Source organism: Streptomyces sp. NPDC002958 (genome assembly GCF_055563255.1).
Genome location: NZ_JBVHDS010000003.1, coordinates 113,470 through 228,812 on the forward strand (window position 1 = coordinate 113,470; position 115,343 = coordinate 228,812).

91 protein-coding genes, 1 other RNA gene and 10 pseudogenes (2 of these 102 only partly in view) are annotated in these 115,343 nt (G+C 69.7%); 56 read left to right on the plus strand and 46 right to left on the minus strand.

The window, feature by feature from the left end; all coding sequences use genetic code 11:
* From ACZ3IC_RS06885 to ACZ3IC_RS06900, 4 genes are all read left to right on the plus strand, one after another.
* A protein-coding gene (locus tag ACZ3IC_RS06885) for an MFS transporter (RefSeq protein WP_467413363.1) crosses the window boundary here: on the plus strand, positions 1–795 show its 3' portion. Its footprint begins 648 nt before the window's first position; the window shows 795 of its 1,443 coding nt (coding positions 649–1,443); its start codon lies beyond the left edge, outside the window; the stop codon is at positions 793–795.
* 292 nt (positions 796–1,087) lie between these two features.
* Entirely contained in the window at positions 1,088–1,960 is an 873-nt protein-coding gene (locus ACZ3IC_RS06890; protein ID WP_467413364.1) for a MaoC/PaaZ C-terminal domain-containing protein, read from the plus strand.
* Positions 1,961–2,003: 43 nt separating this feature from the next.
* Positions 2,004–3,080 (plus strand): Zn-dependent alcohol dehydrogenase, encoded by a 1,077-nt coding sequence (locus ACZ3IC_RS06895; RefSeq protein WP_467413365.1) that lies wholly within the window; start codon positions 2,004–2,006, stop codon positions 3,078–3,080.
* A 396-nt stretch (positions 3,081–3,476) separates the two neighbouring features.
* On the plus strand, positions 3,477–4,418 hold the full coding sequence (locus ACZ3IC_RS06900; RefSeq protein WP_467413367.1) for a 3-oxoacyl-ACP reductase: 942 nt from the start codon (positions 3,477–3,479) through the stop codon (positions 4,416–4,418).
* A gap of 372 nt (positions 4,419–4,790) precedes the next feature.
* On the opposite strand, the gene ACZ3IC_RS06905 is transcribed toward ACZ3IC_RS06900, so the two are convergent.
* Positions 4,791–6,065 (minus strand): hypothetical protein, encoded by a 1,275-nt coding sequence (locus ACZ3IC_RS06905; protein WP_467413368.1) that lies wholly within the window; start codon positions 6,063–6,065, stop codon positions 4,791–4,793.
* 197 nt (positions 6,066–6,262) lie between these two features.
* Here ACZ3IC_RS06905 and ACZ3IC_RS06910 point away from each other — a divergent pair, with 197 nt between their 5' ends.
* From ACZ3IC_RS06910 to ACZ3IC_RS06925, 4 genes are all read left to right on the plus strand, one after another.
* Complete coding sequence (locus ACZ3IC_RS06910) at positions 6,263–7,306, plus strand: ABC transporter substrate-binding protein (RefSeq protein ID WP_467413371.1); 1,044 nt, start codon at positions 6,263–6,265, stop codon at positions 7,304–7,306.
* Between the two features lie 187 nt (positions 7,307–7,493).
* Positions 7,494–8,336, plus strand: a complete 843-nt coding sequence (locus ACZ3IC_RS06915; protein WP_467413372.1) for a Nif3-like dinuclear metal center hexameric protein — start codon at positions 7,494–7,496, stop codon at positions 8,334–8,336.
* Entirely contained in the window at positions 8,333–9,076 is a 744-nt protein-coding gene (locus ACZ3IC_RS06920) for a zinc ribbon domain-containing protein (RefSeq protein ID WP_467414014.1), read from the plus strand. Before ACZ3IC_RS06915 ends, ACZ3IC_RS06920 begins: the two co-directional genes overlap by 4 nt.
* Entirely contained in the window at positions 9,076–10,377 is a 1,302-nt protein-coding gene (locus tag ACZ3IC_RS06925) for a bifunctional RNase H/acid phosphatase (RefSeq protein WP_467413373.1), read from the plus strand. Before ACZ3IC_RS06920 ends, ACZ3IC_RS06925 begins: the two co-directional genes overlap by 1 nt.
* Before the next feature lie 216 nt (positions 10,378–10,593).
* On the opposite strand, the gene eda is transcribed toward ACZ3IC_RS06925, so the two are convergent.
* On the minus strand, positions 10,594–11,214 hold the full coding sequence (eda, locus tag ACZ3IC_RS06930; RefSeq protein ID WP_467413376.1) for a bifunctional 4-hydroxy-2-oxoglutarate aldolase/2-dehydro-3-deoxy-phosphogluconate aldolase: 621 nt from the start codon (positions 11,212–11,214) through the stop codon (positions 10,594–10,596).
* A gap of 75 nt (positions 11,215–11,289) precedes the next feature.
* A complete protein-coding gene (gene yaaA / locus ACZ3IC_RS06935; protein WP_467413378.1) occupies positions 11,290–12,090 on the minus strand; it encodes a peroxide stress protein YaaA in 801 nt (266 codons plus the stop codon).
* Between the two features lie 189 nt (positions 12,091–12,279).
* Between yaaA and ACZ3IC_RS06940 the strand changes: the two genes are divergently transcribed.
* Positions 12,280–13,722, plus strand: a complete 1,443-nt coding sequence (locus ACZ3IC_RS06940) for an RNB domain-containing ribonuclease (protein ID WP_467413380.1) — start codon at positions 12,280–12,282, stop codon at positions 13,720–13,722.
* Here the strand turns inward: ACZ3IC_RS06940 and ACZ3IC_RS06945 are convergent.
* Positions 13,667–14,530, minus strand: coding sequence for a hypothetical protein (locus ACZ3IC_RS06945; RefSeq protein ID WP_467413382.1), 864 nt, complete (start codon positions 14,528–14,530; stop codon positions 13,667–13,669). The genes ACZ3IC_RS06940 and ACZ3IC_RS06945 overlap by 56 nt on opposite strands.
* Positions 14,527–15,270 (minus strand): MerR family transcriptional regulator, encoded by a 744-nt coding sequence (locus ACZ3IC_RS06950; RefSeq protein WP_467413384.1) that lies wholly within the window; start codon positions 15,268–15,270, stop codon positions 14,527–14,529. Before ACZ3IC_RS06950 ends, ACZ3IC_RS06945 begins: the two co-directional genes overlap by 4 nt.
* A 179-nt stretch (positions 15,271–15,449) precedes the next feature.
* On the opposite strand from ACZ3IC_RS06950, the gene ACZ3IC_RS06955 reads away from it, so the two are divergent.
* From ACZ3IC_RS06955 to ACZ3IC_RS06970, 4 genes are all read left to right on the plus strand, one after another.
* Positions 15,450–16,019, plus strand: a complete 570-nt coding sequence (locus ACZ3IC_RS06955; protein WP_467414016.1) for a Uma2 family endonuclease — start codon at positions 15,450–15,452, stop codon at positions 16,017–16,019.
* 53 nt (positions 16,020–16,072) lie between these two features.
* An RNA gene (rnpB, locus tag ACZ3IC_RS06960) (RNase P RNA component class A) lies at positions 16,073–16,474 on the plus strand.
* 747 nt (positions 16,475–17,221) lie between these two features.
* A complete protein-coding gene (locus ACZ3IC_RS06965; protein WP_467413385.1) occupies positions 17,222–19,813 on the plus strand; it encodes an SdrD B-like domain-containing protein in 2,592 nt (863 codons plus the stop codon).
* A gap of 117 nt (positions 19,814–19,930) precedes the next feature.
* Complete coding sequence (locus ACZ3IC_RS06970; protein ID WP_467413388.1) at positions 19,931–20,770, plus strand: hypothetical protein; 840 nt, start codon at positions 19,931–19,933, stop codon at positions 20,768–20,770.
* A 108-nt stretch (positions 20,771–20,878) separates the two neighbouring features.
* On the opposite strand, the gene ACZ3IC_RS06975 is transcribed toward ACZ3IC_RS06970, so the two are convergent.
* Positions 20,879–22,246 carry a right-handed parallel beta-helix repeat-containing protein gene (locus ACZ3IC_RS06975; protein WP_467413390.1) on the minus strand — a complete coding sequence of 456 codons (1,368 nt, stop codon included), beginning with the start codon at positions 22,244–22,246 and terminating at the stop codon, positions 20,879–20,881.
* Positions 22,247–22,276: 30 nt separating this feature from the next.
* Here ACZ3IC_RS06975 and ACZ3IC_RS06980 point away from each other — a divergent pair, with 30 nt between their 5' ends.
* Together ACZ3IC_RS06980 and ACZ3IC_RS06985 are read left to right on the plus strand one after the other, a co-directional pair.
* Complete coding sequence (locus ACZ3IC_RS06980; protein ID WP_467413392.1) at positions 22,277–23,488, plus strand: Dyp-type peroxidase; 1,212 nt, start codon at positions 22,277–22,279, stop codon at positions 23,486–23,488.
* 1,063 nt (positions 23,489–24,551) lie between these two features.
* Entirely contained in the window at positions 24,552–25,448 is an 897-nt protein-coding gene (locus ACZ3IC_RS06985) for a metallophosphoesterase family protein (protein WP_467413393.1), read from the plus strand.
* A gap of 119 nt (positions 25,449–25,567) precedes the next feature.
* On the opposite strand, the gene ACZ3IC_RS06990 is transcribed toward ACZ3IC_RS06985, so the two are convergent.
* Positions 25,568–26,470: a glycosyltransferase family 2 protein gene (locus ACZ3IC_RS06990; protein WP_467413395.1), complete on the minus strand. Its 903-nt coding sequence runs from the start codon at positions 26,468–26,470 to the stop codon at positions 25,568–25,570.
* Positions 26,471–26,712: 242 nt separating this feature from the next.
* The gene (locus ACZ3IC_RS06995; RefSeq protein WP_467413396.1) at positions 26,713–27,375 is read right to left on the minus strand and encodes a ScbR family autoregulator-binding transcription factor; all 663 of its coding nucleotides are present in this window, start codon (positions 27,373–27,375) and stop codon (positions 26,713–26,715) included.
* A 133-nt stretch (positions 27,376–27,508) separates the two neighbouring features.
* Between ACZ3IC_RS06995 and ACZ3IC_RS07000 the strand changes: the two genes are divergently transcribed.
* Together ACZ3IC_RS07000 and ACZ3IC_RS07005 are read left to right on the plus strand one after the other, a co-directional pair.
* On the plus strand, positions 27,509–28,570 hold the full coding sequence (locus ACZ3IC_RS07000; protein ID WP_467413398.1) for a ScbA/BarX family gamma-butyrolactone biosynthesis protein: 1,062 nt from the start codon (positions 27,509–27,511) through the stop codon (positions 28,568–28,570).
* Complete coding sequence (locus tag ACZ3IC_RS07005; RefSeq protein ID WP_467413399.1) at positions 28,567–29,508, plus strand: NAD-dependent epimerase/dehydratase family protein; 942 nt, start codon at positions 28,567–28,569, stop codon at positions 29,506–29,508. The genes ACZ3IC_RS07000 and ACZ3IC_RS07005 overlap by 4 nt, the downstream gene beginning before the upstream one ends.
* A gap of 49 nt (positions 29,509–29,557) precedes the next feature.
* Here the strand turns inward: ACZ3IC_RS07005 and ACZ3IC_RS07010 are convergent.
* Both ACZ3IC_RS07010 and ACZ3IC_RS07015 read right to left on the minus strand, forming a co-directional pair.
* Positions 29,558–29,671 (minus strand): annotated as a pseudogene (locus ACZ3IC_RS07010) (phenazine biosynthesis protein PhzF); the annotation flags it as partial.
* A 30-nt stretch (positions 29,672–29,701) separates the two neighbouring features.
* Positions 29,702–30,225: pseudogene (locus ACZ3IC_RS07015) on the minus strand (SDR family oxidoreductase).
* Positions 30,226–30,488: 263 nt separating this feature from the next.
* On the opposite strand from ACZ3IC_RS07015, the gene ACZ3IC_RS07020 reads away from it, so the two are divergent.
* Positions 30,489–32,117 (plus strand): alkaline phosphatase D family protein, encoded by a 1,629-nt coding sequence (locus ACZ3IC_RS07020; RefSeq protein ID WP_467413400.1) that lies wholly within the window; start codon positions 30,489–30,491, stop codon positions 32,115–32,117.
* Here ACZ3IC_RS07020 and ACZ3IC_RS07025 read toward each other — a convergent pair.
* Positions 32,104–33,147 carry a Gfo/Idh/MocA family protein gene (locus ACZ3IC_RS07025; protein ID WP_467414017.1) on the minus strand — a complete coding sequence of 348 codons (1,044 nt, stop codon included), beginning with the start codon at positions 33,145–33,147 and terminating at the stop codon, positions 32,104–32,106. The genes ACZ3IC_RS07020 and ACZ3IC_RS07025 overlap by 14 nt on opposite strands.
* Positions 33,148–33,234: 87 nt before the next feature.
* On the opposite strand from ACZ3IC_RS07025, the gene ACZ3IC_RS07030 reads away from it, so the two are divergent.
* The 4 genes and pseudogenes from ACZ3IC_RS07030 to ACZ3IC_RS07045 all read left to right on the plus strand — a co-directional run bounded on the left by ACZ3IC_RS07030 (position 33,235) and on the right by ACZ3IC_RS07045 (position 37,274).
* Positions 33,235–34,557: a multidrug effflux MFS transporter gene (locus ACZ3IC_RS07030; protein ID WP_467413403.1), complete on the plus strand. Its 1,323-nt coding sequence runs from the start codon at positions 33,235–33,237 to the stop codon at positions 34,555–34,557.
* Positions 34,558–34,837: 280 nt separating this feature from the next.
* Positions 34,838–35,428, plus strand: a pseudogene (locus ACZ3IC_RS07035) (carbohydrate ABC transporter permease); the annotation flags it as partial.
* Positions 35,429–35,534: 106 nt separating this feature from the next.
* A complete protein-coding gene (locus tag ACZ3IC_RS07040; protein WP_467413406.1) occupies positions 35,535–36,917 on the plus strand; it encodes a TIM-barrel domain-containing protein in 1,383 nt (460 codons plus the stop codon).
* A 72-nt stretch (positions 36,918–36,989) separates the two neighbouring features.
* On the plus strand, positions 36,990–37,274 hold the full coding sequence (locus ACZ3IC_RS07045; RefSeq protein ID WP_467413407.1) for a hypothetical protein: 285 nt from the start codon (positions 36,990–36,992) through the stop codon (positions 37,272–37,274).
* 134 nt (positions 37,275–37,408) lie between these two features.
* Here the strand turns inward: ACZ3IC_RS07045 and ACZ3IC_RS07050 are convergent, their stop codons facing one another.
* Positions 37,409–38,716, minus strand: a complete 1,308-nt coding sequence (locus tag ACZ3IC_RS07050) for a hypothetical protein (protein ID WP_467413410.1) — start codon at positions 38,714–38,716, stop codon at positions 37,409–37,411.
* Between the two features lie 141 nt (positions 38,717–38,857).
* Between ACZ3IC_RS07050 and ACZ3IC_RS07055 the strand changes: the two genes are divergently transcribed.
* Complete coding sequence (locus ACZ3IC_RS07055; protein WP_467413411.1) at positions 38,858–39,868, plus strand: small ribosomal subunit Rsm22 family protein; 1,011 nt, start codon at positions 38,858–38,860, stop codon at positions 39,866–39,868.
* 81 nt (positions 39,869–39,949) lie between these two features.
* Here ACZ3IC_RS07055 and ddaH read toward each other — a convergent pair whose 3' ends face one another.
* Positions 39,950–40,819, minus strand: a complete 870-nt coding sequence (ddaH, locus tag ACZ3IC_RS07060) for a dimethylargininase (protein WP_467413412.1) — start codon at positions 40,817–40,819, stop codon at positions 39,950–39,952.
* Positions 40,820–40,987: 168 nt separating this feature from the next.
* Here ddaH and ACZ3IC_RS07065 point away from each other — a divergent pair, with 168 nt between their 5' ends.
* Complete coding sequence (locus ACZ3IC_RS07065; protein WP_467413413.1) at positions 40,988–41,605, plus strand: TetR/AcrR family transcriptional regulator; 618 nt, start codon at positions 40,988–40,990, stop codon at positions 41,603–41,605.
* 143 nt (positions 41,606–41,748) lie between these two features.
* Entirely contained in the window at positions 41,749–42,495 is a 747-nt protein-coding gene (locus ACZ3IC_RS07070) for a bifunctional DNA primase/polymerase (protein ID WP_467413416.1), read from the plus strand.
* Between the two features lie 82 nt (positions 42,496–42,577).
* On the opposite strand, the gene ACZ3IC_RS07075 is transcribed toward ACZ3IC_RS07070, so the two are convergent.
* From ACZ3IC_RS07075 to ACZ3IC_RS07090, 4 genes are all read right to left on the minus strand, one after another.
* On the minus strand, positions 42,578–43,570 hold the full coding sequence (locus ACZ3IC_RS07075) for an SCO2278 family lipoprotein (protein ID WP_467413418.1): 993 nt from the start codon (positions 43,568–43,570) through the stop codon (positions 42,578–42,580).
* Positions 43,571–43,850: 280 nt separating this feature from the next.
* Positions 43,851–44,690, minus strand: coding sequence for a heme ABC transporter ATP-binding protein (locus ACZ3IC_RS07080; RefSeq protein WP_467413420.1), 840 nt, complete (start codon positions 44,688–44,690; stop codon positions 43,851–43,853).
* Positions 44,687–45,799, minus strand: a complete 1,113-nt coding sequence (locus tag ACZ3IC_RS07085) for a FecCD family ABC transporter permease (RefSeq protein WP_467413422.1) — start codon at positions 45,797–45,799, stop codon at positions 44,687–44,689. Before ACZ3IC_RS07085 ends, ACZ3IC_RS07080 begins: the two co-directional genes overlap by 4 nt.
* Positions 45,796–46,884, minus strand: a complete 1,089-nt coding sequence (locus ACZ3IC_RS07090; protein ID WP_467413424.1) for a heme/hemin ABC transporter substrate-binding protein — start codon at positions 46,882–46,884, stop codon at positions 45,796–45,798. The genes ACZ3IC_RS07085 and ACZ3IC_RS07090 overlap by 4 nt, the downstream gene beginning before the upstream one ends.
* 135 nt (positions 46,885–47,019) lie before the next feature.
* On the opposite strand from ACZ3IC_RS07090, the gene ACZ3IC_RS07095 reads away from it, so the two are divergent.
* The 3 genes from ACZ3IC_RS07095 to ACZ3IC_RS07105 all read left to right on the plus strand — a co-directional run bounded on the left by ACZ3IC_RS07095 (position 47,020) and on the right by ACZ3IC_RS07105 (position 50,778).
* Positions 47,020–48,423, plus strand: coding sequence for an HtaA domain-containing protein (locus tag ACZ3IC_RS07095; protein WP_467413426.1), 1,404 nt, complete (start codon positions 47,020–47,022; stop codon positions 48,421–48,423).
* 42 nt (positions 48,424–48,465) lie between these two features.
* Positions 48,466–50,004 carry an HtaA domain-containing protein gene (locus tag ACZ3IC_RS07100; protein ID WP_467413427.1) on the plus strand — a complete coding sequence of 513 codons (1,539 nt, stop codon included), beginning with the start codon at positions 48,466–48,468 and terminating at the stop codon, positions 50,002–50,004.
* Positions 50,005–50,085: 81 nt separating this feature from the next.
* The gene (locus ACZ3IC_RS07105; RefSeq protein ID WP_467413430.1) at positions 50,086–50,778 is read left to right on the plus strand and encodes a PhzF family phenazine biosynthesis protein; all 693 of its coding nucleotides are present in this window, start codon (positions 50,086–50,088) and stop codon (positions 50,776–50,778) included.
* Positions 50,779–50,856: 78 nt separating this feature from the next.
* Here ACZ3IC_RS07105 and ACZ3IC_RS07110 read toward each other — a convergent pair whose 3' ends face one another.
* Together ACZ3IC_RS07110 and map are read right to left on the minus strand one after the other, a co-directional pair.
* The gene (locus ACZ3IC_RS07110) at positions 50,857–51,522 is read right to left on the minus strand and encodes a biliverdin-producing heme oxygenase (protein WP_467413431.1); all 666 of its coding nucleotides are present in this window, start codon (positions 51,520–51,522) and stop codon (positions 50,857–50,859) included.
* Positions 51,523–51,759: 237 nt separating this feature from the next.
* Positions 51,760–52,617 carry a type I methionyl aminopeptidase gene (map, locus tag ACZ3IC_RS07115; RefSeq protein ID WP_467413432.1) on the minus strand — a complete coding sequence of 286 codons (858 nt, stop codon included), beginning with the start codon at positions 52,615–52,617 and terminating at the stop codon, positions 51,760–51,762.
* Between the two features lie 58 nt (positions 52,618–52,675).
* Here map and ACZ3IC_RS07120 point away from each other — a divergent pair, with 58 nt between their 5' ends.
* Positions 52,676–52,906, plus strand: a complete 231-nt coding sequence (locus ACZ3IC_RS07120) for a hypothetical protein (RefSeq protein ID WP_467414020.1) — start codon at positions 52,676–52,678, stop codon at positions 52,904–52,906.
* A gap of 44 nt (positions 52,907–52,950) precedes the next feature.
* Here ACZ3IC_RS07120 and ACZ3IC_RS07125 read toward each other — a convergent pair whose 3' ends face one another.
* A complete protein-coding gene (locus tag ACZ3IC_RS07125) occupies positions 52,951–54,273 on the minus strand; it encodes an MFS transporter (protein WP_467413434.1) in 1,323 nt (440 codons plus the stop codon).
* A 199-nt stretch (positions 54,274–54,472) separates the two neighbouring features.
* Entirely contained in the window at positions 54,473–55,075 is a 603-nt protein-coding gene (locus ACZ3IC_RS07130; RefSeq protein WP_467413437.1) for a hypothetical protein, read from the minus strand.
* Between the two features lie 142 nt (positions 55,076–55,217).
* Between ACZ3IC_RS07130 and npdG the strand changes: the two genes are divergently transcribed.
* Both npdG and ACZ3IC_RS07140 read left to right on the plus strand, forming a co-directional pair.
* Positions 55,218–55,928: an NADPH-dependent F420 reductase gene (gene npdG / locus ACZ3IC_RS07135; RefSeq protein WP_467413439.1), complete on the plus strand. Its 711-nt coding sequence runs from the start codon at positions 55,218–55,220 to the stop codon at positions 55,926–55,928.
* A gap of 164 nt (positions 55,929–56,092) precedes the next feature.
* Positions 56,093–56,266 carry a hypothetical protein gene (locus tag ACZ3IC_RS07140; RefSeq protein ID WP_467413442.1) on the plus strand — a complete coding sequence of 58 codons (174 nt, stop codon included), beginning with the start codon at positions 56,093–56,095 and terminating at the stop codon, positions 56,264–56,266.
* A gap of 123 nt (positions 56,267–56,389) precedes the next feature.
* Here ACZ3IC_RS07140 and ACZ3IC_RS07145 read toward each other — a convergent pair.
* Positions 56,390–56,610: pseudogene (locus ACZ3IC_RS07145) on the minus strand (site-2 protease family protein); the annotation flags it as partial.
* 206 nt (positions 56,611–56,816) lie between these two features.
* Between ACZ3IC_RS07145 and ACZ3IC_RS07150 the strand changes: the two are divergent.
* Positions 56,817–57,560, plus strand: a complete 744-nt coding sequence (locus ACZ3IC_RS07150; protein ID WP_467413445.1) for a hypothetical protein — start codon at positions 56,817–56,819, stop codon at positions 57,558–57,560.
* A 23-nt stretch (positions 57,561–57,583) separates the two neighbouring features.
* Here the strand turns inward: ACZ3IC_RS07150 and ACZ3IC_RS07155 are convergent, their stop codons facing one another.
* The 3 genes from ACZ3IC_RS07155 to panB all read right to left on the minus strand — a co-directional run bounded on the left by ACZ3IC_RS07155 (position 57,584) and on the right by panB (position 60,506).
* Positions 57,584–58,432 carry an ABC transporter permease gene (locus tag ACZ3IC_RS07155; protein ID WP_467413446.1) on the minus strand — a complete coding sequence of 283 codons (849 nt, stop codon included), beginning with the start codon at positions 58,430–58,432 and terminating at the stop codon, positions 57,584–57,586.
* Complete coding sequence (locus ACZ3IC_RS07160; RefSeq protein WP_467413447.1) at positions 58,429–59,451, minus strand: ATP-binding cassette domain-containing protein; 1,023 nt, start codon at positions 59,449–59,451, stop codon at positions 58,429–58,431. Before ACZ3IC_RS07160 ends, ACZ3IC_RS07155 begins: the two co-directional genes overlap by 4 nt.
* A gap of 167 nt (positions 59,452–59,618) precedes the next feature.
* Positions 59,619–60,506 (minus strand): 3-methyl-2-oxobutanoate hydroxymethyltransferase, encoded by an 888-nt coding sequence (gene panB, locus ACZ3IC_RS07165; RefSeq protein ID WP_467413449.1) that lies wholly within the window; start codon positions 60,504–60,506, stop codon positions 59,619–59,621.
* 174 nt (positions 60,507–60,680) lie between these two features.
* Between panB and ACZ3IC_RS07170 the strand changes: the two genes are divergently transcribed.
* The 3 genes from ACZ3IC_RS07170 (at position 60,681) to ACZ3IC_RS07180 (ending at position 64,310) form a co-directional block, all read left to right on the plus strand.
* Positions 60,681–62,294 carry an MFS transporter gene (locus ACZ3IC_RS07170; protein ID WP_467413451.1) on the plus strand — a complete coding sequence of 538 codons (1,614 nt, stop codon included), beginning with the start codon at positions 60,681–60,683 and terminating at the stop codon, positions 62,292–62,294.
* Positions 62,295–62,424: 130 nt separating this feature from the next.
* The gene (locus tag ACZ3IC_RS07175) at positions 62,425–63,093 is read left to right on the plus strand and encodes a TetR/AcrR family transcriptional regulator (RefSeq protein ID WP_467413452.1); all 669 of its coding nucleotides are present in this window, start codon (positions 62,425–62,427) and stop codon (positions 63,091–63,093) included.
* A 299-nt stretch (positions 63,094–63,392) separates the two neighbouring features.
* Positions 63,393–64,310 (plus strand): endonuclease/exonuclease/phosphatase family protein, encoded by a 918-nt coding sequence (locus ACZ3IC_RS07180; protein WP_467414021.1) that lies wholly within the window; start codon positions 63,393–63,395, stop codon positions 64,308–64,310.
* A 274-nt stretch (positions 64,311–64,584) separates the two neighbouring features.
* On the opposite strand, the gene ACZ3IC_RS07185 is transcribed toward ACZ3IC_RS07180, so the two are convergent.
* From ACZ3IC_RS07185 to ACZ3IC_RS07205, 5 genes are all read right to left on the minus strand, one after another.
* On the minus strand, positions 64,585–66,339 hold the full coding sequence (locus ACZ3IC_RS07185; RefSeq protein WP_467413455.1) for an NAD+ synthase: 1,755 nt from the start codon (positions 66,337–66,339) through the stop codon (positions 64,585–64,587).
* 77 nt (positions 66,340–66,416) lie between these two features.
* Positions 66,417–68,102, minus strand: coding sequence for a multicopper oxidase family protein (locus ACZ3IC_RS07190; RefSeq protein ID WP_467413456.1), 1,686 nt, complete (start codon positions 68,100–68,102; stop codon positions 66,417–66,419).
* A gap of 380 nt (positions 68,103–68,482) precedes the next feature.
* A complete protein-coding gene (locus ACZ3IC_RS07195) occupies positions 68,483–68,908 on the minus strand; it encodes a CBS domain-containing protein (RefSeq protein ID WP_467413458.1) in 426 nt (141 codons plus the stop codon).
* Between the two features lie 127 nt (positions 68,909–69,035).
* The gene (locus ACZ3IC_RS07200; protein ID WP_467413460.1) at positions 69,036–69,740 is read right to left on the minus strand and encodes a DUF305 domain-containing protein; all 705 of its coding nucleotides are present in this window, start codon (positions 69,738–69,740) and stop codon (positions 69,036–69,038) included.
* Positions 69,737–70,414, minus strand: coding sequence for a DUF3105 domain-containing protein (locus ACZ3IC_RS07205; RefSeq protein WP_467413462.1), 678 nt, complete (start codon positions 70,412–70,414; stop codon positions 69,737–69,739). The genes ACZ3IC_RS07200 and ACZ3IC_RS07205 overlap by 4 nt, the downstream gene beginning before the upstream one ends.
* 244 nt (positions 70,415–70,658) lie before the next feature.
* Here ACZ3IC_RS07205 and glnA (ACZ3IC_RS07210) point away from each other — a divergent pair, with 244 nt between their 5' ends.
* The 5 genes from glnA (ACZ3IC_RS07210) (at position 70,659) to ACZ3IC_RS07230 (ending at position 79,055) form a co-directional block, all read left to right on the plus strand.
* Complete coding sequence (gene glnA / locus ACZ3IC_RS07210) at positions 70,659–72,020, plus strand: type I glutamate--ammonia ligase (protein ID WP_093897617.1); 1,362 nt, start codon at positions 70,659–70,661, stop codon at positions 72,018–72,020.
* 152 nt (positions 72,021–72,172) lie between these two features.
* The gene (locus ACZ3IC_RS07215; protein WP_467413464.1) at positions 72,173–72,850 is read left to right on the plus strand and encodes a hypothetical protein; all 678 of its coding nucleotides are present in this window, start codon (positions 72,173–72,175) and stop codon (positions 72,848–72,850) included.
* A gap of 149 nt (positions 72,851–72,999) precedes the next feature.
* Positions 73,000–74,589 (plus strand): ABC transporter substrate-binding protein, encoded by a 1,590-nt coding sequence (locus ACZ3IC_RS07220; protein WP_467413466.1) that lies wholly within the window; start codon positions 73,000–73,002, stop codon positions 74,587–74,589.
* Between the two features lie 361 nt (positions 74,590–74,950).
* On the plus strand, positions 74,951–75,760 hold the full coding sequence (locus ACZ3IC_RS07225; protein ID WP_467413468.1) for a putative protein N(5)-glutamine methyltransferase: 810 nt from the start codon (positions 74,951–74,953) through the stop codon (positions 75,758–75,760).
* Between the two features lie 304 nt (positions 75,761–76,064).
* Positions 76,065–79,055: a bifunctional [glutamine synthetase] adenylyltransferase/[glutamine synthetase]-adenylyl-L-tyrosine phosphorylase gene (locus ACZ3IC_RS07230; protein WP_467413470.1), complete on the plus strand. Its 2,991-nt coding sequence runs from the start codon at positions 76,065–76,067 to the stop codon at positions 79,053–79,055.
* 55 nt (positions 79,056–79,110) lie between these two features.
* Here ACZ3IC_RS07230 and ACZ3IC_RS07235 read toward each other — a convergent pair whose 3' ends face one another.
* The gene (locus ACZ3IC_RS07235) at positions 79,111–80,085 is read right to left on the minus strand and encodes a phosphatase PAP2 family protein (RefSeq protein ID WP_467413472.1); all 975 of its coding nucleotides are present in this window, start codon (positions 80,083–80,085) and stop codon (positions 79,111–79,113) included.
* Positions 80,086–80,235: 150 nt separating this feature from the next.
* Complete coding sequence (locus ACZ3IC_RS07240; protein WP_467413474.1) at positions 80,236–81,333, minus strand: LacI family DNA-binding transcriptional regulator; 1,098 nt, start codon at positions 81,331–81,333, stop codon at positions 80,236–80,238.
* A gap of 356 nt (positions 81,334–81,689) precedes the next feature.
* Here ACZ3IC_RS07240 and ACZ3IC_RS07245 point away from each other — a divergent pair, with 356 nt between their 5' ends.
* The 8 genes from ACZ3IC_RS07245 (at position 81,690) to ACZ3IC_RS07280 (ending at position 96,260) form a co-directional block, all read left to right on the plus strand.
* Positions 81,690–82,964 (plus strand): extracellular solute-binding protein, encoded by a 1,275-nt coding sequence (locus tag ACZ3IC_RS07245; protein ID WP_467413475.1) that lies wholly within the window; start codon positions 81,690–81,692, stop codon positions 82,962–82,964.
* Between the two features lie 19 nt (positions 82,965–82,983).
* Positions 82,984–84,003: a carbohydrate ABC transporter permease gene (locus ACZ3IC_RS07250; protein ID WP_467413478.1), complete on the plus strand. Its 1,020-nt coding sequence runs from the start codon at positions 82,984–82,986 to the stop codon at positions 84,001–84,003.
* A complete protein-coding gene (locus ACZ3IC_RS07255) occupies positions 84,000–84,893 on the plus strand; it encodes a sugar ABC transporter permease (protein WP_467413479.1) in 894 nt (297 codons plus the stop codon). Before ACZ3IC_RS07250 ends, ACZ3IC_RS07255 begins: the two co-directional genes overlap by 4 nt.
* Before the next feature lie 102 nt (positions 84,894–84,995).
* Positions 84,996–86,672 carry a glycoside hydrolase family 13 protein gene (locus ACZ3IC_RS07260; RefSeq protein WP_467413481.1) on the plus strand — a complete coding sequence of 559 codons (1,677 nt, stop codon included), beginning with the start codon at positions 84,996–84,998 and terminating at the stop codon, positions 86,670–86,672.
* Complete coding sequence (locus ACZ3IC_RS07265; protein WP_467413484.1) at positions 86,657–87,736, plus strand: LacI family DNA-binding transcriptional regulator; 1,080 nt, start codon at positions 86,657–86,659, stop codon at positions 87,734–87,736. The genes ACZ3IC_RS07260 and ACZ3IC_RS07265 overlap by 16 nt, the downstream gene beginning before the upstream one ends.
* A gap of 505 nt (positions 87,737–88,241) precedes the next feature.
* The gene (gene pulA / locus ACZ3IC_RS07270) at positions 88,242–93,551 is read left to right on the plus strand and encodes a pullulanase-type alpha-1,6-glucosidase (protein ID WP_467413485.1); all 5,310 of its coding nucleotides are present in this window, start codon (positions 88,242–88,244) and stop codon (positions 93,549–93,551) included.
* A gap of 188 nt (positions 93,552–93,739) precedes the next feature.
* Positions 93,740–95,776: an ATP-binding protein gene (locus tag ACZ3IC_RS07275; RefSeq protein WP_467413487.1), complete on the plus strand. Its 2,037-nt coding sequence runs from the start codon at positions 93,740–93,742 to the stop codon at positions 95,774–95,776.
* Positions 95,777–95,909: 133 nt separating this feature from the next.
* The gene (locus tag ACZ3IC_RS07280; RefSeq protein ID WP_467413489.1) at positions 95,910–96,260 is read left to right on the plus strand and encodes a 5-carboxymethyl-2-hydroxymuconate Delta-isomerase; all 351 of its coding nucleotides are present in this window, start codon (positions 95,910–95,912) and stop codon (positions 96,258–96,260) included.
* Between the two features lie 12 nt (positions 96,261–96,272).
* Here ACZ3IC_RS07280 and ACZ3IC_RS07285 read toward each other — a convergent pair.
* The 3 pseudogenes from ACZ3IC_RS07285 to ACZ3IC_RS07295 form a co-directional block, all read right to left on the minus strand.
* Positions 96,273–96,560: pseudogene (locus ACZ3IC_RS07285) on the minus strand (TetR family transcriptional regulator); the annotation flags it as partial.
* 156 nt (positions 96,561–96,716) lie between these two features.
* Positions 96,717–96,842, minus strand: a pseudogene (locus ACZ3IC_RS07290) (carboxymuconolactone decarboxylase family protein); the annotation flags it as partial.
* Positions 96,839–97,308 (minus strand): annotated as a pseudogene (locus ACZ3IC_RS07295) (sensor histidine kinase); the annotation flags it as partial. The pseudogenes ACZ3IC_RS07290 and ACZ3IC_RS07295, both read right to left, overlap by 4 nt.
* A 536-nt stretch (positions 97,309–97,844) precedes the next feature.
* Here ACZ3IC_RS07295 and ACZ3IC_RS07300 point away from each other — a divergent pair.
* Positions 97,845–99,053, plus strand: a pseudogene (locus ACZ3IC_RS07300) (MMPL family transporter); the annotation flags it as partial.
* Between the two features lie 112 nt (positions 99,054–99,165).
* On the opposite strand, the pseudogene ACZ3IC_RS07305 reads toward ACZ3IC_RS07300, so the two are convergent.
* The 4 genes and pseudogenes from ACZ3IC_RS07305 to ACZ3IC_RS07320 form a co-directional block, all read right to left on the minus strand.
* A pseudogene (locus ACZ3IC_RS07305) lies at positions 99,166–99,583 on the minus strand (winged helix-turn-helix domain-containing protein); the annotation flags it as partial.
* A gap of 181 nt (positions 99,584–99,764) precedes the next feature.
* A pseudogene (locus ACZ3IC_RS07310) lies at positions 99,765–100,502 on the minus strand (IS200/IS605 family accessory protein TnpB-related protein); the annotation flags it as partial.
* Positions 100,503–100,709: 207 nt separating this feature from the next.
* Positions 100,710–101,843 (minus strand): ARPP-2 domain-containing protein, encoded by a 1,134-nt coding sequence (locus tag ACZ3IC_RS07315; RefSeq protein WP_467413490.1) that lies wholly within the window; start codon positions 101,841–101,843, stop codon positions 100,710–100,712.
* A complete protein-coding gene (locus ACZ3IC_RS07320) occupies positions 101,840–103,330 on the minus strand; it encodes a hypothetical protein (RefSeq protein WP_467413493.1) in 1,491 nt (496 codons plus the stop codon). The genes ACZ3IC_RS07315 and ACZ3IC_RS07320 overlap by 4 nt, the downstream gene beginning before the upstream one ends.
* A 209-nt stretch (positions 103,331–103,539) precedes the next feature.
* Between ACZ3IC_RS07320 and ACZ3IC_RS07325 the strand changes: the two genes are divergently transcribed.
* Positions 103,540–104,451, plus strand: coding sequence for a Gfo/Idh/MocA family protein (locus tag ACZ3IC_RS07325; RefSeq protein WP_467413495.1), 912 nt, complete (start codon positions 103,540–103,542; stop codon positions 104,449–104,451).
* 58 nt (positions 104,452–104,509) lie between these two features.
* On the opposite strand, the gene ACZ3IC_RS07330 is transcribed toward ACZ3IC_RS07325, so the two are convergent.
* Positions 104,510–104,869, minus strand: coding sequence for an arsenate reductase family protein (locus ACZ3IC_RS07330; RefSeq protein WP_467413496.1), 360 nt, complete (start codon positions 104,867–104,869; stop codon positions 104,510–104,512).
* Positions 104,870–104,999: 130 nt separating this feature from the next.
* Between ACZ3IC_RS07330 and ACZ3IC_RS07335 the strand changes: the two genes are divergently transcribed.
* Together ACZ3IC_RS07335 and ACZ3IC_RS07340 are read left to right on the plus strand one after the other, a co-directional pair.
* Entirely contained in the window at positions 105,000–105,269 is a 270-nt protein-coding gene (locus ACZ3IC_RS07335) for a hypothetical protein (protein WP_467413498.1), read from the plus strand.
* A 220-nt stretch (positions 105,270–105,489) separates the two neighbouring features.
* On the plus strand, positions 105,490–105,975 hold the full coding sequence (locus tag ACZ3IC_RS07340; protein WP_467413500.1) for a hypothetical protein: 486 nt from the start codon (positions 105,490–105,492) through the stop codon (positions 105,973–105,975).
* A 152-nt stretch (positions 105,976–106,127) separates the two neighbouring features.
* Here ACZ3IC_RS07340 and ACZ3IC_RS07345 read toward each other — a convergent pair whose 3' ends face one another.
* Positions 106,128–107,069 carry a helix-turn-helix transcriptional regulator gene (locus ACZ3IC_RS07345; RefSeq protein ID WP_467413501.1) on the minus strand — a complete coding sequence of 314 codons (942 nt, stop codon included), beginning with the start codon at positions 107,067–107,069 and terminating at the stop codon, positions 106,128–106,130.
* Between the two features lie 619 nt (positions 107,070–107,688).
* Here ACZ3IC_RS07345 and ACZ3IC_RS07350 point away from each other — a divergent pair.
* Positions 107,689–107,979: a hypothetical protein gene (locus ACZ3IC_RS07350; protein ID WP_467413503.1), complete on the plus strand. Its 291-nt coding sequence runs from the start codon at positions 107,689–107,691 to the stop codon at positions 107,977–107,979.
* Between the two features lie 880 nt (positions 107,980–108,859).
* Positions 108,860–109,060, plus strand: a complete 201-nt coding sequence (locus ACZ3IC_RS07355; RefSeq protein WP_467413505.1) for a hypothetical protein — start codon at positions 108,860–108,862, stop codon at positions 109,058–109,060.
* 344 nt (positions 109,061–109,404) lie between these two features.
* Here the strand turns inward: ACZ3IC_RS07355 and glnA (ACZ3IC_RS07360) are convergent, their stop codons facing one another.
* Positions 109,405–110,814 carry a type I glutamate--ammonia ligase gene (gene glnA / locus ACZ3IC_RS07360; RefSeq protein ID WP_467413507.1) on the minus strand — a complete coding sequence of 470 codons (1,410 nt, stop codon included), beginning with the start codon at positions 110,812–110,814 and terminating at the stop codon, positions 109,405–109,407.
* Between the two features lie 254 nt (positions 110,815–111,068).
* Between glnA (ACZ3IC_RS07360) and ACZ3IC_RS07365 the strand changes: the two genes are divergently transcribed.
* Positions 111,069–111,536 carry an RDD family protein gene (locus ACZ3IC_RS07365; RefSeq protein ID WP_467413509.1) on the plus strand — a complete coding sequence of 156 codons (468 nt, stop codon included), beginning with the start codon at positions 111,069–111,071 and terminating at the stop codon, positions 111,534–111,536.
* A 99-nt stretch (positions 111,537–111,635) separates the two neighbouring features.
* On the opposite strand, the gene ACZ3IC_RS07370 is transcribed toward ACZ3IC_RS07365, so the two are convergent.
* The 4 genes from ACZ3IC_RS07370 to lipB form a co-directional block, all read right to left on the minus strand.
* Positions 111,636–112,343 carry a DUF4191 domain-containing protein gene (locus ACZ3IC_RS07370; protein ID WP_467413511.1) on the minus strand — a complete coding sequence of 236 codons (708 nt, stop codon included), beginning with the start codon at positions 112,341–112,343 and terminating at the stop codon, positions 111,636–111,638.
* Positions 112,344–112,363: 20 nt separating this feature from the next.
* The gene (locus ACZ3IC_RS07375) at positions 112,364–112,564 is read right to left on the minus strand and encodes an SCO2195 family GlnR-regulated protein (RefSeq protein ID WP_114244165.1); all 201 of its coding nucleotides are present in this window, start codon (positions 112,562–112,564) and stop codon (positions 112,364–112,366) included.
* Positions 112,565–112,892: 328 nt separating this feature from the next.
* Positions 112,893–113,852 carry a lipoyl synthase gene (gene lipA, locus ACZ3IC_RS07380; protein WP_467413514.1) on the minus strand — a complete coding sequence of 320 codons (960 nt, stop codon included), beginning with the start codon at positions 113,850–113,852 and terminating at the stop codon, positions 112,893–112,895.
* 132 nt (positions 113,853–113,984) lie between these two features.
* Entirely contained in the window at positions 113,985–114,797 is an 813-nt protein-coding gene (gene lipB / locus ACZ3IC_RS07385) for a lipoyl(octanoyl) transferase LipB (protein ID WP_467413517.1), read from the minus strand.
* 261 nt (positions 114,798–115,058) lie between these two features.
* On the opposite strand from lipB, the gene ACZ3IC_RS07390 reads away from it, so the two are divergent.
* A protein-coding gene (locus ACZ3IC_RS07390; RefSeq protein ID WP_467413518.1) for a regulator crosses the window boundary here: on the plus strand, positions 115,059–115,343 show its start. Its footprint extends 1,527 nt past the window's final position; 285 of the gene's 1,812 nt are visible here — the first part of the coding sequence; it begins with the start codon at positions 115,059–115,061; its stop codon lies off the right edge, out of view.

Here is a 115,343-nt window from a genome sequence, read left to right on the forward strand (position 1 = left end):
CTCGTCACGGTGGGGCTGGCAGCCCTCTCGTACGGCATCGTGCAGACCGAGCAGCAGGGCTGGACCGCGGCGGCGACCCTGGTGCCGCTGCTCGGCGGAGTGGCGCTGCTGGCCCTGTTCGTCCTGGTGGAGGCCAGGACGCCGGTGCCGCTGATGCCGCTGCGGGTGCTGGGTGCGCGGGCGGTCGCCGGAGCCAACGTGGCGATGATTGTGATGGGCTCCGCCACGTTCTCGATGTGGTACTTCATGACCGTGTACGCGCAGTCGGTACTGGGCTACCCGCCGATGAAGGCCGGACTCGCCCTGCTGCCCACTTCGTTGGCCGTCGTCCTCGGTTCCACGCTCGCACCGCGGATCATGGCGCGCATCGGTGCGAAGAACCTCGTCCTGTTCGGCCTGGCGATCACCGCCACGGGCTTCGGCTGGCAGTCCACGATGAGTGCCGACGGCTCGTACTTCACCTCGATCTGCGGGCCCGGCATCCTCATGATGGCCGGGTCGGGGCTTGCCTCCACCCCGCTCGCCTCCCTCGCCACTTCGGGCGCGGCGCCCGGGGACGCCGGTCTCGTCTCCGGCCTCGTCAACACCTCGCGCACGATGGGCGGTGCGCTCGGTCTCGCCGTACTCTCCACGGTCGCGGCGGCGCGCACGGCGGGTGGCACCGGGCCGGAGGAGCTCACGGCCGGGTACGCGCTGGCGTTCCGCACGGCCGGCACGGTGCTGCTGGGCGGACTGCTGCTGATGGCGCTGTGGCTGCCGCGCCACCCGAAGACTTCCGGCCCGGCCGGCGGCTGAGGCGGACTGCGTCCCCCCGGCCCCGGCAGAGGTGTGTGTACGGACTTCGCGATGACATACGTCATGGTTGGGCGGCCCGCCCCTCGGCCCGCCCATCGGCCCGCCCCGGAACCAGATCTGACACTACGTCAGCAGTAGCCTTCACAACTGCTGGGCGCTGCGTTATACATGGGGTCATCGGCTAGAACGCGTTCTAGAACGAGCGTGGCGGCCGGTCCCGCACGACCTCGGTGCGGCCGACGGTGCGGACGGTCGCGCCGAGGTCTTCCCACCATCAAGGAGCAGCTTCCCTATGCCCATTGATGCCGAAAAGGCTGTCGCCGCCGAACCCCGGTCCACCCGGATCAGCTGGGACCACAAGGACGTCCAGCTCTACCACCTGGGGATCGGCGCGGGAGCCGATCCCGACCGGGCCGACCCGGCCGTCGACCCCGGAGAGCTGCGCTACACCCTGGAGTCCCGGCTCCAGGTGCTGCCCTCCTTCGCCACCGTCGCGGGTGCGGGCATGGGCGTCGTCGGCGGACTCTCCTCGCCCGGCATCGACATCGACCTCGCCGCCGTCCTGCACGGCGGGCAGAGCGTACGGGTGCACCGGCCGATCCCCGTGAAGGGCAGCGCCGTCCAGACCTCGAAGGTCGCCGCGGTGTACGACAAGGGCAAAGCGGCCGTCCTGGTGCTGCGTACCGAGGCCGCCGACGACGAGGGCCCGTTGTGGACCAACGACGCCCAGATCTTCGTCCGGGGCGAGGGCGGCTTCGGCGGCGAACGCGGACCTTCCGCACGGGTCGCCTACCCCGCCATCGGCCCCGACCACGTGGTGGAGCGGCCGATCCGTCCCGACCAGGCGCTGCTGTACCGCCTCTCCGGGGACTGGAACCCGCTCCACGCCGACCCCGAGTTCGCCGCGCTCGCCGGCTTCGACCGGCCGATCCTGCACGGGCTGTGCACCTACGGCATGACGCTCAAGGCCGTCACCGACACGGTGCTCGGCGGCGATGTGACCCGCATCCGCTCCTACCGCACCCGTTTCGTCGGCGTGGTCTTCCCCGGCGAGACCCTCCGTATCCAGATGTGGACCGGAAAGAACGAGGTCCGGGTCGAGGTGAGAGCCGTCGAGCGGGACGACGCCCCGGTCCTCGGCGACACCTTCGTCGAACACTCCTGAACCGACTCCAAGAGATCCACAGGCCCATGAGGGGAGCCGCACCATGCGCGCAGCCGTACTGCACGAGATAGGTCAGGACAAACTGGAAGTCCTCGACGACGTCGAAGCGGTGGGCTTCGGCCCCGGCAAGGTCAGGCTCCGCATCCGGGCCACCGGACTGTGCCACTCCGATGTCTCCGCGATGAGCGGCGTACTGCCGCAGCCCGCCCCCTTCATCCCGGGCCACGAGGGCGCGGGCGAGGTCGTCGACGTCGGCGACGGCGTCACCGGGCTGAGCGCGGGGGACCGGGTGCTGGTCTGCTGGCTGCCCGCGTGCGGGGCGTGTCCGTCCTGCAAACGTGGCCAGACCCAGCTCTGCCTGGCCGGCTTCATGAACGCGGGCACCCCCAACTTCAAGCGCCCCGGTGGAGATGTCTTCGGCTTCGCGGGCACCGGAACCTTCACCGAGGAGGTCGTCGTCGGCGCGGGCTGCGCGGTGCCGATCCCCGACGACGTGCCGTTCGAGATCGCCGCGCTGATCGGCTGCGGGGTGACCACCGGGCTGGGCGCGGCCATCAACACCGCACAGGTGGAGGCCGGTTCATCGGTCGCCGTCATCGGCTGCGGCGGGGTCGGCATCTCCACGATCCAGGGCGCCAGGGTGCAGGGCGCCGCCCAGATCGTGGCCGTGGACCCGGTCGCGTCCCGACGCGAGGCGGCGCTTCGGTTCGGCGCGACCGAGGCGGTGTCCCCGGACGAACTCGCCGACGCCAAGCAACGGATCACCGCGGGCGAGGGCTTCGACTACGTCTTCGAGGTCGTCGGCAAGTCGGCCACCGCCCGCACCGCGTACGAGAACACCCGGCGCGGCGGCACCCTCTGCGTCGTCGGCGCGGGCGCGATGGACGACCACTTCCAGGTCAACATGTTCGAACTGTTCTTCGACGAGAAGCGGATCCTGCCCTCCATGTACGGGGGAGGCGATGTCCTTCGGTCGTACGAACGGGCCATCGCGCTCTGGCGGGCCGGCCGGATCGACCTCGAATCGATGATCACCCACCGGGTGCGGCTCGACGGCATCAACGACGCCCTCGACCAGATGAGGACCGGCGAGTCGCTGCGGACCTGCGTCGAGCTCTGACCGTTCCTGGGCAGTGAGCAGGAGTGAGTCCTGTCTCACCGGCACGCCCCGAACGGTGTTGGGCGCACTGGTCCTCCGCTTTCACGTCCTGGTCGGCGACGCATATCACGTATGCGGTCCGTCCCAGGTGGGCGGAATCCCTACGACCTGGCCATGTGGGTGTGGCCAAAGGCGACGGGGAGGCCCCGAACCATCACTCCGGTGATACGGGGGCCCCGACCGCTGACACCACACCCGGCGTCCCAGATCGCGATGCACACGTTACGCACACCCAGTCAGGCACAACCACAGACCGGAACACCGTTCACTCAATCGTGCCCGTGTTCGCCAAAACAAGGTACTGGAACAGCAGTTGTGAACCCCCACTGCTCCCTCCTGAGAGGCTCCGAGATTCCGATGTCACTTCCCCTGGACGGCATGTCCGCCATCGTCACGGGCGCGGGCCGCGGCCTCGGACGCGCCGAAGCGCTGGAACTTGCGGGGCTCGGCGCGTCCGTCGTCGTCAACGACTACGGGCAGCCGGGCCGTGACGGCTCCGGCGAGGCCTCCGCGACCCCCGCCGAGGAGGTCGCCGAGGAGATCCGGGCGGCGGGCGGCCGGGCGGTCGCGCACCTCGGCGACGTCTCCGACCACGAACAGGCCCGCGCCCTGGTGGAGCTGGCCGTCGACACGTACGGAAAGCTCGACATCCTGGTCAACAACGCGGGCATCCTGCGCGACCGGATGGTCTTTTCGATGACCGAGGACGAGTGGGACTCCGTCATCCGGGTCCACCTCAAGGGCCACTTCAACACCACGCACTTCGCCGCGTCGCACTGGCGCACCCGTTCCAAGGAATCCGGCGGCCCGGTCCACGGCCGGATCATCAACACCTCATCGGAGGCGTTCCTGGCCGGCTCGGCGGGCCAGCCGAACTACGCGGCGGCCAAGGGCGGCATCGTCGGCCTCACCACCTCCACGGCCCTGGCCCTGGCCAAGTACGGCGTCACCGCCAACGTCATCTGCCCGCGGGCCCGCACCCGGATGACCGAGGACGTCTTCGCGGGCTTCCAGGAACCGGCGGACGGCCGGCTCGACGCGCTCGCACCCGAGCATGTCTCGCCGCTGGTCGGCTATCTGGCCTCCCCGGCCGCCGCCAAGGTCAACGGACAGCTGCTCGTCGTGCACGGCGGAATGGTCGCGATCGTCGAACGCCCCAGGGTGGCGGCGAAGTTCGACTCGTCGAAGGAGACGTTCTCCTTCGACGAACTGGACGAGCTGATCTCCCCGTACTACGAGAACCGCCCGCCGAACGAGACCTTCGCCGCGGCGGAGGTGCTCGGCCTGAAACGGGGCTGACCACAACGGAAACGGGTGGGCCCGGCAGCCGATCGGCTGCCGGGCCCACCCGTCCCTCGTTGATTTTCCGCGCGGTCAGGCCGCCCGGCTGTCCCCTTCGGAGGGGCGGCGGTGGCGGCCGTGCGGCTGTGCTGCCGTGTCCTCCATCGACACACCGCCTCGGTGCTTTCCGGAGCCGCCGGCTTCGGCCCGTTTCGTGTCCGCCCCCGGCGGACGCGTCTGGGTCGTGTCGGTTCGGGCTTCAGACATGTGGGAAGTCACCCCGTTGTGATCGCTTACGTGTGTGTCACCAGGGCCGATCACGCCACCGCGACACGCCGCAGTCACCATCGGCGACCGCAACATACGGCTGCGTAGCCCAGACCCAGGATTTTAGCCAGGCGCCATGCGCCCCATGAGAGGCGCCTGCCCCAGAGGAATCGGCTTACACGCCGGAAGAGGCGCAGCGGCAGCGGACCGTTGCATACCGCTTTCCGGACCCGCTTCCGCTCCCGTTTCCGCGCCCGTTCCCGGACCCGGTTCCGCGCCGCGTTCCCCGTCCGCCGGTGCCTCCAGCAGTGCCACCCCGCACGCCACGTTCTCGTTGGCGTACGGAAGTCTGAGTACGCCGTCCCGGGTCCACACCCCGCAACCGGCCTGCCATCCCTCGGGGGCGGCGAGTTGATGCAACCGCCGCCCCGCCGGCCGCCACACCCCGACCCAGCTGCCCGCCGCGCCGTCGATCCGCAGGGCCACCGCGCAGCTCTCCGGCATCAGCATCTGCCCCGGCTGTACGGCGAACGGTGTCATCGCCACATCCGCCGGGCGCAGACACTCCGGGAAACGTACCGGCAGACAGCTGCCCAGCACCCCCCACCCGAGCCGGTCGCGCCCCGGCGCGTCCGAGCGGATCAGCAGCAGCCCGCTGTCCGCGTCGGCGAGCAGCAGCCGGTCGTTGCTGTCCGGTGCGATCTGCAGCAGCGGTGTCACCGCACCGCCCCGCTCCAGGTCCACGGCGATCGCCTTGACCGGGCCGCCGCCCGGCATCTCCCGGTCCAGGGCCAGTATCCGCCCCGCCCGGTCCAGCCAGACTCCGCCGGAGCAACGCCCCAAAACCTCCGCGACCCGCTCGGGGCCGAAGGCGCCGCCCGCCACCAGCCAGACGGTGGTGGAGTGCGCCCCGACCGACAGGGCGTACGCGCTCGCGCCGTCCGGTGACGGCGGCAGCAGGGTCAGATCCGCGGATTCGACGGCGCCGAGCGGGAGTTCACCGGTACCGGGGCCGGTCGGATAGAGCAGCGAGCACGCATGCCGGTCCGCGACCCGGCGCCGGATCAGCACCCGCCCGTCGGCCAGCGGCAGCACCTGTGAGTCCGGCTCCTCCGGCTGGTCCAGGGGGAGCGGCACGGCGTACGGCTCATGCCCGTCGAGCGTCCAGCGCTCCACGAACCACGCCCGGTCGGCCTCGTCGGGCGGCTCTGCGGCGACGTCGCGGAGGGCGAGCCGGGCCGCGTACGAACCGTCCGCGGCGATCGTGAACGCGGGCGGGACAAGGGCCGCCCCGGCGGGCGCACCCGGTTCATCCGGCGCACCGGTCTGCTCGGGTTCGCCGCCCCCGGCGACTGAGGCCGCCCCCGCGGCCTCGTTCTCGATGGCACAGGCAGTCATGGACTGGTCACCTCCGGCAACCGAAGCTAGTTTTCGCACTTCCTGCCGAACAATGCGAGACCCGCCTCTTCACACATAAGGGTGGCGATGCCCGGATTCGCCTGAGGGCAAGGGGGTGCCTGTGCTCGATGCGAAAGCGTCGCATAAGGTTAGGCACTCCTAAGTAACGCCTGAGTGACCTTCAACTGGAGCTAGTGATGTCCCTTCGTCGCCGCGGTATTGCCGCAGTCGGCCTGGCAGTGGCTGCCGCCCTCACCCTCTCGGCCTGCGGAAGCGGAGATGGCGGCTCGGGCGATTCCGCCAAGTCCGAGAGCGGTGGTGACAAGAAGGCGGCCGTCGCGACGGGCGGCGAGGACTTCGCCGACGCCGCGAAGAAGACGGCGGAGTACGGGACGGACGCCAAGGCCGGCGAGTTCCCCCGGACCGTCACTCACGCCATGGGCAAGACCGAGATCAAGTCCGCCCCCAAGCGCGTCGTCGTGCTGGACGTCGGCGAGCTCGACAACGTCGTCTCGCTGGGCGTGAAGCCGGTCGGCTACACCCCCTCCGAGGGGGACGAGGCCATTCCCTCGTACCTCAAGAAGGAGGCGGGCAACCCCAAGAGCGTCGGCACGATCAACAACCTCAACCTGGAGGCGATCGCCAACCTGAAGCCCGACCTGATCCTCGGCAGCCAGCTGCGCGCCGCCGACAAGTACGACGCGCTCTCCAAGATCGCGCCGACCGTGTTCTCCATCCGTCCGGGCTTCACCTGGAAGGAGAACTACCTCCTCAACGCCGCGGCGCTGGACAAGACCGCCAAGGCCGAGAGCCAGCTCGACGCCTACGAGGCGAAGGCGAAGAAGCTCGGCGAGGACATCGGCCCGGACAAGCCGACCATCTCCATGGTCCGCTACATGCCGGACCGGATCCGCCTCTACGGCAAGGCGTCCTTCATCGGCACCATCCTCGAGGACGTCGGTCTGCCGCGGCCCGAGAACCAGCAGATCAACGACCTTGCCGTGGAGATCAGCCCGGAGAGGATCGACGAGGCCGACGCCGACTGGATCTTCACCGGCGTCTACGGCGACGTGAAGGAAACCGAGCGCGACACCACCCAGTCCAACCCGCTGTGGAAGAACCTCGAGGCCGTCAAGAACGGCCAGGCCAAGGACGTCTCCGACGAGACGTGGTACCTCGGCCTCGGTGTCACGGCCGCGAACCTGGTCCTCGACGACCTCCGCGCCGACCTCGTGAAGTAACGATTCCCTGAGTCCTGTCGTCGGGCCGCCGTCCGCCGTGCGGCGTCCGGCACGCACGTTCCGGACGCCGCGCGGCTGCCCTCCGGGCGACGACGGCCCGACGACAGGACCCAGCAGGCTGTGGCCCGTTCTCACGGGTCGCCGAAGCCATGGGCGACGGGGCACGGAGGGCAGGTAGCCTTTCCTTGTGCCCCGTCTGTCTGAAGTCCTCGCCGAGCTCGACGCTCTCTGGCCGCCCGAGCGGGCCGAAGGTTGGGACGCGGTCGGCACCGTCTGCGGAGACCCCGACGCCGAGATCGACCGTGTGCTCTTCGCCGTCGACCCCGTCCAGGAGATCGTCGACGAGGCCCTCAAGCTCGGCGCCCAGCTGATCGTCACCCACCACCCGCTCTATCTGCGGGGTACGACGACGGTCGCGGCCGACACCTTCAAGGGCCGGGTCGTGCACACCCTCATCAAGCACGACATCGCGCTGCACGTCGCCCACACCAACGCCGACACCGCGGACCCGGGCGTCTCGGACGCCCTCGCCGGTGCGCTCGACCTGCGCGTCGAGGGACCCCTCGTACCGGATCCGGCCGACCCCAAGGGCCGTCGCGGTCTCGGCAGGATCTGCGTGCTCGACCATCCCGAGAGCCTGGCCGACTTCGCCGCCCGCGCCGCGGCCCGACTGCCCGCCACCGCGCAGGGCATCCGGCTCGCGGGCGACCCGGCGGCGACGGTACGCACGGTCGCGGTCAGCGGCGGTTCCGGCGACAGCCTCTTCGACGCGGTGCGCGCCGCAGGTGTCGACGCCTTCCTCACCGCCGACCTGCGCCACCACCCGGCCTCCGAAGCCATTCAGCACACCCCGCTCGGCCTGATCGACGCCGCACACTGGGCCACCGAATGGCCCTGGTGCGAACAGGCCGCAGCGCAGCTCGACGCGATTTCCGACCGCCACGGATGGGGCCTGCGGGTCCATGTCTCGAAGCAGGTCACCGACCCCTGGACCACCACCACCCACCACTCTTCTGGAGCCCCCAACTGAACGCCGCGCCCGCCGACCAGATCCGACTCCTCGACGTCCAGGCCCTCGACGTACGCCTGTCGCAGCTTGCCCACCGGCGCAAGTCGCTGCCCGAGCACACCGAGATCGAGTCGCTCACCAGCGACCTCGCGCAACTGCGTGACCTGCTGGTCGCCTCGCAGACCGAGGAGAGTGACACCGCCCGCGAGCAGACCAAGGCGGAGCAGGACGTGGACCAGGTGCGCCAGCGCGCCGCCCGCGACCAGCATCGCCTCGACTCCGGTGCGATCACCTCCCCCAAGGACCTGGAGAGCCTCCAGCGCGAGATCACCTCGCTGGCCAAGCGTCAGGGCGACCTGGAGGAGGTCGTCCTCGAAGTGATGGAGCGCCGCGAGTCCGCCCAGGAGCGCGTCACCGAGCTGTCCGACCGGGTCTCCGCAGTCCAGGCCAAGGTGGACGACGCGACCGCCCGCCGTGACGCCTCGACCAAGGAGCTCGACGAGGAGGTTGCGACCGTCACCAAGGAGCGCGAGCTCGTCGCCGGTTCCGTCCCCGCGGACCTGCTGAAGCTGTACGACAAGCTCCGCGTCCAGCAGGGCGGGGTCGGCGCCGCCCGCCTCTACCAGCGCCGCTGCGAGGGCTGCCGTCTCGAACTGAACATCACCGAGGTCAACGATGTGAAGGCGGCCTCCCCGGACACCGTCCTGCGCTGCGAGAACTGCCGCCGCATCCTGGTCCGTACGTCGGAGTCGGGCCTGTAATGACCCAGCCGCGCCAGTTCGTCATCGAGGCCGACGGCGGCTCCCGGGGCAACCCCGGGCCCGCCGGTTACGGCGCGGTCGTCATCGACCCGGTGACGGGGGAGACCCTTGCCGAGGCCGCCGAGTACATCGGCGTCGCGACGAACAACGTCGCCGAGTACAAGGGCCTCATCGCGGGACTGAAGGCGGCGAAGGCGCTGGTGCCGGACGCCTCGGCGGGCGGTGCGCTCCAGGTACGGGTCCGGATGGACTCCAAGTTGGTCGTGGAACAGATGTCGGGCCGGTGGAAGATCAAACACCCCGACATGAAGCCGCTCGCGGCGGAGGCCGCCAGGATCCTGCCGGCCTCCGCCGTCACGTACGAGTGGATCCCGCGCGAGAAGAACAAGCACGCGGACCGGCTCGCAAACGAGGCGATGGACGCGGGCAGGCGTGGCAAGCAGTGGGAGCCGTCGTCGTCGACGGCCGGCCTCGACATTCCCCGACCCTCGACGACTGCTGACCTGCCGCCGGTCTCGGGCCCGCCCGGAGACGCGGCAGCGGGCGCGGCCAGGGCCCGCGCCGCCCTGGCCTCCCGGCCGGGGACCGGAACGGGCGCGGCATCGGCCGCAGCCACGGCCACGGCTCCGGCATCTTCGGCCGCGCCCCAGGTGGGCTGGGCCGCGGCGCCCGATCTCGGCGCGCCCGCCACCTTCGTGCTGCTCCGGCACGGCGAGACGGCCCTCACCCCCGAGAAGCGGTTCTCGGGCAGCGGCGGCAGCGACCCCGAACTCTCGGCGACCGGCCGCCACCAGGCCGAACGCATCGCCCAGTCGCTGGCCGCCCGCGGCACGATCGAGGAGATCGTCAGCTCCCCGCTGCGCCGCTGCCGCGAGACGGCGGCCGCGGTGGCGGCCCGGCTCGGCCTGGAGGTCCGGATCGAGGACGGCCTGCGCGAGACGGACTTCGGCGCCTGGGAGGGGCTGACGTTCGCCGAGGTGCGTGAGCGTTACGGCCCCGACCTGGACGCCTGGCTCGCCTCCACGAAGGCCGCCCCCACCGGGGGCGGCGAGAGTTTCGCCGAGGTCACCCGACGCGTCGCGGCTGCCCGGGACCGCCTCACCGCCCGCTACGCGGGCCGCACGGTCCTCCTGGTCACCCATGTGACGCCGATCAAGACCCTGGTCCGGCTGGCGCTGGGCGCCCCGCCGGAAGCCCTGTTCCGTATGGAGCTCTCGGCGGCCTCGGTGTCCGCGGTGGCGTACTACTCGGACGGGAATGTGTCACTGAGGCTGCTGAATGACACGTCGCATCTGAGGTAGGGGGCAGCGGCCCCCGAACCCTGCCTGACCCCCGAACCGGCGTCCGACCGCCGGAACCTGACGCCCGGAACTGGCGTCCGACCGCCGGAGCCTGACACCCGGAAACGGCGCCTGACACCCGGAACTGGCTTCAGATTCCCGGCCCCCGGAATCGGCCCCCGACCCCCGGCGCCCGACCTCCGCCTCCCGGAACCGGCCCCCGACCCCCGGCGCCCGTCAGCCGCGCAGCGCCGCCGCCTCGCTCGCCAGCCGCTCCACCCGCGCCCAGTCCTTCGCCGCCACCGCGTCCGCCGGGATCATCCAACTGCCGCCCACGCAGCCTACGTTGGGCAGAGTCAGATAGGACGGCGCGGAGGCGAGCGAGATGCCGCCCGTGGGGCAGAACCGGGCCTGCGGCAGCGGCGAGGAAAGCGCCTTCAGGTACGCCGTGCCGCCCGCCGCCTCGGCCGGGAAGAACTTCATCTCGGTGACCCCGCGCTCCAGCAGCGCGACCACCTCGGACGTCGACGAGACGCCCGGCAGGAACGGCACCCCCGTTTCCTTCATCGCGTCCAGCAGCGTGTCCGTCCAGCCGGGGCTGACCAGGAACCGGGCCCCCGCGGCGACGGTGTCGGAGACGTTCCGTACGGAGATCACCGTGCCGGCCCCCACCACCGCGTCCGGCACCTCGGCCGCGATGGCCTTGATCGCATCCAGTGCCGCGGCGGTGCGCAGCGTCACCTCGATGGCCGGGAGCCCGCCCGCGACCAGGGCCCGGGCGAGCGGCACCGCGTCGGCGGCGTCCTCCAGGACGACAACGGGGACGACGGGGGCAAGGTCCAGTACAGAGGAGGTCATGCGCTCATCTTGCCGCGACCACCGCAGAGTACGCAACGAGCGTTGCGCATGTTGCAACGCGAAGGCTTTCCCGGTTCAGTGGATCTCGGTCACCACGACATCGAGCGACCACGCCCGCCCGGCTCGTGCGGGGGCCTCGGCCTCCACCGCGTACCCGAGCTCCCGCAATATCTCCACCAGCTCCGCGGGCCCCTTCGGTCGTGCGCCCGCCAGCAGCAGATCACGGACCATCCGCCCCTTCGTCGCCTTGTTGAAGTGGCTGACCACGGACCGCTTCTCGACCCCGTCCACCATCTGGGAGTGCAGCACCCGCACGCTCGCCGTGCGCTCGGCCACCTCACCCTTCGGCTTCCAGGCCGCGGTGTACGCGGAGGACCGCAGGTCCAGGACCAGCCCGTCCCCGGCCGCCTCCGGCATGACCTCCGCCATCGGGTCACGCCAGTACGCCCCGAGCGCGCCCAGCCCCGGCAGCTTCACACCCATCGAGCAGCGGTACGAAGGAATCCGGTCGCCCACCCGCACGGCGCCCCACAGCCCGGAGAAGACCAGCAACGACCTCCCGGCCCGCCGCCTGGCCGCCGTGTCCAGGGACGCCAGATCCAGGGCGTCGTACAGCACCCCCGTGTAAATCTCCCCGGCCGGACGCGTACCCGCCGTCCGCAGCTCGACGTTCTTCGCGATCTCGCCGCGCAGCCCCTCGCTCAGCCCGAGCACCTCGCGGGCCTTCTCCTCGTCCGCCGCGCACAGCTCGACCAGCTCGTCGAGGACCGCGGCCCGCGCCGCAGCCAGGCCCGGCAGCGACAGCGACTCCGGCTTCAGGGGTGCTCCGCGCCCCGACGCGGCCTTTCCTTCGGAGGGCGGCAACAGCACGAGCACGGCGGTTCTCCTTCGTACGTACGCACAGGTAGACGGGCTGAGGAGGCCCGCGCACCAGCGTACGGGGGCGTCGGTGCCGGACCCGGGCCTGCCCGGCGGATCGAGGTCGGCACCGCCCCTGATCCGCCGAACCGGCCCCGGCCAGTCACCCGGGATGCCGCCCGGCCCTCCCCGCCATACGCTCGGTCCATGCCCCGCCGCCATCTCCATATGACCGGGCCGGCCGACACCCCGTTGAGGGTGGCCCTGCACAAGCTGCGCACCGAGCTCGAACTGCCCCACGGCTTCCCGCCCGACGTCCTCGCCGACGCGGAGCAGGCGGCGAGGGCCCCGGCGGTCTCGGCCCACCAGGACGCCACGGATTTGCCGTTCTTCACCATCGACCCGCCCACATCGACCGACCTCGACCAGGCCATGCACCTCGAACGCCGCCGCCACGGCTTCCGCGTGCACTACGCCATCGCCGATGTCGCCGCCTTCGTACGACCCGGCGGCGCACTCGACACCGAGGCGCACCGCCGGGTGACGACCCTCTACTTCCCCGACGGCAAGGTGCCGCTCCACCCCACCCTGCTCTCCGAAGGCGCCGCCAGCCTCCTTCCCGGACAGACGCGCCCCGCCCTGCTCTGGCAGATCGACCTGGACGCCGACGGCAGCGCGGTCGCCACCTCGGTACGCCGGGCCCTCGTCCGCAGCCGCGCCAAACTCGACTACGCGGGCGTCCAGCGGCAGATCGACACAGGCGCTGCCGAAGAGCCCCTGGCCCTGCTCCGGGACATCGGACGGCTCCGCGAGGAGCAGGAGGTCGCCCGCGGCGGGATCTCCCTCAATGTGCCCGAGCAGGAGATCGTCGAGCGCGACGGCACATACGGCCTGGACTACCGCGCCCCGCTGCCCGCCGACGGCTGGAACGCCCAGATCTCCCTCCTGACCGGCATGGCCGCCGCCCGCCTCATGACGGAGACCGGCACCGGCATCCTGCGGACCCTGCCGGTCGCCCCGGACGGCGCCGTGGCCCGGCTCCGGCGCTCGGCCGAGGCGCTGCACATCGACTGGCCGCACCATGTCCCGTACGCCCAGGTCGTCCGCTCCCTCGACCCGAGGAAGACCAACCACGCCGCGTTCCTCCAGGAGTGCACCACCCTGCTGCGCGGCGCCGGCTACACCGTCTTCGACCACGGTGAACTCCCCACCCCCGCCGTCCACGCCGCCGTCGCCGACCTCTACACGCACTGCACCGCCCCTCTGCGCCGCCTCGTCGACCGGTACGCGGCCGAGCTGTGCCTCGCCGCCGTCGCGGAACAGGACCCGCCCGAGTGGGTCCTCTCCGCACTGCCCGGTCTGCCGAAGGAGATGGCGGACGGAACCAGACGCGTCAACACGGTGGAGCGCGAGTGCGTCGACGTGGTCGAGGCCGCGCTGCTCAAGGACCGGATCGGTGAGGTCTTCGACGCCTACGTGGTCGACGTGAAGGAACAGGAGCCCACCACCGGCACCGTCCACATCGACGACCCGGCCGTCGTCGCCCGGGTCGAGGGCGGCACGACGGGGCTCCCGTTGGGGGAGCGGCTGCGGGTCAGGCTCGCGCAGGCGGATCCTGGCTCGGCGAAGGTCCTCTTCGCCCCCGCGTGAGCGCGGCGACGGCGGCACCCGGATCATCCGCATGGAACCGCACCGTCCGCGCCCACCCGCGCTTCCCGAGCGGCCGCACGAACGCCACCGGACCGACCAGTTCCACGGTCACCGTCGTCTGACCGCCCACGACCAGGTCGAGCACCCCGTCCGCTCCCGGCCGCACCGGCCCGCCCTGGGGAAAACGCCGCTCCACCCGCGCACCGGCGACCGCCCCGGCGGGAACCCGCAGGTCGAACAGCCCGCCGTAGCGAATCCGCAGCGCCCCGTCGGCTTCTACCACATGCGGCCGGGTCACACACGCGGCATGGAGGGCGAGGACCAGGACCACCCCATACACATCGAGCACGAGCAGAACCCTGTGCACGACCGGCCACGGGATCAGCAGCGCCAGCATCACCGTCTCGACCACAGAGACGAAGACCAGGCCGTACATCATGGCGGTCTGCGGCCCGGAGTACGGGACGGCAAGGGCGCCCTCCGGCACGCCGTGACGCCTCCGCAGCACCCACAGCCCGAGACTGTGCAAGGCGCGCACCTCGTGGGCGACGAGACGGCGCACCTTCTCGGGCAGGACGGTACGGAGCGCCGCACCCATCGCCTCCCGCCGCCCGGCACCCGCGCGTCGGCCCACGAGCCAGAGCCGCCACAGCACCACGCCCTCGAACCCGAGCGCGGCGACCACCAGGGCCTCGGCACCGAGCAGAACCGCACCCGGTATCCGGACCCCCGCCAACAGGCAGCCGCCCAGAACCAACTCGACAGCCGGCACAGCCCCCACGGCATACCGCGCCATCCGCACGCTCATCCTGTTCTCCTCCCCACCATGCGTACAGTCAGGGCCGTCATCACCCGGCGCACCACCTCGGCCTGCGCGGGCGCGTAGTCGTCGAGCAGGGCCTGACCGAACCCCGTCATGACCGGCCCGCCGGAGGGGATCGCCGCCAGCACCTCGTCCGGCACGGCGGCGGCCAGATCGACGGCGAGCGGAGCGATCCGCGGATCGTCCACGGGCGCCGCGGCCAGTGCGTCCAGCCGCTCGTACAGCGCATGCACGGCCGGGTCCTCGGCCAGCGGCCGCAACGCGGCGTAGAGCTCACTGCCGCCGCCCGCCGTGTCCAGCAGCACCAGGTGCTCGCGGTCCTTGTCGGCCATCGGGGAGCCGGTGGCCGGAGCCGTGCCCAGCAGTTCGGCCAGCGCGGGCGATACGGGCTCCTCGGCGCTCACCGGGCGGTCCAGCAACCGGGCCAGCCGACGCCGCCGCTCCCGGATCTCGTTCTCCTGCCGGGCCAGATCGGCATCCAGCTCGACCAGTACCTCGACGAGTTCGCGCCCGGCGTCGTCGACGAGGACATCCCGTACCTCGTCCAGACCGAGACCGAGCTCGGTGAGCCGCCGGATCCGGGCCAGCACCACGGCGTCGCGCACGCTGTAGGCGCGATAGCCGTTGGCCCGTCGGCCGGGCTCCGGAAGCAGCCCGATGTGGTGGTAGTGCCGGATCGTCCGCGAGGTGACCCCGACGAGGCCGGCTATCTCTCCGATGCGCATGGGCCCAGTAGAAACGTTGACGCAACGGCAGGGTCAAGCGCTCATCGCACCCGTCCGCATCTGACAACTTCGCGCCATCCTGTGCCACGATCGAAGGAAGTACTCCCATCTCATGGACGGCTGATCCACTGATGTCCCAATCTGGCGAGCGACCGAGGAAGGGGCGTGACATGACTGCCATGCCGCACGAACCGCTCACGCAGGCGGACGTCCTGCTGGAGGGCTTCCTGGCGCTGGATACGCCGGAGGGCTTCCGGGCCGAGCTGATCGAGGGGGAGATTGTCGTGACGCCGCCGCCGGACGGGGACCACGAGCACTACATCAGCCTGATTCTGAAGCAGGTGATCAGGCTCGCCCGGACCGACATGGACTTTTCCGGGAACAAGGGACTGAAACTGAACAGCGGCGGCAGCTGTCCCAAGAACCACGTCATCCCCGACGGCACCTTCGCCCCCACCGAGCTGCGTCTGTACCGGGGAGCGGACCCCTGGATGCCGTGTGAGGGGGTGGCCCTCGTCGTCGAGGTCACCTCGACCAAGCCCCGGGCCGACCGCACGGACAAGCGTCACTGCTACGCCCGAGGACCCATCCCGCTCTACCTCCTGGTCGACCGTGAGGAGTCCTCGGTGACGCTGTTCAGCGACCCCGAAGGGGACGACTACCGTCAGCACTGCACGATCCCGTTCGGTAAGCCGCTTCCCCTTCCCGCTCCGTTCGCCTTCGACCTGGAGACCGAGGCGTTCATCTGAGCCACCCCGTCCAGCGCCCCCGGCCAGGCGGGTAGCATGGTCGGCACGGCAGACGAGCCGGGCGGACGGCCGCGTGGGGATCCTCGGATCTCCCCGAGGAACGTCCGGGCTCCACAGGGCAGGGTGATGGCTAACGGCCACCCGGGGTGACCCGCGGGACAGTGCCACAGAAAACAAACCGCCGGGGACTTCGGTCCTCGGTAAGGGTGAAACGGTGGTGTAAGAGACCACCAGCGCCTGAGGTGACTCAGGCGGCTAGGTAAACCCCACCCGGAGCAAGGTCAAGAGGGGCCGTCGCAAGACAGCCCTGCGCGAATGTTCGAGGGCTGCCCGCCCGAGTTCGCGGGTAGACCGCACGAGGCCGGCAGCAATGCCGGTCCTAGATGGATGGCCGTCTCCCCGGCCGCCGCGAGGCGACCGGGCGACAGAACCCGGCGTACAGCCCGACTCGTCTGCCACTACGCCTCCAGCTCGGGTCAGAGGGGTGTACCGCCCTGACGTGCACCGCCCCGGTCGAATCCCGGTGGAATCGAGCTGGATTGCGCGCGCAGGTCGTTGCACGGACCGGCGCACCCTCGCACCGCGATGACCAGCCTTAAAACACCGGTGAGTCCGGCACCTCAGGGGCGGCATTGGTCCAGTGACCGGTTCGGTGCCGGCCTCTGGGCGCGTCGCATGGCCCGGAGGAGAAGTTGGCCCGGCTGCGCGAAAGAACGGCAGTTGGAGCGGGAGATCCTGCGCCGGGCAGTTGATCACGGTGACCGTGTCGTCGTCGAGTTCGGCCGGAACCCGGAGGGCATTCGCGTCCGCAGCGATCGATGCGACAGGCGTGGGAGCCTCGCTCCAACTCGCCGCCCCGCCCGCGTTGTGCTCGGAGGCCGTTGCGCGAAAGTTCGGCGGAGGACGAGTTCGCCATTCCGCCACGATCTTGCGTAAAGCCCAATTAAGATCGCGGGCAAGGCGGTTCTCCGCATCTCTATGTACTCCCTCATGAGCAGGGCATCAGGCCCTTCAAACGCTGAGAGCAGGGGATGACACCTACGAATGAACAAGCAAAGGGAGCCGCGCCCGAGCCGCGTCGGCGGCGGCCGGGCGTGCTCGGTCGCCGCACCGTTGGCTGCCTGGCCGCGCTCGCCTTGGGAATCGGTAGCGGCTCGTTAGCCATGGCGCCTGCGGCGCACTCGCAGGCGGGGGACGGATCGGTGACGGTCCGGGTGATCCGGGCCGTGGACAACAGCGGCGTGTGGAAACCCGCGCTGGAACCGGGCATCGCGGGCGTCAAGGTGACCCTCACCGACGACGCCGGGGCGGGCATCGAGGGGGTCACGGCGGCCGACGGCACCGTGACGCTGACTCCGGCGGCGGGCGAGACCACCAGCGGCAAGTACCGGGTGCAGGTGGTGAATCCGAAGCCGGGTGTGCTGTTCCCGGCCTTCGCCTCGCGCCAGGGACTGGACGGTGCGCCCAACCAGTTGAGCAGCAATGAGGAGTTCGTCGACCTCTCCGGCGGGAAGAGCGTGGCGTACACCACCGGGCTGTGGAATCCGGGTGACTACTGCCAGAAGAACGCACCTCTGATGACGACCTGTCAGCCCACCACGCGCGAGGGCGGGGCTCAGCGCACGCTGGTCTCCTTCCCGTACGCCGCACGCGGCCAGGACGGCGTCGACGTCAACGTCACGAACATCGCCACCAACGCCGACACCGGCACGCTGTTCGGCATCGCGTGGAACAAGGCCGACAAGCGGGTGTTCTCCTCGGCCGTGGCAAAGCGCTCCACGGACTACGGTCCGGGTGGCGCCGGGGGGATCTATGTGACCGACCCCGCAGAGAAGAAGACCACGCTGTTCACCGTCGTCCCGGACGCGGGGACGACGGCGCACGGGTCGGGTACCGACGACGCCTTCCTTGCCGTACCGGGCAAGGAGAGCCTGGGCGGCATCAAGATCACCGATGACGGCAAGGACCTGTTCGTCGTCAACCTCAACAACCGCAAGCTGTACCGCTACGACGCCACGGCGGCGACCGCTTCGGCGCCGAAGGCTGTCTACGGCATCCCGGACCCGGGCTGTCCGGCAACCGGGGACTGGCGCCCCTTCGGCCTCGGCCTGCAGGACGGCGTCGGCTACCTCGGCGGCGTGTGCTCCGGCGAGTCCACCGGGAAGGTCTCGGACCTGCGCGCGGTGGTCCTGCCCTTCGACCTCGCCACCGGAGTGTTCCGCAAGGCGGTGCTGGACCAGCCGCTGGACTACCCGCGCCAGTCCACGGTTGGCGGTGGCCCATGCGACGGCGCGGGCTGGTTCCCCTGGACCAACACCTTCCCGACCTCCCAGAACGGACAGGCCTGCCGGAACTATCTGGCCCAACCCGAACCGGAGTTGGGCGAGATCGGCTTCGAGGCCGACGGCTCCATGCTGCTGGCCTTCCGCGACCGCTTCGGCGACCGCGCCCCGGCCGGTCCCACACCCAGCACACCCGGCAACGTCATGTCAGGCGGCGACCTGAACAAGGCATGCCTGGCGGGCGGGGTGTACGTGATGGACACCAACAACGGCTGCGGGCTTTCCACCCGGGGAACCCGCTTCTTCGATACCAGCCGGATGGGCTCCCACCACAACGCGGGCTTCGCGGGCATGGCGCTCTCCAAGGTCGAGAACACCATCGCGACCTCCGGCTTCGACACCAACAGCACCGCCTTCGGGTACGGCACCGCCTTCGTTCAGCGCGACGGAAAGCAGGACCCGAAGGGCGGCCTGCGCCTCAACCCGCCCGGCTCCGTGGCCCCGTTCGGCAAGGGCGCCTCGATGGGTGACCTGGAGGTGCTCTGTGACCAGGCCCCGCTGCAGATCGGCAACCGGGTCTGGTACGACCCCGAACGCAAGGGCATCCAGAACCCGGGCCAGCGCCCGGTCGTCGGCGCGACCGTCCACCTCTACGACGAGTCGGGCAAGCAGGTCGGCACGACCAAGACGTCGGAGCGTGGTGAGTACTACTTCGACGACTCCAATGTCACCGGCGGCCTCAAACCCACCACCAAGTACACCATCCGGCTCGACAACCCGGCCGACTACGCCAAGGGCGGCCCGCTCCACCAGTGGGTGCCCACCGACGCGGATGTCGGCGACAACCATTTCATCGACTCCAAGGGCATCGTCCCGTCCGGCGCGAAGTACCCGGAACGGGCGCTGACCACCGGCGGGCCGGGAGAGAACGACCACACCTACGACTTCGGCTTCCGACAACAGGAGGGCGTGCTGCGCCTGGTCAAACACGACCAGGACGGCAAACCGCTGGCCGGGGCGAAGTTCCAGCTGTGGAAGGAGACGAACGGCTCCGAGGGCGTGCAGACCACCGGAACGACGCCGGATACGCAGGTCGGCAAGGCCTGCACGACCAAGGCCGAAGGCATCTGCCAGGGCAGCGGCACGCCGGGGACGTACTACTGGCAGGAAGTCAGCCCGCCAAAGGGATACGCGGTACCGGACGAGACGGTGTTCGGGCCGCTGGTGCTGACCTCCGACAACCTCGACGCCGGGGTCTCGGTGACAGCGGTCAACCGGCGGCTGCCCACCCCCACACCGACCACGTCGCCGACACCAACACCGACGACGCCGGTACCGAAAACACCGGGCACGCCGGCACCGCCCGCACCGGGCCCCGAGCCCGGCTCGCACCTGGCGGGCACGGGTATGAGCCAGGAGGTTTTGATGGCCCTGGCCGGCGCCGCCGCGCTCACCACCCTCGGCACGGCGCTGTTCGTGCTGATGCGCAGGCGAAGGGCGCTGCACCGCTAGCCCCCTAGCAGGGCAGCCGGCCTCGGTGACCCTCCGGGCCGGATCGGGCGGGTTCGCGGACCAGCGGTTCGCGAACCCGCCCTCCTGTGTGACCGACCGACGAGAGAAGGCGACTGCATGGCTCGGAAGAGGAAGACCGACGGCCGTACGCCGCGTCGGGCCCTCTGGTTCAGAACACTGATCGCGATCGCGGCGTGCGGCGCCGCCGCGGTCGGCCTGGCCGCCTATCGGACCCTCTCCGACGACACCACCACCGAGCGGCCGGTGACGATGGAGGAGGCGTCCAGGCTGGCGCTGTCGCGGCTGAATCTGCACCAGGCCAGTCCCGTGGCGGTGACCCTCACCGCCACCGAGGGCGGCGGAGTGGTGGTGCGGGTCAAAGGGGTCGTGGACTACCGAACCCACCGGGCCGTGGGGACTTACCAGGTCACCGGGGCCTCCGGATCCTCCGGGCCCTCCGGAACTTCCGGGCCCGCCGCCGGGCAACTGGACCACGGACTGATCGTCTGGGACACCGGCGGCCTCGGCCTGGCCCCCGCGCCCAAGGGCGACAACAGCCCGCCCTGGCAGCAGGCCGAGCACATCCCACGCTCGGGCTGGTCCGCGCGCTCCTACACGACCGATCCCCTGGACGCCGGGCTCCAGTTACTGATCGGGCTCGGCGCGGACCGCCCCGACAACCCGCTGTTGCTCGCGCAGTCCGGGGCTCGCTGGCTGGAGCGTGATCGCATCGACGGCCGCAGCTACGACCGGTTCGCCGGGCCGCGCGGCCAGGGCACCACACCCGGTGCGGGGCCCAACGGCGGACGGTCGCCGCTGACGTACTGGGTCGACGACGACGGCGGCCTGCGGCGGGTGACGATGCGGATGTCGGGCCTGGGGACTCCGACCGCCGTGGAGTTCTCCGGACGCGACGGCCGCGCGAAGCTTCCCGAGGCGCCATGGGGCACCGGCTGACCTCTCCGTGCCCATGCGCCCCGGCTGCCGCGGTTGCCGACGACCCTCCTCAACTCACCCTCCAGGGCGGCATGGTGAACGGAAGCCGAGTCCACCGGAGCACCGTGCTCAGCGCGAGTGCGGCACGGCGTCCGCGTCCTTCGGGAGCGGGTACGCGGCCGTGTCGACGGCCCCGGGCAGGCCGGTCGCCGGCCTGCCCGGGGCCGTCGGGTCCGGCATGGACGGCTGGGCGGGCGGGGCCGGCACCTTGCTGAACGGGACGCCGGGCGGCGCCTGCACAGGAGCTGTCCCGCCGCTGGGCAACGCTCCCCGACGGCGGGTGTCGCAGCCCGCGCGGCCCTCCAGGCCGTCCGGGCTCTGGGTGGCGGGCCGGTTGCCCGCGAAACAGTTGCCGGGGTCGGCCGAGGCCAGCACGAGGTCGGTGCCATTGCCGGTGGCGCGGTTGCCCTCGACGCGATTGCCGCTCGCCGGATGCCCCGGCGGGTCGGTGATGACCACTCCGGCCGCTCGGTTGCCCTGGACCAGGTTGCGCTGGATGCGGTTCCCGGTGCCACCGCCGATGCCGATGCCGATGCCGAAGCCCCCGTCCGCCTGCTCGGGCGTGTCGGAGGCGTTGTTGTCGGCGACCACGTTGCCCGCGATCACCGCGCCGTGCTGCGGGGCGAGGGCCTCCAGGGCATTGGAGTTGACTGTGACGCCGACCCGGTTGCGGGCGACGAGGTTGCCCAGCACCGACAGGCCGTCCGAGGCATTGGTCATTTCGATGCCGACCGCGTTGCGCTCCACGGTGTTGCCGCGGACGACGGTGTTGCAGGGCTTGCACTGGCCGACGTAGATGCCGGAGTCGGCGTGCCCGGAGGCGTAGGAGTCCTCGATCACGCCGTCGCGCGCGTCAAAGGCGTAGATGCCGTACAGGCCGTTGTTGTACGCCGTCACCCGGGTGGCGCGGAAGCCCCGGACGGCAGGGAAGCGGGAGGTGTCCAGCGGGTCGTAGGCGGAGCCGCCGGCGCCGCGCTGTTGCAATCGCTCGTCGGTGACGCCGGTGAACAGCACGCCGTTGGCCAGGTAGCCGTGCACGGTGAGGTTCTCGACCACCGACCCGGCGCCGGTCACGGTGATGCCGTTGGCCAGACGCACACCGCCGTCGAAGACCACCTTGTTGCGGTCCGTTCCGCGGAGTACCACACGGGGCTTGGTGACGCGCACACTCTCCCGGTACACGCCCGGGCCGATCAGCACCGTCTCGCCCGCACGAGCGACGTCCACTGCCTGCTGCACCGAGGGGAAGTCCTGCGGAACGCGCAGCACGCTCCCGGCCGGATGCCGCGCGTCGGCGGACGTCGAGCCCGTTGTGGAGCACCCGGTGGCCGCCATCGTGATCGAGACGACCAGCACCGACAGACGCAGCGCCGCCCGGAAAGCCGCCGCCGGGACTGCCGAGCGGGTCAACAGGCTGTCTGCAGACAGGATTTGCATGGCAGATGTTTTATCGTCTCCAATAGGCGTATGCCCACCGAACAGGGAAATGCGCAGGATCCATTACGACCCGCGGCAACCGGTGTTGGGCGGCGCCGGGCACTGCTCGCAGCCGGAGCGGTGCTCGCCGCCGGGGTCGGCGCGGTGGCCGACGAACTGGCGAGAGACGACCGGACAGCCGGCCGTGCCACCACCGGCGCCGCGCCGACCGAGGCCGCGATTCCCTTCCACGGTGCCCGACAAGCATGTGTTACGGCGCCCCACCAACCGGCGACGCACCTGCTCTCTTTCGACCTCCCGCAGACCTCCGCCGCCACCGACCGGAAGACCCTTCGCAGCGTCCTCGACGCGCTGACCAGCACGCTCGCCACCGCAGCCTCCGACGCCCCGCCGGACCCGCGACTCCAGGGCGGCGGCGCGACCCGGCTCACCTCCCTGGTCGGCATCGGCCCCGCTCTCGCCACCCGGCTCGATCTCAACGTCCCCGCCTCACTGGGGGAGTTGCCGCCTTTCCCCGGCGACCGCCTCGACCCGCACCGCAGCAACGGCGACATCCTGGTCCAACTCTGCGCAGCCGACCGCTGGACGCTCACCATCGTCGCCGAACTTGCTGGCAAAGCCGCACACGCCGCCGGCGCCGTACCGCGCTGGACCCAGTCCGGCTTCCTGCCCCACACGGCCCCGGGCACCACCCCGCGCAACTTGTTCGGCTCCATGGACGGCACCGCCAACCCCGGTCACGCGGCGGCCGAGCAATGGGTCTGGGGCCCACCCGGGGCCCACGGGGACGGCACCGTTCTGGTCTACCGCAGGATCCGCATGGACGTCACCGGCTACGCGGCCCTCACCGAGGGCCAGCGGGACCGGGTGATAGGCCGCCGCGCCCGCGACGGCGTCGCCCTCAGCGGCACCGCCGAGCATGACGAGCCGGACATCTACGCCAAGAACCCCGACGGTTCCTACGTCATCCCCGCCACCGCCCATGTCCGTCTCGCCAGCCCCCGCTTCGACGGCGGCGCCCGTATGCTTCGCCGCAGCTACAGCTACGACGATGGCCCGACCGACCGCGGCCTTCTCTTCTGCGCCTTCATGCGCGACCCCGCCCAGTTCACCCGCGTCCAGGAGCGCCTGGCCGCCCGCGACGCCCTCAACCCGTTTCTCCAACACCGGGCCTCGGCCGTGGCTTACGTCCTGCCCGGCGCCGCACCCGCCGGGACTCTCGGCGAACAGCTCTGGACATGAAGTCGGCCTCGCTCCCTCCTCCCCACGGCCGGACCCCACCACGACCACCAGCCAAACAGTCACACTGCCTCTGGACCGTCGAGGTCCAGTGTCCACAATCAGGGGAAAGCCCCGGGTGGCAGCCCCTCGCTCAGGCGGCAGTGCGGCCACTGAACTGTGCCAGGCGTTCTCAACTGCGGGGACGGTTGACGCGCTTGGCCAAGACCGACTGGCCGGGCAGGGCGTCGTGGGCTTGCGGGATCTTGCCGCACCCAATGTGTCCAGCCGGTCGACCGTACTCACCGCGTCTCGGTGAGGCCGAGCTTCCCGGCCGAGGGGAGAGGCGTGGCCGACCGTGAGGGGCGCCGAGGCCCGTACGGTCGTCGGAGCGGGCGTCGGCGGACCGTGGTCCGGGTCCGGAGGAGCTCCCCGCTCGGATCAGGGCGCAGCCGGGCGGCCATCCGCAGCGACGGATGCCGACGAACCAGCGGCTTACCGGCTGGGCGCCGTGCGGTGCCCTGCCCGCGCCGACAGGGCACCCGCCACGCCCCTGGCGCGGGACGACGGCATCCGCCCGCCGTGAGGTCTCTTTACGCGGCCGGCCGAGCCGGGCGCGTGAAGGTCACCGCGACCGGGATTCGTGACCGTGGCGCGGTTTGGGTACGTACTCCGGGCAGTCGGGGTTATGGCACGGTCCTGGGCCCCACATGGGCACAAAAATGCCCAGCGTCTTGTGTCGTGTGACCTCGCCGATGACGGGCTTGTCACAGGCTGGGCACGTGTACACCTGAACATCACGCTCTTTTGTGGCCATTTTTTTACAATATGCCCGTATTAAGGAGATGGGTAGTGCTCACACGGCCCATCTGCCCGGCAGGGGGACGGGCGTTCTGCGCGTTCGACCTGGTCAGCGTTGTGTCAGGGCCCTGGCGCGACGCAGTTGCCCTCGGCCCGATCCGAGCGGAGTCGGGCGGCGGGCGCGTCTGTCGTTTCGCAGGCCCTTCGATCATGTCCATGCCAGCCGCCCGCTGGGCCACATCATGGGAGACGATCTCGTTCGGTTCTTCCTCGGCAAAGGTTCTCCATGTCCGATCGCGCCGATGGAAACCGTGGGTCTCTGCTCGCGGTGAGCGACCTTCACGTCGGGATGGCGGACAATCGCCCCGTCATCGAGTCCCTGCGGCCGGATTCGGGCAATGACTGGCTCATCGTCGCCGGTGATGTCGCGGAAAAGGTCGAGGACGTGGAATGGGCGCTGCGGCTGCTCGCCGGGCGGTACTCCCGGGTGATCTGGACCCCCGGGAACCATGAGCTGTGGACGACCAAGAACGATCCGGTCCAACTGCGGGGGCAGGAACGGTACGAACATCTGGTCGAGGTGTGCCGGAGGCTCGGGGTGTCCACTCCGGAGGATCCGTACCCGCTGTGGCCCGGCCCCGAAGGGCCGGTGGCCGTCGCGCCCGTGTTCCTGCTGTACGACTACAGCTTCCGGGCGCCCGGAACGTCGACCAAGGAGGAGTCCCTGGCGTACGCGCACAGTACGGGGGTGGTGTGCACCGACGAGTTCCTGCTGCACCCCGACCCGTACCCGAGCCGTGACGCCTGGTGCCGGGCACGGGTGGTGGAGACGGAGCGGCGCCTGGCCGCACACGATGCGGAGATTCCGCTGGTCATAGCCGGCCACTGGCCCCTGGTCCGCGAACCGATGGACGTCCTGAGGTATCCCGAGTTCGCCCAGTGGTGCGGCACGGAGCTCACCGCCGACTGGCACCGGCGCTTCAATGTGGCGGCCGTGGTCTACGGCCATCTGCACATCCCCCGTACGACCTGGTACGACGGGGTGCGCTTCGAGGAGGTCTCCATCGGTTACCCCAGGGAATGGCGCAAGCGGGGCCACCCCAAGGGGCTCCTGCGGCGGATCCTTCCGTACGCCAATGGAGCCAGGGGGCCGGAGCCGGTCAGCGATGGCCCAGCACGTTGACCACACGGGCCGCTGGGGTCGCGGACGAAGAAGCGGCGTACGGCTGCCGCACGCCCCATTCCTTCGCCGTGCTGACACCCTGCAGCCCGGCCTCGGCGGACGCGGCGCGGAGCAGCGGATCAGATGACCGGCGGCCGTCCCAGTTTTGTCATCTGCCACACCGTGCGCCACCGCATGGGCTGCCGCCGCCCGCACGGTGTACGGACCCCCTCGGCGAAGCCGCCGGCCCAGGCACGCAGACCCGTCGCCGACCGGGTGCGGGCCACGGTCAGAAGGGTCCAGGTGCCCAGGTAGGCCGGGACCAGGGGGAGGGGCAGATTGCGGCGCGCCAGCCAGACCCGGTTGCGGGCCGTCATCCGGTAGTAGACGGAGTGCCTGGCCGGGGAGGTCTTGGGGTGCTGGAGCAGCAGGTCGGGCTCGTAGAGGATCTTCCAGCCCGCGTCGAGCGCCCGCCAGGACAGGTCCGTCTCCTCGTGCGTGAAGAAGAACTCCGCGGGCCAGGGCCCCGTCTGGGCGAGCATCTTCATGGAGAGGGCGTGGCCGCCGCCCAGGAACGCGGTGACCGGGCCGCGCCGCATCGGGTCCGCGGCGCGCAGGCGCGGGACGTGGCGGCGCTGGGTCTCGCCGTGCTCGTCGGCGATCCGGAAGCCGACGATGCCGAGCTGCGGGTCGGCGGCGTACAGCTTCTGGACCTTGCGGAACACCCCGCTGTCGACCAGAAGCCCGTCGTCGTCGAGTTCGATGACGACATCCACGTCGCCGAACTCCGCCAGCTGGCGCAGGGCGACGTTACGGCCGCCCGGGCAGCCCAGGTTCTCGTCGAGTTCGATCGCCGTCACACCGCCGGACAGATCGGACAGGCCGGGAAGCGCGGTGAAGTCCGGGAGCCGTGAGCCATTGCCCACGACGACGACACGGACCGGCCGGACGTCCTGTCCGGCCACCGAGGCCAGCAGGGCCTCGACCTGCTGCGGGCGATCGCCCATGGTGACGATGGATACGGCGATGCGCGGTTCGGGCACGGTCGGTACTCCTGGTCTCGCTGTGGTGCCCGCGATCGTAGTGGCATTCCGCGGTCACCCGATGTTCAGCCGCCCGTTGTCGGCCTGCCATGTCCCGTGATTCCTCGCCAGGGTGCGGTGGCGGGGGATCGTCGCCGGTGGGCAGGGCGGGGTGACCCGCAGGCGCCCGGCGGGGCGACGGCACCGGTCTTCGGCCCGCGCACAATCCATGGCGCCGCCCTGCGTGCAGCCGGACCCGTTTGTCAGCCGAGTGAGCCGGCCTGACCGGGTACCGATTCGAGGGTGCCGACCAGGCGCTCGCCCCGGTCCTCAGCCATGTCGAGCGTGGCCAGCACGGCCGGGGTCGAAATGCTCGGCAGTACGTAATGCAGCAAGACCGAAATCCTTCGCCCCAAGTCCTCGCGCTTACAAAGGGCTTGAGACATCACCTGAATACCGGAGAAGGAACCTGCCAACATCTCGGCGGTCTCGCCGGGGTTGACATGCGGCAGGAGTTCGCCCTGGTTCTTCGCGGCGATCAGCAGATGTTCGAGCCGGTCTATCCAGGCACGGAACGGGGTGCCCCGGTCGAGCCCTTCCACCGCCTGATCCATGGCCAGTCCGACGCTGGCGCGGACCAGGGGCTCATGGCGGAGCCGGTGGGCGAGCAGCATGCCCTGATCGACCAATTCCTGAAGCTTCGTCAGCTGTGGAGGAAGTGGATCGCTGTCCAGCTGTACATCCATCACCCCGAGCGCGAGATCTTCCTTCGAGGTGAAATGGAAGTAGAGCGCCCCCTTTGTCACACCGGCCCGCGCGAGAATTTCGCTGATGGTGGCGCTGCTGTAGCCGCGTTCGTCGAAGACGGCGGCAGCCGCCACCAGGATTGACCGTCGAGTCTGGATCGCGCGCGCCTGCTGTGCCATCAGCTACGAGTCTCTCTCAGTCGTGGCGTGGTCAGCACCACTGGGATATGGCTGGATAGGAAAACCGGACTGCCAGTATCTTACTGCGGGGGCGGCCTGCCCTCCCGGTATGGATCCTCTGGGAGGAAAATTCATGGTTCAGCTCACCTCGCACAGCGCTTCGTTTTCCGTCGAGGGTATCGGTGTCGCCGAATTCACCGAATCCCTCAAAGCGGACGGGACGACACCGAGGACCAGGCGCGCCGAAGGCAACGTCTCCGGACACCTGGTTCACCGGTCCGATGCGCAGGACATCTTTCCCACCGGCTGGACGAGGCAGACCGACACCCAGTTCTCCGTATCGGCCCGTTGGCCGCATGCGCACCGCTTCTTCGCCCCCGTGTCGGGCCGTTATCAGGATCCGCTGCTGATCGCCGAGACCATGCGTCAGACGACGATGCTCCTGGGTCATGCGGCGTTCGACGTCCCGGTGGGTGACCAGTTCGTGATGTGGGAGCTGGCCTACGTCTCCGAGTCCGATCAGCTGCTTCTGGGTGAGGCGCCCTGGGACATCACGGTGGATGTGTCCTGCTCCCGGATCCGGCGGCGCGGCCGGAGCATCGGCTCCATGCACGTCGAACTGCTCCTGCACCGCCTCGGCGCCGTCCTCGCGAGAGGCGGAGGGCATATCAGCTGCACCTCGGCCAGGGTGTACGGCAGGCTGCGCGGCGACCGGCAGGACGTGATCGGCGCTCCCATACCCCTCCTGCCCCCCGTCGCACCGGCCGAGGTGGGCAGGACCGATGAACGCGATGTCGTCCTGGCTCCGGCTCCGCAGCACAACGTCTGGCAGCTACGGCTCGACACCGGACATCCGACGCTGTTCGCCCGGCCCAACGACCATGTGCCGGGCATTCTGCTGTTGGAGGCGGCCCGTCAGGCGGCCGTCGCCGTCACCCCCGGCCATGACTTCCTCCCGGCGTCGGTGAAGACCGACTTCCTCCGGTACGTGGAACTCGACCGCCCCTGCTGGATCGAGGCCCGGTCCGTCCCGACAGGCGACCGCACGACGGCCGGGGTGCACGTCACCGCGACGCAGGACGGGGAGCCGGTCTTCACCTGTACCCTCGGCTCCCCGAGAGGGCAGTACGGCGCGGCGGGGAATCAGGGCGACCCGGGCGATCAGCCGAACGACCGGCAGGATGAACAGTCATGACACCGCGCATACTCATCACCGGCGCTACCGGTTTCATCGGCAGCCAGGTGGTGGCCGCGGCCCGGGCCATTCCCGGCCTCCGACTGCGACTGATGACCCACCGTACCGCCCTTGCCGCGTCCGCCACGGCGGGTGCCGGGCCCGACGTCGAGACGGTGTACGGGGATCTCACCGCACCCGCGACGCTGCGCGGCAGCTGCGAGGGCATCGACGCGGTGATCCACTGCGCCTCCTGGATCGGCGGTGACGAACCGACCGCGCGATCGGTGAACGATCACGGTACTCGCGCCCTGGTCGAAGAGGCGGCCCGTTGCGGGGTCGCCCGGATCGTCCATCTGAGCACGGCATCCGTCTACGGGCGGGGCCCGTTCGCCCGGCTGCGGCCGGGAGAGGCCGAGCCCGCCCCGGCCTCGGCCACCAGCCTGACCCGCGCCGCCGCCGAGCAGCACGTCCTCGCGGCCGGTGGCGTCGTCGTGCGCCCGCACATCGTGTACGGGGCGGGGGACCGGTGGGCCGTGCCCGGGCTGGTCGGGCTGGTCCGCCGGCTCTCGGCCGGACTGACCGGGTGCGCGGCGCGGCACTCGATGATCGACGTACAGGCGCTGGGGCGCGCGCTGCTGGGCGCGGCGCTGTCCCCGAAGGAGCCGGCCGGGGTCTACCACGTCAACCACCCCGAACCGGTGAGCTGTTCGCAGCTGCTGTCGACGGTCGTCACCGAACTGCGGCTGCCGTGGGCTGCCGCAGGCATCGATGTGGACGAGGCCCGCGAGCGGCTCGCCGACGTCCCGTATGCGCTCCACCACCTCGGCATGCTCGCCGTGGACCACTGGTTCACCGACGAACGGGTCGGCCAGGACTTCGACTGGGAGCCGGGCGACGCCTTCACGACCGCGTTCGCCCGGCACGCCCCGTGGTACCGCCAACACCTCAACCGCTGAAGGCCCCCGGCGTTCCCCGGCGTTCCCCGGCGTTCCCCGGCTTCCCCCGTCAGGTCCCGATCCGGGTGCCCGTACCGCTCACCCGCACCCGGGCATCGCCCGCCCGCAGTTCGACCGTGAGCGCGCCGGGGCGGCCCACGTCCTCGCCCTGGGGGAGGGTGAGGGCCGTCGGGCGACCGGTTCGGGCGGCCCGTCAGCCGCGTCCCACGTAAGGCATCGTCGTCGCCAGGACTGTTACGAACTGCATGTTCGCCTCCAGCAGCAGCTCCGCCATGTGGAGCACCGTCCGGGCCACGTCGGCCGCCGCCATCACCGGCTCCACCGCCGGCTCGCCATTGGCCTGAAGGGTGCCGGTCCGCATCCGCTCGGTCATGTCCGTGGCCGCGTTGCCGATATCGATCTGCCCGCAGGCGATCCGGTACGGACGGCCGTCCAGCGACAGCGACTTCGTCAGCCCCGATGGTGTGCTTGGTCACGGTAGGCGACCGAGTGCGGGCGCGGCGCGTGGGCGGAGACCGAGCCGTTGTTGAGACGGTGATCACCCGGCGTTCTCCCCGGCCAGTGGGGCGGTCTCGACGAGGGGTTCCGGGCGCCGGGGCGCGAGCGCCACCGACCAGCCGGCGCCGGTCAGGGCGAGAGCCACCGCGCGGCGATTCCGGAGCCCGCGCCCGTCACGACCGCCGTCCTCGGGTCGGAGTTCAACATTGTGTTGCTCATGACGCCGCAGCGTACGCTTTGCCGTCCTGCGGGTACGCGTGGAACCGCACGGGGTCAAGAAGGCGTGTACGGCGGCGGGTTACCACTCCGGACGGCCACAGATGATGACCACGACCTCTGTCATGTATGCGCACTTTGCGCCCATGGACCCAGTCCTGCCACATTCCTCATCCGCGCGACGCCCGAGCGACGCGAACACGACAGCCGCACGACGTGCTGGGCCGGTGGACTTCCCGAGTACACCACCAGCCAGGGGAGGACAGATGACGCATTCATCGCACCAGCAGGAGCTGCGCGACGCCGTCAGGAATGTCGGACGCCGCCGCTTCCTCACCGTCACCGGTGCCGCCGCCGCGCTAGCCTTCTCGGTCAACCTGCCGGCCGCGGGCACCGCGAGCGCCGCCGAGTTGGATGCCCGGAAGATCAGCGAGGACCCGTTCACCCTCGGCGTCGCCTCGGGCGACCCGCTTCCCGACTCGGTCCTGCTGTGGACGAGACTCGCACCCCACCCGTACGAGCCCGGAAGCGGACTGCCCCCGGCCCGCGTGCAGGTGCGCTGGGAACTCGCCCGCGACGAGCGCTTCTCCCGCATCGTCCGGCGCGGATCGACCACCGCCCACCCGGAGTTCGACCACAGCGTCCACGTCGAGGTCAAGGGCCTCCAAGCGGGCCACGTCTTCTACTACCGCTTCCGCACCGGCACCTGGACCAGCCCCGTCGGCCGGACCCGCACCGCGCCCGCCCACAGCGCCGGCAACAACGCGCTGAGCCTGGCCACCGTCTCCTGCCAGGCCTACCGCGACGGCTACTTCACCGCGTACAAGCACCTCGCCCAGGAGGACGTCGACGTGGTCTTCCACCTCGGCGACTACCTCTACGAGTACGCCGTCGACGCGACCGGCGGAGCCCGCAAGTACACCGACCGCACGCTCCCGGCCCACTTCAACAAGGAGACGGTCACGCTGGAGGACTACCGGCTGCGGTACGGCCTCTACAAGTCCGACCCCGATCTGCGCGCCGCCCACGCCGCGCACCCCTTCGTCGTCACCTGGGACGACCACGAGACCGAGAACAACTACGCGGGCGACATCCCCGAGAACGGCGTACCGCCGGAGGAATTCCTGCTGCGCCGTGCCGCGGCCTACCGCGCCTACTGGGAGAACCAGCCGCTGCGCATGCCGCAGCGGCCGGCCGGCCCGGACATGAAGCTCTACCGGCGCCTGCACTTCGGCAGTCTTGCCCAGTTCGACATTCTCGACACCCGCCAGTACCGCAGCAACCAGGCATACGGCGACGGCTGGCAGACGCCCGGACCGGAGTCCGAGGACCCGTCGCGCACCATGACCGGCGCCACCCAGGAGCGCTGGCTGCTCAACGGCTGGCGCGCCTCACAGGCCACCTGGAACGTCGTACCGCAGCAGGTCACCTTCGCCCAGCGGCGCGATGTCCCCACCGACGCCTATCGGCTCTCCATGGACTCGTGGGACGGCTACCCCGCCTCCCGGGACCGCATCCTGAAGGGCGCCGAAGACGCCGGGATCGACAACCTGATGGTGCTGACCGGCGATGTGCACGTCGGCTACGCCTTCGACCTGAAGAAGGACTTCAACGACCCGTCCTCCCGCACCGTCGGCACCGAGATCGTCGCCACATCCATCGCCAGTGGCAAGGACGGATCGGACAAGCCGGCCAGCTGGTACAACCAGATGCAGGCCAACCCGCACATGAAGTTCTTCAACGGCCGTCGCGGATACGCCGTCATCACGCTGGGCCCGAAGCAGGCACGCGCCGACTACCGCACGGTGTCGGCCGTCACCACCCCCGGTGCACCCCTCGCGACGGCCGCATCGTTCGTCACGGAGGTGGGGAACCAGGGCCTCACGCCCGCGTAAGGCCCTTCGCGGACAGGCCCCGGTCACAGCCGAGGCCGTCGGCCGGGTAGCGGACGCCGATGCGGTCACGTACCGCGTCGAGCGTCCGCATCACGGCAAGGGAACCGTCCAGCGGCACCAGCGGCGACTCCGTCTCGCCCGCCCGCAGCGCCCGCGCCACCTCCGCCTGCTCGAACTGCATCCCGCGCAGCCCCTCGCCCGCCGCCCCCGCGGTGAACTCCTGCGGCTCGTGCCCCTCCCGGTGCAGCACGAACCGCTCCGGGTAGAAGAAGCCGCGAGGGAAGTCGATCCGCCCCCTCGTGCCCGTGACCGAGGCGGTCAGCGGTGTGTTCGCGACGATCGAACAGTTCAGCAGCGCCGAGGCGCCCGCCCCGGACCAGCTCAGCAGCATCGCCGTGTTCAGATCGACACCCTCGGCAGAGAGCAGCGCGTCGGCCTGCACCCGGTCCGGCTCGCCCAGCAGCAGATGCGCGAACGACACCGGATAGACCCCGAGGTCCAGCAGCGCACCGCCGCCCAGCGCCGGGTCGCGCAGCCGGTGTCCGGGACCGAACGGACCCGCGAGCCCGAAGTCGGCCTGGACGGTACGGATATCGCCGATGGCGCCGTCCCGCACCAGCTCCGTCATGCGCCGGATGACCGGGTTGCAGTACGTCCACATGGCCTCCATCAGGAAGAGGCCGCGGTCCCGGGCGAGCTTCACCAACTCGTCCGCCTCCCGCGCGTTGAGCGTGAACGCCTTCTCGCACAGCACGTGCTTCCCGGCCTCCAGACAGAGCGCGGCCGCCTCCCGGTGCGCCGAGTGCGGCGTCGCGACGTACACCACATCGACCTCGTCGTCGGCGGCGAGAGCGGCCCAGCTGCCGTACGCCCGGGGTATCCCGAACCGCTCCGCGAACGCCTTCGCCGAGGCGTCCGTACGGGATGCGACGGCCACCACCTCCGCGTCCGGCATCGCCCGCAGATCCTCGGTGAACGTCGCGGCGATACCGCCGGTCGCCAGCACACCCCAACGCACAGCCCCGCTCATGCCCGTCATGCCTGCTCCCCAAAGAGGTCTCGACCAGTCCGGCTGAGCTGAGAGCATAGAGGCGGATTCAACGACATGGAGATGAGAATGCCGGAGAGCGGCGCAAGCCGGGCCCAGCAGGAACGTACACACATATCGACCACCGGGACCGGGGGCGCGGAGTCCGCGGCCACCGGCACACCTCCCGGACAGCCGGCCGCCACCGAAGCGGCCCGACGCACCGGACTCCTCGTCACCCTGATCCTCGGCGGCCTCACCGCAGTGCCGCCCCTCTCCATGGACATGTACCTCCCGGCACTGCCCGCGGTCACCGAGTCCCTGCACGCCTCCGCCGCGGCCGTCCAGCTCACCCTCACCGCCTGCCTCGCCGGCATGGCGCTCGGACAGGTCGTCGTCGGACCGATGAGCGACCGGTGGGGCAGGCGCAGGCCGCTGCTCCTGGGCCTGATCATTTATGTCGTCGCCACAGCGATCTGCGTCTTCGCCCCCACCACGGAACTCCTCATCGGCTTCCGCCTCCTGCAGGGCCTGGCCGGTGCGGCGGGGATCGTCATCGCCCGTGCCGTGGTGCGCGACCTGTACGACGGCGTGGAGATGGCCAAGTTCTTCTCCACCCTGATGCTGATCTCCGGCGTCGCACCGATCGTCGCACCGCTGATCGGCGGACAGGTGCTGCGGTTCACCGACTGGCGGGGGATCTTCGCCGTCCTCACCGTCGTCGGCGTGGTGCTCACCCTGGTCGTCTGGAAGTGGCTGCACGAGACCCTGCCGCCGCAGGACCGGCACACCGGCGGCATCGGTGACACGCTGCGCACCATGCGCGGGCTGCTCGCCGACCGGGTCTTCACCGGCTACATGATCGCGGGCAGCCTCGCCTTCGCCGCCCTCTTCGCGTACGTGAGCGCCTCACCGTTCGTCGTGCAGGAGATCTACGGGGCCTCGCCGCAGACGTTCAGCCTGCTCTTCGGTATCAACTCGGTCGGCCTGATCGTCGTGGGCCAGATCAACGGCAAGGTGCTGGTCGGCCGGGTCAGCATGGACAAGGCGCTCGCCTTCGGGCTCTCGATCATCGTGCTGGCCGCGGCCGCGTTGCTGCTGATGACGTCCGGGGTCTTCGGAGACGTGGGTCTGGCTCCGGTCGCCGCCGGGCTCTTCGTGCTGATGTCGGCGATGGGACTCGCGATGCCGAACACGAACGCGCAGGCTTTGATGCGTACGAAGCACGCTGCCGGGTCCGCCTCCGCACTGCTCGGCACGTCATCGTTCCTGATCGGCGCCGTCGCCTCGCCGCTTGTCGGGATCGCGGGCGAGGGGACGGCGGTGCCGATGGCTGTCGTGCAGTTGGTGTGCGCGGTGGGCGCGCTGGCCTGCTTCCTGGGGCTGTGCCGGCCCTGGCAGCGGGCGTCGTAGCAAACCCGGGGCCCCGGTCCGGCCGTCCGGCAGACCGGGGCGGCTAGGTGCGGGCCAGGTGACTGGTGTCAAGACCGACCGGCACATGGAGGGCGGCGTCGCGGGACCGGGCACGCACGTCTGCGGCGTTGTCGTCAGTCGACAAATCCCCCACAGCCTCGACATCCCTGTCGGCCGCAAGGCCGCCGCCGGCCCCACCGGTTCGCACCGGGTAGGCCGCGCCCTTGTCACTGCCGCACTCACCATCGGCGCGCTGGCCATGCTCTTCCCGTTCGCGCTGATGGTGCTGACCGCCTTCCAGACCGGCGGCTCCCTCTCCGACGCGTTCAGACTGGAGAACATCGGCCTCGGCTCCTTCGAGGAGCTGACCAGGGCGCTGCCGTTCTGGCGCATCCTCGGCAACTCGCTGTGGATCTCGGTCCTCTCCACCCTGTGCCAGCTGGTCACCAGCACCCTCGCCGCGTACGCCTTCGCCCGGTTCACCTTCAAGGGCCGTGACACGCTCTTCCTGGTCTACCTGGCGACGATGATGATCCCGCAGCAGGTGCTGCTGGTCCCGCTGTTCGTCGAGATGAAGCAGCTCGGTCTGATCGACACCTACGCAGGCATCCTGCTGCCGGGGCTCGCGTCCGCCTTCGGTACCTTCCTGATCCGCCAGGCGATGGTCGCCGTACCCCGGGAGCTGGAGGAGGCCGCGCTGGTGGACGGCGCCGGCTATCTGCGGATCCTGTGGAGCGTCGTGCTGCCGATCGTGCGGCCCGCGCTCGCCACCTTCACCGTGTTCGGTTTCATGGCCTCCTGGAACAACTTCCTGTGGCCGCTGGTGGTGACCCGCTCCCAGGAGCTGTCCACGCTGCCGCTCGGACTCTCCACGCTGCAGGGTCAGTTCACCACCGACTGGAACGTGGTGATGGCCGGCTCGGTGCGGCTCCTGGTTCTTCTCCACGCTCGCCGAGTCCGACGTCGACTGGGGCGTGGTGCTGGAGCCCGCCAACGGCACCCGCGCCAACTCCGTCTTCCAGAACACCCTCGCGATGTCGAGCCAGTCGAGGAACACGGACGCCGCCTGGAAGTGGCTGACGTACATGACCACCTCGCAGGAGGTGGCGCAGAAGCTCGGCGCCCTGGTCATCGAGGCCTGGTCGGACGAGGCCACCTTCACCGTCTTCCGCGACGCCGAGTACCAGGTGACCGAGGACGGCGCCCCGCACCGGCTGAAGGACTTCACCTTCCCCGAGGACGGCGCCTGGCCCGACCCCAAGGGCATGGTCGACGAACTGCACGACCGCGACATCAAGGTGCTGCTCTGGCAGATTCCGCTGATGAAGATGCGCCCGGCGCCGCGCGGCCAGGCAGCCGCCGACGCCAAGGCGGTGATCGACAACGGGTACTGCGTCAGGGAACAGGACGGCAAGCGGCCCTACCGCAACCGCGGCTGGTGGTTCCCGCAGGCGCTGATGCCCGACCTCACCCATCCCGAAGCCCGCGCCTGGTGGCTGGAGAAGCGCCGCTACCTGGTCGACGAGGTCGGCATCGACGGCTTCAAGACCGACGGCGGCGAGCACGCATGGGGCTACGACCTGCGCTACGCCGACGGCACCGGAGGCGCCGTCACCAACAACCTCTTCCCGGTCGAGTACCCCCGCGCCTACGGCGAGTTGCTGCGCGAGTGCGGCAAGGCCCCGGTGACGTTCTCCCGCGCGGGCTTCACCGGCTCGCAGCAGGCGGGCGCCTTCTGGGCCGGCGACGAGGACTCCACCTGGGACGCCTTCCGCCACTCGGTCAACGCCGGCATCACCGCTTCCGCCTGCGGAATCGTCTACTGGGGCTGGGACATCGCCGGTTTCTCCGGCGACGTGCCGAGCGCCGAGCTGTATCTGCGTGCCTCCGCGGCGTCCGCCTTCATGCCGGTCATGCAGTACCACTCGGAGTACAACCACCACCGCACGCCGCTGCGCGACCGCACTCCGTGGAACATCGCCGAGCGATCCGGCCGCCCCGAGGTGCTGGAGATCTTCCGCTTCTACGCCAAGCTGCGCGACCGGCTGGTCCCCTACCTCGTGGCCGAGACCCGGGCCGGTCTGGCCCAGGGCAAGCCGCTGATGCGCGGCCTGTTCTTCGACTACGCCGGCGACGAGCGGATCTGGGAATTCCCGGACCATTTCACGCTCGGTTCCGCGCTTCTCGTTGCCCCGGTGACCCAGGAGGACGCCGAGTCCAAGGAGGTCTACCTCCCGGCCGGCACCGAGTGGATCGACGTATGGACCGGCGCGCGCCACCAGGCGGCACCGCTGTGCGCCGCGCCACCCCGTTGGACGTCGTACCGGTGTACGCGCGTGCCGACCGATGGGACGAACTGAAGCCGGTGGTCGACGCGGCGTAGACGCCATCGGCGGCGCCGCACTCGCTGCATCCGCCACCCCGGACCGCTCTTGACTCTGCTGCTCAATTCCGTCCGGGGTGACGGTGGGCGCGGGCACCCCGGAGACCTGCCCGGCTTCCAGGCCGACGGTGAAGGCGTCCTTGGAGAACCGCCCGGCCGGCGCGTTGGCCGCCTGCGCCTTTACCGCGTCGGCCTGGGCCGGTTCGGCCGGCAGCGGCCCGGTGCCGTAAGCAGCATCACCGTAGACCTCGGCGAGACCGCGTTCGGTCAGGCCCAGGCGGAAGCCGGTGGCATCGCCGTAACCGGCATCGGCGACCACCGGCAGATCCGGTAGCCGGGCGAGTCGTACCCGCCCTCGGGGAAGCCGGTGTCGTCGATCGATAAGCCTCCGGGGCCACAGCCCACCGCGCGACCCGGCGCCGCACCTCGACCTCGGAACGATCAACCGGGGTGCGTAACAAAGCCCTGCTAATTCGCGCTCGGGTAGCCGATCAGGTGCGGGCGGTCCTTCTCGTCCGTCCAGCGGAACAGGCCGACACCGTCCGATGTCTCCGCACCCGGAACCCGTACGTTCGAAGGCAGTGCGCCCGTCGAGCCGCTCCTGACGGCGACCGCGACGGGGGTGCCGCCACCGGCCAGTACGTCGGCCGCGTTGCGTGCGTTCGCCGCGCCGTACGCGATGCCCTCGTCGTTCACGGACGCCAGCGTCAGCGGCTTCGTGCCGTCCGTTCCCTCGAAGCAGAAGCCCCGCTTCGTCGACAGGTCGAAGGCGAGCGGTCCGGCCACCAGGAAGTTGCCCGAGGGCGCGGCGACGAGCTGCGGGTACTGGCCCGGCTTTATCGCGGGCTTGCTGCACTCCACCGAGGCCAGCGACTTGCCCGTCTCCACGTCGTGCACCGTCCACAGATCATGAGTGGTGGCCCGCTTTGCCTTTTTCGCGAGCTGCCACTTCGCCAGTACCAGGCCCGGGATCACCGATGTCGGGATTCCGCTGAGCCTGTCGGTGCCCTTGGGGGCGACGTCGCGGCTGAACCAGCCGCCCTGCACCCAGAACTCCTTGGCCCCGCTGACCAGCAGGCCCTTCTCCGTCAGCCCGCGCACCTCGGTGAGCTGCTTACAGGTCGTGCAGCCCTTCGGGTACTTGAGCGCGGGGGCGGTGACTTCGGACACCCGGCCGGTCACCGGGTCGACCACCGCGCTGTTCGTCCGGCCGTCGCTGATGACGATGCCGGGGCCGGTGGTGGAGACCGTCGGTACGGAGTTCCACGGCACCTCGATGCGCCGCCGGGAGCCGTCCTGCACGTCGTAGACATCCAGCGAGACGATCGTGTCGGCGGGAGACAGCGCGTTCTCGCCGACCTTTCCGTACGACCACGTCACGAAGTACTCGTGGTCGTCCACGGTGACCGGGAGGAGCCTCGGGAAGCGCTGCGGGGACGGGGGCCGCCAGCTCTCCCCGTGCCAGCCGGCCTGCCCGGTCTCCGAGTCGATGGTCCGCAGCTGGTACTTGGTGTCCGAGACCCGCACGAGATAGGCGAGGCCGCCCGTCGTCCGGGAGAGCGCGTAGTCGGGCGAGGTGCCGATGAGCTCCCAGCCGTGCTCTGTCGCGTACGCAGCGGGAACGGTGAGCTGTGTCACCGGGGTCGAGCTCTTCTTGGTCTGTTTCTTCGGCTTGTCGGCACTTTTCTCGCCGCTGCCGCATGTGGCCAGCAGAAGAAGCATGGCAAGCACGAGCGCTCCGCCGACCAGTACCAGGCGCACGATCTTCTGTCTCATGGTTTCCCTCGATGGGCGATCCCGACCTCGCGCCGGTCAGCGTAGCAACTGGTGCAGGTATCGCGGCAGTTCGTATGTCTTGCTGTTCGGGGCCGGCGCCGGGCCGGAAGTGGGTGGGTCGCCTCCGCCTACAATTCGTCGGTGAACGCCACCCTCCCCACCGCGGAAGCCCTGCGCACGGCGCTGGCCGGACTCCTCGACGGGCTGCCACCCAAGCAGGCCGCCCAGGCCGTCGACCGGCTGATCGCCAATTACCGGGGGACCACCCCCACGGATGCCCCGGTGCTCCGCGACCGTTCCGATGTCGCCGCGTACGCCGCGTACCGGATGCCCGCGACCTTCGAAGCGGTACGAGCCGCCCTCGCCGCGCTCCAGGAGGCAGCCCCGGACTGGGTGCCGGCCACGCACACCGACATCGGCGGCGGCACCGGAGCGGCGAGCTGGGCCGTGGCAGGGGCCTGGGAGGGACCGCGGACGACCGTCCTGGACTGGGCCGAGCCCGCCCTCGCCCTCGGCCGCGAGCTGGCCGGGATCTCCGGCATCCCCGCCCTGCGTACCGCCGAGTGGCGCCGGGCCCGGATCGGCGCGGGCCTCGAACTCGACTCCACGGACCTGATCACCGTCTCCTACGTCCTCAAGGAGCTGACGGCGGACGTCCGCACCGGCCTCGTCGACACCGCGGCGGCCGCGGCACAGGCGGTCGTGGTCGTCGAGCCGGGCACCCCCGACGGCTACGCCCGGATCATCGAGGCCCGCGACCGGCTGATCGCCGCCGGGCTGAAGATCGCCGCGCCCTGCCCGCACCGCGACGCCTGCCCCATCGAGCCGGGCACCGACTGGTGCCACTTCTCGGCCCGGGTCAGCCGTTCCTCGCTGCACCGGCAGGGCAAGGGCGGCTCGTTGCCGTACGAGGACGAGAAGTTCAGCTACGTCGTGGCGACCCGCTTCGAGACGGAGCCCGTCCGGGCGCGCGTCACCCGCAAGCCGCAGATCCGCAAGGGGCAGGTGCTGCTGGACCTGTGCACCCGTGACGAGGCCCTGCGGCGCTCCACGGTCACCAAGCGGCACGGCGAGCTGTACCGGGCCGCCCGGGACATCGCATGGGGCGACGAGTGGCCGCCGCCCCACGTTCCGGGTCCGTCCGGGGACTGACGACGAAGCGGCTGCCGGCCGGCCCCGACTGGTGCCGTGACCGGCACGGTCAGCCGACGGGGCGAAGCCTGCCGGGAGGCCCTAGCCGCGCAGCTCCTGCGTGCAGCACTTCACGCTGCCGCCGCCCTTCAGCAGCTCGCCCAGATCCATCGGCACCGGCTCGAAGCCGCGCGCCCGCAACGGATCCAAGAGCCCTGTGGCGGCCTGCGGCAGCAGCACATGGAACCCGTCACTCACCGCGTTCAGACCGAGCGCCGCCGCGTCCGCCTCCCCGACGATCAGCGCGTCGGGGAAGAGCCGGGCCAGCACCGACCGGCTGCCCGGCGAGAAGGCGCCCGGGTAGTACATGATCTCGTCGCCCGTGTCGTCGAGCACGGACAGGGCCGTGTCCAGGTGGTAGTAGCGCGGGTCGACGAGATCGAGCCCGATCACCGGGCGTCCGAAGAACTCCTGGGCCTCGTCGTGCGAGAGCGGGCTGGACCGGAAGCCCCGCCCGGCCAGGATGTACGACGCGGTGACCGCGAAGTCGCCCTCGCCCTCGTTGACGTGAGCCGGTTCATGGATCTCGGTGAAGCCGTTGGCCCGGAACCACTCGCGATGGGCCCCGGCCTCCTCGTACCGCTCCTGGTACGCGAACCGGGCGCCCAGCACCCGGCCGTCGATGACGGTGGCACCGTTGGCGGCGAAGACCATGTCGGGCAGCTCGGGGCGGGGGGTGAGCAGCTCCACGGTGTGCCCGAGAGTGCGGTAACGGTCGCGCAGGTCCTCCCACTGGGTCTGGGCCAGGGGGAGATCCACGGGCTTGCTGGGGTCCATCCAGGGGTTGATGGAGTACGTCACCCTGAAATGGGCCGGGGGGCACATCAGGTAACGGCGGGGTGTGGCTCGACGGCCAGAGGTGTGGCGCGGAGCGCCTCCGTGAGAGTTGGCGGCCGGGTGACGAGTGGGCAATGAAGGCTCCTCACGAAAAGCAGGGGTCGCCTGCCGGGGGCATCGCACGGGTGTGTGCGTGAGCCCATGGTCCGCTTTCCGAGGCCCGCGCGCAGTGATCCGATCGGGTGGTTTCGTACGGTGATGAGACGACACGTATCGACTCGTACCACTGCTAGATTTACCGGCATGGTAGAGAACCGGCCACCCGACTCCAGTCGCCGCAGCGAGCGCTCGCGCCGCGCGATCCATGAAGCGGCGCTCGGGCTGGTCGGTGAGGTGGGGTACTCCAGGACCACCATCGAGGCCATCGCCGCCCGTGCCGGCGTCGGGAAGCAGACGATCTACCGGTGGTGGCCCTCCAAGGCGGCCGTCCTCCTGGAAGCCTTCGTCGCTCGCGGTGAGCGGGCCGCCGAGGAGAGCGGCGCCGGTGGCGCACAAGGAATTCCGGACACCGGTGATCTCGCGGCCGACCTCAGAACCGTTCTGCGGGGAACCGTCGACGAGCTGACCGACCCCGCCTTCGAGGTGCCCACCCGGGCGCTGGCCGCCGCCGGGATCGTCGACCCGGAGCTCGGCGCCGCATTCGTCCGGAAGCTGCTCGATCCGTCGCTCCAGCTGTACGTCGCACGGCTGCGCGCCGCCCAGGAGGCGGGCCAGGTACGCGCCGACATCGACCCGCGGATCGCCCTGGAGCTCCTCGTGGGGCCGCTCACCCACCGCTGGCTGCTGCGCACCCTGCCGCTCACCCACGCGTACGCGGACACGATCGTCGACTACACCCTGCGCGGGCTGACTCACCCCTGAGACGCACCCGTCATTTCATGGCAAGAAGTGGCATAGTGCCCAGCTCATAACGTTGCCGCCCGTACCCCGCTTCGGGACTCCGGCCACCCGAGGCGCAGGATGGTGGGACCATGGGTAGGGGCAACACTGAGGTAAGGGGATAGATGGGCGCCGATTTCGGCCGTTATCGCGGCTCAGAGAGCAAATTTTCCCAATGGCTTCGCCGCCGACCCAAACCGCAGCAGAGCGACGTCGACGACACCGCCCGGGAGGCGCTGCTCCTCGCTGTCGCGGAGGCCGGAATGCCGATCGCGCCCGCCGCGCATCCGGCCGGCTACCGATGTTCGTGCGAACGCATCGGCTGTCCCACTCCCGCCCAACACCCCATCTCCTTCGCCTGGCAGACGCAGTCCACCACCGACCGCGCCCAGATCGAACGCTGGGCCCGCAGCCAGCCGCAGGCCAACTTCATCACCGCGACCGGCATGATCCACGACGTCCTCGACGTGCCGCTGTCCGCGGGCAGCCAGGCGCTGGAGCGGCTCCTCGCCGCGGGCATCGATGTCGGCCCCGTCGCCCGGTCCGGCGACGACCGGATGCTCTTCTTCACCGCCACCCGCGGTACGCCCGAGGACGAGGACGAGTGGTGGCCGTGCGAGCTGGACTGCCACCCCGAGACCATGGACGAGCATCCGGGGCTGCGGTGGCACTGCCGCGGCAGCTACGTACTCCTGCCGCCGGCCAGGCTTCCCGGTGAGCTGGATGTGAGCTGGGTGCGGGGGCCGGAGAATCCGCTGCCCGATCCGCTGACGCTGCTGGAGACGCTCACCGATGCGTGCGCGCGGTACGCGGACGCGGCGGACCGGAGCGATCTCGACCACGACTCGGTGGCGTGGCCGCCGAGCCACTAGCCGCCGAGCCACCAGGGCGTGACCGGGGCCGTCCGGTGGCCGTCCTGTCCTCATTCGGCGGACGGGCTCGTTTCCGCCCCTGTCACGACCCCTTCGCCGACGTCAGGCCCGGCAGCCGGTTCAGCATGATGACCTTGCTGTCCCCCGCGCCCTTCTTCGGGACGTACACCAGCTGGCTGGATACCCGCTCCTTGGTGAGGGTGGACTTCACCTCACCGGTCAGCAGCGCCTCCACATCCGCGTTGAGGGGCGGACGCAGCCCCTTCGCCGCGGTCTGCCGTTCGAAGTGCTTGCTGCTGAAGAAGACCAGCGCCCCGCCGTCGTCCGTCGCCAGACCGAGCGGGGCGAACGTACCGCTGTCCAACGGCCGATCGATGTACTGGTACGAGAAGCCCGCCCGCCGGGTGGTGCGGCGCTCCTCGCGCCAGCCCGAAGTGGCGGTGCTGGGGGCGAAGACGTCCGGGGTGCCCTTCTGCAGGTACTCCGTGTACTGGGTGCCCAACTCCTCCGGTGCCACGGTCAGTTCGGTGCTGTCCGCGGCCACAGGCACGGCCCAGCCGTCGTCGTCCTTGGCGAAGCCGGGCAGCTGCGACGGTGCGACGACCGACAGATAGGAGGTCTTCCACTCGGCGTCGGGCCCGGACTTGACGAAGACGAGCAGCCAGCGGGTGTCCAGCTTCCCGCTGTCCTGGTCACGGTTGGAGTCGGTGTCCGCGAGGAACCACCGTGGCCAGCCGGCCTTCTTCGGGATGACATAGGTGGCGTCGGTCAGCTCCAACGGCGTGTGGTTCGCGTTGCCGTTCGGATAGTTCTTCTGCCGTGCCTTCAGCCCGGCCTGGTTGATCGCGCCGAGCGAGCCCGTGACCCGTTCCGCGTCCAGAGCCGGGTCGTAGGCCTTGTCAGCCGCGTTGTACGCGGTGGTGAAGTCCTTCAGGGCCTGTGCGGCCTCAGACTTGGTTGCCGTCGGCACCACTTCCAGCTCGCCGTGCACCGTCACGCACCCGCTCGCCGTCATGGACAGCACCGTCGCCGTCGCGAGCCCCGTCGCCAGCCGAATCGGCCTCAGGCTTCTCATCCGTTGCTTTCTGCGCCTTCTGATCCGTCGCCCCCACTGACCGTCCGAACCCTACCGGGGCGAGGAACAGCGCGAGAGCGGGGATCAGATACAGCGCCCACACCGTGACCTGGAGAACGGTCGGGTCCGACTGGAAGTTGAACGTGCCCTGCCGCGCCGAGAGCCGGCCCGGTGCCGCCCCAGCCGAGCAGCGCCCGGTGATTCGGCTCTCATGCGCGCGATGCGGAACAAGGCGGTCACAGGCGGCTCTTGGGCAGCCCATGCAAGGGTCAAGCAGCGGTCAAGCCCCTCGTGTCGGTACGACCAGGGGCGCCCCGGTCCGCGGATGCGGGAACACCTCGACCGGCTGCCGGTAGACCTCGCCGAGCAGCTCACCCGTGAACACCTCGGCGGGCGGGCCCGCCACCGCGATCCGTCCGTCATACAGCACTGCGGCCCGGTCCGCGTGGGCCGCGGCCAGCCCCAGATCGTGCAGCACGACGACGACCGCGTCCCCGGCGGCGGCCCGCTCCCGGCAGATCCGCAGCACCAGTTCCTGGTGGCGCAGATCGAGCGCGGCGGTCGGCTCGTCGAGCAGCAGCAGCGGGGCGCGCTGCGCCAGCACCCTGGCCAGCGCGACCCGGGCCCGCTCGCCTCCGGACAGCGCGGAGAAGGGGCGTCCGGCGAACTCGGTGACCTCGGTGGCCGCCATCGCCGCGGCGACCGCCGGGTCGTCCTCGTCCGCCCGCTCCGTCCCGGCCCATGGCGCCCGCCCCATCCGTACGACGTCCTCCACCGGGAACGGGAACGACAGCGCGGCGGACTGCGGCAGCACGGCCCGTCGCAGGGCCAGTTCGGGTGCCGACCAGTCGGTGACCGGGCGCCCGTCGATCCGTATCTCACCGCTCTCGGCGGGCAGATCGGCGGCCAGCGCCGCCAGCAGCGTCGACTTCCCGGCCCCGTTGGGGCCGACGAGCGCCAGCACCTCGCCCGCGTGCGCGGTCAGCTCGATGGAGTCGAGCACCGGCCGCTGCCCCAGCCGCACCCGCAGCCCGCGCGCCTCGGCGACGGGGGAGCCGGGGGTGACGGGGGAGGGCAGCCGCCGGCCCCGTACCCGGAACGGGTTCGTCAAGGCCCTCATGCCCAACCACCTTGATTGCGAAGGGTCCTGCGCAGCAGCCAGAAGAAGAACGGGCTGCCGAACAGCGCGGTCAGCACACCGAGCGGCAGCTCGGCGGGAGCGGCGACGGTACGGGCCGCGAGATCGCCCACCACCAGCACCAGGGCGCCCCCGAGGGCACTGCCGGGGATGAGGAAGCGATGCCCGGGACCGTTCGCCATGCGCAGCAGATGCGGAACCAGCAGTCCGATGAACGAGATGATCCCGGCGACCGCCACCGCGGCGGCGGTCAGCAGCGCCACGATCAGGACGAGCACGATCCGCAGCCGCTCGACATCGACCCCCAGATGCCGGGCGGGCCGCTCGCCCAGCGCGAGGAGGTCCAGTTTCCGGGCGTAGAACGGTGCTACGAGCAGCCCGAGCACCGCACACGGCAGTACGGCGAAGACCTTGGGCCAGGTCGCCTGGGCCAGCGAGCCCAGCTGCCAGAAGGTGATCTGCGAGATCTGCGCGTTGTCGGCGAAGAAGATGGACAGCCCGATCAGCGCACCCGCGAAGGCGTTGACCGCGATCCCCGTGAGGATCAGCGTCACGACCTCGGTCCGGCCGCCCGACCGCGACAGCGCGTACACCAGCAGCACGGTCGCGAGACCGGCGACGAACGCGCAGACGGTGGTGGTCCAGTTGCCGAGGAAGTTCAGCCCGAGCGCGATCGAGACGACCGCGCCGACCGCCGCACCGGAGGAGATCCCGATCACCCCGGGCTCGGCGAGCGGGTTGCCGAACACACCCTGCATCAGGGCGCCCGCGCAGCCCAGCGACGCCCCGACGAGCAGGGCGAGGACGACCCTCGGCAGCCGTACGTTCCACAGCACGCTCTCACCGACCCGGTCCAGCGCGGCTCCGCCGAGACCGAGCCGGTGCTGGACGGAGGCGAGGACATCGCCGAGCGGGATGCTGTACGCGCCGAGTCCGGCGGAGAGCAGACAGCACACCACGAGAGCGGCGAGCAGCCCCGCGGTCAGGACGAACGTGGCGGAGCGCCGGGTCTTCGCGGTCGCCGGATCCCTCTGCTCGGGCGGCGTCTTCGCGGTGCCCGGCCGCGTGCGTTCCTCGTACGAGGTGGTCACGCGTTCGTTCCTTCCCTCGGGTAGAGCTGCGCGATCAGTTCGCTCAGCACCTGGTCCGTGCGCGGCCCGTAGTTCAGCAGCACGCCGTCGTCGATGGAGATGATCCGCCGGTCCATTCCGGCCGGGGTCTCGGCGACGCCCGGGATCTTCAGCAGACCGTCGACGCCGCCCACCGAGGCGAGCCCCTTGCTCATCACCAGGATGGCGTCGGGGGCGGCCTCGGCGAGGGCCTCGCTGGTGATGGGGGTGAAGTCCTTCTTCAGCCCGGACGCCTTGCCCGCGTCCACGGCTCCTGCCGCTTCGAGGAGCGAACTCGCACCGGATTCCTGGCCGCCCAACAGATATACGGAGGCCGAGCCGCGCAGATAGAGGAAGGCGACCCGCGGCTTCTTCTGCCCGTCCGCCGGGGCGGGCACGGACTTCTGTACGGCTTGGATACGGGACCGGGTGCGCGCATCGAGTTCGGCGCCCGAGTCCGGTACGCCGAGGGCCTCGGCCACGGTGCCGATCCGGCGGCCGACGTCGGCGAGCTCCTTGGCCGGTTCGACGACGAGGAGCGGAATGCCGGCATCGCGGATCTGGTCGATGGCTTCCGCGGGACCGGTCGTGGTGTCCGCGAGGACGACGGTCGGCTTCAACGACAGCACGCTCTCCGCCGAGACGTCATGGGCGCGGGTCACCACCGGGAGTTTCGCCGCCTGTTCGAAGGTGGCGGTGATGTCACGGGCCACCACGTGCTCGCCGAGGCCGAGCGTGAAGACGATCTCACTCAGGCTGCCGGTCAGCGGAACGATGCGGTCGGTAGAGGCGACGGTGACCTCGGCGCCGTCCGCCGACCTCACCGTGACCGGCAGTTGCGGCTCCGGCACGGTGGTCAGGGGCTCGACCCGGTCGGCCGCGGCGGTCTTGGAACTGGCGGCGGGGGACCCTGTTCCCGCACCGGTACCGCCGCCGCAGCCCGTCAGGACGAGGGCCAGGGCGACGGCGGTCGTCAGGACGCCCAGCGGTCCACGGGTCCTGACCGGTCCGCGCCCTGGCCGCCTGGGGCCCTGGCCCGGTGGGGCGAAGTCCTGCGAGAAGCGCACTGGGGCACCGTCCTGTCGGTCTGCGGTGAGCAGTTGGTAAGGGGCTGCGAGCAATGTGGTGGTGGGGGTATCACCACAGGATGTGCATAGCTTAGGTTAGCCTTACCTGGCTTTCTGGACCTCGGAGGGGTCCCCATGTTGCCGTCCAGACCTGCCCGCGCGCTCGCTGTCGCGCTTCTCGCGGTGCTGCTGGGAGCCCTGCTCCCGGCCACCACCGCGCAAGCGGCGAGCCGCACGGTGCAGGGCGGCAGACTGGACTGGGGCATCAAGTCCTCCTTCCAGAGCTATGTCACCGGCCCCATCGCGAACGGCAGTTGGAGCCTGACGGGCGGCGCCGCCACGGTCGGCGGCAGCCAGTTCCGCTTCCACTCCGCCACCGGTTCCTACGACCCGGCGACCGGCGCCTTCAGCGCGGGCTTCTCGGGCGGGGTCCGCTTCATCGGCCACAAGAAGTCCGACATCGGCTACGAACTGGACCTCGCCATCAGCCGCCCCACCGTCCGCATCACAAGTGGCAGCGGCACCGTCCACGCCGACGTGGTCAGCAAGGAACGGGGGAGCGGCCGCGTCACCTCGGCCGCCCAGGTGCCGCTCGCGACGCTCTCCCTGTCCGGGATCGACATGAAGGGCGGTTCCACCCCCATCGCCCTCAACAACATTCCGGCGACGCTGACTTCACAGGGCGCGAAGGCATTTGCCGGCTACTACACCGCCGGCACACCGCTCGACCCGATCAGCCTCTCCGTGGACACCTCCGCCCCGGCCGGGAAGCCGGCCGTGTCCAAGTCCCCCGAGAAGCCCGCGGAGCCGAAGACCGAGCGGGCCGCGGGCCGCTTCGAGGACGCCTCCGTCGACTGGGGCGTGCGCCGGACCTTCCGCGAGTACGTCACGGGTCCCATCGGCAAGGGGAAGTGGACCCTCGCCGACGGTGCCCAGGACGGCGGGGCGCTCTTCCGCTTCCCGCGCGGCAAGGGCACGTACGACCCGAAGAAGCAGACCCTGGACGCCGACTTCGCGGGCAGTGTCCGCTTCACGGGCGCCGACGGGCTCGATCTGAAACTCTCCGCCGTCGCGGTCCGGGTGAAAGAGGGCAAAGGCACCCTCTCGGCCGACGTCCTGAGCGACGGCGACCGGCAGAAGGCCGTCCCGCTCGTCACCTTCACCGCGAAGGACTTCACGCCGAAGGACGGTCTCGCCGTCCTCGACGAAGCACCCACGACCCTCACCGCCGACGGCGCCGAGGCGTTCGGCTCCCTCTACCGGCCGGGCACCGCGATGGACCCGGTCTCGCTGGCCGTCGCCGTCGACACCGAGGCCGAACTGCCCGCCCTGCCCGACCTGGGCAGCACCCCCGACCCCTCGTCCGAACCGTCCGGCCCGCCCGCGGAGAAGACCACCACCGCGGCATCGGTGTCCGACTCCGGTCCCGGTTTCCGCACCGGCCTGTATCTCGGCATCGGCGGCGCCGGCGTGCTCGCCGCCGCGGCAGGCGCGCTGTATCTCGCCCGCCGCCGCAGTACCCGGCAGAACAGCAACTAGCCCCCCCGCCCCCCGTTTCATTTCCTGAGGAGACCAACGACCATGGCAGCCATCCGCCGTCCCATAACTCTCGCCGCCGCCGTCACCACGGCAGCCGCCCTCGGCGTGACCGCGTTCGCCCTCCCGGCGCTCGCCGCCGACAGCACCGCCCCCGACGGGACAGCAGCCGCGGCGCCGAAGCTGGAGCTGACGGACGGCACGCTGGAATGGGGCGTCAAGGAGTCCTTCCGCGAGTACCTCGCCTCGTCGTTCTCCGGCGGGAAGATCACCGTCAAGGACGGCGCCACCCAGGCACCCGACAACGGAGTGTTCACCTTCGTCAACGGCAAGGGCACCTACGACACGGCCACACACGGCACCGACACCGCCTTCGAGGGCGGCGTCAACTTCTACGCCCACGGCGGCGTCCTCGACATCACGCTCTCGGACGTGAAGCTCGCCACGACCGGTACCGGCGGCGCGATCACCGTCGACGTCGCGACCCCGCAAGGCACCCGGAACGACGTGGCGTTCGCGGCTCTCGACCTGTCGGCCGTGAAGCCGGGCCAGGGCGCGGGCGGTGCGATGGTCTTCAAGGACATCCCGGCGACGCTGACGAAGGCGGGCTCCGAGGCGTTCAACGGCCAGTACAAGGAAGGGGACGCGCTCGACCCGGCCACGCTCTCGGTGAAGGCGGTCGCGGCCCCGACCGAGGAGCCCACCACCGAACCGACCGGCAAGCCCACCACGAAGCCGACCGAGAAGCCGACCACCAAGCCCACGCAGAAGCCCACTTCGACCGCATCCCCATCCCTCTCCGCCCCGGCCACCGACAAGCCGGCCGCCGCCCCGGGCGCGATCGTCGACGGAACCCTGGACTGGGGCGTCAAGAAGTCCTTCCGTACGTACGTCACGGGCCCGATCGCCCACGGCAAGGTCGAGACGACGGCCGGTGCCACCGCAGCCGGCGACGGCTACCGATTCCCCCACGCCACCGGCCACTTCGACGCCGACAAGCAGACCCTCGACGCCGGCTTCGACGGCAAGCTCCGGTTCCTGGGCCACGAGGAGAACGGCGCGTACACCCTCGACCTCTCCCTCACCGGCATGGAAATCCAGGTGAACGGGACGAAGGGCACGCTGATCGCGGACGTCTCCACCAAGGACCGCGAGACCAAGAAGGTCAACACCTACACCGGTCTGGCCGTCGCCGACCTGAAGCTGCCAAAGGGCGAACTGGCAGCCAAGGACGGTGTGGTGACCCTCTCGGCCGTCCCGGCGACCCTCACCGCCGACGGCACCAAGGCCTTCGGCGGCATGTACCAGGCGGGCGAGGATCTCGACGCACTGACCGTCGCGGTCGCCTTCGACAAGGACGCCGCACTTCCCGGTGACACGGGCACCACAGGCTCCACCGGCTCGGCGGGAGGCTCCACGACCGCCGGTGGCGGCAGCGTGGGCGGCGGCTCGGTCGGCGGTTCGGGTTCCCTTGCCGCCACCGGCTCCGACGTCCCGGCCGGCGCCCTGTTCGCCGCCTCGGGTGTCGTCGTGGCGGCCGGTGCCGGAGTCGTGATCGCCGCCCGTCGGCGCCGTGCCGCCTGATCCGGCCGCACCACCCGACAACACCGCCCCGGTGACGGCCCAGCTGCACGGCCGTCACCCCGGCGGTGCTTGAATGCCCACGTGAGCGACAGCGAATTCGACGTACCCGCGGGCATCGACGTCCTGCGGGTGTTCTGCGGCCCCGACGGCCGGCACGGCAACGCCCTCGGGGTCGTACGCGACGGGCGTACCTACCCCGACGAGGCATCCCGGCAGGCACTGGCCGGCCGACTCGGCTTCAGCGAGACCGTGTTCGTCGACGACCCCGAGCGGGGGCACGTCGACATCTACACCCCGGGACTTCGCCTTCCCTTCGCCGGGCATCCGCTCGTCGGCACCGCCTGGCTGCTCGATCTGGAAATCCTGGAGCTGCCGGTCGGGGAGATCCTCGCCCGTCAGGACGGGGAGTTCACCTGGATCACCGCCCGCCCCGAGTGGGTGCCGCCGCGCACGCTGGAGCGGTACGCGTCCGTTGCCGAGGTCGAGGCGCTGACCGGGCCGCCGCCGGGTGAGGGCTGGCTGTACGTATGGGCCTGGGAGGACGAGGCGGCGGGCCGGGTCAGGGCGCGGGCGTTCCCGCGGCGCGACGACGGCATCGTGGAGGACGAGGCGACGGGCGCGGCGGCACTGCTGCTCAGCGCCCGGCTCGGCCGCGCCCTCAACATCGCACAAGGGCGCGGCTCCCAGATCCTCACAGCTCCCGCGCCGGACGGCACGGTGGAGATCGGGGGCCGCGTCATGTTGGCGTTTCGATCAAGCTCGTCCGGCGATTGAGGACAGAGCGGCACGGCGGACCGGGCCGACCGACTGACCCCGGTCGACCCCGCCTCCCGCACCGCCACTGGACAGGATCTAAGCGCTGAGCGGGAACATTTCGCCCAGCTCCCGGAACACCGCCGTGTTCAGCGCGAACGCGCGCTTGCACTCGGCGACGATGCGCTGCTTCTCCAGGTCGTCCGCGTTTACCGCGTCCAGCAATGTGCGGTAGCCCCGCTTGAACGAGGCGGGGTTGGAGATCTCCTCGAAGACATAGAACCGGACCCCGTCTCCCTTGCGCGCGAAGCCCCAGGTCTTCTCCGCCTTGTCGCGGATGATCTGGCCGCCCGAGAGGTCACCGAGATAGCGGGTGTAGTGGTGCGCCACATATCCGGCGGGCCAGGTGCGGGCACACTCGGTGACCCGGGCGGCGTACGCGGCCGTGGCGGGCAGTGGCTCCAGCCCCTCGCGCCAGTCCGCACCGCGCAGGTGGGCCAGATCGCGCTCCAGCTCCGCGGTGCGCATCAGCGCGGGCTGTATGAACGGACCGGCGACCGGATCGTTCCGCAGCGCCTGGGCCCCCTCCTCCAGCGCCTGGTACACGAACCACAGCTGTTCGGTGTAGCGCGCGTACGCGTCCACTCCGAGACGCCCGCCCAGCAGGTCGCTCATGAAGGTCGAGGTCTCCGCCTCGGTGTGCTGCTCGTGCGACGCGGTGCGGATGAGCGTCGAGAAGGGTGTGGCGGCGGCGGTTGCGTCCAAGGCGGGCCTCCGGGGACCGAGGGGGTTGGAATGCCGAAAAGGGACAGAAGTGTCGGCAGCGACTGCGTACGGCAGCGGCTGTCGACATCTCCGATCTTCTTACTTAGGCTTGCCTAAGTCAACAGCTTCCCGACGGTCTGTCGGTAAAAAACGGTACGCCCGGTTCCGCTTCTGTGCGCGGGTATGCGAAAGCGGCCGCCCGGGGGCGGCCGCTTCAGGAGGGAACTGTCTGCGTGGTCACGGGAGCGTCAGGATCTCGGCGCCCGTCTCCGTCACCACCAGGGTGTGCTCGAACTGCGCGGTGCGCTTGCGGTCCTTCGTCACCACGGTCCAGCCGTCGTCCCACATGTCGTAGTCATGGGTGCCCAGCGTCAGCATCGGCTCGATGGTGAACGTCATACCGGGCTGCATCACGGTGGTCGCGTGCGGGCTGTCGTAGTGCGGAATGATCAGACCGGAGTGGAACGAGGAATTGATCCCGTGGCCGGTGAAGTCCCGCACCACCCCGTACCCGAAGCGCTTCGCGTACGACTCGATGACCCGCCCGATCACATTGACCTGCCGCCCCGGCCGGACCGCCTTGATGGCCCGGTTCAGCGACTCCTCGGTGCGCTCCACGAGCAGCCGGGACTCCTCGTCCACGTCGCCGCAGAGGTACGTGGCGTTGTTGTCGCCGTGCACACCGTTGATGTACGCCGTGACATCGAGATTCACGATGTCGCCGTCGCGCAGCACCGTGGAGTCCGGGATGCCGTGACAGATCACCTCGTTGAGCGAGGAGCAGAGCGACTTGGGGAAACCGCGGTAACCGAGCGTCGACGGGTAGGCGCCGTGATCGCACATGAACTCATGGGCGACCCGGTCGAGTTCATCCGTCGTCACGCCCGGGGCGATATGCTTCGCGGCCTCCGCCATCGCCTGCGCGGCGATCCGCCCCGCGATGCGCATGCGCTCGATGGTGTCGGCGTCCTGGATCTCCGGACCGGCGTACGGGGTGGGGGCCGGCTTGCCCACATATTCGGGGCGCCGGATGTTTCCGGGCACGGAACGGATGGGAGTGATCTCCCCGGGTGCGAGCAACGACTGGCCAGACATGTCAGCGAGTCTAACCAGCGTGCTTGGGGCAGCATGGCCCCGAGGGAAGGAGCCCATGATGGCCCTGTTCAAGAAGCGCACGGTCGGCAAGCCGGGCGAGTGGTACTACTGCCTGCTGCATCGGAAGGTCGAGGAGGGCCCCGAGTGCCCGGCCAAGGACCGTTTCGGGCCGTACACCTCCCGCGAGGAGGCGCAGCATGCGATGGAGACGGCGCAGGAGCGGAACCTCGAGTGGGAGACGGATCCCAAGTGGCACGACCGGGGCACGCCCGCAGACCCGGAGGCGTGAACCGGGGGTGCTGACCGGGGGCTGCGCCCCCGGACCCCCGCTCCTCAAACGCCGGAGGGGCTGCTGGATTCTGCGGCGTTCTCCGCTGTGCGCTGCGCGCGTCTGCGTACCGCGTCCTCGTCCGTCTCGGAGTCGTACGTCAGCAGCTTCGGCAGCGCTGCTGTGAGCAGCGCGACCGAGGCCACGCACGCCACACCCCCGCTCCAGATCGCGGAGCGGGTCCCCGTCCAGCCCGCCATCGCACCGGCCCGCACCTGTCCCAGCTGCGGGCCGACGCTGTACGAGAGCACCTCGATGCCCGCCAGCCGGCCCCGCAGTTCCTCCGGGATGGTCTGGTTCCAGATCGTGGAGCGGCCCAGACCGCTGAGCATGTCGCCCGCGCCCGCCACCGCCAGGCAGACCAGCACCAGCCACAGATTGCTGAACCACCCGGCCGCCGCGATCGCCAGCCCCCAGGCCGCCGCCCCGAACACCACGAACAGCCCGTGCCGCCGTACCCGTGATGTCCAGCCGCTGGTCAGACCCAGGACCAGGGAGCCGACCGACCCCGCGGCGTACATCAGGCCCAGCGACCACTCGGCGTCCAGCTCGTCCGCGAGGAATGGGAAGATCGTGTTCGGGAAGGCGAAGAACATTGCCGCCAGGTCGACCGCGTACGTGCCCAGCAGCACCGGCCGGCTCCAGGCATACCTCGCCCCCTCGGCGATGCCGCGCAGCGAAGGCTTTCCGCTGTCCCGGGCGGGCGGCGCGGGTGCCAGCCGTAGGCAGAGAAGTACGGAGACGGTGAAGGTGGCCGCCGTGACCGTGTACGCCGTGGCGTGCCCGGCGTAGGCCACCACCAGTCCGGCCACCGCCGGACCGGTGATCGCGCCGAACTGCCAGCGCAGCGAGTTCAGCGCGGCGGCCGCGGTCAGCTGGTCGTGCGGCACGATCCGGGCCATCAGGGAGTCCAGTGCGGGCCGCTGGAGCCCGGAGAGCGCGGAGACCCCGCCCGCGACCAGATACAGCGGCCAGAGCGCCGGGTCGGGCAGCGCGGCATTGATCAGGAGCACGAGGGCGAGCAGCCCCAGCCCCGCCTCGGTGCCCAGGATCACCTTGCGACGGTCCGCGGAGTCCGCGAGCGCCCCGCCGTACAGACCGAAGACGACCAGCGGCACCAGCTCGACCGCACCCATCGCACCGACGGCCAGCGGCGAACCCGTCAGCTCCTTGATCTGGAGCGGCAGCGCGATCAGCGCCATGAAGCTGCCGAAGTAGGTCACCAGTCCCTGGATCCACAGCAGCCGGAAGTCGGTCGAGGAGCGCAGGGGCGAGAGATCGGGCAGCAGAGCGAACAGCCGGGCAGCCGGGGTGGGAGCTGAGGTCACAAAGGGTGATGATCCGATGCCTTAGGTGCCCTCTGCAACAGCTTTTGGCACGGCTCTTCCGCGTTCTTCGTGACGGCCGGGGAGTCGGCGGTGCCCTCCGCGGCACCCGGGATCCTCACCACCGGGCGGGCGGTGCCCTCCGCGGCACCCGGGATCCTCACCACCTGGCGGGCGGTGCCCTCCGCGGCACCCGGGATCCTCACCACCGGGCGGGCGGTGGCGCCGTCAGCCGGTCGGCGAGCCGGGACAGCCGGTCCCGGAAGCGGCGGCGTCCGCACGGCGCGGGGGCGCTGTTCTCCCCGGCCGCCGCGCTCACCAGATGCTGCACGGTGTCCAGGTCGACATCGTCGGTGCCGGTCACCGCGAGCGTCTCGTGGGCGAGCCCCCGCACCTCCGGATCGCCGTCGTCCAGCGAGAACACCGTCGCCCCGGCCCGGCGCGCGTCGTGCACCCGCTCCAGCAGTCCGTCGCCGGGCCGCTCCGGTGCCACCAGGAGCAGCGTCTCGCCCCGCCCGGCCGCCTCGATCCTGCTCAGACCGACGGCCAGATGTGCCGGATCGCCCGGCTCCATCCGGTGTCGTACCAGGGTGGGTGCCAGCTCCGGCAGCCCGGACCAGGTGGACTCGTCGACCAGATGAGCCGCCAAATGCCACGGCTCGTACGCCGCCGTCCCCACCAGCAGCAGCCCGCCGCCCTGCGGGACGACGGACGACCTGAGCGACCCGGCGAACCGCCGGATCGCCGCAGGCCACTCGGTCCCGGCGAGCACTTCACGCAGCAGGGCGACGCGTACGGCATCCATGGCCCGGCATCATGCCCCAAGGCCGGTCCCTGCCACCGGCGAACGACGGCGGAACCATCCGAACAGGCATCGCGGAGCGTTCCGGATCGCTCCGGCCGACGACGGAGCGTTCCCCTCCAACGCGGGCAGTAGTGTCGAGGCCATGACTACGAATGACAGTGGCAGCGCACCCAAGCCCCCCGCCAAGGACCCCTGGGACCTCCCCGATGTGTCCGGGCTGACCGTTGGCGTGCTCGGCGGCACCGGACCGCAGGGCCGCGGGCTCGCCTACCGGTTCGCCCGCGCCGGGCAGAAGGTGATCATCGGCTCCCGTGCCATCGACCGCGCACAGTCCGCCGCCGACGAGCTGGGACACGGCATCGAGGGCGCGGACAACGCGGAGTGCGCGCGCCGCAGCGATGTCGTGATCGTCGCCGTGCCGTGGGACGGCCACGCCAAGACCCTGGAGTCGCTGCGCGAGGAACTCGTGGGCAAGCTCGTCATCGACTGCGTCAACCCGCTCGGTTTCGACAAGAAGGGCGCCTACGCCCTGAAGCCCGAGGAGGGCAGCGCCGCCGAGCAGGCCGCCGCCCTGCTGCCGGAATCCCGGGTCACCGCAGCCTTCCACCACCTCTCGGCGGTGCTGCTCCAGGACGAGGCCATCGAGGAGATCGACACCGACGTGCTGGTGCTGGGCGAGGCCCGCACCGACACCGACCTCGTACAGGCGCTGGCGGGCCGGATCCCCGGCATGCGCGGCATCTTCGCCGGGCGGCTGCGCAATGCCCACCAGGTCGAGTCGCTGGTCGCCAACCTGATCTCGGTCAACCGCCGCTACAAGGCGCACGCGGGTCTGCGCACCACCGACGTCTGAGCCACGTGCCTTCCCGCCCACCTTGTGGCGAGCGGGAAGGGTTGCTCCCGCCCCACCCTGTAGCGAGCTGGAAGGCTCGCTCCCACCCCACCCTGCGGTGAACGGAAAGGGGCATGAGGGACACTGGACGGGACCGCGCATCACCCCGGACAGGAGCCGACCCCATGCCCCGCCTCGCTCTCTACGCCATTGTCGTCTGTGTCCTGGCTGTCGTCGCGGCCGTGATCTCGTTCGCCCAGGGCAGCTTGCTCGGGATCGTCTGGGTGCTGCTTGCCGGGCTCTCGTCCAACATGGCGTGGTTCTACCTGCGTCGGCAGCGCGCACAGACCGCCGGTTAGAGGCTGGGCGCGCAGACCGGATCGGCCGTTTGCCAGAAGCGGTAGGCGTCGAAACCGCAGTACGTCGTGAACTCGCTGATACCCAGTGCCCGCAGCAGCGCGTGGATCGCGTCGAAGAGCGCGTGGCAGCACGATGCTCAGCAGTGCATGGTGTACTTCAGCGGATTCAGGGTCAAATAGCCCTTCGACCCGATGGAGATGTCCCCGCTGTGGAGTGCGGTACGGGCATGCGCGTACTCATGCAGACAGAGCGACACCACCCAGGCCGCCGTCACGAAGAGGAAGAGCGGGACTCCGGGTCGCTGCGCGAAGTCCGTCCACACCGCCCAGCCCAATACCGCCATCACGGCGACGATCCCGAGGAAGACCGGAGATCCCGAGGAAGACCGGGCTGATTCGCCGGTCGCTGCGGGCTGCTGCGGTGGCCATCGGCGAACTCCTGGTGGCTGGCCGGAAGGGGGGACGGGGCGGCGGTCGGCGAGAGCGACCGTACAGGCGACACGTCACCAACGTCTCGCGTCGGGGCGGTGGTTCCGTGGAGGGTGGGAGCATGACGAGCGATCCCGGCACACAGCGAACACGGGTACGGCCGTACGTATGTCCACTTCCTGATCCCGGTCACATCGGTTACGCGCGGAAGCTCGGTGCAGAGTCCCAGGTGTCGATCCTGCGGTCCCGGTACGCGTCCGTGCTCACCGAACTCGGCCGCGGAGACGAGGGCGAGGCGATCCTGCGGGGGGTGCTCGCGGAGCGACGCACGGGTCACGACGTGATGCCCGCCGCCCGGCTCTACCTCGCCCTGTGGCTGGGGCGGACCGGACGCACCGGCGAGGCTCGGGAGCAACTGGACGCGGTGCGCGAGGAGTTCCGCTCCGAGACGCTGGCTCTCTTTGAGGGCTTCGTGCTGGGCGGACTGGCCTGGCTGGACAACCAGGACGGCCGGTACGCCGCGGCCCTGCCCAAGGGGCTGACGGCGCTCAGCCGGTCGCACGACCGGCTGTCCCAGATGGTGGCGCCCCACATGTCCATCATCCATCTCGTCGGTCTCGCACGGTCGTTGGCCGGCATCGGCGGCGAGCGCCGGGCCGCAGCCGCGGCCCGGCTGCTGGGGGCCGGCCGTGGACTGCTGTCCCGGGGCCACGTACCGACGTCGATGGAGCGGCACGACTGGGCCGAGGCGGAGAGCCTGGCCGTCGGCGTCCTCGGCCGGGCCGCCTACGAGACCGCGTACGCCGAGGGCGGCGGCCTCTCCCTGGAGGAGGCCACCGCCCTCGCCGAGACGTACCGGGGCTGACCGCACCCCGGCCGGACGACCGGTCAGGACTTCTTGCGGAACTTGGCGACCGCGAGCGGTGCCATCACCGCGGTGATCGCCACCGCCCAGCCGAGCGTCACCCACACCGAGTGGGCGACCGGCCCGCCCATCATCAGGCCGCGCGCCGCATCCGCCAGATTGGACAGCGGGTTGTAGTCGGTGAACGTCTGGAGCCAGCTGGGCATCGTCTGGGTCGGGGCGAAGATCGAGGAACCGAACTGGAGCGGCATCAGCACGAGCATTCCCATCCCCTGAACCGCCTGGGCCGTCTTCAGGGTCAGCCCGAGCAGGATGAAGATCCACATGATGGCGGCGCCGAACGCGGCCGACAGCGCGATCGCCCCGATCAGGCCGAGCACCGAGCCATGCAGCTCCATGCCGAGCGCGAAGCCCATGCACAGCAGGATCAGGGTGGCGACCATCATCCGGCCGAGCTCGACCACGATCTTCGCGATGAGCACCGAGGAGCGGGCGATCGGCATCGTCCGGAACCGGTCCATGACCCCCTTGCGGAAGTCGTCGTTGACACCGGTGCCGACCGCCATCGCGATGTTCATGCCCATCATCGCCATCAGACCGGGGACCAGATAGTTCAGATACTCCTGTCGGCCGCCGCCCATGCTGCCGCCGACCGAACCGCCGAACACGTACACGAACAGCAGGATGAAGATGACCGGCATCAGGAGTACGTCGAACATCGACTCCGGATCCTTCTTGATCTGGAGCAGATTGCGCCGCGCCAGCGCCCCGATGTGCCGCAGATTGCCGCGCAGCCCGATCCGGCCCTCGTCGTGGAGCGGCTTCACCGGTACGGCCCCGGTGGGGGCGGGTGTCAGAGTCGCCGAGCTCATGCCGCGACCTCCTCGGGGATCGTGTCGGTGGCGGACGTGCTCTTCTCGCCCGTGATGGCCAGGAACACCTCGTCCAGGCTGGGCAGCGCGGTGGCGACATGCGCCAGCGAGAAACCCCTGGTGCCGAGCAGGCCGATGACGGCGGTCAGCTGCTCGTCGCTGAGGATCGGTACGTACAGCAGCCCTTCGTCCGGGACGGCCTGCGCGCCCGCGACCCCGTCCAGGCCGGCCTCCCTGAGTGCCTGCGCCATCGCGGGCAGCTGCGCCGGGTCCGAGGGCCGGATGTGCAGGGTGCGGCCGCCGACCTTCGCCTTGAGCTCGTCGACCCCGCCGTTGGCGATGATCCTGCCCTTGTCGATGACGGTGAGCTCGTTGGCGAGTTGCTCGGCCTCTTCCATGTACTGGGTGGTGAGCAGGACGGTCGCCCCCTCCGCGACCATCCGCTGCACCTCGTCCCAGACCTCGTTACGGGTCCGGGGGTCGAGGCCCGTCGTCGGCTCGTCCAGGTAGAGGACGGCCGGGCTGCCGATCATCGACGCGGCCAGGTCGAGCCGGCGCCGCATGCCGCCGGAGTAGTCCATCGCGGCACGCTTGGCGGCTTCGGTGAGCGAGAACCGCTCCAGGAGCTCGTCGGCACGGGCGCGGGCGGTCTTGCGCGGCAGGTCGAGCAGCCGCCCGATCATGTAGAGGTTCTCCCAGCCGGAGAGCTTCTCGTCGACCGAGGCGTACTGCCCGGTCAGGCCGATGGTGCGGCGCAGCTGCCGGGGCTGCTTCACCACGTCGTAGCCCGCCACGGTGGCGTGTCCGGCATCGGGAATGATCAGGGTGGACAGGCAGCGTACGAGCGTGGTCTTGCCGGCGCCGTTGGGGCCGAGCACACCGAGCACGGTGCCCTCGCGGACATCGAGGTCCACGCCGTCCAGAGCCTTGGTCGAGCCGTAGTGCTTGACCAGCCCCCGGACCTCGACGGCGTTCGGGCCGCTCCTGGGGTTCTTGTCGATTCGCGTCATGACCAACATGGGACCAGACGCCACCGACAGTCCACCGACAGCAGGCCGACAGCAGGCCGACAGCCCGCCGATGGGGGATGTCGGCGGGCCGTCGGTGGTGCGGGCAGTGGTCCGTGACCGGGGCCTTCTCCGCTGATCAGGCCTCGGTGGGACCAGCTGATCAGGCCCCGGTGGAACTAGTGGAAGGTGTGCTCAGGGGCCGGGAAGCTACCTCCCACGACCTCCTCCGCGAACTCCTTCGCCGCGTCACCGAGCACCTTGCGCAGGTTCGCGTACTGCTTGGTGAAGCGCGGCACCTTGCCGCCGGTCAGTCCGACCATGTCGGTGTAAACCAGCACCTGGGCGTCCGTGTCGGGACCGGCGCCGATGCCGACGGTCGGGATGTGCAGGGTGCGGGTGATCTCGGCGGCCACCTCGGCCGGTACGAGCTCCAGGACCACGGCGAACGCGCCCGCGTCCTGCACGGCCTTGGCGTCGCGCAGCATCCGCTGGGCGGCCTCCTCGCCGCGGCCCTGCACCCGGTAGCCCATCGCGTTGACGGACTGAGGGGTCAGACCGATGTGGGCCATGACCGGGATACCGGCGTCGACCAGCAGCCGGATCTGCTCGTGGCTGCGCTCACCGCCCTCCAGCTTGACCGCATTGACACCGGATTCCTTGATCAGCCGGGTGGCGTTGCGCAGGGCCTGGACGGGCCCTTCCTGGTACGCCCCGAAGGGCAGGTCGGCGACGATCAGGGCGCGCTTGGTGCCCCGTACGACAGCGGCGGAAAGGATCGCGATCTCGTCCATCGTGACGGGCACGGTGGTCTCGTAACCGAGGTGACAGTTGCCCATGGAGTCGCCGACGAGCATGACCGGGATACCGGCCTCGTCGAAGACGGACGCGGTCATCGCGTCGTAGGCGGTGAGCATGGGCCACTTCTCGCCGCGCTCGGTGGCGGCGGCGATGTCATGGATGGAGATGCGGCGGGTGCTCTTGCCTCCGTACAGCGCCTTGCTGCTGTCGGTGGGGGCTCCCGCGGGGGATGCGGCGGACTTGTTCTGCGCAGCCTGAAGCGACATTGCCAACGGCTCCTTCGTCATCTCGAGGCGCCCTGACGGCGTCCCCGGACCGGTTCCATGGTGGCATCCCGCTGCCGTCCACGGGAAGTGGGCCCGCACATGTCCGCGGAAGGCACCCGGTATGGGCCTTTCGATACGAGACGGTCTCGTATCGAAATCGGATAAGATCATGACATGTCAGTACCGTCAGGTGCTCGCACCGCCCTGCCCCCGGTTCCTGAGGCGGTCCACCGCCGCCGTTGGGCGGTCCTCGTCGTCCTGATGTTCAGCCTGCTCATCGTGGTGCTGGACAACTCGATCCTGAACGTCGCGGTCAAGACCATCGCCAGCCCCGCACCCACCGGCCTCGGGGCCACCCAGAGCGAACTGGAGTGGGCGATCAACGCCTATACGCTCGTCTTCGCCGGGCTCCTCTTCACCGCGGGCCTGATCGGCGACCGTATCGGCCGCAAGAAGGTGCTGCTCTTCGGCATCCTTCTCTTCGGTGTCTGCTCCGGCCTTGCCGCGATGTCCGACTCGCCCGGTGAGCTGATCACCTGGCGTGCCGTGATGGGCTTCGGCGCGGCGTTCGTCATGCCGGCCACGCTCGCCGTCCTGATGAACGTCTTCGAACGGGACGAGCAGCCCAAGGCCATCGGCATCTGGGCCGGCAGCGTCGGCCTCGCCATCGCGATCGGCCCGATCACCGGCGGTCTGCTGCTCGAACACTTCTGGTGGGGCTCGATCTTCCTGGTCAATGTGCCCGTGGTGATCGTCGCGCTGATCGCGATGGGGCTGCTGGTGCCTGACTCCAGGGACCCGGACCCGGGCCGGACCGATCCGCTCGGTGTCCTGCTGTCCATCGTCGGTCTGGTCCTGCTGGTGTACGGCATCATCCGCGGCGGCCAACTCGCCGACTTCGCCGACCCCGACGCGTTCCTCCCGATCGCCGGAGGTCTCGCCGTCCTGGTCGCATTCGTCTGGTACGAGAAGCGCAGCAGCCACCCGGCCCTCGACATCTCGTCCTTCAGGGAGCCGTCGTTCTCCGCGGCCGTCGCCGCCATGACGCTGGTCTTCTTCGCGCTGATGGGCGTGACCTTCTTCTCCGCCTTCTACATGCAGAGCGTGCGCGGATGGAGCGCGCTGCAGGCCGGTCTGCTGATCCTGCCGCTGGCCGCCGCCCAGATGATCTTCGCACCGTGCGCCCGGCTGGTCGTCGACCGGTTCGGCGCCCGTGCGGTCTGCACCGTCGGCATGCTGCTGGTCGCGCTCGGCCTTGCGGCGTTCGCACTGTTCGACACCACTACGCCGGTCTGGGTGCTGTGCGTGCTCTTCTTCGTTCAGGGCACGGGCATGGCGCATGTGATGACGCCGGTCACGGTCTCCGTGATGCAGGCACTGCCCAGGGAGAAGGCCGGTTCCGGATCGGCCGTCAACAACACGTTCCGGCAGGTCGGCGGGGCGCTCGGCATCGCCGTGCTCGGATCGGTGCTGTCCATCGTCTACCGCGGCAGCATCGAGGGACACCTCGGTGTGCTCCCGGCCGGTGCCAGGGAGGCGGCGGGGGAGTCGATCGAGGCAACGCTCGGCGTCGCGGACAAACTGGGCCCGGCGGGCACCCAGCTGGTCGCCGCGGCCAATGACGCCTTCCTGAAGGCCATGCATGTCGCCGCCATCGGTTCGGCGACCATCGCCCTGGTGGGCACTCTCGTGGTCGCGCTGTTCCTGCCGGGGAAGACGTCCGCCGGACAGGGGTCCGGAGGGTCCGGCGAGGACGAACGGTCGGTACGTGCCGGGGCGGGCCGGTGACGGCACCGGAAAGCTGAAAAGCGCCGTCCCGGGTCCCGGGCAACCCCCGGAACCCGAGGGCGGCTCACAGAGGCACCGCCACCGTCGAGAAAATCGGAGCGGCGGACGGTGCGGCGAGAGGTGCATTCACATGCAGGCAGAGGCAGAGGCAGAGGCAGAGGCTCAGGCTCAGGCACACGACCGCCCGGCCCGGCAGGATCCTGCACCGCGGAGGGGCAGGCCGCGCAGTGCGGCGGCCGAGCGGGCGATCCTGGACGCCGTCGTCGAACTGCTGGAGGCCGGAGAGCCCCTCGCCGGCCTGTCGATCGAGCGGATAGCCCGGACCGCCGGCGTCGGCAAGACGACCATCTACCGGCGATGGAGCGACAAGGAGGAGCTCTTCGTCGATGTCCTGCGCGACATCGAGCCCCCGGAACCCACCGTCTCCGGCACCGCCGGACTCGACGACCTTCGGCTGCTGCTGGAGTCGCTGCGCAGACGCGGCCTCGCCCAGCGCTCCTCCGTCCTGCTCCACAACGTCTTCGCACAGATGAAGAGCCACCCCAGGCTGTGGTCCGAATACCACTGCACCGTCATAGCGCCCCGCCGCGCCGCCACGCTGGCCGCCGTGCAGCGGGCGGTCGACGCGGGCGAGCTCCGTCGCGACCTGGACGTGGAACTGATGAATGATCTGTTCCTGGGGCCCATGCTCGTACGCGTCATTCACCGGCCCGACGCGCCGCTGCCCGAAAATCTCGCCGACAGCATCATCCAGGTCCTGACCGAGGGCCTCGCCCCCGGCCCGCTGCCTGACGGCTGACGCTCCCCTGACCTGCCCGAGTGTGATCATTTTGTCACAAGGCCCCGCAGACCCCTTCCGGCCGGAACTCGCCGGACCCCGTCTTTCGTCCTCGTGGCAGTACAGCCGTCGTGGACGGCAGGAAACACGCCGCCCATCGCCTAGGGTCGGGGGCGCGGCTATATGCACGGCAAGGCAGTGAGGACAGCGTGATGGTGCAGGCGTACGGAGCGGACACCGGGAACGACCGTGCGGAGCAGCGCACCGGGTCGGGATCCCGCTTCCGGAACCTGCGCGACAGATGGACCCGTGACAAGGGCATGTGGCGGCGGGGAATCGTCCTCGCGGTCTGCGCGGTCCTTCTCGCCCTCGTGATGGTCTTCCACGCCGAGATTCCGAACACCATCGGCAACCTGGGCAGCCTCACCGAGACGTTCCTGCCGTGGATCGGCGTGTTCATCCCGCTGCTGCTGATCCTGGGCCTGCTGCGCCGCTCGGCGACCGCGCTGATCGCCCTGCTGCTGCCGGCCGTGGTCTGGCTCAATCTCTTCGGCGGGCTGCTCACCGACAAGTCGGGCAGCGGCGGCGACCTCACCGTGGCCACCCACAACGTCAACGCCGACAACCCCGACCCCACGGGCACCGCACGTCAGGTCGCGGGCTCCGGTGCCGACGTCATCGCCCTGGAGGAGTTGCCGAGCGGCCAGGTGCCGACGTACGAGGCGGCGCTCGCCGACCGCTTCCCGTACCACTCGGTGCAGGGGACCGTCGGCCTGTGGAGCAAGTACCCGATGAGCGACACCCGGCCGGTCGACATCAAGATGGGCTGGACCAGGGCGATGCGTTCGACGGTGACGACACCGACGGGTGAGGTCGCCGTCTACGTGGCCCATCTGCCGTCCGTTCGGGTCAAGCTGAACGCCGGATTCACCGCCAACCAGCGCGACGACAGCGCGGACGCCCTGGGCGAGGCCATCGCCGACGAACGGCTCGACAAGGTGATTCTGCTCGGCGACCTCAACGGCACGATGAACGACCGCTCGCTCAACGCGGTCACCTCCCAGATGAGGTCCACCCAGGGCGCGGCCGGCGACGGCTTCGGTTTCAGCTGGCCGGCGTCGTTCCCGATGACACGGATCGACCAGATCATGGTGAAGGGCATCGAGCCGGTGTCGTCGTGGACGCTCCCGGCGACGGACAGCGACCACCTTCCGATCGCCGCCCGCGTCGAGCTGTGACGCAGCCCGGGTTACGACGTGGTGCTCGGTACAGTCGCCCCCGTCGCGGCGGCCGGACTTGATCTCAAGCCCGGCCGCTGCTTCTGACTCAGGGGCCGGCCAGATCAAGCCGGTCCGGCGATTGAGGACAAAACGGCCACCGGGTGGCCCCGGTCACCCTGCGCCGGTCGCCCCGCCCCGGCCGCTGCTTCTGACCCAGGGGCCGGCCAAATCAAGCCCGTCTGGCGATTGAGGACAAAACGGCCACCGGGTGGCCCCGGTCGCCCTGCCCCGGTCACCCCGACTCGCGCCACCGATTGGTGATCGGCAGCCGACGGTCCTTGCCGAAGCCCTTCGCGGAGATCTTCGTGCCCGGCGGGTACTGCCGCCGCTTGTACTCCGCCGTGTCCACCATCCGCAGTGTCTTCGCCACCAGTGCCCGGTCGAAGCCGGCCGCGACGATCTCGTCGAGACCCTGGTCCCGGTCGACGTACAGCTCCAGGATCCGGTCCAGTACGTCGTAGTCGGGCAGCGAGTCCGTGTCGACCTGCCCCGGGCGCAGCTCGGCGCTGGGCGGCTTGGTGATGGACGCCTCCGGGATCGGCGGGGTCTGCCCGCGCTCCTGGGCCGCGCGGTTGCGCCACTGCGCGAGGCGGAAGATCGACGTCTTGTAGACGTCCTTGATCGGGCCGTACGCCCCGACCGAGTCGCCGTACAGCGTCGAGTAGCCGACCGCGAGCTCGGACTTGTTGCCCGGCGCGAGGACGATCTGGCCCTCCTGGTTGGAGACGGCCATCAGCATCGTGCCGCGCAGCCGGGACTGTAGATTCTCCTCGGCGAGGCCGGTGAGCTCCAGCGAGCCCATGTACGCGTCGAACATCGGCTCGATCGGTACGGTGCGGAAGTTCAGCCCGGTACGACGGGCCAGCTCGGCCGCGTCATCCTTGGAGTGGTCCGAGGAGTACTTCGACGGCATCGAGATGCCGTACACGTTCTGCGCGCCCAGCGCATCGCAGGCGATGGCCGCGACCAGCGCCGAGTCGATGCCGCCGGAGAGCCCGACCAGCACACTGCGGAAGCCGTTCTTGGCCGCGTACGCGCGCAGCCCCACGACCAGCGCCGAGTACAGCTCCTCGTCGTCGTCGAGCCGCTCCGCGTAGCCGCCGGTCAGCTCCGCCTCGTACGCAGGGAGGGGCTCCTCGGAGAGCACCACGCGGTCGATCCGCAGCCCGTCGTTCACGACACCGGACGGCGCCTCGGCCTCGGCGGCCGGCAGGTCCAGGTCGAGGACGACACTGCCCTCGGCGAACTGCGGGGCGCGGGCGATCACTTCGCCGTTCCGGTCGACGACGATCGAGTCGCCGTCGAAGACCAGCTCGTCCTGGCCGCCGATCATCGCCAGATACGCGGTCGTGCAGCCGGCCTCCTGGGCCCGCTTGCGGACCAGTTCCAGCCGGGTGTCGTCCTTGTCCCGCTCGTACGGCGAGGCGTTGATCGACAGCAGCAGCCCGGCGCCGGCCGCCCGCGCGGCGGGCACCCGGCCGCCGTCCTGCCAGAGGTCCTCGCAGATCGCGAGCGCCACATCGACGCCGTGGACCCGCACGACCGGCATCGAGTCGCCCGGCACGAAGTACCGGAACTCGTCGAAGACGCCGTAATTGGGGAGGTGGTGCTTGGCGAAGGTCAGCGCGACCTGCCCGCGGTGCAGCACCGCGGCGGCGTTCTGCGGGGCGCCGGCGGGCTGCCCGTAGCGCGGCTGGGCCGTCTCGGAGCGGTCGAGGTAACCGACGACGACCGGCAGCTCCCCGAAGCCCTCCGTCTCGAGGCGGGCGGCGAGCGCACGCAGCGCCTGACGCGAGGCATCGACGAAGGACGACCGCAGGGCCAGGTCCTCGACGGGGTAGCCGGTCAGCATCATCTCGGGGAACGCCACCAGATGGGCGCCCTGCTCGGCGGAGTGCCGGGTCCAGTGGACGATCGCCTCGGCATTGCCGGCGAGATCACCGACGGTCGAGTCGATCTGATTCAGTGCGAGGCGTAGTTGAGGCACGCGCACCAGTGTAATCGTCTGACTGACGCGATGTCCTGGCGGGCCGCGCAACCGCGGAGCCACCCGCCAGGAACGGGTCAGTGGCGGTAGCCGACGACCGTCATCATGCCCACGTCCGAGTGGTAGATGTTGTGGCAGTGGAGCATCCAGAGACCCGGGTTGTCCGCTTCGAACTCCACGGCGATCGAGTTGTTCGGCCGGACGATCGCGGTGTCCTTGCGCGCCCATGCAGCCTCGCGCCGGTGGGAGGCCCGGTGCTCCGGTCCTGCCGATCCCACCAGCCCGAACGAGTGTCCGTGCAGATGGATGGGATGCCACATCTCCGTGACGTTGTAGAACTCCATCCTGACCCGCTCGCCCGCCTTGACCGGATGGCGCTGCCCGGCCTTGTACGGCTTGTGGTCGAAGCCCCAGTTGTACGCAGCCATGTTGCCGGTCAACCTGAACCGGATGGTCCGGTCGGGCTTGCGGACGGACAGCGCCACGGATTCGTCCGGCGACAGTTCGTCCGCCTCCACCAGCTTCCCGTCCAGCTCCTTCGGCCGTACGGAGGCGGTGGGCGCCGCGCCCCGTCCGGTACGGAGCAGGGCCAGCGCCGACGCCCGCTTGCCCTCGGCGAGCGCGGTCAGCGGGAACACCCCGTCCCCGGCGGTGACCACCACGTCGTACCGCTCACCCATGCCAAGCAGCAGGGCGTCCGTCGTGGTGTGCCGGACCGGGTAGCCGTCGGTGTGGGTGATCGTCATCCGGTGGCCGCCGAGCGCGACACGGAAAGCGGTGTCGCCGCCCGCGTTGATGATGCGAATTCGGATCCGGTCGCCGGGCTTGGCGGTGAAGGAGGTGGGGTCCTTCGGGATGCGGCCGTTGATCAGGTAGTACGGGTAGGCGACATTGCCCCCGTGGCTGTCGAGCAGTTTGCTGAACGAGTTCTTCATGATCCGAGAGGGGCCGGAGCGGCGCTTGGCGGACTTGGGGGAACCTCCGTGCCCGGCGTCGCCCGAATGGCTCTTGTCGCCCATGCCGTCATGGCCCATCCCGTGGCCCATGCCGCCCCGGCCCCCGCTGAGTTCGTCGAGCACCCCGTCCGGCGTGGAGCCGTCCACCCCGTCGACCCAGTCGTCGAGGACGACGACCCACTCCTTGTCGTACTTGAGGGGCTCCTTGGGGTCGTCGACGATCAGTGGCGCGTACAGACCGCGGTCCTGCTGGACGCCCGTGTGCGGATGGAACCAGTACGTTCCCGGATGCGGCACCTTGAAGCGGTACGCGTATTCGGCGCCCTGCTTGATGGGCGGCTGGGTCAGGTCGGGTACGCCGTCCATGTTGTTGCGCACATTGAGCCCGTGCCAGTGCAGGCTGGTCGTCGCCGGAAGGTGGTTGGCGAGGGTGAGCGCCAGGGTGTCGCCGACCGCGACCCGGAGTTCCTTGCCGGGCAGCCGGGCTTCGTACGCCCAGGAGCCGACGACGAGCCCGCCGCCCAGATCGAGGCGGGACGGGGTGGCGGTGAGGTGGATCTTGTGTTCGGGGCCGGAACCCCGCCCGACCTCGGCCGCGGCGACCTCCTCCCCGTCGGGGGAGACATACTCGCCCTGGGGCTTCCCGTGGGGGGCGGTCCCGTGGCTCGCGCCGTCGGCGTTCGCGCCGCCGGCCTTCGTGCCGCTGCGGGCCGTGTCGGATTCGCCGGAGCAGGCAGCCAGGACTGCCGTACCGGCAGTGGCGACAGCGGCGCCGAGCACGGCGCGTCGGGTGGGTGGAGTACGCATGGCGGAAGCACCTCGGGGTGTTGTCGGTATTTCGGTCTGCTGGGGGAGGGGGAGGCACCCCTCCTATATGCACAGCACCGACAACGAAGCGAGATGGGTCCGGCCCGGCCGGGATGCCGACCTCGCGGCCGGCGACACCCGCGCCACGACGCCCCTGAGGAGGTGAGTGATCCCGAGGGGCAGCGCAACGGGCAGCAGCAACTGTCCGTACTTCGCACATCTACTCAGGGTCATGTCGAGCACCTTACCCCCGCCCCGTATGCGCCGCGCGCGGAAACGTATCGCCGCAGCAATGCAGGGCCCGGGGCAAGGGCGCACAGCGACGCGGCACCTCGTGGGCGAGGGGGACCGGGCCATGGGGCTGTGTGATCGCGAGCCGGTCAGCTGGGGGCGTAGACCTTCTCCACCCAGAGGGCGATCTGCTCGTCGGAGAGGTGATGCGCCAGATCGGCTTCGCTGATCATGCCGATCAGCTTCTTGTTCTCGACCACGGGAAGCCGGCGGATCCGATGGGTCTGCATCTCCTCCAGAACCATGTCCACACCCGCCTCTGCGTCGATCCAGCGAGGGGTGCCCCGAGCGAGGTCGCCCGCGGTCATCTTCGACGGATCGCGTCCCATCGCCACACAGCCGAGCACGATGTCGCGGTCCGTGAGTATGCCGATCATCCGGTCCTGTTCGCCTGCGGCCGAGATGGGCAGCGCGCCCACTTTGTGGTCGCGCATCAGCTGTGCGGCGCGGTCGAGTGTTTCGTGCGCGGGGATCCATGTGGCCCCGGTGTGCATGATGTCCTTGGCGGTGGTCATGAGGGATTCCTCCTGCGTGCCGGTGGGCATGCTGTACGACCCCGAGCGAACCCATCGTCATGGACCCGTTCGGGGCACGCGAGCGCTATCACCCGTTCGGGTGCATATGTGGCTCGGAGGGAATCTTTCAGGACCGGGGCTTCGCGCCTCGTGCCGCCAGCATCCGGGCCATCATGTCCAGCTCGGACTGCTGGGCCTCGACCATTCCCTGGGCCAGCCGCTTCTCCACCTTCACCGTGCACAGCCGGGCGCATCCGCGCGCCATGTCGATGCCGCCCCTGTGGTGGTCGGTCATCAGCTGGAGGTACAGGATCTCGGCCTCCTTGCCGCTCGCCCTACGGAGCCGGTCCAGTTCGGTCCTGGTGGCCATACCGGGCATGAGGGAGCCGTCATGGGCCCGATATCCGGTCCCCATCCCGTCCATCCCGTCCATCGTGTGTCCCTCGTGCCCGCCCGCCATCCAGGCCATCGGCTCCTGCCCGGCGGCCGCCTTCGGCAGCTCCCACAGGTCCAGCCAGCCGAGCATCATGCCCCGCTGGTTTGCCTGTGTATTGGCGATGTCGTACGCGAGACGGCGTACCTCCTCGTCCTTCGTACGGTCACGCACGATGAAGGACATCTCGACGGCCTGCTGATGGTGAACCGCCATGTCGCGGGCGAATCCGGCATCCGCCGAGTCCACCGCGGGCGTGCGCGGGGCGGAAGCGGCGGCGTGGTCCGCGCCGTCGTCCGTCGCGGAGGCGACCGTCGCCACCCCCGCGAACAGCAGCGCGAGCACGACGGCGGAGCCCGCCACCCAATCGACGCGCCGGTCGCGTTTCACCGCGGTCACCGGGCCCCCAGTCCGCCCGTGCACGCCGCGCCGGGTTCGGGTGTTTGCGGCCCCTGTACGAACTGGGCGAAGAACTGATCGACCCGTCGGTCATCGGCGCTGTCCACCGTCACCTGATTGCCCCAGGCGCTCAGCATGATTGTCCCGGCCTGGCCCTCGTACGGGCTCATCAGCGAGTACGGCGTCCTTCCGACCCGCTCGCCGAGCTTCGCCACATCGGCGTCCGAGGCCTTGTCCGTGTACGTCACCCACACCGAACCGTGCTCCAGTGAGTGCACGGCGTTCACGTCGGGGATCGACTTCTTGTACACCTCGCCGTCGCAGTTCATCCATGCGGGGTTGTGGTCACCGCCGACCGGGGGCTTCATCGGGTACGTGACCGGCGTGGTGACGTGGTTGCGGGTCAGCTTCTTCGCGTCCCACGTCCTCAGCCCCTCGATCGGCCCGTCGGCAAGCTTCTTCCGCTCCTCCGCGGAGGCCTTGGAGTCCTCCGCCGAAACGGCCTCCTTCTTCTCCGATGCCTCGGACTTGTCCAGCAGCATGTACGAGCCGAAACCGACCAGACTCGCGACGACGAGGACGCTGAGGCTTATGGCCAGGACGCGGTTGCGGCGGTCGCGCGTGCGGTCGGCGTCGCGCATCTGCTCCGTGCGGGTCCTGCGGTCGAAGCTCATGTCGTCAGGTCCTTGTGCGAAGGGGCGGGAATGGACGAGAAGCTGTCGGGAAAACCGGTGCGCACCGGGCGTTGCGAGGCCGCTCCACCCCTTGCGCACCATGGGCGCCGATCGTAGTGGGTGGCCGGGTGCTCCATCTCACGTCGTGTGCGTAATCTGGGTGAAATCCCGGGTCGTGATACTGGAGCTTCTCCCCTACCCCGGGCGGTGGTGCACGGAACGTCTGAACTGCAAGGATGTGGCTATGGACAAGCAGCAGGAATTCGTCCTCAGGACGCTTGAGGAGCGCGACATCCGCTTCGTACGGCTGTGGTTCACCGATGTCCTCGGCTACCTCAAGTCCGTCGCCGTAGCCCCCGCCGAGCTTGAACAGGCGTTCGACGAGGGAATCGGCTTCGACGGCTCGGCCATCGAGGGCTTCGCCCGGGTGTACGAGTCCGACATGATCGCCAAGCCGGACCCGGGTACGTTCCAGATCCTGCCGTGGCGCGCCGAGGCCCCCGGCACGGCCCGGATGTTCTGCGACATCCTGATGCCCGACGGCTCGCCCTCCTTCGCCGACCCGCGCTATGTCCTCAAGCGCATCCTCGCCAAGACCTCCGATTTGGGCTTCACCTTCTACACCCACCCGGAGATCGAGTTCTTCCTGCTGAAGGACAAGCCGGTCGACGGCAGCCGCCCCACCCCCGCCGACAGCTCCGGCTACTTCGACCACACTCCGCAGAACGTCGGCATGGACTTCCGCCGCCAGGCGATCACCATGCTCGAATCCATGGGCATCTCGGTCGAGTTCAGCCACCACGAAGGCGCCCCCGGCCAGCAGGAGATCGACCTGCGGTACGCGGACGCGCTGTCCACCGCCGACAACATCATGACCTTCCGCCTGGTGATGAAGCAGGTCGCGCTGGAGCAGGGCGTGCAGGCGACGTTCATGCCGAAGCCGTTCTCCGAGTACCCCGGCTCGGGCATGCACACCCACCTCTCCCTCTTCGAGGGCGACCGCAACGCCTTCTACGAGTCGGGCGCCGAGTACCAGCTGTCCAAGGTCGGCCGCTCTTTCATCGCGGGTCTGCTCACCCACGCCGCGGAGATCTCCGCGGTGACGAACCAGTGGGTCAACTCCTACAAGCGCATCTGGGGCGGCTCCTCCCGCGCCGCGGGCGCCGGCGGCGAGGCCCCCTCGTACATCTGCTGGGGCCACAACAACCGCTCCGCGCTCATCCGCGTCCCGATGTACAAGCCCGGCAAGACCGGTTCCGCCCGCGTGGAGGTCCGCTCCATCGACTCCGGCGCCAACCCCTACCTGACGTACGCGGTGCTGCTTGCCGCGGGCCTCAAGGGCATAGAGGAGGGCTACGAACTCCCGGCCGGCGCCGACGACGACGTCTGGGCGCTGTCCGACGCGGAGCGCCGAGCGATGGGCATCGAGCCGCTGCCGCAGAACCTGGGCGAAGCGATCTCGCTGATGGAGAAGAGCGAACTGGTCGCCGAGACGCTCGGCGAGCACGTCTTCGACTTCTTCCTGCGCAACAAGAAGCAGGAGTGGGAGGAGTACCGCAGCGAGGTCACGGCCTTCGAGCTGAAGGCGCTGCTGCCGGTGCTGTAACCGCAGGTCAGCCGCATTACGGCGACGCAGTGACGATCCGGGCCAGAGGCTTCGTGCCGCTGGCCCGGAGTCCGTTCAATTGCCCTGGGCCGTCCGTGGGCCGTCAGGCGCGGAAGCGGTGGCTGGGACGGGAATGGACCAGGTTCGAGCGCATGGCGGAACGCCACGACGCCTCCGCCCTTGCCGCCCGGATTGCCGCACTCGCCGGAGCCGACCCGCAGGAGGCAGCCGAACGCGCCAGGATCGCGCCGGCCTGGCTTCGAGAACGGATCGACCTCAGCCATCGTGCCCGGCACATGGTCGGGGAGGACGTCACTGCGGAGGAGAACGCCCGCGACCAACTGGCCGCGTTCACCGTCCACGTCACGCGGCACCGCCTCGACCTCGAAGGTCCCTGGACCGGCAGCCCCGATCCCGCACTCGACGAGCACCTCGCCGTGCGTTCCGTCGGTGATCCGACGGTTTTCGGCCTCGATGGTGCGGTGATGGAATGTGATGGCGGTCTGGAGCCGGTGGTCAGCCGTGCTTTCCGGGAGGACGGCCCGCAGCGCCGCCATGCGGCCCGTGCACTGCCCCTTGGGACCGTTCGCCGATCAGCCGGGCGGGGTGACGACCGGGTCGGTCAGCTCGACCACCACGTTCTGATACCAGGCATACCAGGCCAACAACACCGCCTGTCAGCTGGATTTTTTGGCGGACGATGTGCCATCGCGCAGCGTGGTGTACTACTAGATTGTTTTGCGGCACCACGAGACCGATCACGACCTGTCCCCTGTCGTTCACCGGCTGGAAAACTGGCGGCCAGTCACCATGCATGGAATTCCCGGTGAACACCGAGTCCAAGCAGGCCGTCGGTTGGCACCACCGCGCCCGGCCGGGCTGACAGTGCTGGACGGTCGCGGCGTTCGCAGTACTTCCTGACCCGATCCGGTTGTCCGGGGAAACCCGCGAAGCCGGCCGAGAGTATGAGGCATGTTCTGTGAAGGTTCGTACGAGGCGGTCGAGCGCCCTGATCGCCGGGGGACTGGCAGCGGTGCTACTGACTGGTTGTGGCTCCCAGGATCAGATCTGGCCGTTCGATTCCGAGGAGAGGATGGTCGTCGGGATATCGGACGACATCCTCGCGACGGATCCGGCCGCAGGGTACGACCCGGGGTCCTGGCTGCTGTTCAACAACGTCTTCCAGTCCTTGCTGAGCTTCCCGCCCGGGAGCTCCACCCCTGTGCCGGAGGCCGCCGAGAAGTGCGAGTTCTCGGACGGCAGCAAGACCTACACCTGCACTCTGCGTGACGGGTTGAAGTTCAGCAACGACAACAGTCTCACATCGGCGGACGTCAAATACTCCTTCGACCGGGCGATCAGGATCAACGACCCGGCGGGGCCGGCGCCGCTGCTCTCCACCATCTCGTCGATCAGCACCCCGGACAAGAAGACCGTCGTCTTCCGCCTCAAGGTGCCCGATGCGACATTTCCCAGCAAGATCGCATCGGGCGCCGGTTCCATCGTGGACCGTCAGATCTACCCCGAGGACAGTCTGCTCAAGGACGGAAAGGCGGTTGGCTCCGGTCCCTACAAGCTGGACTCCATCGACAAGTCGAGGGCCGTCTTCTCGGTCTATTCCGGCTACCACGGAACCGCCGAGGTGAAGAACTCCGGTGTGACGCTGGAACTCTTCCACGGCGACCAGCAGGCCCTTAAAAAGTCCTTGGAGAAGGGCGACGTCGACATCGCCTACCGCGGTCTCACCGCCAAGGCGATAGCCGCCCTGGACACCTCGCCCACCGCGGAGAAGGACGGCATCGAGGTAGTCCAGGGGAACAGCGCCGAAGTCCAGCACATGGTCTTCAACGTTGCCGACCCCGTGGTCGGCAAGCTCGCCGTGCGCAAGGCCATCGCCTATCTCGTCGACCGCTACTCCCTGGTCAGCGAGGTCTACCAGTCCACGGCGACACCGCTCTACTCGATCGTCCCGGTCGGCATCACCGGGCACGGCACGTCCTTCTTCGACACGTACGGTGACAGCCCGCAGCCACAACGGGCGAGGGATGTCCTGCGGGACGCCGGTATCACCGACAAGGTGAGACTCACCCTCTGGTCCACCCCGAGCCGTTACGGACCCGCTACCGACGACGAACTGCAGACCATCGCCGATCAGCTGAACGAGAGCGGACTCTTCGACGCCAGGATGAAGTCCGTCCCGTTCGATCAATACGAGCAGGACATCGCCGACGGCAAGTACGGCGTCTATGTCAAGGGCTGGATACCGGACTATCCCGACCCCGACAACTTCACCCAGCCGTTCTTCGGCAAGGACAACGTCCTGTCGAACAATTACGAGAACAGCGAGATAACCGACCAGATCATCCCGCAGACCTCGTCCATGGCCGACCGCGCGAACACCCGGCAGAAGTTCATCAAGTTGCAGGACGTCGTGGCGCGCGAGCTGCCGGTCCTGCCGCTCTGGCAGGGCAAGCAGTACGCAGTCGCCCACGACAACGTCCGGGGCCTGCAGAACTGCCTGGACACATCGACTGTTTTCCGGTTCTGGGAACTCAGCACTGCGGATTAGCCGGCGTCGCTTCCACCAGTGAGTGGATGAACGTCCCTGGGCCGGCGAGGAGTGGCCGGCGTCCACCGGCGACGACTGACGACCGTACGTAGTGGGTTTGCAGTCGGCCCGGCCGTTCGTACGTGTGCCCCGCGCCCCGGCGGCGCGGGGCACAGCCATGTGCTGCGCCACGGCTACGGTGAGGCGGTGGATACGGAGGGACGACTGGGGTAGTGTGACCCGTCCCAACTCGGGGAGCTACCAAGGAGGTGAGACCCATTACCGCTGTATCAGGCTGGGTGCTCATCCCTCACGATCGCGTGGTCGACCCGACATAATCGACCGCGGAGCGCCCATCGGCTTACCCGAAAGGCTCCGCTTCATGTCGGTTTCCGTTTCACCGCTCGCCGTTTCCTCCATCGTCACCACACTCCGCGCCGCCGGCTGCGTATTCGCCGAGGACGAGGCGGAGTTGATCGTCTCCACCGCCGCCGACCACGCCGAACTCGCGGCCATGGTCGAACGGCGGGTCGTCGGCCTTCCTCTGGAACACGTCCTCGGCTGGGCCGAGTTCAGTGGTCAGCGGATCGCCGTGGACCCCGGCGTCTTCGTACCCCGTCGCCGTACCGAGTTCCTGGTCCGGCAGGCCGCCGCCCTCGCCGGGACCGGTGCGGTCGTCGTCGACCTCTGCTGCGGTTCGGGAGCCCTCGGCACCGCGCTCGCCGCAATGTCGGACCGGATCGAACTGCACGCCGCCGACGTCGAACCCGCAGCCGTACGGTGCGCCCGCCGCAACGTCGGCGACGCGGGCCGGGTGTACGAGGGCGACCTCTTCGAACCGCTCCCCGGCTCGTTGCGCGGCCGGGTGGAGATTCTGCTGGCCAATGTGCCGTACGTGCCGACGGAGGACGTCGAACTGCTGCCCCCGGAGGCCCGTATCCATGAGCCACGCGTCGCACTCGACGGGGGCAGGGACGGCCTCGACGTCCTGCGGCGGGTCACCGCCGAGGCTCCGCGGTGGCTGGCACCGGGCGGACACCTGCTGGTCGAGACGAGCGAACGGCAGGCGGCACGGGCCGAGGAGACCGTCGCCCGCAGCGGGCTGATCCCACGCGTCGTCACCTCCGACGAGCTGTACGCGACCGTCGTCATCGCGACCCGGCCGGGCCCTTCGGCCCCTTCCGGGGACTGAGAACGGGCCGGCGGCCGAGGCCCGTCGGAGCGGCCGTCCGGGCGGACCGTGCTCAGCCAGTACAGCTCCGCCCTGGTCAGCAGGCCCCTCGCTGCCGACCACGGGCGGGCCGTCGCGCTCTCGTGGCTGCACTGGACATTCAGCTCTGAGAACGGTTCGAATCCGGACATGCGGGCCTGCCGGTCGGGTCCTGGGAACGATCGTGCCCGCGACGTGCGGGCCGCGCACCCGCTCCGAATCGATCGGCGCGGGGCTAGGCTCGGAATGCTGGAATGTGTGTGGGCGGCGAGCAGGAGAGCACGGAATGATGACGGTGCTGGGGCGCAGGAGCAGTACGTTCACCCGACTGCTGCGGCACGGCTTCACCGACCCCTCTGCCGCCGAGCAGCTCCTCGATCTGCCCGAGCTGTCGTCCGTACGCTCCGATCCGGTGCTTCTCAAAGCCCTCGGGGCCACCGCCGACCCCGATCTGGCCCTGCGCGGGCTCGTTCGGCTGGTGGAGGCGGAGGAGGCGGACGAGCGGCAGATCCTGCTGGACACGCTCGTCACCGCCAAACCGCTGAGGGACCGGCTGCTCGGGGTGCTCGGGGCGTCCGAGGCGCTCGGCGACCATCTGGCCCGCCACCCCCGCGACTGGCAGGCGCTCGTCACCTACGAGTCCACCGATCTGCACCCCGGGGTGGCCGAATTCGAGCAGGGGCTCGCCGGGGCCGACGACCCCGACTCGCTGCGCGTCTCCTACCGACGGTGCCTGCTGGCCATAGCGGCCCGCGATGTGTGCGGTACGACGGATGTCGCCGAGGCCGCCGCCGAACTGGCCGATCTGGCCACGGCGACCCTGCGGGCGGCGCTCGCCATCGCCCGTACGGCCGCACCCGCCGACGCCGCCCAGTGCCGGCTCGCCGTCATCGCGATGGGCAAGTGCGGTGGGCACGAGCTGAACTACGTCTCCGACGTCGACGTCATCTTCGTCGCGGAACCGGTCGACGGCTACGAGGAGAGCGGTGCCGTGCAGGCCGCCACCCGACTGGCCGCGCACATGATGCGGATCTGCTCCGACACGACCGTCGAGGGCACCATCTGGCCCGTCGACGCCAACCTCCGCCCCGAAGGCCGCAACGGACCCCTCGTACGGACGCTGTCCTCGCACCTCGCGTACTACCAGCGCTGGGCCAAGACCTGGGAGTTCCAGGCGCTCCTCAAGGCCCGGCCGGTGGCAGGCGACCCCGAACTGGGCGAGGAGTACGTCGAGGCGGTATCCCCACTCGTATGGCAGGCCTCGGAACGCGAGAACTTCGTCGCAGACGTACAGAAGATGCGCCGCCGCGTCGTCGACAACATCCCCGCCGACCGCGTCGACCGCGAGATCAAGCTCGGTCCCGGTGGGCTGCGGGACGTCGAATTCGCCGTACAGCTGCTCCAACTGGTGCACGGCCGCAGCGACGCCACCCTGCGCAGCGGCTCCACCCTGGAGGCCCTGCGGGCACTCGCCGCGGGCGGCTACGTGGGGCGGGTGGACTCCGCGCAGCTCGACGACGCGTACCGCTTCCTGCGCGCCATGGAGCACCGCATCCAGCTCTACCGGCTGCGCCGCACCCATCTGGTCCCGGAGGACGAGCCGGATCTGCGGCGGCTCGGGCGCTCCCTCGGGATGCGTACGGACCCGATCACCGAGCTCAACCAGGCGTGGAAGCGGCACGCCTCCGTCGTGCGGCGGCTGCACGAGAAGCTGTTCTACCGGCCGCTGCTCGACGCCGTCGCCCAGCTCGCGCCCGGCGAGTCCCGGCTCAGCGCGAAGGCGGCCGAGCACCGGCTCGAAGCCCTCGGATACGCCGACCCGGCCGCCGCGCTCCGGCACCTGGAGGCGCTGTCCTCTGGGGTGTCCCGCAAGGCCGCCATCCAGCGCACCCTGTTGCCGGTGCTGCTCGGCTGGTTCGCGGACTCCGCCGACCCGGACGCCGGGCTGCTCGGCTTCCGCAAGGTGTCCGACGCACTCGGCAAGACCCCCTGGTACCTGCGGCTGCTGCGCGACGAGGGCGCGGCCGCGGAGAATCTCGCCCGGGTCCTCTCGGCGGGCCGGCTCGCCCCCGACCTGCTGCTCCGTGCTCCCGAGGCGGTGGCGATCCTCGGCGATCCGCAAGGGCTGAAGCCGCGCAGCCGGGAGCACCTGGAACAGGAGGTGCTGGCCGCGGTGGGGCGTGCGGAAGGCGCCGAATCCGCCGTCGCCGTGGTTCGCGCGGTGCGCCGGCGCGAGCTGTTCCGGACCACGGCCGCGGACCTCATCAGCTCGTACGGTACGGAGGAGAGCCCCGCCGAGGAGGACCCCGGGAACCTCGTCGACCGGGTCGGCAACGCGATCACCGATCTGAACGCCGTCACGATCGCGGGTGCTCTGCGCGCCGCCGTACGCGAGCAGTGGGGGGACACCCTCCCCACTCGGTTCGCGGTCATCGGCGTGGGCCGTTTCGGCGGACACGAGCTCGGATACGGCTCCGACGCCGATGTGCTGTTCGTCCACTCACCGCGCGAGGGCGTCGACGAGCACGAGGCGGGGCGGGCAGCGAACGCGGTGGTCTCCGAGATGCGCAGACTGTTGCAACTGCCCACCGCCGACCCGCCGTTGATCATCGACGCGGATCTGCGGCCGGAGGGCAAGAGCGGGCCGCTGGTTCGTACGCTCAATTCGTACGCGGCCTACTACCGGCGCTGGTCGCTGGTCTGGGAGAGCCAGGCACTGCTGCGTGCCGAGCCGGTGGCCGGTGATGAGGAACTCGGCCGTGACTTCATCGAGTTGATCGATCCACTGCGCTACCCGATGGAGGGCCTCGGGGAGGACGCGGTCCGCGAGATCCGCCGCCTGAAGGCCCGGATGGAGTCCGAACGGCTGCCGCGCGGCGCGGACCCGACGCTCCACGCCAAGCTGGGGCGCGGCGGGCTGAGCGATGTCGAGTGGACGGTCCAGCTGATGCAGATGCAGCACGGCTGGGCGGAACCGGGGCTGCGGACGACGCGCACGCGTGAGGCGCTCGCCGCGGCGTGTGCGGCGGAGCTGATTTCGAGCGAGGACGCGCAGACGCTGGACGAGGCGTGGGTGCTGGCGACCCGGGTCCGTAACGCGGTGATGCTGGTACGGGGGCGGCCGAGCGACACGTTTCCGTCGGGGCCGCGTGAACTCACTGCGGTGGGACGGTACCTGGGGTACGAGCCGGGGCACGTCGGGGACATGTTGGACGACTACCGGCGGATTACCCGGCGGGCGCGGGCGGTGGTGGAGGAGCGGTTCTACGGGGCGTGAAAAGCCCGCTGAGGCGTGGGCCTTTCTCGGGGCTCCGGCCCCGGGGCCCCGGTCCTCAAACGCCGGACCGGCTTGAGCTGCGTGCCGGCGCGTCCGCCGCCGGGCGCTGCGTCCGGATCGGCGCGCCCATGGACGGGCAGGTCGGCCGGGGCCTCCCCCGCGGCAGCGGCACCCGCTTCGGGAGGTGGTGCGGCAGTGAGCCGTACCAGGCGTACGAGACCGCATAACCGAAGGCCAGACACATCATGCCGCCCAGTGCGTCCAGCCAGAAGTGGTTGGCGGTCGACACGATCACGAGCAGCGTGACCGCCGGGTAGAGCAGGCCCAGGACGCGGGCCCAGGGGGCGGAGGCCAGCGCGAAGAAGGTCAGTCCGCACCAGAGCGACCAGCCGATGTGCATCGAGGGCATCGCCGCGTACTGGTTCGACATGTTCTTGAAGTTGCCCGAAGCCATCGAACCCCAGGTCTGATGGACCATGACGGTGTCGATGAAGTGGCCGCCGTACATCAGGCGTGGCGGTGCCAGCGGAAACAGGTAGTAACCGAGCAACGCCACTGCTGTGGTGGCGAACAGGGACAGACGGGTTGCCGCATAACGGCCGGGGTGACGGTGGAACAGCCACACCAGCACACAGACGGTGACGACGAAGTGCAGCGTCGCGTAGTAGTAGTTCATCGACACGATCAGCCATGTCACGGAATTCACCGCATGGTTGACCGTCCGTTCCACGGCGATGCCCAGATGTGTCTCGACCGACCAGATCCAGTCGGCATTGCGCAGGGCCTCGGCCTTCTGCTCGGGGACGGCGTTGCGTACCAGCGAGTACATCCAGTAACTGGCTGCAATCAGCAGGATTTCGAACCAGATGCGTGGCCGGCGAGGGGACCGCAGCGAACGCAGTCTCACCGGGCCGCCGTTGCGCCGCCCTGGGTTGCGCTTCGCGTTCGCCGCGAGGGCCGCCTCGTCCACGATGGGTGACGGGGTGGCCTCCGACCGGCCTTCGTGTGACGTCACGCTCAATTCACCCATAGGCACAGAGTCTGCCAGAAATGTTCCCCTCGCCCGATCACCTCCGGCCGGGTTCGGGCTGCACATCTGCCTGCTGGGAGCGCCTGCTGGGACTGCCCGCTGGGACCGGGACCACCCGCTGGGACCGGGACCACCCGCTGGGACTGCGTGCTAGGAGCGGGCGTGCGATCCTGGAACGGTTCCGGTTCCGGTTCCGGTTCCGGGTCCGGTTTCGGAACCGGAGGCCGGGGCGGGCCCGGGACCTGCGGCCGTTGAACCGCGAACGACCAGCTCGGGCATGAAGACGAACTCGCTGTGCGGAGCGGGTGTGCCGCCGATCTCCTCGAGGAGGGTACGCACGGCGGCCTGGCCCATCGCCGTGACCGGCTGACGGATCGTGGTCAGCGGCGGATCGGTGAACGCTATGAGCGGCGAATCGTCGTAACCGACCACCGACAGATCGCGCGGCACCTCCATCGACAGTCGGCGGGCGGCCCTGATCGCGCCGAGCGCCATCATGTCGCTCGCGCACACCACCGCCGTACAGCCCCGTTCCATCAGCGCCGATGCGGCGGCCTGCCCGCCCTCCAGGGTGAACAGCGAATGCTGGATCAGCTCCTCCACCTCGTCCGGGGCGAGGTTCAACTGCTCCTGCACAGTGGAGCGGAAGCCCTCGATCTTGCGCAGGACCGGAACGAACCGCTTGGGCCCGACCGCCAGGCCGATCCGCTGATGCCCCAGCGACACGAGGTGCGTCACGGCGAGCCGCATCGCGGCCCGGTCGTCCGGCGAGATGAACGGCGCCTGCACCTTGGGCGAGAAGCCGTTGACCAGGACGAACGGAACGCCTTGGGCGCGCAGTTGCTCATATCGCTGCATATCGGCCGAAGTGTCGGCGTGCAGTCCGGAGACGAAGATGATGCCCGAGACGCCGCGGTCGACCAGCATCTCGGTCAACTCGTCCTCGGTGGAGCCGCCAGGGGTCTGGGTCGCCAGTACCGGGGTGTAGCCCTGCCGGGTCAGAGCCTGGCCGATGACTTGGGCCAGCGCCGGAAAGATGGGGTTCTCCAGCTCGGGCGTGATCAGCCCGACCAGTCCCGCGCTGCGCCTGCGAAGCCGTACGGGCCGTTCGTAGCCGAGAACGTCGAGTGCGGCGAGAACGGATTCACGGGTGGCCGCTGCAACGCCGGGCTTGCCGTTCAGGACACGGCTGACCGTCGCTTCGCTGACCCCCGCCTGAGTTGCGATATCGGCAAGCCGTGCGGTCATGAAAGTGGACTGTACCGGGCGTATGTCGGATTGCCACCATCCGCGGGAATCGGACGACCGGCCCTGTGCGGTGGTCCTGGGCGGCGTCGCAGCAACGTCTTGCAAGGTCTTGCGGGCCCGCTTTGCGAACCGCAGTCAGATTGTCGCACCGCGAAATCGAGGGCTGTCGCCTGCCACTGTCAGGGATCGATGGCTTACGTCAAGAGGCTTGACGGCAACCGTGAGGACACGCGAATGTAACGATCGCCGAAGCTTGCAGAAATCTTCCGCAAGCTCTTTCGGCGTTCTTTCATCCTTGTTACGTTCACGTCGACCCGGCGCCGCGACGGAGCGGTACGGCAGTTGAAGGAGTTCAGATGCGACGTGGCATAACGGCCACCGCCCTGGCCGCGGCCCTGGCGCTTGCGGCGACCGCCTGCGGCAGCGACAGCGAGTCCGACGGCACGAGCAAGAGCTCGGGCGAGCTCTCCGGCACGGTGACGTGGTGGGACACCTCCACCGCGGGCAGCGAGGACAAGGTCTTCAAGAAGATCGCTGAGGACTTCACCAAGCAGCACCCGAAGGTGCGCATCAAGTACGTCAACGTGCCCTTCGGTGAGGCGCAGAACAAGTTCAAGAACGCGGCCCAGTCCGGCTCCGACGCCCCCGACGTCATCCGCTCCGAGGTCGCCTGGACCCCCGAGTTCGCGGACCTCGGCTACCTCGCCCCGCTCGACGACACCTCCGCGCTGAAGAGGCCGGAAGACTTCCTGAAGCAGGCCGCCGCGTCCACCGAGTACAAAGGCAAGACGTACGCGGTGCCGCAGGTCATCGACTCCATGGGCATCTTCTACAACAAGAAGATCTTCAAGGAGGCCGGTGTCGAGGTCCCCACGACCATCGACGAGCTGAAGGCCGTCTCCAAGAAGATCAAGGACAAGACCGGCAAGACCGGCATGTACCTGCGCGGCGACGACGCGTACTGGTTCCTCTCCTTCCTCTATGGCGAGGGCGGCGACATGGTCGACGCCTCCACCAAATCCGTCACCATCGACAACCCCGACGGCGTCAAGGCGATGAAGGTCGTCAAGGACCTCGTCGACTCCGGAGCAGCCAAGACCGACGCCACGGACGGCTGGGAGAACATGCAGGCGTCCTTCAAGGACGGCAAGGTCGCCATGATGATCAACGGCCCGTGGGCCGTCGCCGACACCTACGCCGGCAAGGAGTTCAAGGACAAGGCCAACCTGGGCATCGCCCCGGTCCCGGCCGGCTCCGCCGCGCAGGGTGCCCCGCAGGGCGGTCACAACCTGGCCGTCTACGCGGGCTCGAAGAACCTCGACGCCTCCTACGCGTTCGTCGACTACATGACGTCCGCGGACACCCAGGCCAAGGTCACCAAGGAACTGAGCCTCCTGCCGACCCGTACCTCCGCCTACGCCAAGCAGGACGTCGTCGACAACGAGATCGTCGGCTTCTTCAAGCCCGTCGTCGAGACCGCCGTCGAGCGCCCCTGGATCCCGGAGACCGGCAGCCTCTTCGCGCCGCTCGTCACCGAGTACACCAAGGTCCTCACTGACCAGACCACGCCGGAGAAGGCCGTCAAGACGACCGGCGACTCCTACCGCAAGCTTCTCAAGGGCTGGAAGTAACAGGAAGGCAGGCCGGCTGATGGCTGTCCACACCAGCCAGTCGGTGGCGAAGGCCGCGGGCGACGACGTCGCCCGCGGCCGGAGCCGCGGCACTGGCAACCCCCCGCCGCCGCCGGGCAGGCTCCAACGGGCTCTGTCGACCCACTGGTACGCCTGGACCATGGTCGCCCCGGTCGTCGTCGTGATCGGCGTGATCATCGGCTACCCGCTGGTCCGCGGCATCTACCTGTCGTTGACCGATGCCAATGAGCGCAACGTCGAGCGGTCCATCGGTGTCAACCACATGCCCGCCACGTACGAGTTCGTGGGCCTGGACAACTACGCCGACGCCCTCACGGGCCATCAGTTCCTCGGCACGCTCGGGTGGACCCTGGTGTGGACGGTCTCCTGTGTGGCCATCACCTTCTGTCTCGGCATGGCCCTCGCCAACATCCTCAACCGCCGTATCGCCGGACGCTCCGCCTACCGGATGGCGCTCATCCTGCCCTGGGCCATTCCCGGCTTCGTCTCCGTCTTCGCCTGGCGCTTTCTCTACAACGAGGACCGCGGGCTGCTCAACAAGATCCTTTCCGGCGGCGGAATCGACGGCATACCGTGGCTGAACGACCCCACCTGGGCGAAGTTCTCCGTCATCGCCGTCAACGTCTGGCTCGGTGTGCCGTTCATGATGGTCGCCCTGCTCGGCGGACTGCAGTCGATCCCCAGCGAGCACTACGAGGCCGCTGAGATGGACGGCGCCACCGCCTGGCAGCGGTTCCGCCACATCACGCTGCCCGGACTGCGGCCGGTCTCCACCACGGTGATCCTGCTCTCCACCATCTGGACCTTCAACATGTTCCCGGTGATCTTCCTGCTGACTCGCGGCGGACCCGGTGAAGCCACCCAGATCCTGGTCACCCAGGCGTACAAGTTCTCCTTCGAGATCAGCCCGCGCGACTTCGCACAGTCCTCCACCTGGGGCGTGCTGATCCTCGTACTCCTGCTGATCTTCGCCGCCGTGTACCGGCGAGTCCTGCGCACCCAGGGAGACGACTGGTGACCACCGCCCCCGCAACCACCGCCCCGGCGATCTCCGCACGGCACTCTGCGCGCAAGGTCCGGCTGCGCGGCGAGCGTTCGCCGATCGCCTCCGTCGGGCTGCACCTCACGCTCATCGTCGCGTCCGTGATCGCTGTCTTCCCCGTGCTGTGGGTCCTGCTCACCTCGCTGAAGCCCGCCGCGTACGCGACCACCACGGACTTCTTCAAAGAGACGACATTCGAGAACTACACGAACCTGATCCGGGACACGAAGTTCCTCACCTGGTTCGGCAACTCCCTGCTCGTCGCGGGGCTCACCACGCTCCTCGGCGTCATCATCTCCGCCTCCACCGGCTACGCCGTCAGCCGCTTCCGCTTCCCCGGCAAGCGCGGGCTGATGTGGACGCTGCTGATCACCCAGATGTTCCCGGTCGCCGTCCTCATCGTGCCGATCTACAACATCATGGCCGGCATGGGGCTGCTGAATCAGCCCGCCGGCCTCGTCATCACCTACCTCACCATCTCGGTGCCGTTCTGCGCCTGGATGATGAAGGGCTTCTTCGACACCATCCCGCGCGAGATCGACGAGTCCGGGCAGGTCGACGGCCTCACCCCGTTCGGCACGTTCTGGCGGCTCGTCCTGCCGCTCGCCAAGCCCGGCCTCGCCGTCACAGCGTTCTACTCCTTCATCACCGCGTGGGGCGAAGTGGCGTACGCCTCGGCCTTCATGGTCGGCGAGGACAACCTCACCCTCGCGGGCGGACTGCAGCTCTTCGTCAACCAGTACGGAGCCCAGTGGGGGCCGATGACCGCCGCGTCCGTGCTCATCGCGATACCCGCGGCCCTGGTCTTCCTCTTCGCTCAGCGCCACCTGGTCACCGGCATGTCCGCCGGAGCCGTCAAGGGCTGACGCGGCATGCCCCGTCTCGACCCGCACGCACCAAGTCACGGCGACGCCGGAATCCCGACGCGGTCCCGGCGACGCTCCCCACCCAGACACCCCAGGGATGACATGACCCAGCACCTCGTTGCCGCCTCCACCGGCACGTCCGGCGACGCTCCGGCCCACCAGACCGGCTGGTGGCAGGACGCGGTGATCTACCAGGTCTATCCACGGAGTTTCGCCGACGGCAACGGCGACGGCATGGGAGACCTCGCAGGCGTACGCGGCAGACTCCCGTATCTCAAGGACCTCGGTGTGGACGCGGTCTGGCTCAGCCCGTTCTACGCTTCCCCGCAGGCCGACGCGGGCTACGACGTCGCCGACTACCGCGCCATCGACCCGATGTTCGGCACCTTGCTGGACGCCGACGCGCTGATCCGGGACGCCCACGACCTGGGCCTGCGGATCATCGTGGACCTGGTGCCCAACCACTCCTCCGACCAGCACGAGTGGTTCAAGCGCGCCCGCGCCGAGGGCCCCGGCTCCGCACTGCGCGAGCGCTACCACTTCCGCCCCGGCAAGGGCGCGGACGGCGAACTCCCGCCCAACGACTGGGAGTCCATCTTCGGCGGCCCGGCCTGGACCCGGACCACCGACCCGGACGGCACCCCCGGCGACTGGTACCTCCACCTCTTCGCGCCCGAGCAGCCCGACTTCAATTGGGAACACCCGGCCGTCGCCGACGAGTTCCGCTCGATCCTGCGCTTCTGGCTCGACATGGGCGTCGACGGCTTCCGGGTCGACGTCGCCCACGGCCTCGTCAAGGCCGAGGGCCTGCCCGACCTCGGCGCGCACGACCAGCTCAAGCTGCTCGGCAACGACGTCATGCCGTTCTTCGACCAGGACGGGGTCCACGAGATCTACCGCTCCTGGCGCACCATCCTCGACGAGTACCCCGGCGACCGCATCGCCGTCGCCGAGGCCTGGACCCCGACCGTCGAGCGCACCGCCAACTACGTGCGCCCCGACGAGATGCACCAGGCGTTCAACTTCCAGTACCTGTCCACCGCCTGGGACGCCGCCGAACTGCGCAAGGTCATCGACACCTCGCTCGACGCGATGCGTCCGGTCGGCGCCCCCACCACCTGGGTGCTCTCCAACCACGACGTGACCCGGCACACCACCCGGTTCGCCAACCCGGCCGGCCTCGGCACCCAGATCCGCACGGCCGGCGACCGCGAGCTGGGCCTGCGCCGGGCCCGCGCCGCCACCCTGCTGATGCTGGCGCTGCCCGGCTCCGCATACATCTACCAGGGGGAGGAGCTCGGCCTGCCCGACGTCACCGACCTGCCCGACGAGGCCCGCCAGGACCCGTCGTTCTTCCGGGCGGACGGCCAGGACGGCTTCCGCGACGGCTGCCGGGTGCCGATTCCGTGGACCCGTGACGGCAGCTCGTACGGCTTCGGCAGCGGCGGCAGCTGGCTGCCCCAGCCCGACAGCTGGGGCGGGCTGAGCGTCGAAGCGCAGACCGGCGACGCGGGCTCCACGCTCGAGCTGTACCGGGCCGCGATCGCCGCCCGCCGGGTGCACCCGGGGCTCGGCGCCGGCACCGCGGTGGAGTGGCTCCAGGCCCCCGAGGGACTGCTGATCCTCGCCCGCCCCGGCTTCGTATGCACCGTCAACACGACGGGCCGTCCGGTGCGCATCCCCGTAAGCGGGACCGTCCTGCTGTCCAGCACCCCGGTCGTCACCGACGGCGCCGAGATCGACCTGCCCGCGGACACCACGGTGTGGTGGACGGTGTGACGGTCCCCGTGTCCAGGACCGGCGGTGCGCCGAGACTCTCGGACATCGCCGGCCAGGCAGCGGTCAGCGAGGCGACCGTCAGCCGGGTGCTCAACGGGAAACCGGGCGTCGCGGACACCACGCGTCAGCGGGTGCTCGCGGCGCTGGACATCCTGGGTTACGAACGTCCCGTACGGCTGCGGGAGCGCAGTGCCGGGCTGATCGGACTGGTGACACCCGAGCTCACCAACCCGATCTTCCCGGCCTTCGCGCAGTCCGTCGAACAGGTACTGGCCGGGCACGGCTACACCCCGGTGCTCTGCACCCAGACACCCGGCGGCGCCACCGAGGACGAACTCGTCGAGCAACTGGAGGAGACCGGCGTCAGCGGCATCGTGTTCCTCTCCGGCCTCCATGCCGACACCACAGCCGACCCCGCGCGCTACGACCGCCTCGCTGCGCGCGGGGTCCCTTTCGTCCTCGTCAACGGCTACAACGAGCGCATCGATGCGCCCTTCGTCTCGCCCGACGACCAGATGGCGATGCGCATCGCCGTACGCCATCTCGCCGACCTCGGCCATGAGCGCATCGGCCTCGCGGTCGGCCCGCTGCGCTACGTCCCCTCGCGCCGCAAGACGGAGGGGTTCCTCGACGCAGCCGGCCCGGACGCCGACCGTCTCGTGCGCCACACCATCTTCAGCGTCGAGGGCGGCCACGCGGCCGCCGCTGAGCTGCTGGACGCCAGTTGCACCGGCATCGTCTGCGGCAGCGACATGATGGCCCTCGGCGTGGTCCGCGCGGCACGCGAGCGCGGTCTCGACGTGCCGCGGGACGTGTCGGTGGTCGGCTTCGACGACTCGCCGCTGATCGCGTTCACCGACCCGCCGCTGACCACGGTCCGCCAGCCGGTCCAGGCGATGGCGACGGCGGCGGTGGGCGCGCTGCTGGAGGAGATCGGCGGCACCCCGGTGCAGCGAACGGAGTACGTGTTCCAGCCGGAGCTGGTGGTACGGGGGTCGACGGCCCGGCGTCACGAGGGGGCCGGCGGTCCCCCGGGTACGGGGCGGGCGCGGCCGGGGGCGTGAGGGCTGGTTATCCGTGACCGGCCCGGCCGGCCGGGCGCGTGAGGCGACCGGACTCGGGAGAAACGTAACAGTGCTGCAATGCGTTGCGTACGTCCTTGCAGGAAGAAAGCTGCAGCATTTCGCCGATGTGAGCGGGCGGTGCCCGAAGGGTTGACCGGAACCTGACGGACTCGTACGGTCTCCCCGCGGCAAGTTTTGCATTCTTGCAGCAAGAACCTTCAGGAGCCTTGAGGGCAGGGCGCGTTGCCACGTGAGGCTGCACCGTCACCCGGCGCACCGCCGCGCCTACGTGGGTGTCCCGCCCCGCGGTGTGCGGCGACCGGAGGGCGGGGGCGTACCAGGGCGTTCCCCGCAGGGCGACGTAGTAGGAGGACGTCTTGCCCGCGGTGTCGGACGAGTCCGCGTTGTCCGAGGAGACGTCCTGGTGGGCCCCCGAGTCCGCGCCGCCACCCGACAAGTCCGCCCGCCCCGAGAACCCCACCCCGCACACAAGGAGACCCCGCCCGTGTCCCGTTCCCCTCTCCGACGGGGAGCCGTAGCCGCACTCTGCGCCGCGCTCCTCCCCGTCGTACCGGCGGCATCCGCGTCCGCCGCGCCGAGACCCCCGGGCCCGCCCTCGGACGCCCGGCTGGCCGCCGAGCCGGCCCGTCACGATCTGACGCGTGAGCAGTTCTACTTCGTCATGCCCGACAGGTTCGCCGACGGCGACACCTCCAACAATCGTGGCAGACTGACCGGTTCGCGCCTGGAGACCGGATACGACCCCACGGACAAGGGCTTCTACCAGGGCGGCGACCTCAAGGGCCTGACCGAACGGCTCGACTACATCAAGGGCCTCGGCACCACCGCCATCTGGCTCGCCCCGATCTTCAAGAACCGCCCCGTCCAGGGCACCGGCAAGGACGCATCGGCCGGCTACCACGGCTACTGGATCAACGACTTCACCCAGGTCGACCCGCACTTCGGCACCAACGCCGACCTGTCGAAACTGATCGACAAGGCCCATGGCAAGGGCATGAAGGTCTTCTTCGACGTCATCACCAACCACACCGCGGACACTGTCGACTACGCCGAGAAAACCTACGGCTACCGGCCCAAGGGTGCCTACCCGTACCTGGACAAGGACGGCCGCCCGTTCGACGACAGCAAAAGCCTGGCGAAGGCCGACGCGGACTCCTTCCCGTACACACCCGAGAACACCGGGGACAAGGTCCCGTCCTGGCTCAACGACCCGACGATGTACCACAACCGCGGCGACTCGACCTACGCAGGCGAGTCCACCACGTACGGCGACTTCTCCGGGCTCGACGATCTGTGGACCGAGCGGCCCGAGGTCGTCTCCGGCATGGAGAAGATCTACGAGAAGTGGGTCCGGGACTTCGATATCGACGGCTTCCGGATCGACACCGTCAAACACGTCGACCTGGACTTCTGGACCCAGTGGGCGACGGCGCTGGACGCCTACGCCGCCCAGCACGGGCGCGAGGACTTCTTCATGTTCGGCGAGGTCTACTCCGCCGACACCGCCATCACCTCGCCCTACGTCACCCGGGGGCGGCTCGACTCGACGCTCGACTTCCCGTTCCAGGAAGCGGCACGCCAGTACGCCTCGCAGGGCGCCCCGGCCTCGAAACCCGCCGCCGTCTTCGGTGACGACTACCGGTACACCACCGACAAGGCCAACGCCTACGAGCAGGTCACCTTCCTCGGCAACCACGACATGGGACGCATCGGCTCGTTCCTGAAGCAGGACAACCCGAAGGCCGATGACGCCGAACTCGTCAAGCGTGCACAGCTCGCCAACGAGCTGATGTTCCTCAGCCGCGGCAACCCCGTCGTCTACTACGGCGACGAGCAGGGATTCACCGGCGCGGGCGGCGACAAGGACGCCCGCCAGACCATGTTCGCCTCGAAGACCGCCGACTACCTCGACGACGACCAGGTGGGCACCGACCGTACGCATGCCTCGGATGCCTACGACACCGGCCACCCGCTGTACCGGAACATCGCCGCGCTCGCCAAGCTGACCAAGCAGAACCCGGCGCTGCGTGACGGCGTCCAGGCGGAGCGGTACGCGGATGGATCCGTCTACGCCTTCTCGCGGACGGAACCCAAGCGGTCGAACGAGTACGTCGTCGCCACCAACAACGGCACCACGTCGAGGACGGTCGAGCTGCCCACGGCATCGTCCGGCATGAACTTCCATACGCTGTACGGCGGTTCCGGTACGGTCCGCAGCGGCGCCGACAAGAAGATCACCGTCACCGTGCCCGCCCTCTCCAGCATCGTGCTGCGCGCCGAGAAGGCGCTGGGCGACCCGGCCGCCAAGCCCTCGATCACCCTCAAGGCCCCGGCAGCCGGAGCCACCGGTACCGTCGAGATCTCCGCGGACGTCGACGGCGGACAGCTGAACCGGGTCGTCTTCGCCGCCCAGACCGGCAACGGCAAGTGGGTCACCCTCGGCTCCGCCGACCACGCCCCGTACAAGGTCACCCAGACCGTGGGCGACACGGTGACCGCCGGAACGCCCCTGCGGTACAAGGCGGTTGTCGTCGACCGCACCGGCCGCACCGCGAGTGCCACCGCCTCGTCCACCGTGGGCCGGGCACCCGCCGCCGAGAATCCCGTCGCGGTCGAGCGCGACCACGCCGTCGTCCACTACAAGCGCGCCGACGGCGACTACGACGGCTGGAAGCTCAGGTCCGGCGACACGACGGCCGACTTCATCGGACGCGACGCCTACGGCGCCTTCGCCTGGATCAAGCTCGACGAAGGCGCGTCCACCGTTGCGTACAGCGTGGAGAAGTCCGGCACCGCCGACGGGCCCCAGCGCACCGTAGACCTCGCGAAGACCGGACAGGTCTGGATCGAGCAGGGCGAAGACGGCCAAGCCGACGAGGCCCCCGCCGGCGCCTACCCGCCGCAGGACACCACAAAGGCCGTACTGCACTACTACCGGGCCGACGGCGACTACGACGGCTGGGGGCTGCACACCTGGACCGGTGCCAAGGACCCCACCGACTGGGCCAAGCCGCTCCAGCCGGTGAAGAAGGACGCCTCCGGAGCCACCTTCGAGGTGCCGCTCACCGACGGCGCGACCTCGCTCAGCTACATCCTGCACAAGGGCGACGAGAAGGACCTCCCCAGCGACCAGTCGCTCGACATCGCCACCTACGGGCACGAGGTCTGGATGCTCGGCGGCACGCCCGGCTATCTGCTGCCGCAGACCGGCGGCGTACCCACGCCCGACCTCACCAAGGCCGAGGCGCAGTGGATCGACGCCGACACCGTCGTATGGAAGGTGGAGGCCACCGAAGCCACCAGCCAGCAGCTCGTCTACGCACCCGGCGGCATCTCCGTCGTCGACGGGGCACTCTCCGACGAGGGGCGGTGGCTGCGGCTCACGCCGACCGCGCTGACCGACGCGCAGAAGACGAAGTACCCGCACCTCAAGGACCATCCGGCGTTCACCGTCGACGTCCGCGACCGGGACAGGGTGCGTGAGGCGCTGCGCGGTCAGCTGATCGCCACCCAGCGCGCCGCCAACGGTGCGCTGCTCGCGGCCACCGGCGTACAGAGCGCGGGTGTGCTCGACGACCTCTACGGGAAGAACGCGGCCACCGCCTCACTCGGCCCGGTCTTCGACCACGGCCGCCCCACGCTGTCCGTCTGGGCGCCCACCGCGCAGACAGTCGCCCTGGAACTCGATGGCAAGAGCGTCCCGATGCGGCGCGACGACCGCACCGGCGTCTGGTCCGTCACGGGCACCGCGAAGTGGACCGGCAAGCCGTACCGCTTCGTGGTGAAGGTGTGGGCGCCCACCGTCCAGAAGATCGTCACCAACAAGGTCACGGACCCGTACTCCACCGCCCTGACCACCGACTCCGCTCGCAGCCTCGTCGTCGACCTCGACGCCCCGGGCCTCGCGCCGAAGGGCTGGACCGGGCTGAAGAAGCCCGCCGCCGTCCCGATGCGTGACGCCCGGATCCAGGAGTTGCACGTCCGCGACTTCTCGATCGCGGACCGCACGTCCCAGCACCCGGGCGAGTATCTCGCCTTCACCGACACCCGCTCGGACGGGATGAAGCACCTCAAGGAGCTGGCCGACTCCGGCACGAGCTACGTCCATCTGCTGCCCGCCTTCGATATCGGCACCATCCCCGAGAAGAAGTCCGGCCAGCAGAAGCCGGCCTGCGATCTGTCCGTGTACGCCCCCGACTCCGAGGAGCAGCAGGCCTGCGTGGCGAAGGCCGCGGCGCAGGACGGGTTCAATTGGGGCTACGACCCGCTGCACTACACCGTCCCGGAGGGTTCATACGCCTCCGACCCGAACGGCACGCGGCGGACCGTCGAGTTCCGTCAGATGGTGCAGGGGCTGAACGGCGCGGGTCTGCGGACCGTCATGGACGTCGTCTACAACCACACCGTGGCCTCCGGCCAGGACGACAAGTCCGTGCTCGACCGGATCGTGCCCGGCTACTATCAGCGGCTGCTGGAGGACGGCATGGTCGCCACCTCCACCTGCTGCGCCAACACCGCACCCGAGAACACCATGATGGGCAAGCTCGTCGTGGACTCGGTCGTCACCTGGGCCAAGGAGTACAAGGTCGACGGCTTCCGCTTCGACCTGATGGGCCACCATCCCAAGGCCAACATCCTTGCCGTCCGCAAGGCGCTCGACGCGCTGACCGTGGCCAAGGACGGCGTCGACGGGAAGAAGATCATCCTGTACGGGGAGGGATGGAACTTCGGTGAGATCGCCGACGACGCCCGCTTCGTCCAGGCCACCCAGAAGAACATGGCCGGTACCGGCATCGCCACCTTCTCCGACCGGTCCCGCGACGCCGTCCGCGGCGGCGGCCCCTTCGACGAGGATCCGGGTGTGCAGGGCTTCGCCACCGGCCTCTACACCGACCCCAACGCCTCGGCCGCCAATGGCACGAAGGCCGAGCAGAAGGCCCGGCTGCTCCACTACCAGGATCTGATCAAGGTCGGCCTCACCGGCAACCTCGCCGACTACACCTTCACCGACTCGTCCGGCAACACGGTCAAGGGCTCCGGCGTCGACTACAACGGCGCCCCCGCCGGATACGCCGCGGCTCCCGGCGACGCCCTCGCCTACGCGGACGCCCATGACAACGAGTCGTTGTACGACGCACTCGCGTTCAAGCTCCCGGCGGGCACATCGGCGAGCGACCGGGCCCGCATGCAGGTCCTGGCGATGGCGACGGCCACCCTCTCCCAGGGGCCCTCGCTCTCCCAGGCGGGCACCGACCTGCTGCGCTCCAAGTCCCTGGACCGCAACTCGTACGACAGCGGCGACTGGTTCAACGCCCTGCACTGGGACTGCCGCGACGGCAACGGCTTCGGCCGCGGACTGCCCCCGGCCGCCGACAACGAGTCCAAGTGGTCCTACGCCAGGCCGCTGCTGACCGTGGCCGCGCTCAGCCCCGGCTGCGCACAGATCAACGGCGCGTCCGCCGCGTACCAGGACCTGCTCACCATCCGCTCCACGGAGAAGGACTTCGACCTCTCCACCACCGGGCAGGTCCAGTCCGCCCTGTCCTTCCCGCTCTCCGGGAAGGACGAGACACCGGGTGTGATCACCATGCGGCTCGGAAAGCTGGTGGTCGTCCTCAACGCGACCCCCGGCACCGAGATCCAGAGGGTCACCGGGCTGGCGGGGAAGCAGTACGCCCTGCATCCCGTCCAGGCTGCGGGCGCGGATCCTACCGTCAAGAAGGCGACGTACGAGAGGAGTTCGGGAAGCTTCACCGTCCCGGGGCGCACGGCAGCGGTGTTTTCCCTGAGCTGAGCCGTACAGGACTACGCTGACAGGCAGCAGTCGCCGGGGAGTCCCGCAGCACCGTACTCCCGGGCACGCCCTCCCACCCCCGGCCGGTCCCGGCCCCTTTCCGGTACGCCAGGCGTCCTCCCATACCTGTGCCGTACGGGAATCAGGGGCCGGGACCGGCCGTTCCACCTGTTTCAGCGACGGTGACCATGGCGAGCAACATCCCCGAGGAGACAACGAGCTTTGTCGGACGGAAAGCGGAACTTGCCAGGCTCGAACACACCCTCGCCACGCACCGGCTGACCACACTCACCGGCACCGGCGGTGTCGGCAAGACCAGGCTCGCCGTCCGCGCGGCCCGGCAGGCGACGGCCGGACAGCGCGACGGCGTCCGGTGGGCGGATCTGTCACCGCTCCACGACGACGGACTGCTCATCGCGACCGTCTCCGACGCGGTCGGGCTCTCCGATCACACCCTGCGCATGCCCATCGACGCGCTGTGCGAATGGCTCGTCGACAAGGAACTGCTGCTGGTTCTCGACTCGTGCGAGCATCTGCGCTCCGCGTGCGCGCATCTGCTCGGCGAAATCCTCACCACATCACGCGGCCTCACCGTGCTCGCCACCAGCCGGCAGCCCTTGGGCATCAAGGGCGAGCAGTTCGTCGAGGTGGAACCGCTGACCGTCGAGGGCGCGGGCGACGCACTGACCCTGTTCCGGGACCGGGCGGCCGCGGCAGCCCCGGGGCTCGCCCTCGACACGCCGGGCAACGCCGAGGCCGCCGCCGAGATCTGCCGCCGCCTCGAAGGCATTCCGCTCGCCATCGAACTGGCTGCGGGAGCCCTCGGCCGGGACACCGTCGAGCAGATCGCCGTACGGATCGGCTCCCGCTTCGACGTACCGACCGACGATTCGCTCTGGCCACCGCGCCACCGCACCCTGCGCACCGCGATCGGCTGGAGCCATGAGCTGTGCACCCCGCTGGAACGGCTGCTCTGGGCGCGGCTGACCGTTCTGCGCGGCGACTTCGACGAGGCCACGGCCCGCGAGGTCTGCGCCCAAGGGCCGCTCACCGAGGACGGTGTGACCGAGGCACTGAACGGCCTGGTCGCCAAGTCCGTCATCAGACGGGACGGCGTACGGCACCGCATGCTCGACACCATCCGCGAGTACGGACGGATGTGGCTCGCCGAACTCGGCGAGGAGCGGGCCGCCGCCGACCGGCACGCCGCCTGCTTCCTCAGCCTGGCCCGCCACGCCCACGCGGGCTGGACCGGCGACGACCAGATCATCTGGTACCGCCGCATCGCCGAGTCGCACGCCGACCTGTGCGCAGCCCTCGACCACCTGCTGGCCCATGACACCGGCGCCGCCCAGGAGATGGCGGGACGGATCGGATTCTTCTGGTGCTGCTGCGGCCATCTGCCGCAGACCCGCGAATACGCCCAGCGCGCCCTGGACACCGGACCGACCGAGGGTCCCCACCGCACCCGGGCCCTGTGGGTGCTGGGCATCACCGTCATGCTCCAGGGCGACTATGCGGCCGCCCGCCGCCTGGGCAGAGAGTGCACCAGGGCGGCGGCCCGCGACGGGGCCGACGAGGGCATCCTCGCCGCCGCCTATCTGTGCGGCCTCACCCATGTGATGACCGGCCGCCCCCAGGCGAGCCTGCGCCAGGTCGACCGGGTACTGCGCTCCACCGGCGCCGCCACCCCGCTCGAATCGGTCTACCGGCTGCGCTGCCACCTCATCACCGTCTTCGCCCTGACCAGCCTGGGGCGGCTGGACGAGGCGGCGGAGGCGGCCATGGTCCTGCGCGAGGCCTGCGAAGCCCAGGACGAGTGCTGGACCCGTAGTTACGTCGACTACCAACTTGCCCTGATCGCCCTGCTGCAGGGCGATGCCGACGCCTCCGCCGCCCACGCCCGCTCGATGCTCGCGGGCAAACACCGCCTCCGTGACCGCTTCGGCATCGCGCTCGGCCTGGACATCCTGGCCGCGGCGATCGCCGCCCAGGGCGCGGGCGCCCGCGCCGCCCGGGTGTACGGCACGGGGCAGATCTACTGGCGCATGGTCGGCCACCCGCAACGCGGCACCCCGGAACTGGGCCCCCTGCGCGAGGCCTGCGAACGCCAGGCCCGCGCGGCCGTCGGCGACGCCGCCTACCAGCGCGCCTTCGAGAGGGGCCGGGCGGACAACGCGGAGGCCGGCCTGGCTGCCGCGCTCCAGGGCGAACTGCTCACGTAGGGCCTGAGGGCACCCGGAGCATCCGGATCAAGAAACGAATCCTCTTGTGCGGCCCTGCCGATCTGCGTAAATGTGAGGTCCGACAACCGTCCGTACCCGCAGTAACCGCTGTACCCGCACCCAGGAGCGCTTGATGCCGCAGATCACCGTCGACTACTCCGCCGAGCTCGACGACAGCTTCGACCGCCGCGGTTTCGCACTCGCCCTGCACCCGCTGGTCGCCAAGACGGTCACCACGAAGATCGCCGCCTGCAAGACCCGCTTCCGCCGCGTCGAGGAATTCGTGGCGGGCGACGCGGCCACCGGCGACGCGGTCCTGCACATTTCAATCGCCCTGCTGCCCGGCCGTACCGAGGAGATCAAGGCGCAACTGACCGATTCCGTACTGGAGCTGCTGACCGCACACCTCAAGCCCGTCGACGGCGTCACCGTCCACGCGTCGGCGGAGACCCGCCATCTGGACCCGTCCTACCACAAGCGCTGAGCCGTACCGCCGTTACGGAAGCCGCTGCACGGGAACAGCCGGCGCGGCGGGCGCCAGAGCGGAGAGCCGGTTCAACAGCTCCCCGAACGGTCCGTCCGCCGGCTCCTGCGCGAAGACCCGTAACACGATGCCGGCCGTCTCCGTGTTGTACGCGGCACTCACCGCGGCCAGCGCCGCGAAGTCGTGCACCAGCTGCATCTCCAGTTCCCTGCGCGGAATTCGCCGCCCGTCCAGCCAGATCGGCGCCGTCGAATCGGCCAGCGAAACCCACGACTGGACGACCAACTCCATTCGTGCCGGGAGTTCTTCGAGCACGGAAGGTTCCGTGGAAATCCTCAACTCCTCTGCTTCGAGGGAGAAGCATGACGTCCCGTACGACCCCGGCGTGCAGTCCGTTCAGTCGGTCGCGGAACCCGTTGGAAGCTCCATCCGTAAACCGGATGGAATGGCCAAGGCTCAGGCGAAGGCTGCCATTTGGGGATCCAGTGGCGCCCCGGTCATCCGGTTGCCCAGCGTCGACATCGTGTACGCGCCGATGCCTAGGACCACTTCCAGCGCGTTGCGGGCGGTGTACCCGTGCGCTCGGCGAGGACCGGTGGGTGGATGCCCCGGACCAGATCGCGCAGCTCCGTGAGGGCTTCGGCCGATGACTCGCGGGCCATGGCGAGGAGTTTCTTCGCCTGCGCCGGATCCTTCTCGATGAGCGCCTCCACGGTGCCCAGGTTCATGCCCATGGCGACCAGCCTGGTCTGCGCACCGTCGTGCAGGTCGCGTTCGATGCGCCGCAGTTCGGAGGCAGCGGTGTCCACGGCCTCGTGCCGGTCTCGGTCAGGCGGTCGATGCGCCGGGCCAGCTCCTGCTCATGGGTGGGGGCCAGCACCGAGTGGGCGATCACGAAGTGCAGCCGCAGCAGCCGTTCACTGACCAGCACGCCCGTCGCGAAGAACACCACGCCGAGCGCGGCGGCCGCAAGCCCCGTTGCCTGGCTGTCGACCGGAACGAACGCGTACCAGTATCGGTCGTCGGTGAACACCCGCCACAGGCCCGACCGGCCAGGCTGGCGATCGACAGCACGACTCCCCGCTTGGCGGCCAGCAGCGCCCCCCGTACCCGGGTCCGTATCGCGTTCATCTCGGTCCGTCTCCCCTCTCCGGGCCCCGTGTCGGGCCCGTCCGCAGACAGTCTCACCCGGCGGGCTCCCCGGGCGTCAGCCGTTTCGCCACCCGGGCGGGGTGTACCCAGCACCACCCTGCCGACCTCGCTCTACGGCTCCGCGGGAGGGGACTTCGGCGGCTGGGGCGGGTGGCGTGCCCTTCCTAGATTCATCGACGACGCATTCGACGTCGACTTCCTCGCACTTCCTCGTAGGTCTTCCACTTCCATCTGATTCCGTCTGAATTCTGGGGGCGAACACGCCATGAGGCGCAACCTCGCGGCACGCATCGGTGTGTGGAGCGCACACCACCGCAAGACCGCCATTCTCGGCTGGCTGCTCTTCGCCGTGCTCGCCACAGGCATCGGCGGCGCATCCGGTCTGGTCGAGATGTCCGACTCGGAGAACGCCGCGGGTGATTCGGCGCGGGCCGCGAGCGCGACGAGCGGGCGGCGGGACGCGATGCCGAGACGGCGCTGCGGATCGCGGCGGCGACCAGCGGCCGGGCCGTGCTCGCCTCCGGGCTCACGGTCATGGTCGCGATGGCCGGCATGTTCCTGTCCGGACTGATGCTGTTCAAGGGCTTCGCCCTCGCCACGATTATCGTGGTCTTCATCGCGATGCTGGGCTCGGTGACGGTGCTGCCCGCGCTGCTGTCCTGGCTGGGCGACCGGATCGACGCGGGACGTGTGCCGTTCCTCAACCGGCGGTCGAGCCGACGTGACAACCGGCGCGCACGCATCAGTGGCGGGCTCGCCAGCACGGTGCTGAAGCCCGTCCTGTCCAGGCCGAAGATCTCCGCGGTCGCCTCGGCCGTCGTGCTGCTCGCCCTGGCCGCGCCCGCCCTCGGCATGAAGACCGAACAGCTGGGCCTGGAGAAGCAGTTCGGCTCCGACTCGCAGCTGTCGGTCGCCTACCGGCAGATCAGTGAGAGCTTCCCCGGCGGCCCCGCACCGGCGCGGGTGGTGGTCAAGGCCGACGACATCGAGGCGCCCGCACTGCGCAAGGCGTTCGACGGCTTCGACAAGGTGACCGTCCACAAGGCGCAGAACGTCGCGGAGATCGAGGTGCCGCTCCCCGACGGCAAGGCCGGCCTTGCCGAGCTGCGCGAGGAACGGTTGCCCGCCGCGTTCGACGGGACCGGGGCCCAGGCGTACGTGACCGGGGAGATCGCCGGGTCCGTCGACTTCAACGACCAGCTGAAGCGCGGCATCGGCCCCGTCTTCGCGTTCATCACGGCGATGACCTTCCTGCTGATGCTGTTCTGCTTCCGCTCGTACGTCATCGTCCTGGTCGTCCTGTTCGGACTCTCCATGGACTACCACGTGTTCGTGGTCTCCCGGATCCGTGAGGCCCACGACCGCGGTCTGCACACCCGGGCCGCGATCGATGAGGGCATCCGGCGGACGGCGGGGGCGGTGACCGGCGCGGCCGTGATCATGGTCGCGGTGTTCGCGGTCTTCGGGACGCTGTCGATGCAGGACATGCAGCAGATGGGTGTCGGCCTCGCTGTCGCGGTGCTGCTGGATGCCACGATCGTACGGATGATTCTGCTGCCCTCCGTGATGGCGCTGCTGGGGGAGCGGAACTGGCGGACTCCGCGCGGACTGACCCGACTGCCGGTCCTGGAGCACGGCTAGCCGGAGACGGGCGAGGTTCCGGTGGGATCGGGGGCGCGGGGCTGACAGGCCGCCCGGCATGGGAGAGCGGCCCTGGTCCGGTACGTACCGGACCAGGGCCGCTCTCAGGTTCGAGCTGCTCGCTCAGGAAGGTGAGGTCGAGCGTCTTCCCGTCCACCGCGGCGGTGCGCTCGGTCGATGCGTACCGGACCCGCGGTGGCCGGGTGCTCCACCGGCGTCGGCACCACGTACTGGGCGGCGGCAGCCGCAGTGATGGCCGGCTGCTGATCGGCCGGTACGGGCACCAGGTAGCCGATCACCGGCGGCCGGCCCGGCAGCGCCGGAACGGTGTGCTGGGGTGCGGGCAACCAGGTGGCACCCGGCGGCAGGAACTCGGCCACATCGGCCAGCTGGACGACCTCATCGGGGTCGACGGCGCGCAGCCGGTGGCGGTTGGGGGAGAGGGAGCGGGCGGAGGTGGTGGCCGCAGCGGTAGCCGAAGGCGCCGAGTTGGCAGCGGCTGCGGCGGAGAAGGTACGAGTGTTCGCCATGAGGGTCAGCTCTTTCGCGCGAAGGAGTCGTCGATGGACGGACTTGCTTGCGTGCGCGCGGACCGAAGGCCGGGTGAGCGGCTTTAGGTGTTCTGTCCACGGAGGTTGGTGACAGTGATCACGGTCGGATGTTCTTGAACGAGTGAGGGCCTTCCGGGTTCGGTGTGGACAGCGGTGGCTGGGCGTTGGCCAGGTGCGCGAGCGGGGCAGGCAGTTTGATGCTGACCTCGCCGTCCGGGGTGAAGCGGATCGTCTCGTTCCCGAACCGTTTCCCGGACTCGCCGTCGGCGGCGATGAACCAGCGTTCCGCCTCCCGGCGTTCCCGCCATTGCCCTTCGGTGAGCTGGGCCTGGGTGAGGTGGTGGCGGGTGTTGAGGAGACGTCTGCCGCCCCGTACCACCCGCACCCGTCCGGCCTGCCGGTCGGCGACAACGGCCGCATGCCGTGCCTCCAGTGCGGCGAGGCGGCGGGACTTGTGGAACCACTCGCCCCTGGAGCGGTAGCCGCCCGCAGCCCGCTTCGTCCCGGGTTCCCCGATCGGGAGGGACAGGCGGTGCCGCAGCGTCCTGATCCCGGATTCCAGCGTCTGGATGTGCGCGGCCTGACAACGGCGCGCCAGCGCCCACTGATCGTGCGTGGCCTTGGTGATCGCACCCGCGATCCGCGACGACGACAGCGGCGTCAGGCCCCGCTTGCGCGACGCCCAGGTGTCCGCGCTGTGCTCCAGACCATCCGCACAACGGGCCCTGAGGTCACGGGACGCCAGCGCGCCCTGATGCTCCCCGACCGCACGCAGAACCTTCTCGTCCTGCGGGGTGAGGTGCTTCAGACGGCCCCGGACCGCCACCCCGCAAGGCCCCGGCACCACAAAGGGCGCGGCCACCTCCCGCACACCACCCACCACAACACCCCCCACCATGCCGAGCACCTGCCACCCAGCCCAACGAGCAACAGCCGCCAAGGTCGCCCATTCGGCCCCAGAACTACCGTTCCCACCCCGCGAACCCGCCGACAGGACTCACTCCCGCTCACCACAACGGACTCCAGCTCAGTAAACCGACAGCAGCTCACAACCCCGTGTTACCGAGGTTTCCTGCGCTGTGCGCGGGCCCTGAGCAGCGACCCTTCATGCGCGGGACCTGAGCAGCGACTCGAAACCGGCGGCACGGATCCGGCGCACCAGTTCCTCCTCGGTGGTGCCCAGCGCCACGGCCGCCTGCGCGAGCCGCCAGTCCGCGTCGGAGAGCCGGTGCAGCAGATGACCGCGCCTGATCTGGGCCTCGGACAGCCGGAACGTCTTCAGATACGCGACCTGCCCCTTGTGATCGGTGATCGTCTCACCGATGTGCCGACCCTCGCCATTGCGCAGAAACGGCGGCAGGAACCGCCACAGTGTGAACGAGCCCATCCGGTACACCCGGTCGAAGGCGTACGAGGTGTCCAGCAGCTCACGTGCGAACAGGGTGTCGTGTGCCTCGGCCCACTCCCGCTCCTGCGCCCGCGCCGCCGCCCTGAGACCGGCGAGCGTCCGCAGATGCGGTCCATCGGAAATCCGCGCCGCGAACTCTGCCACCGGCGCGCCGTACAGCGCGTACTGGTGGACCAGTTCCCCGTACAGGTCTTGTACGAGCGAAGGGTGCAGCAGACGGTAGTCGTCCGGGTGCGGCAGAACGAAGGCGGCGGCGAGCGCATCGGCCGCGTACACCATCACCCCGCACTGGTCGGGATGGATCTCGAAGGCCCGCAGCGCGTCGCCGAGCCCGCGCACCGACCACCCCATGTACGCGTCCTCGGCACGCGGCGAGAGCCCGTCGCGCAGCGCCTGCCGCGACCACTCCTCCCAGGCGATCGCGGGGCCACCGAAGTGCAGGGCGAGATAGCCCTCCATCGCGAGGTGCAGCGGCAGGAAGCGCAGCCGGTCGCCCGGCTGCCGCTTGGCCATGCGGTGGTGGCGGTTGCGCTGGAGCCGTGCGGTCCGGGGCGGCGGGTTCCCGGGCGAGGTGCCCGCGCCCAGCTGCGTACCGTACGCGGCGGACCGGGCGCCCTCGCCGGACCAGTCGGCGACGAAGCCGTGCGGGATGTACGAGGTGTAGTGCGTGCGCGGACCGACGTCCACGACACCGTTCCCGTAACCCGTGTAGATCTCCCGGTGCAGCCGAAGCCCCTCGACCGGCTGCTCACGCACCAGCGGCACCAGCCGGATGCCGCCCCACACCTGGGCGGGGCGGGCGGCGAGCCCGGCCAGTTCAAGCCTGTTCACGCTGCGGCTCCCGCCTTCTCCCCACTCACGAAACGTGCCACCTGCCGGTCCAGATAGGCGTACAGGGCCGCGGGGCCCGTGCGTCCCTCGGCGAACTGCGCGATCTCCACCAGCGCCGGCAGGTCCTCCGCGTCCCGGATCCCGGCCGTGGGCACGCCCTGCGCGAGGCGCCGCACATCGAAACCGTCCGCGTCGTATACGGGGTTCACATGCACCACAGCAGTTCGCCGGTTCGGATCGAACCGGGTCCGCCACACCCGCAGTACCTCGCCCGCGAGTCCGGGCGGCGCGTTGTCCCAGCCGTCCGAGACGATGACCAGCCGGTCCGGGTTGTGCTCCAGGGCGTCCAGTACGCGAGTGCCGAGCGGGGTCGGGCCCCAGGGCCTGACCAGCAGCGGATCGGTGCCGCCCGAGGTCCACAGCGGGATGTACGCGCCCGGCGCGGCCAGCGCCTCCAGCAGGAAGTGGCAGGCCAGCGCCACGGCCAGCGGACGGCGCCGCTTCTCGCCCGACCCGGACGACGAGTAGCTGTCGTCCAGCACGGCAGCCACCCGGCCCCAGCGCCCGGCGTGCGGGCCCGCCGCTCGGCGGGCGGCGGTCCGCAGGGCATGGGTCAGCTCCTTGCGGTGGAGCCCCCGCACCTCGAACCCGAGCGACAGGACGTACAGGGCGAGCCGGGTCAGCGGCATCACCGTCAGATCGACATCCGTGGGCAGCCGCACATCGTTTCCGGCACTGCGCTGCCCCTGGGTCCGCAACCGTTCCAGGCGGGTCATCCGGGGCACCATCCGCTCCAGGAACACCTCGCGCTTCATCCCGTGCCGGGCGGCGAAGCCCTCGGCGACGGTGAACGGCAGCTCGTCGACGGCACCCTGCTCGTAGTGGGCGCGCCGCCACGCGTCGAGCAGCTGGTGCCGGTAGCGCGGCCGCCGCGCCGGCCGGAACAGGAAGTCCCCGGTCTCGCCCGGCTCACCGGGCCCGTCGAACCGGAGGTGGACGTGGCGGGCGGCGGTCTTCAGACCGGCGCGGTACTTCACGGCGTCGTGCGCCGGATCCGGCCGGGCGGCCAGCCAGTCGCGCATGATCGCGCGGGTGCGGCGGTTGTTCACCTTGGCCCCGCGCAACGCCCGGAACAGCCGGTACACGCGCTGCGGCGGCAGCTGTGCCAGCCGGGCGGCGATCAGCCGGCCCTCGGTGCGCTTCTCCACGGCGGTCGCGTCGGCGGCGCTCTCCAGCAGGCCCTGGACGATGCGCACGGCGTTGTGGTCGTTGATGTCGAGGGCGAGCGCGGCGGCGTACACCCGGCGGTAGTTGACCCGTACGTACTCATGGAGGAAGTCCAGCGAAAGCCGCTGCTGATATGCCGTCGAGCGGAACTCACGCTGCCCGGTCGCGGTGATCGCCGCGTTGACGAAGAGGAGTACGTCCTCGGCCGCGACGAGGTCGGCACCGGTCCCGGCGCGAGTGGTCTCGGTGCTGGCCGTCATGGTTTCCCCCGTGGTGTCACGCGCCGCCGTACGCAGGGGCGGAGCGCCGGCCGGGGAATGGAGGCGCGAACAGCGAAATCACTGCTTCAGAGGCAAGTCCCGGAAGTCGCGCCGGAGTCCCGCGGCCGGCACCGCAAACGTAGCCACTGACGCCCACTCTGCGCCAACTCAATACGGGACCGGCCCGGCGAACCCGGCAGACTTGCCCCATGACGACACTTTCCCCGACCCCCCTGCGTATCGGCCTCGTCGGTACGGGTCCCTGGGCCCGGAACACCCAGGCCCCCGCACTCGCCGCCCACCCCGGCGTCGTACTGAGTGGTGTGTGGGGCCGCCGTCCCGAGGCTGCGAACGCGCTGGCCGCCGCCCACGGCACCACGGCGTACTCCGACGAGGCCGGCATCGACGAGCTCTTCGCGGCCAGCGACGCCATCGCGTTCGCCGTGCCGCCGGACGTCCAGGCCCCGCTCGCCGCCCGCGCCGCGGCCACCGGCCGCCATCTGCTGATGGACAAGCCGGTGGCGACCAACGTCGCGGCAGCCCGCGAGGTCGCCCGTGCCGCAGAGCAGACCGGCGTCGCCTCCGTCGTCTTCTGCACCCTGCGGTTCGCGGCCGAGACGTCCGCCTGGATCGCCGAACAGGCAGCCCTGAACGGCTGGTTCACCGCCCGCGCCGAGTGGATCGGAGCACTGTTCACCCCCGGTACGACCAGCGAGTACGCAGCCTCGCCCTGGCGCCGCGAGAAGGGCGGCCTGTGGGACGTCGGCCCGCACGTCCTGTCGGTCCTGATCCCGGTTCTGGGCGACGTGACGCAACTGACCGCGGCCCACGGCCCGTCCGACACCACTCACCTGATCCTCCGCCACACCTCCGGCGCGTCCAGCACGGTGACGCTCGCACTGGGTGCCCCGGTGGGCGCGGTCGTCACGGAGATCGAGCTCAGAGGCGAGGAGGGAACCGCCACACTCCCGCGGTGGTCCGATGCGGCCGGTTCCTTCCGGGCAGCGGTGGACGCGCTGATCGATTCGGTACGCACAGGGGAGCCGCACCCCTGCGACATCCGGTTCGGCCTGCGCCTGACGGAACTGCTGGCCGAGGCGGAGAAGCAGGCGGGGGCGTAGGGGGCGGGCATGGCGGGCGAGGCCCGGGCGGCGAGGCGGCGGTGTGTGCGCGGGGTGCTCAGCGCTCCATGGCGTCCCGTACCGCCTCGTCCGTACGTGCCACGACGGCGGTCCCGTCGTCCGCCGTGATGATCGGCCGCTGGATCAGCTTCGGATGCTCTGCGAGCGCCGAGATCCACCGCTCCCGCGAACCGGCCTCGCGCGGCCACTCCTTGAGCCCGAGCTCCTTCGCGTCCGTTTCCTGCGTCCGTGTGATGTCCCACGGCTCCAGCCCGAGCCGGTCGAGCACGGCCCGGATCTCGTCCGGCGACGGCACATCCTCCAGATAGCGACGGACGGTGTACTCGGCACCCTCCGCATCGAGCAGCGTCACCGCGCTGCGGCACTTGGAACAGGCGGGATTGATCCAGATCTCCATGGCGTCAACCGTACGGGAGAGAACGGGATGGGCGCCGCGAAAGCCCGTCCGGCCAGCGACGATTGTCAGTGGTGGGCCGTAAAATAGAGGTAGTTCGTGAGGGTTTCACGACGGTGCCAGGAGGTTGCCCATGGCCGTTGCCGCAGTCACGACCAAGCCGCTCCACAAGCCCCTGCCGAAGAAGCCGCTCCCCGCGGGCCGGCCCCGCGAGTGGTACGTCTCCCACAATCGCCGCCTGAAGGCCATGCGCCTGGCGATCGCCCTGCTCGACGCGGGCGTCTACTACCCGTCGACCGCGACCGACTACAAGATACGTACGACTGCCGAGCGCATCGGCATCCACCCGCCGTCCGACACGACCTGCCGCATGGTCCGCGCCCTGATCCGCTACGGCCGCTGACGGTGCCGGCCGGCGGCTGACGATCGACTGCTCACGTAACCCGAAGCCTGTGCCCCCGGAACCCCGGGGGCACAGGCACGTACGCACATAGCAGCCGCTCCCGGACGTACGACCTCCGCACCAACCCGGCCCATCACCCGTTCGGTGTACACGGCATGCGCTCCCGCCCGCCGCCGCTTTGACTGGGGCGATGGGTGACGGGCGAGTGCTGGGAGGCACGATGACGAGGAGAGCCGCGCGAGGTCTGTGGGCCGTACTGCTGACGACTGCCGTGATGTCGACGGCCGCCGCCTGTTCCGACGGCGGGGGCAACGCCTCCAGCGCGACGTCCGAGGCCGCGTCCGCCGCGGCGTCGGTGGTATCCAGGGGCGCCGATGTGGTGGCCTCGGCGACAGCCGCCGCGGGGGAGAAGCTGGCCGGTTTCAAGAACGGCGTGAACGCCAAGAGCGACGTCAAGCTGGGCGCACCGAGCACCGATCGCGACGGCCGCGTCACCGCGAAGGTCACTGTGACGAACAGCGCCGACTCGACGAAGTCGTACGCCGTGCAGATCAACTTCCGCGACCCGAACGGCAATCTGCTCGACACGGTGGTGGTCACGGTCGACGACGTCGGTCCGAAGGCATCCAAGGACGCCACGGCCCGCAGCAACCGCAAACTGTTGGGCGACATCAAGGCCGAGGTGGGAAGGGCTCTGCGGCACTGATCGCAGATTGCACCACAACTGCTTTCAACAGCAGGGTGGTTACCCTGCTGTTCCATGGGCGGAACGATCGTCGCCATCGCGCCGGCGTTCATCGGCAGGCACCCCTTGTCGCCCGGGTGAAGCCTCGGCTCGGCACCGACGCGACAGCGACGTCAGTAGTGGTTGTTCCGCTGTTTCCGTGAGGCCGGCTGTTTCCGTGAGGCCGGCCTCTGTTCCTGTGAGGCAGGGCTCCGAAGCACGTGCCACGGCGGATCCTGCACCCGGTGGGACCGGCAGGAAAGCGCCGTCAACTTGCTCTCGGTGCCGGTGCCGGGTTGCGGGATCTCGAGAATGATCCGCTGATCCGAGCAGTCGTCGACAATGAGCGCGCTTTCCTCCAGCACCATTCGGCCGGCAGAAGGGTGCTTCAATTCCCGAGCGGTGACGTGGCGCCTGTCGATTTCGTGCTGCTGCCACCAACTGCAGAACTCCGGGCTGTTCTGGCTCAGTTCGCCGACCAGCGTGGTGAACCATGGTTCGTGGACGTACGATCCAGTGGCCGCGCGGAACTTGGCCAGTACGGATCGGGCGCTCGGTTCCCAGTTCTGAATCAGTTCACGCAGATAGCCGCCGAAGAACAGCCACAGCATGTGGCGGTGCTCAGGAGGGATTTTGGCGAGGTCGCCGTAGACGTCGGTTCTGGCCTGGTTCCAGGCCAGAATGTTGAAACGGGGACCGAGAGCGAGTGCCGGATGCGGATGCTGGCTGTCCAGGATGCGCTGGACAGCCGGAGACACACCGTCCGCAGGAACGCTCACGCTTGAACGGGCGTCCTTGTTCGCCAGAACGAGCAGATAGTCGCGCTCTTCGGTGCTGAGGCGAAGGGCTTTGGCCAACGAATTGAGGACCTGGTCGGAGACCCTGATGTTCCGAGCCTGTTCAAGGCGGGCGTACCAGCAGGCGCTGATGCCCGCCAGGTCGGCGACGTCTTCCCGTCGCAGGCCCGGGGTTCGCCGTGATGTTCGCGATGGAAGGCCGACCTCTTCAGGTTGAAGGGCCAGCCGTCGTGTTTTGAGGAAGTCCGCGAGCTCTGCTCGCCGTGGGTCGTAATTCATCCGTTGTTCCCTTTGCTGGGCGACTATTGCGGATGGTTATTACCTGGGACCTCTACTCCGAGGATAGTCGGTTTCTGGATTCTCGCTCTTTCACGCGTGATGTTGCTGCTGGCAGCGGTGTTCGGCCGTACGAGGTGCTGAGAAAGGACCCGTTCAAGGGTGAACACCTGTCTTTTGTTCCGGTTGCTGAAGAGAGAAAGTCATGCGGTGGCAAGCAGTACCTTGCCCGGCTCAGCCCATTGCTCGTCGCTTCTCCGGCGTTCCCAGCGGGTTTCGCCGGGGGAAGCGTTCGGCGCCCCACCCCCGGCCGCTGCGGCAGTAGTAGCAACAACAACAGCAGCGGGCCGTCCAAACGGGCTGTCTGGCGGACACCGTGCCGCCCTGGGGCGCTTGACCCCTGGTACCCGCCCCCGTTCGGCCGGTCCTCAGCGACAGCGTGACGAGGGCCGCTGCTTCGAGGCGTGGGGCAGCGGCCCTCGCTGCTGTTTGCGAGATCGAGTTGTGTCAGTCCCTCTGACCGTGGAGACTTTTCTACGCAGCCGGCCCCATGGTGAGGCCGGCCCAGTACTCGCGCACACCACAAAGGGTCCGGCAGCGAGCTGACGGACCCTTCGCGGGGTTGATGAGGCTAGCGGCGGTTACCCTGACCCTGCTGGCCCTGGCCCTGGCCCTGGCCCTGGCCCTGGCCCTGGCCCTGGCCCTGGCCCTGGCCCTGCTGGCCCTGGCCCTGAACCTGGCCCTGGCCCTGGCCCTGCTGGCCCTGGCCCTGAACCTGGCCCTGACCCTGCTGGCCCTGGCCCTGGCCCTGACCCTGCTGGCCCCGGCCCTGACCCTGCTGGCCCTGGCCCTGACCCTGCTGACCCTGGCCGGGCTGGGTCGTGGGCCTATTCACGCAGGCACTGAGGAGTAGCGCGTCCGCTTGGCCTGCCCGGTAACCGGCGAAGTACTCTTCCGTCTTGGCACCTTGCTGGAGCTCAAGCGCCGTGGTCACGGCACGCCCCGCCAGGCACGTGCTCACACCGTCCGCCTTCCCGTCGTTGTACCCAGCTGCCCGTATAGCAACTACCGGGGGCTGTTGTTCAGGCGGGATTGTGGGCCCGGACGGCATACCAACGCAGTTGGCAATCCTGCCCGAGGTCTGGCCCTGGAAGGAGTAGTTCTTGGCCGACAAATTCACGCCGTTGAGCGTGGCTATGCCGTTGGCAGTGGTCGCTGTGGGGAGGCCGATCGCTTGCCCGTCCGCGGAGACTCGAACCGGTTCGTTCTCCACGAATCCCTCGCCCACGATGTTGCCAAAGGGGTTGGGTGGCGCAATGGCGATTGTCGAACAGGATGCGCTGGGCGCGGCCGAGGCCGTGGCCTCGGCGGCCTGCGCGGGGCTGCCCGTGAGCAGCAGGCAAGAGGCGCCCAGCGGAAGGCCGAGCAGTGCGACAATTTGCTTCTTTCCTTGCATGACATTCCCCTTTGTGATGGGTCCGTGCAGAGAAAAGCGTCGCATGAGGGCTGATAGGCAACAAGAGACCACCTATCCTAGGAGTGGCAGTGTCAGGCTCCTCTCGTGCGGCTGTGAAGTCGGGGGAAGACGCATTTCGCGTCCAGGATGTCTTTACGGCGTGAGCGGGCTTTCTACAGGGGGTGTGGCAGTTGAAGAGAAGCCTGGCCCCGACCCTCGGGAGGGCGGTCCATTCCGTACCCCCCTGTTCAATTGGGTGGACGCCCAATCAGTGGAGTATCCCGTAATGCGGCAGGACTGATATTGGTCAGAAACTCAATGGTTTCTCGTCCAGGACGTGACGGACGTGCGGGCCGTCGAATTAGCCGCGCACGATGTGCGGCTGGCGTTGGCGTCTGCGGAAGAACCTGCGGGTTTCGGCAGTGAGTTTGGCGAGGCGCTCGGTATCGCCACCTTCCTCGCGAAGGACGAGGACGACACGGTCGCCGAGCTGGAGAGCCTGTTCGGGGTGACTGCGGCCGTTTCCGGGCAGGGATGATTCCAGCCGAATCGTCAACTCCTGGCCAGACGGAAGAGCGGTACCTGCTGCACAGCACCAACCGACACCGGCGTAGGCCCGGTCGCCGGTGGCTGCTGCTCATGACCGAGATCGACGCCTTTGCGCAGGGCCGGGACAAGTCGGCGCGGGCCGCTGCCCCGACCATGGGGTAGCGGCCCGCGTCGGCTTGCCTCTGACATCAAGTCAGTGAATCGGTCGGGCGGTGCGCACTTGGTGCACAACGGAGCGGAGAGCAAGCGGTGACAGCGAGAACTCCTGAGAAGAGTTTTCGCGGATCACGGCTTGTTTGTAGAGCTTGTGCCCAGGTTGCCCGACCCCGCTGCTCAGAGGTCGAAGTACAGCTCGAACTCGTGCGGGTGCGGGCGCAGCTGGATCGGGGCGATCTCGTTGGTGCGCTTGAAGTCGATCCACGTCTCGATCAGGTCGGACGTGAAGACGCCGCCGGCCTGCAGGTACTCGTTGTCCGCCTCCAGCGCATCCAGGACGGCCGGAAGCGAGGTCGGGACCTGCTGGACGTTCGCGTGCTCCTCGGGAGCGAGCTCGTACAGGTCCTTGTCGATCGGCTCGGCGGGCTCGATCTTGTTCTTGATGCCGTCGAGGCCTGCCATCAGCAGAGCGGAGAAGGCGAGGTACGGGTTGGACGACGGGTCCGGGGCGCGGAACTCGACGCGCTTGGCCTTCGGGTTGGAGCCCGTGATCGGGATACGCATCGCGGCGGAGCGGTTGCGCTGCGAGTACACCATGTTGACCGGGGCCTCGAAGCCCGGGACCAGGCGGTGGTACGAGTTCACCGTCGGGTTGGTGAAGGCCAGCAGTGACGGGGCGTGCCTGAGGATGCCGCCGATGTAGTAGCGGGCGGTGTCCGAGAGGCCCGCGTAGCCCTGCTCGTCGTAGAACAGCGGGTCGCCGCCGGCCCACAGGGACTGGTGGACGTGCATGCCCGAGCCGTTGTCGCCGAAGATCGGCTTCGGCATGAAGGTAGCGGTCTTGCCATTGCGCCAGGCGACGTTCTTCACGATGTACTTGAAGAGCATCAGGTCGTCGGCCGCGGCGAGCAGCGTGTTGAACTTGTAGTTGATCTCCGCCTGGCCGGCGGTGCCGACCTCATGGTGCTGGCGCTCGATCTGGAGGCCGCTCTTTTCCAGCTCCAGGGACATCTCGGCGCGCAGGTCGGCGAAGTGGTCGACCGGCGGGACCGGGAAATAGCCGCCCTTGTAGCGGACCTTGTAGCCGCGGTTGTTCACCTCCGACCCGGTGTTCCAGGCGCCGGCCTCGGAGTCGATGTGGTAGAAGCTCTCGTTCGCCGAGGTCTGGAAACGGACGTTGTCGAAGACGTAGAACTCTGCCTCGGGACCGAAGTACGCGGTGTCGGCGATGCCGGTGGAGGCGAGGTACGCCTCGGCCTTCCTGGCCACGTTCCGCGGGTCACGGCTGTACTGCTCGCCGGTGATCGGGTCGTGGATGAAGAAGTTGATGTTGATGGTCTTGTCGCGGCGGAACGGGTCGACGCGGGCGGTCGACAGGTCTGCGCGCAGCGCCATGTCGGACTCGTGGATGGCCTGGAAGCCGCGGATCGACGAGCCGTCGAAGGCAAGCTCGTCGGCCGGGTCGAAGGTCGCCGCCGGTACGGTGACGTGCTGCATCACACCGGGCAGGTCGCAGAACCGGACATCGATGAACTTGACGTCTTCGTCGGCGATGTATTTCTTCGCGTCGTCGGCGTTCTGGAACATCCAACTCCTCCTACTCCCGGCCCGGGAGGGACGGGGTTGTAGCTCGTGGTGCGGCCAGTGCAGTGGCACACGCTGGACCCGACCATAGGTAGACCGGATTTCTCAATCATGACCCATTTGTTTCGCAGAAGTTAATCGAGCCGGGGGTGGGCGGCACCTCGTGGCCGGTCCCAGGCCCTTGTCCGGGTCGCCCGGAAGCCCGCAGCGGCCCCCCGCCCGGCAAGGGGCGCGGGCGGGCGCAGTACCGTGGTCGGGTGGACAAGAGGCAAGCAATCGGATCGTGGCTCTCCGGCCCGCGCGCGGCCGCCGAGGAGATGGGCGTCGACTTCGGTCACCGGGGCAAGCGGCTCGGGCTGCCCGAGCACGGGCCGGGATCCGTGGCGCCGCTCGGCCGGCGCTTCGGTGCGCTCTTCATCGACTGGGCCCTGTGCATGCTGATCGCATACGGGTTGTTCGCTCAAGGTGACCAGCAAACGGCCGGAAACTGGGCGCTCGGCATCTTTCTCGTACTGAGTGTGCTCACCGTCGGGACCATCGGCTGCACGCCCGGCAAGCGCCTCATGGGCATCAGGGTCGTCGCCGAGAGCGGTGGACGGCTCACTTTCGGGCGGACGATCGTCCGGAGCGTGCTGCTGTGCCTGGCGGTCCCGGCCCTGGTCTGGGACCGCGACAGCCGCGGCCTGCACGACCGGCTGGCCCGTGCCGTTCAGGTCCGTATCTGAGCCAAGAAGCGCGGAATGCCGAGGGCGAAACGATGAAGAGGGCGGGTTGCGAACCGAATCGGTTCGCAACCCGCCCTCTTCCTGCGTACGGCGCAAGCGTCAGCGCATCTTCCCGCCCCGCGGCATCCGCATGCCCTTGGGCATCGGCCCCTTGGGCAGCGGCATGTTGCTCATCAGGTCGCCCATCGCGCGCAGCCGGTCGTTGGCGGCCGTCACCTGCGGGCCGGTCAGGACGCGCGGCAGCTTCAGCATCGTGGTGCGCACCTTCTTGAGCGGCACCTGGCCCTCGTCGTTGCCGACGATGATGTCGTGCACCGGTGCGTCGACCAGGATGCGCGTCATCTTCTTCTTCTCGGCTGCGAGGAGCAGCTTCACCCGGTTCGGGTTGCCCTCGCCGACCAGCACGATGCCCGCCTTGCCCACGGCACGGTGGACGACGTCCTGGCTGCGGTTCATCGCGACCGCGGGAGTTGTGGTCCAGCCACGGCCCACCCGGTCCAGCACCGCCGCTGCGGCGCCCGGCTGTCCCTCCATCTGTCCGAAGGCTGCGTGCTCGGCACGCCGTCCGAAGACGATCGCCATCGCGAGGAGGGCCAGCACGAAGCCCAGGATGCCCAGGTAGATCGGGTGGTCGATCAGAAAACCGACCGCGAGGAAGACACCGAAGGTGACGATTCCCACACCCGCGACGACAAGACCGATCTTGGGGTCGGTCCGCCGGGTCATCTTGTAGGTCAGGGCGATCTGCTTGAGCCGCCCCGCGTTCTCGGCGCTGTTCGCGCCTTCAGTTTTTGCCTTCCTCGCCATGAAACAGAAGTTTACGTGGCCTAGGAACGGTGGTCGGCCGCGGCCTCCAGTACGTACTCGGTCTCGACCCGGTCCTTTGCCCGGCGCCGGTCCTCCAGGACGGCCGTCCAGGCGTTGCGGCGGGCGGTGCGCTGGCCGCTGCTCAGCAGCAGCGACTCGACGGCACGGAGAGCATCGGTGACGGAAGGGATGGCGGTGGCGCGTACCGGCACGGCCTGCATCGTGGAAATCTCCTCGGAGCGGATGTGCGGACTGAGTTGCGTGGACTCAGCTGCCCGGGCTGAGCTACCCGGGACTGCGTTGCGCGAAGTGGGTGGCGTGGGCTGGGTGCGGGAAGCAGGGGTGGCAGCGGCCCGGAGAGCTACTGCACCGTGTGCACCCAGCGTCAACGCCTGGTGTTACCAGCGCATGACCGGTCGGTCAAACACCAATGAAACCTTGATATCGGCGCCGCGCACGCTGACGCGGCCCATACGCGCCCCCGACCTGCGGGGAGCGTAGGGGCCGCATCGAATCCCATTACCGCTCGGTAGCTTCTTGTGCTCGGATTCACACAGCGGGCGCCGCTGCGGCGCGACGCTCGATCGCCTGCTGGAAAAGGCGGCCCGCACGGTACGAGGAGCGGACCAGCGGCCCGGACATCACGCCGGAGTAGCCGATCTCGTCGGCCTCCTCCTTCAGCTCCACGAACTCCTGCGGCTTCACCCAGCGCTCGACCGGGTGGTGGCGCACGGACGGCCGCAGGTACTGCGTGATCGTGATGAGCTCGCAACCCGCGTCGTACAGATCCTGGAGTGCCTCGCTGACTTCCTCGCGGGTCTCGCCCATGCCGAGGATCAGGTTGGACTTGGTCACCAGGCCGGCCTCGCGGGCCCGAGTGATGACTTCCAGGGAGCGCTCGTAACGGAAACCGGGGCGGATCCGCTTGAAGATCCGCGGCACCGTCTCGACGTTGTGCGCGAGCACCTCGGGGCGCGAGGAGAAGACCTCGGCGAGCTGCTCGGGCACCGCGTTGAAGTCGGGGATCAGCAGCTCGACCTTGGTGCGGCCGGCCTCCCGCTGGGCGGTCAGCGCGTGGATCTGGCGCACGGTCTCCGCGTACAGCCAGGCGCCGCCGTCCTCCAGGTCGTCGCGAGCGACGCCGGTGATGGTGGCGTAGTTCAGGTCCATCGTGACGACGGACTCGCCGACCCTGCGGGGCTCGTCCAGGTCCAGCGCCTGCGGCTTGCCCGTGTCGATCTGGCAGAAGTCACAGCGCCGGGTGCACTGGTCGCCGCCGATGAGGAACGTGGCCTCGCGGTCCTCCCAGCACTCGAAGATGTTGGGGCAGCCGGCCTCCTGGCACACCGTATGCAGACCCTCGCTCTTCACGAGCTTCTGCAGCTGGTTGTACTCGGGGCCCATCTTCGCCCGGGTTTTGATCCACTCGGGCTTGCGCTCGATGGGGGTCTGGCTGTTCCGGACCTCAAGGCGCAGCATCTTGCGCCCGTCGGGTGCGACAGCGGACACTCCGGCACTCCCCTTTGCTTTCACTGCATTGGATTCTTCGGCGAACACCAGGGTACGCCCGTAGTTCAAACGGCTTTACGTCTGGCCAACCTCTGGCCGACAGGGCCTATTCCCTGCCGGGGGTCCAGACTGTCATGTCGTGGCCACGGCATCCGACGGGCGCTCGATGGTGCGCGGGGCGAGATCCGCGTTCTCCAGGACGTCCTTGAGGTGCTTCTCGACGACCGGGAGCACCTCCGCGATTGCGATGTCGCGACCCAGTTCGTACGCGAGTGACGTGACGCCCGCGTCCCGGATCCCGCACGGCACGATGCGGTCGAACCAGGTGTTGTCCGGGTTCACATTGAGCGAGAAGCCGTGCATGGTCACGCCCTTGGCCACCCGGATGCCGATCGCCGCCAGCTTGCGGTCCTCGCGGCGCTGCCCGGCGTTGGAGGGGGCGTACTCGGGTCCGTTCAGCCGCGGGTCGAACTCCTCGTCCTGCAGCCGAGGGTCGAAGTCGAGGGAGAGGCCGCCGATCGACGGACGGTCCTCGACCGGGTCGCCGAGGACCCAGACCCCGCTGCGGCCCTCGACCCGGGAGGTCCCCAGACCGAATTCGGCGGCCGTGCGGATCAGCGCGTCCTCCAGCCGGCGGACATGCGCGACGACATCCACCGGGCGGGGCAGCTTCTGGATCGGGTAGCCGACCAGCTGTCCGGGACCGTGCCAGGTGATCTTCCCGCCGCGGTCCACATCGATGACCGGGGTGCCGTCCAGCGGGCGCTCACTGTCGGTCGTGCGCCGCCCCGCCGTGTAGACGGGCGGGTGTTCCAGCAGCAGACAGGTGTCCGGGACGGTGTCCTCGAATCTGGCGGCGTGCACCTCGCGCTGCTTCTGCCAGGCCTCCTGGTAGTCGACGGCTTCCGCGCCGAATCCCAGCCGGACGAACCGAAGCTCAGCCACGACAGATGCCTCCCTACTCGCGGTGGTGGGAGCCGGGGGCCCCGAGCCACGCCACCATGCACTGAATCAGCCCCGAGCCACTGTACGACCGGACTCCGGGCGGTGGCCCAGCAGGTCGTTCCCGTCAGCGCCACCCCCAATCCTCACACGATCGGATGAAAGTGAAGCGAAGGCGGCTGCGACCGCCGCAGAGGCCGCTAAATTCACGCCGTTCCATTAGGGCTGCCCGCCCGGCCCCGAAGGCAGGAGACCGTACAGCTGATGTCGGAACGACCTCCGCAGCGCACCCCCAACCGCCGACTCGCCTCGCTCATCACCGAGGCCGGTTTCTCCAACGCCGGCCTCGCCCGCAGAGTGGACCAACTCGGCCTGGAACACGGCCTCGACCTGCGGTACGACAAGACCTCCGTGACCCGCTGGCTGCGTGGCCAGCAGCCGCGCGGGACCACCCCCGCGCTGATCGCCGAGGTCTTCACCCGGCGGCTCGGGCGCCGCCTCTCCGCACAGGACCTCGGCCTCGACGCATGCGCCCCCGTCTACGCGGGC

Bases quoted from the DNA above. Each gene is read 5' to 3' on its own strand.
- ACZ3IC_RS06890 (WP_467413364.1), top strand. From the start codon at position 1,088: ATGCCCATTGATGCCGAAAAGGCTGTCGCCGCCGAACCCCGGTCCACC.
- ACZ3IC_RS06895 (WP_467413365.1), top strand. From the start codon at position 2,004: ATGCGCGCAGCCGTACTGCACGAGATAGGTCAGGACAAACTGGAAGTC.
- ACZ3IC_RS06900 (WP_467413367.1), top strand. From the start codon at position 3,477: ATGTCACTTCCCCTGGACGGCATGTCCGCCATCGTCACGGGCGCGGGC.
- ACZ3IC_RS06905 (WP_467413368.1), bottom strand. From the start codon at position 6,065: ATGACTGCCTGTGCCATCGAGAACGAGGCCGCGGGGGCGGCCTCAGTC.
- ACZ3IC_RS06910 (WP_467413371.1), top strand. From the start codon at position 6,263: ATGTCCCTTCGTCGCCGCGGTATTGCCGCAGTCGGCCTGGCAGTGGCT.
- ACZ3IC_RS06925 (WP_467413373.1), top strand. From the start codon at position 9,076: ATGACCCAGCCGCGCCAGTTCGTCATCGAGGCCGACGGCGGCTCCCGG.
- eda (WP_467413376.1), bottom strand. From the start codon at position 11,214: ATGACCTCCTCTGTACTGGACCTTGCCCCCGTCGTCCCCGTTGTCGTC.
- ACZ3IC_RS06940 (WP_467413380.1), top strand. From the start codon at position 12,280: ATGCCCCGCCGCCATCTCCATATGACCGGGCCGGCCGACACCCCGTTG.
- ACZ3IC_RS06945 (WP_467413382.1), bottom strand. From the start codon at position 14,530: ATGAGCGTGCGGATGGCGCGGTATGCCGTGGGGGCTGTGCCGGCTGTC.
- ACZ3IC_RS06950 (WP_467413384.1), bottom strand. From the start codon at position 15,270: ATGCGCATCGGAGAGATAGCCGGCCTCGTCGGGGTCACCTCGCGGACG.
- ACZ3IC_RS06955 (WP_467414016.1), top strand. From the start codon at position 15,450: ATGCCGCACGAACCGCTCACGCAGGCGGACGTCCTGCTGGAGGGCTTC.
- ACZ3IC_RS06970 (WP_467413388.1), top strand. From the start codon at position 19,931: ATGGCTCGGAAGAGGAAGACCGACGGCCGTACGCCGCGTCGGGCCCTC.
- ACZ3IC_RS06975 (WP_467413390.1), bottom strand. From the start codon at position 22,246: ATGCAAATCCTGTCTGCAGACAGCCTGTTGACCCGCTCGGCAGTCCCG.
- ACZ3IC_RS06980 (WP_467413392.1), top strand. From the start codon at position 22,277: ATGCCCACCGAACAGGGAAATGCGCAGGATCCATTACGACCCGCGGCA.
- ACZ3IC_RS06985 (WP_467413393.1), top strand. From the start codon at position 24,552: ATGTCCGATCGCGCCGATGGAAACCGTGGGTCTCTGCTCGCGGTGAGC.
- ACZ3IC_RS06995 (WP_467413396.1), bottom strand. From the start codon at position 27,375: ATGGCACAGCAGGCGCGCGCGATCCAGACTCGACGGTCAATCCTGGTG.
- ACZ3IC_RS07000 (WP_467413398.1), top strand. From the start codon at position 27,509: ATGGTTCAGCTCACCTCGCACAGCGCTTCGTTTTCCGTCGAGGGTATC.
- ACZ3IC_RS07005 (WP_467413399.1), top strand. From the start codon at position 28,567: ATGACACCGCGCATACTCATCACCGGCGCTACCGGTTTCATCGGCAGC.
- ACZ3IC_RS07020 (WP_467413400.1), top strand. From the start codon at position 30,489: ATGACGCATTCATCGCACCAGCAGGAGCTGCGCGACGCCGTCAGGAAT.
- ACZ3IC_RS07025 (WP_467414017.1), bottom strand. From the start codon at position 33,147: ATGAGCGGGGCTGTGCGTTGGGGTGTGCTGGCGACCGGCGGTATCGCC.
- ACZ3IC_RS07030 (WP_467413403.1), top strand. From the start codon at position 33,235: ATGCCGGAGAGCGGCGCAAGCCGGGCCCAGCAGGAACGTACACACATA.
- ACZ3IC_RS07050 (WP_467413410.1), bottom strand. From the start codon at position 38,716: ATGAGACAGAAGATCGTGCGCCTGGTACTGGTCGGCGGAGCGCTCGTG.
- ACZ3IC_RS07065 (WP_467413413.1), top strand. From the start codon at position 40,988: ATGGTAGAGAACCGGCCACCCGACTCCAGTCGCCGCAGCGAGCGCTCG.
- ACZ3IC_RS07070 (WP_467413416.1), top strand. From the start codon at position 41,749: ATGGGCGCCGATTTCGGCCGTTATCGCGGCTCAGAGAGCAAATTTTCC.
- ACZ3IC_RS07075 (WP_467413418.1), bottom strand. From the start codon at position 43,570: ATGAGAAGCCTGAGGCCGATTCGGCTGGCGACGGGGCTCGCGACGGCG.
- ACZ3IC_RS07080 (WP_467413420.1), bottom strand. From the start codon at position 44,690: ATGAGGGCCTTGACGAACCCGTTCCGGGTACGGGGCCGGCGGCTGCCC.
- ACZ3IC_RS07095 (WP_467413426.1), top strand. From the start codon at position 47,020: ATGTTGCCGTCCAGACCTGCCCGCGCGCTCGCTGTCGCGCTTCTCGCG.
- ACZ3IC_RS07100 (WP_467413427.1), top strand. From the start codon at position 48,466: ATGGCAGCCATCCGCCGTCCCATAACTCTCGCCGCCGCCGTCACCACG.
- map (WP_467413432.1), bottom strand. From the start codon at position 52,617: ATGTCTGGCCAGTCGTTGCTCGCACCCGGGGAGATCACTCCCATCCGT.
- ACZ3IC_RS07120 (WP_467414020.1), top strand. From the start codon at position 52,676: ATGGCCCTGTTCAAGAAGCGCACGGTCGGCAAGCCGGGCGAGTGGTAC.
- ACZ3IC_RS07130 (WP_467413437.1), bottom strand. From the start codon at position 55,075: ATGGATGCCGTACGCGTCGCCCTGCTGCGTGAAGTGCTCGCCGGGACC.
- npdG (WP_467413439.1), top strand. From the start codon at position 55,218: ATGACTACGAATGACAGTGGCAGCGCACCCAAGCCCCCCGCCAAGGAC.
- ACZ3IC_RS07140 (WP_467413442.1), top strand. From the start codon at position 56,093: ATGCCCCGCCTCGCTCTCTACGCCATTGTCGTCTGTGTCCTGGCTGTC.
- ACZ3IC_RS07150 (WP_467413445.1), top strand. From the start codon at position 56,817: ATGACGAGCGATCCCGGCACACAGCGAACACGGGTACGGCCGTACGTA.
- ACZ3IC_RS07155 (WP_467413446.1), bottom strand. From the start codon at position 58,432: ATGAGCTCGGCGACTCTGACACCCGCCCCCACCGGGGCCGTACCGGTG.
- ACZ3IC_RS07160 (WP_467413447.1), bottom strand. From the start codon at position 59,451: ATGTTGGTCATGACGCGAATCGACAAGAACCCCAGGAGCGGCCCGAAC.
- panB (WP_467413449.1), bottom strand. From the start codon at position 60,506: ATGTCGCTTCAGGCTGCGCAGAACAAGTCCGCCGCATCCCCCGCGGGA.
- ACZ3IC_RS07170 (WP_467413451.1), top strand. From the start codon at position 60,681: ATGTCAGTACCGTCAGGTGCTCGCACCGCCCTGCCCCCGGTTCCTGAG.
- ACZ3IC_RS07175 (WP_467413452.1), top strand. From the start codon at position 62,425: ATGCAGGCAGAGGCAGAGGCAGAGGCAGAGGCTCAGGCTCAGGCACAC.
- ACZ3IC_RS07180 (WP_467414021.1), top strand. From the start codon at position 63,393: ATGTGGCGGCGGGGAATCGTCCTCGCGGTCTGCGCGGTCCTTCTCGCC.
- ACZ3IC_RS07190 (WP_467413456.1), bottom strand. From the start codon at position 68,102: ATGCGTACTCCACCCACCCGACGCGCCGTGCTCGGCGCCGCTGTCGCC.
- ACZ3IC_RS07195 (WP_467413458.1), bottom strand. From the start codon at position 68,908: ATGACCACCGCCAAGGACATCATGCACACCGGGGCCACATGGATCCCC.
- ACZ3IC_RS07205 (WP_467413462.1), bottom strand. From the start codon at position 70,414: ATGAGCTTCGACCGCAGGACCCGCACGGAGCAGATGCGCGACGCCGAC.
- glnA (WP_093897617.1), top strand. From the start codon at position 70,659: ATGGACAAGCAGCAGGAATTCGTCCTCAGGACGCTTGAGGAGCGCGAC.
- ACZ3IC_RS07215 (WP_467413464.1), top strand. From the start codon at position 72,173: ATGGCGGAACGCCACGACGCCTCCGCCCTTGCCGCCCGGATTGCCGCA.
- ACZ3IC_RS07225 (WP_467413468.1), top strand. From the start codon at position 74,951: ATGTCGGTTTCCGTTTCACCGCTCGCCGTTTCCTCCATCGTCACCACA.
- ACZ3IC_RS07230 (WP_467413470.1), top strand. From the start codon at position 76,065: ATGATGACGGTGCTGGGGCGCAGGAGCAGTACGTTCACCCGACTGCTG.
- ACZ3IC_RS07235 (WP_467413472.1), bottom strand. From the start codon at position 80,085: ATGGGTGAATTGAGCGTGACGTCACACGAAGGCCGGTCGGAGGCCACC.
- ACZ3IC_RS07240 (WP_467413474.1), bottom strand. From the start codon at position 81,333: ATGACCGCACGGCTTGCCGATATCGCAACTCAGGCGGGGGTCAGCGAA.
- ACZ3IC_RS07245 (WP_467413475.1), top strand. From the start codon at position 81,690: ATGCGACGTGGCATAACGGCCACCGCCCTGGCCGCGGCCCTGGCGCTT.
- ACZ3IC_RS07250 (WP_467413478.1), top strand. From the start codon at position 82,984: ATGGCTGTCCACACCAGCCAGTCGGTGGCGAAGGCCGCGGGCGACGAC.
- ACZ3IC_RS07260 (WP_467413481.1), top strand. From the start codon at position 84,996: ATGACCCAGCACCTCGTTGCCGCCTCCACCGGCACGTCCGGCGACGCT.
- ACZ3IC_RS07275 (WP_467413487.1), top strand. From the start codon at position 93,740: ATGGCGAGCAACATCCCCGAGGAGACAACGAGCTTTGTCGGACGGAAA.
- ACZ3IC_RS07280 (WP_467413489.1), top strand. From the start codon at position 95,910: ATGCCGCAGATCACCGTCGACTACTCCGCCGAGCTCGACGACAGCTTC.
- ACZ3IC_RS07320 (WP_467413493.1), bottom strand. From the start codon at position 103,330: ATGACGGCCAGCACCGAGACCACTCGCGCCGGGACCGGTGCCGACCTC.
- ACZ3IC_RS07325 (WP_467413495.1), top strand. From the start codon at position 103,540: ATGACGACACTTTCCCCGACCCCCCTGCGTATCGGCCTCGTCGGTACG.
- ACZ3IC_RS07330 (WP_467413496.1), bottom strand. From the start codon at position 104,869: ATGGAGATCTGGATCAATCCCGCCTGTTCCAAGTGCCGCAGCGCGGTG.
- ACZ3IC_RS07335 (WP_467413498.1), top strand. From the start codon at position 105,000: ATGGCCGTTGCCGCAGTCACGACCAAGCCGCTCCACAAGCCCCTGCCG.
- ACZ3IC_RS07340 (WP_467413500.1), top strand. From the start codon at position 105,490: ATGACGAGGAGAGCCGCGCGAGGTCTGTGGGCCGTACTGCTGACGACT.
- ACZ3IC_RS07345 (WP_467413501.1), bottom strand. From the start codon at position 107,069: ATGAATTACGACCCACGGCGAGCAGAGCTCGCGGACTTCCTCAAAACA.
- glnA (WP_467413507.1), bottom strand. From the start codon at position 110,814: ATGTTCCAGAACGCCGACGACGCGAAGAAATACATCGCCGACGAAGAC.
- ACZ3IC_RS07370 (WP_467413511.1), bottom strand. From the start codon at position 112,343: ATGGCGAGGAAGGCAAAAACTGAAGGCGCGAACAGCGCCGAGAACGCG.
- ACZ3IC_RS07375 (WP_114244165.1), bottom strand. From the start codon at position 112,564: ATGCAGGCCGTGCCGGTACGCGCCACCGCCATCCCTTCCGTCACCGAT.